General features: G+C 72.3%; 97 protein-coding genes, 1 pseudogene and 1 riboswitch (1 of these 99 running past the window's edge). Of the genes and pseudogenes, 60 read left to right on the top strand and 38 right to left on the bottom strand.

Going from position 1 to position 115343, the window contains the following annotated elements:
• Positions 1–28, bottom strand: partial view of a M23 family metallopeptidase gene (locus HHL19_RS35145; RefSeq protein ID WP_169094467.1) — the 5' end (the start) only. Its footprint begins 422 nt before the window's first position; the window shows 28 of its 450 coding nt (coding positions 1–28); it begins with the start codon at positions 26–28; the stop codon falls past the left edge of the window.
• Positions 29–285: 257 nt separating this feature from the next.
• Between HHL19_RS35145 and rpsB the strand changes: the two genes are divergently transcribed.
• The 9 genes from rpsB (at position 286) to HHL19_RS35100 (ending at position 9969) form a co-directional block, all read left to right on the top strand.
• Positions 286–1182: a 30S ribosomal protein S2 gene (gene rpsB / locus HHL19_RS35140; protein ID WP_169094466.1), complete on the top strand. Its 897-nt coding sequence runs from the start codon at positions 286–288 to the stop codon at positions 1180–1182.
• A 111-nt stretch (positions 1183–1293) separates the two neighbouring features.
• Complete coding sequence (gene tsf / locus HHL19_RS35135) at positions 1294–2130, top strand: translation elongation factor Ts (RefSeq protein WP_169094465.1); 837 nt, start codon at positions 1294–1296, stop codon at positions 2128–2130.
• A gap of 170 nt (positions 2131–2300) precedes the next feature.
• Positions 2301–3068 (top strand): UMP kinase, encoded by a 768-nt coding sequence (gene pyrH, locus HHL19_RS35130; protein WP_169094464.1) that lies wholly within the window; start codon positions 2301–2303, stop codon positions 3066–3068.
• Between the two features lie 50 nt (positions 3069–3118).
• Positions 3119–3676: a ribosome recycling factor gene (gene frr / locus HHL19_RS35125; RefSeq protein WP_169094463.1), complete on the top strand. Its 558-nt coding sequence runs from the start codon at positions 3119–3121 to the stop codon at positions 3674–3676.
• Positions 3676–4785, top strand: coding sequence for a phosphatidate cytidylyltransferase (locus HHL19_RS35120; RefSeq protein WP_169094462.1), 1110 nt, complete (start codon positions 3676–3678; stop codon positions 4783–4785). The genes frr and HHL19_RS35120 overlap by 1 nt, the downstream gene beginning before the upstream one ends.
• An 80-nt stretch (positions 4786–4865) precedes the next feature.
• A complete protein-coding gene (rlmN, locus tag HHL19_RS35115; protein ID WP_169094461.1) occupies positions 4866–5972 on the top strand; it encodes a 23S rRNA (adenine(2503)-C(2))-methyltransferase RlmN in 1107 nt (368 codons plus the stop codon).
• Between the two features lie 29 nt (positions 5973–6001).
• A riboswitch (TPP riboswitch) is annotated at positions 6002–6111 on the top strand.
• Between the two features lie 80 nt (positions 6112–6191).
• Complete coding sequence (locus HHL19_RS35110) at positions 6192–7277, top strand: thiamine ABC transporter substrate-binding protein (RefSeq protein ID WP_169094460.1); 1086 nt, start codon at positions 6192–6194, stop codon at positions 7275–7277.
• A 38-nt stretch (positions 7278–7315) separates the two neighbouring features.
• Positions 7316–8929, top strand: coding sequence for an iron ABC transporter permease (locus tag HHL19_RS35105; RefSeq protein WP_206325863.1), 1614 nt, complete (start codon positions 7316–7318; stop codon positions 8927–8929).
• Positions 8929–9969, top strand: a complete 1041-nt coding sequence (locus HHL19_RS35100) for an ABC transporter ATP-binding protein (protein ID WP_169094459.1) — start codon at positions 8929–8931, stop codon at positions 9967–9969. The genes HHL19_RS35105 and HHL19_RS35100 overlap by 1 nt, the downstream gene beginning before the upstream one ends.
• Here the strand turns inward: HHL19_RS35100 and HHL19_RS35095 are convergent.
• The 6 genes from HHL19_RS35095 to HHL19_RS35070 form a co-directional block, all read right to left on the bottom strand.
• Entirely contained in the window at positions 9954–11030 is a 1077-nt protein-coding gene (locus HHL19_RS35095) for a hypothetical protein (RefSeq protein ID WP_169094458.1), read from the bottom strand. The two genes, HHL19_RS35100 and HHL19_RS35095, sit on opposite strands and share 16 nt — an antisense overlap.
• Positions 11031–12161 carry an LOG family protein gene (locus tag HHL19_RS35090; RefSeq protein ID WP_169094457.1) on the bottom strand — a complete coding sequence of 377 codons (1131 nt, stop codon included), beginning with the start codon at positions 12159–12161 and terminating at the stop codon, positions 11031–11033.
• A gap of 88 nt (positions 12162–12249) precedes the next feature.
• The gene (locus HHL19_RS35085; RefSeq protein ID WP_169094456.1) at positions 12250–13398 is read right to left on the bottom strand and encodes a hypothetical protein; all 1149 of its coding nucleotides are present in this window, start codon (positions 13396–13398) and stop codon (positions 12250–12252) included.
• Positions 13380–14108 (bottom strand): ATP-binding cassette domain-containing protein, encoded by a 729-nt coding sequence (locus tag HHL19_RS35080; protein WP_206325857.1) that lies wholly within the window; start codon positions 14106–14108, stop codon positions 13380–13382. Before HHL19_RS35080 ends, HHL19_RS35085 begins: the two co-directional genes overlap by 19 nt.
• 251 nt (positions 14109–14359) lie before the next feature.
• Positions 14360–15748: an aspartate aminotransferase family protein gene (locus HHL19_RS35075; protein ID WP_169094454.1), complete on the bottom strand. Its 1389-nt coding sequence runs from the start codon at positions 15746–15748 to the stop codon at positions 14360–14362.
• Complete coding sequence (locus tag HHL19_RS35070) at positions 15733–16224, bottom strand: Lrp/AsnC family transcriptional regulator (protein WP_229851417.1); 492 nt, start codon at positions 16222–16224, stop codon at positions 15733–15735. The genes HHL19_RS35075 and HHL19_RS35070 overlap by 16 nt, the downstream gene beginning before the upstream one ends.
• Before the next feature lie 204 nt (positions 16225–16428).
• Here HHL19_RS35070 and HHL19_RS35065 point away from each other — a divergent pair, with 204 nt between their 5' ends.
• The 3 genes from HHL19_RS35065 to HHL19_RS35055 all read left to right on the top strand — a co-directional run bounded on the left by HHL19_RS35065 (position 16429) and on the right by HHL19_RS35055 (position 20094).
• On the top strand, positions 16429–17865 hold the full coding sequence (locus HHL19_RS35065; protein WP_169094452.1) for a gamma-aminobutyraldehyde dehydrogenase: 1437 nt from the start codon (positions 16429–16431) through the stop codon (positions 17863–17865).
• Between the two features lie 154 nt (positions 17866–18019).
• Entirely contained in the window at positions 18020–19183 is a 1164-nt protein-coding gene (locus HHL19_RS35060) for a spermidine/putrescine ABC transporter substrate-binding protein (RefSeq protein WP_206325868.1), read from the top strand.
• Between the two features lie 365 nt (positions 19184–19548).
• On the top strand, positions 19549–20094 hold the full coding sequence (locus tag HHL19_RS35055) for a hypothetical protein (protein ID WP_169094450.1): 546 nt from the start codon (positions 19549–19551) through the stop codon (positions 20092–20094).
• On the opposite strand, the gene HHL19_RS35050 is transcribed toward HHL19_RS35055, so the two are convergent.
• The 6 genes from HHL19_RS35050 to HHL19_RS35025 form a co-directional block, all read right to left on the bottom strand.
• Positions 20060–21244, bottom strand: a complete 1185-nt coding sequence (locus HHL19_RS35050) for a serine hydrolase domain-containing protein (protein ID WP_169094449.1) — start codon at positions 21242–21244, stop codon at positions 20060–20062. The two genes, HHL19_RS35055 and HHL19_RS35050, sit on opposite strands and share 35 nt — an antisense overlap.
• A 122-nt stretch (positions 21245–21366) precedes the next feature.
• Entirely contained in the window at positions 21367–22053 is a 687-nt protein-coding gene (locus tag HHL19_RS35045) for a response regulator transcription factor (protein ID WP_169094448.1), read from the bottom strand.
• Entirely contained in the window at positions 22050–23141 is a 1092-nt protein-coding gene (locus HHL19_RS35040; protein WP_240982059.1) for a histidine kinase, read from the bottom strand. The genes HHL19_RS35045 and HHL19_RS35040 overlap by 4 nt, the downstream gene beginning before the upstream one ends.
• 56 nt (positions 23142–23197) lie before the next feature.
• On the bottom strand, positions 23198–23974 hold the full coding sequence (locus tag HHL19_RS35035) for an SAM-dependent methyltransferase (RefSeq protein WP_169094446.1): 777 nt from the start codon (positions 23972–23974) through the stop codon (positions 23198–23200).
• Complete coding sequence (locus HHL19_RS35030; protein WP_169094445.1) at positions 23974–24660, bottom strand: glycerophosphodiester phosphodiesterase; 687 nt, start codon at positions 24658–24660, stop codon at positions 23974–23976. The genes HHL19_RS35035 and HHL19_RS35030 overlap by 1 nt, the downstream gene beginning before the upstream one ends.
• Positions 24661–24681: 21 nt before the next feature.
• On the bottom strand, positions 24682–25713 hold the full coding sequence (locus HHL19_RS35025; protein ID WP_169094444.1) for an adenosine deaminase: 1032 nt from the start codon (positions 25711–25713) through the stop codon (positions 24682–24684).
• A 74-nt stretch (positions 25714–25787) separates the two neighbouring features.
• Between HHL19_RS35025 and HHL19_RS35020 the strand changes: the two genes are divergently transcribed.
• A complete protein-coding gene (locus HHL19_RS35020) occupies positions 25788–26498 on the top strand; it encodes a DUF4190 domain-containing protein (protein ID WP_240982058.1) in 711 nt (236 codons plus the stop codon).
• On the opposite strand, the gene HHL19_RS35015 is transcribed toward HHL19_RS35020, so the two are convergent.
• Positions 26466–27050 (bottom strand): NADAR family protein, encoded by a 585-nt coding sequence (locus HHL19_RS35015; RefSeq protein WP_169094443.1) that lies wholly within the window; start codon positions 27048–27050, stop codon positions 26466–26468. The genes HHL19_RS35020 and HHL19_RS35015 overlap by 33 nt on opposite strands.
• 175 nt (positions 27051–27225) lie before the next feature.
• Here HHL19_RS35015 and HHL19_RS35010 point away from each other — a divergent pair, with 175 nt between their 5' ends.
• The 8 genes from HHL19_RS35010 to HHL19_RS34975 all read left to right on the top strand — a co-directional run bounded on the left by HHL19_RS35010 (position 27226) and on the right by HHL19_RS34975 (position 36936).
• The gene (locus HHL19_RS35010) at positions 27226–28740 is read left to right on the top strand and encodes a gamma-aminobutyraldehyde dehydrogenase (RefSeq protein WP_169094442.1); all 1515 of its coding nucleotides are present in this window, start codon (positions 27226–27228) and stop codon (positions 28738–28740) included.
• A 50-nt stretch (positions 28741–28790) separates the two neighbouring features.
• Complete coding sequence (locus HHL19_RS35005) at positions 28791–30038, top strand: spermidine/putrescine ABC transporter substrate-binding protein (RefSeq protein ID WP_169094441.1); 1248 nt, start codon at positions 28791–28793, stop codon at positions 30036–30038.
• Between the two features lie 40 nt (positions 30039–30078).
• Positions 30079–31236 carry an ABC transporter ATP-binding protein gene (locus tag HHL19_RS35000; RefSeq protein ID WP_169094440.1) on the top strand — a complete coding sequence of 386 codons (1158 nt, stop codon included), beginning with the start codon at positions 30079–30081 and terminating at the stop codon, positions 31234–31236.
• Positions 31233–32162 (top strand): ABC transporter permease, encoded by a 930-nt coding sequence (locus HHL19_RS34995; protein WP_169094439.1) that lies wholly within the window; start codon positions 31233–31235, stop codon positions 32160–32162. Before HHL19_RS35000 ends, HHL19_RS34995 begins: the two co-directional genes overlap by 4 nt.
• The gene (locus tag HHL19_RS34990) at positions 32162–32956 is read left to right on the top strand and encodes an ABC transporter permease (protein WP_169094438.1); all 795 of its coding nucleotides are present in this window, start codon (positions 32162–32164) and stop codon (positions 32954–32956) included. Before HHL19_RS34995 ends, HHL19_RS34990 begins: the two co-directional genes overlap by 1 nt.
• Before the next feature lie 37 nt (positions 32957–32993).
• On the top strand, positions 32994–34412 hold the full coding sequence (locus tag HHL19_RS34985; RefSeq protein ID WP_169094437.1) for an FAD-binding oxidoreductase: 1419 nt from the start codon (positions 32994–32996) through the stop codon (positions 34410–34412).
• 133 nt (positions 34413–34545) lie between these two features.
• Entirely contained in the window at positions 34546–35028 is a 483-nt protein-coding gene (locus HHL19_RS34980) for a hypothetical protein (protein WP_169094436.1), read from the top strand.
• A gap of 156 nt (positions 35029–35184) precedes the next feature.
• Positions 35185–36936: a glycosyl hydrolase family 18 protein gene (locus tag HHL19_RS34975; RefSeq protein WP_169094475.1), complete on the top strand. Its 1752-nt coding sequence runs from the start codon at positions 35185–35187 to the stop codon at positions 36934–36936.
• Here HHL19_RS34975 and HHL19_RS34970 read toward each other — a convergent pair.
• Both HHL19_RS34970 and gabT read right to left on the bottom strand, forming a co-directional pair.
• Complete coding sequence (locus tag HHL19_RS34970) at positions 36905–37435, bottom strand: phosphatase PAP2 family protein (protein ID WP_346768570.1); 531 nt, start codon at positions 37433–37435, stop codon at positions 36905–36907. The two genes, HHL19_RS34975 and HHL19_RS34970, sit on opposite strands and share 32 nt — an antisense overlap.
• A 323-nt stretch (positions 37436–37758) precedes the next feature.
• On the bottom strand, positions 37759–39093 hold the full coding sequence (gabT, locus tag HHL19_RS34965; protein ID WP_169094434.1) for a 4-aminobutyrate--2-oxoglutarate transaminase: 1335 nt from the start codon (positions 39091–39093) through the stop codon (positions 37759–37761).
• Between the two features lie 247 nt (positions 39094–39340).
• Between gabT and HHL19_RS34960 the strand changes: the two genes are divergently transcribed.
• The 12 genes from HHL19_RS34960 (at position 39341) to HHL19_RS34905 (ending at position 55620) form a co-directional block, all read left to right on the top strand.
• Positions 39341–41734, top strand: a complete 2394-nt coding sequence (locus HHL19_RS34960) for an ATP/GTP-binding protein (protein WP_169094433.1) — start codon at positions 39341–39343, stop codon at positions 41732–41734.
• A 128-nt stretch (positions 41735–41862) separates the two neighbouring features.
• Complete coding sequence (locus HHL19_RS34955) at positions 41863–43416, top strand: PucR family transcriptional regulator (protein ID WP_169094432.1); 1554 nt, start codon at positions 41863–41865, stop codon at positions 43414–43416.
• Positions 43417–43520: 104 nt separating this feature from the next.
• Positions 43521–44495: an EamA family transporter gene (locus tag HHL19_RS34950; protein ID WP_169094431.1), complete on the top strand. Its 975-nt coding sequence runs from the start codon at positions 43521–43523 to the stop codon at positions 44493–44495.
• Positions 44496–44951: 456 nt separating this feature from the next.
• Positions 44952–46397 carry an aldehyde dehydrogenase family protein gene (locus HHL19_RS34945; protein ID WP_169094430.1) on the top strand — a complete coding sequence of 482 codons (1446 nt, stop codon included), beginning with the start codon at positions 44952–44954 and terminating at the stop codon, positions 46395–46397.
• Between the two features lie 181 nt (positions 46398–46578).
• Entirely contained in the window at positions 46579–47823 is a 1245-nt protein-coding gene (gene aroA / locus HHL19_RS34940) for a 3-phosphoshikimate 1-carboxyvinyltransferase (protein ID WP_169094429.1), read from the top strand.
• 34 nt (positions 47824–47857) lie between these two features.
• Positions 47858–49108 (top strand): 1-deoxy-D-xylulose-5-phosphate reductoisomerase, encoded by a 1251-nt coding sequence (gene dxr / locus HHL19_RS34935; protein ID WP_169094428.1) that lies wholly within the window; start codon positions 47858–47860, stop codon positions 49106–49108.
• Positions 49105–50412: a site-2 protease family protein gene (locus tag HHL19_RS34930; RefSeq protein ID WP_169094427.1), complete on the top strand. Its 1308-nt coding sequence runs from the start codon at positions 49105–49107 to the stop codon at positions 50410–50412. Before dxr ends, HHL19_RS34930 begins: the two co-directional genes overlap by 4 nt.
• A gap of 103 nt (positions 50413–50515) precedes the next feature.
• The gene (gene ispG, locus HHL19_RS34925) at positions 50516–51673 is read left to right on the top strand and encodes a flavodoxin-dependent (E)-4-hydroxy-3-methylbut-2-enyl-diphosphate synthase (RefSeq protein ID WP_169094426.1); all 1158 of its coding nucleotides are present in this window, start codon (positions 50516–50518) and stop codon (positions 51671–51673) included.
• 130 nt (positions 51674–51803) lie between these two features.
• Positions 51804–52649, top strand: coding sequence for a GNAT family N-acetyltransferase (locus HHL19_RS34920; RefSeq protein WP_169094425.1), 846 nt, complete (start codon positions 51804–51806; stop codon positions 52647–52649).
• Between the two features lie 28 nt (positions 52650–52677).
• On the top strand, positions 52678–53226 hold the full coding sequence (locus tag HHL19_RS34915; RefSeq protein ID WP_169094424.1) for a GNAT family N-acetyltransferase: 549 nt from the start codon (positions 52678–52680) through the stop codon (positions 53224–53226).
• A 71-nt stretch (positions 53227–53297) separates the two neighbouring features.
• Positions 53298–55001, top strand: coding sequence for a proline--tRNA ligase (locus HHL19_RS34910; RefSeq protein WP_169094423.1), 1704 nt, complete (start codon positions 53298–53300; stop codon positions 54999–55001).
• A 130-nt stretch (positions 55002–55131) separates the two neighbouring features.
• On the top strand, positions 55132–55620 hold the full coding sequence (locus HHL19_RS34905; RefSeq protein ID WP_169094422.1) for a VCBS repeat-containing protein: 489 nt from the start codon (positions 55132–55134) through the stop codon (positions 55618–55620).
• Positions 55621–55644: 24 nt separating this feature from the next.
• Here the strand turns inward: HHL19_RS34905 and HHL19_RS34900 are convergent, their stop codons facing one another.
• From HHL19_RS34900 to HHL19_RS34885, 4 genes are all read right to left on the bottom strand, one after another.
• Positions 55645–56544, bottom strand: a complete 900-nt coding sequence (locus HHL19_RS34900) for a slipin family protein (RefSeq protein ID WP_169094421.1) — start codon at positions 56542–56544, stop codon at positions 55645–55647.
• 78 nt (positions 56545–56622) lie between these two features.
• Positions 56623–57522: an aminoglycoside phosphotransferase family protein gene (locus HHL19_RS34895; RefSeq protein WP_169094420.1), complete on the bottom strand. Its 900-nt coding sequence runs from the start codon at positions 57520–57522 to the stop codon at positions 56623–56625.
• A gap of 57 nt (positions 57523–57579) precedes the next feature.
• A complete protein-coding gene (locus HHL19_RS34890; protein WP_169094419.1) occupies positions 57580–57999 on the bottom strand; it encodes a ferritin-like domain-containing protein in 420 nt (139 codons plus the stop codon).
• A complete protein-coding gene (locus tag HHL19_RS34885) occupies positions 57996–58580 on the bottom strand; it encodes a hypothetical protein (protein WP_169094418.1) in 585 nt (194 codons plus the stop codon). The genes HHL19_RS34890 and HHL19_RS34885 overlap by 4 nt, the downstream gene beginning before the upstream one ends.
• 191 nt (positions 58581–58771) lie before the next feature.
• Here HHL19_RS34885 and rimP point away from each other — a divergent pair, with 191 nt between their 5' ends.
• The 9 genes from rimP (at position 58772) to HHL19_RS34840 (ending at position 70210) form a co-directional block, all read left to right on the top strand.
• Positions 58772–59269, top strand: coding sequence for a ribosome maturation factor RimP (rimP, locus tag HHL19_RS34880; RefSeq protein ID WP_169094417.1), 498 nt, complete (start codon positions 58772–58774; stop codon positions 59267–59269).
• 2 nt (positions 59270–59271) lie between these two features.
• Complete coding sequence (gene nusA / locus HHL19_RS34875; RefSeq protein ID WP_169094416.1) at positions 59272–60267, top strand: transcription termination factor NusA; 996 nt, start codon at positions 59272–59274, stop codon at positions 60265–60267.
• Between the two features lie 94 nt (positions 60268–60361).
• On the top strand, positions 60362–60652 hold the full coding sequence (locus tag HHL19_RS34870) for a YlxR family protein (RefSeq protein ID WP_169094415.1): 291 nt from the start codon (positions 60362–60364) through the stop codon (positions 60650–60652).
• Positions 60653–60801: 149 nt separating this feature from the next.
• Positions 60802–63882 carry a translation initiation factor IF-2 gene (infB, locus tag HHL19_RS38635; protein ID WP_169094414.1) on the top strand — a complete coding sequence of 1027 codons (3081 nt, stop codon included), beginning with the start codon at positions 60802–60804 and terminating at the stop codon, positions 63880–63882.
• 138 nt (positions 63883–64020) lie between these two features.
• Positions 64021–64314: a DUF503 domain-containing protein gene (locus tag HHL19_RS34860; protein ID WP_031008504.1), complete on the top strand. Its 294-nt coding sequence runs from the start codon at positions 64021–64023 to the stop codon at positions 64312–64314.
• Between the two features lie 29 nt (positions 64315–64343).
• The gene (gene rbfA / locus HHL19_RS34855) at positions 64344–64784 is read left to right on the top strand and encodes a 30S ribosome-binding factor RbfA (RefSeq protein WP_169094413.1); all 441 of its coding nucleotides are present in this window, start codon (positions 64344–64346) and stop codon (positions 64782–64784) included.
• On the top strand, positions 64781–65680 hold the full coding sequence (gene truB, locus HHL19_RS34850) for a tRNA pseudouridine(55) synthase TruB (RefSeq protein ID WP_169094412.1): 900 nt from the start codon (positions 64781–64783) through the stop codon (positions 65678–65680). Before rbfA ends, truB begins: the two co-directional genes overlap by 4 nt.
• Before the next feature lie 170 nt (positions 65681–65850).
• A complete protein-coding gene (locus HHL19_RS34845) occupies positions 65851–69210 on the top strand; it encodes a serine protease (protein ID WP_169094411.1) in 3360 nt (1119 codons plus the stop codon).
• Between the two features lie 40 nt (positions 69211–69250).
• Positions 69251–70210, top strand: coding sequence for a bifunctional riboflavin kinase/FAD synthetase (locus HHL19_RS34840; protein WP_169094410.1), 960 nt, complete (start codon positions 69251–69253; stop codon positions 70208–70210).
• 18 nt (positions 70211–70228) lie between these two features.
• Here the strand turns inward: HHL19_RS34840 and HHL19_RS34835 are convergent, their stop codons facing one another.
• Positions 70229–71581 (bottom strand): cytochrome P450, encoded by a 1353-nt coding sequence (locus HHL19_RS34835; protein WP_169094409.1) that lies wholly within the window; start codon positions 71579–71581, stop codon positions 70229–70231.
• A 137-nt stretch (positions 71582–71718) separates the two neighbouring features.
• Between HHL19_RS34835 and HHL19_RS34830 the strand changes: the two genes are divergently transcribed.
• The gene (locus HHL19_RS34830; RefSeq protein WP_346768572.1) at positions 71719–72891 is read left to right on the top strand and encodes a type III polyketide synthase; all 1173 of its coding nucleotides are present in this window, start codon (positions 71719–71721) and stop codon (positions 72889–72891) included.
• Positions 72892–72998: 107 nt separating this feature from the next.
• Entirely contained in the window at positions 72999–73970 is a 972-nt protein-coding gene (locus HHL19_RS34825; RefSeq protein ID WP_169094407.1) for a hypothetical protein, read from the top strand.
• Between the two features lie 135 nt (positions 73971–74105).
• Here the strand turns inward: HHL19_RS34825 and HHL19_RS34820 are convergent, their stop codons facing one another.
• The 9 genes from HHL19_RS34820 to eccE all read right to left on the bottom strand — a co-directional run bounded on the left by HHL19_RS34820 (position 74106) and on the right by eccE (position 86168).
• Complete coding sequence (locus tag HHL19_RS34820; RefSeq protein WP_169094406.1) at positions 74106–75086, bottom strand: ABC transporter ATP-binding protein; 981 nt, start codon at positions 75084–75086, stop codon at positions 74106–74108.
• On the bottom strand, positions 75083–76051 hold the full coding sequence (locus HHL19_RS34815; protein WP_169094405.1) for an ABC transporter ATP-binding protein: 969 nt from the start codon (positions 76049–76051) through the stop codon (positions 75083–75085). Before HHL19_RS34815 ends, HHL19_RS34820 begins: the two co-directional genes overlap by 4 nt.
• Entirely contained in the window at positions 76048–76932 is an 885-nt protein-coding gene (locus HHL19_RS34810) for an ABC transporter permease (RefSeq protein ID WP_169094404.1), read from the bottom strand. The genes HHL19_RS34815 and HHL19_RS34810 overlap by 4 nt, the downstream gene beginning before the upstream one ends.
• Positions 76929–77990 (bottom strand): ABC transporter permease, encoded by a 1062-nt coding sequence (locus HHL19_RS34805; RefSeq protein ID WP_169094403.1) that lies wholly within the window; start codon positions 77988–77990, stop codon positions 76929–76931. The genes HHL19_RS34810 and HHL19_RS34805 overlap by 4 nt, the downstream gene beginning before the upstream one ends.
• A 2-nt stretch (positions 77991–77992) precedes the next feature.
• Positions 77993–79876: an ABC transporter substrate-binding protein gene (locus HHL19_RS34800; protein WP_169094474.1), complete on the bottom strand. Its 1884-nt coding sequence runs from the start codon at positions 79874–79876 to the stop codon at positions 77993–77995.
• A 200-nt stretch (positions 79877–80076) separates the two neighbouring features.
• The gene (locus HHL19_RS34795; RefSeq protein WP_169094402.1) at positions 80077–83274 is read right to left on the bottom strand and encodes an SCO5717 family growth-regulating ATPase; all 3198 of its coding nucleotides are present in this window, start codon (positions 83272–83274) and stop codon (positions 80077–80079) included.
• Between the two features lie 425 nt (positions 83275–83699).
• The gene (locus HHL19_RS34790; RefSeq protein ID WP_169094401.1) at positions 83700–83933 is read right to left on the bottom strand and encodes a DUF397 domain-containing protein; all 234 of its coding nucleotides are present in this window, start codon (positions 83931–83933) and stop codon (positions 83700–83702) included.
• Positions 83934–84087: 154 nt separating this feature from the next.
• Positions 84088–84807: a hypothetical protein gene (locus HHL19_RS34785; protein ID WP_169094400.1), complete on the bottom strand. Its 720-nt coding sequence runs from the start codon at positions 84805–84807 to the stop codon at positions 84088–84090.
• Positions 84804–86168 (bottom strand): type VII secretion protein EccE, encoded by a 1365-nt coding sequence (eccE, locus tag HHL19_RS34780; protein WP_169094399.1) that lies wholly within the window; start codon positions 86166–86168, stop codon positions 84804–84806. Before eccE ends, HHL19_RS34785 begins: the two co-directional genes overlap by 4 nt.
• Before the next feature lie 181 nt (positions 86169–86349).
• Between eccE and eccB the strand changes: the two genes are divergently transcribed.
• From eccB to HHL19_RS34745, 7 genes are all read left to right on the top strand, one after another.
• The gene (gene eccB / locus HHL19_RS34775; protein ID WP_169094398.1) at positions 86350–87873 is read left to right on the top strand and encodes a type VII secretion protein EccB; all 1524 of its coding nucleotides are present in this window, start codon (positions 86350–86352) and stop codon (positions 87871–87873) included.
• Positions 87870–89141: a type VII secretion-associated serine protease mycosin gene (gene mycP / locus HHL19_RS34770; RefSeq protein ID WP_169094397.1), complete on the top strand. Its 1272-nt coding sequence runs from the start codon at positions 87870–87872 to the stop codon at positions 89139–89141. Before eccB ends, mycP begins: the two co-directional genes overlap by 4 nt.
• A gap of 215 nt (positions 89142–89356) precedes the next feature.
• Positions 89357–89803: a hypothetical protein gene (locus HHL19_RS34765; RefSeq protein WP_169094396.1), complete on the top strand. Its 447-nt coding sequence runs from the start codon at positions 89357–89359 to the stop codon at positions 89801–89803.
• A gap of 6 nt (positions 89804–89809) precedes the next feature.
• Positions 89810–91621, top strand: a complete 1812-nt coding sequence (locus HHL19_RS34760) for a hypothetical protein (RefSeq protein ID WP_169094395.1) — start codon at positions 89810–89812, stop codon at positions 91619–91621.
• A gap of 37 nt (positions 91622–91658) precedes the next feature.
• Positions 91659–92954, top strand: coding sequence for a S8 family serine peptidase (locus tag HHL19_RS34755; protein WP_240982057.1), 1296 nt, complete (start codon positions 91659–91661; stop codon positions 92952–92954).
• Between the two features lie 87 nt (positions 92955–93041).
• Positions 93042–93404, top strand: coding sequence for a WXG100 family type VII secretion target (locus tag HHL19_RS34750; RefSeq protein WP_031014168.1), 363 nt, complete (start codon positions 93042–93044; stop codon positions 93402–93404).
• A 62-nt stretch (positions 93405–93466) separates the two neighbouring features.
• Positions 93467–93763 (top strand): WXG100 family type VII secretion target, encoded by a 297-nt coding sequence (locus HHL19_RS34745; RefSeq protein ID WP_169094393.1) that lies wholly within the window; start codon positions 93467–93469, stop codon positions 93761–93763.
• A 113-nt stretch (positions 93764–93876) separates the two neighbouring features.
• Here the strand turns inward: HHL19_RS34745 and HHL19_RS37945 are convergent.
• From HHL19_RS37945 to eccCa, 6 genes and pseudogenes are all read right to left on the bottom strand, one after another.
• A pseudogene (locus tag HHL19_RS37945) lies at positions 93877–95100 on the bottom strand (hypothetical protein); the annotation flags it as partial.
• 168 nt (positions 95101–95268) lie between these two features.
• Positions 95269–95688 (bottom strand): hypothetical protein, encoded by a 420-nt coding sequence (locus tag HHL19_RS34735; protein ID WP_169094379.1) that lies wholly within the window; start codon positions 95686–95688, stop codon positions 95269–95271.
• A gap of 161 nt (positions 95689–95849) precedes the next feature.
• Positions 95850–96266: a hypothetical protein gene (locus HHL19_RS34730; RefSeq protein WP_169094392.1), complete on the bottom strand. Its 417-nt coding sequence runs from the start codon at positions 96264–96266 to the stop codon at positions 95850–95852.
• A gap of 125 nt (positions 96267–96391) precedes the next feature.
• Positions 96392–98473 carry a DUF6571 family protein gene (locus tag HHL19_RS34725; RefSeq protein ID WP_169094391.1) on the bottom strand — a complete coding sequence of 694 codons (2082 nt, stop codon included), beginning with the start codon at positions 98471–98473 and terminating at the stop codon, positions 96392–96394.
• Complete coding sequence (locus HHL19_RS34720) at positions 98473–98925, bottom strand: hypothetical protein (RefSeq protein WP_169094390.1); 453 nt, start codon at positions 98923–98925, stop codon at positions 98473–98475. Before HHL19_RS34720 ends, HHL19_RS34725 begins: the two co-directional genes overlap by 1 nt.
• Before the next feature lie 221 nt (positions 98926–99146).
• Entirely contained in the window at positions 99147–103112 is a 3966-nt protein-coding gene (gene eccCa, locus HHL19_RS34715) for a type VII secretion protein EccCa (protein ID WP_169094389.1), read from the bottom strand.
• A gap of 274 nt (positions 103113–103386) precedes the next feature.
• Between eccCa and eccD the strand changes: the two genes are divergently transcribed.
• The 6 genes from eccD (at position 103387) to HHL19_RS34685 (ending at position 110435) form a co-directional block, all read left to right on the top strand.
• Entirely contained in the window at positions 103387–104892 is a 1506-nt protein-coding gene (eccD, locus tag HHL19_RS34710) for a type VII secretion integral membrane protein EccD (RefSeq protein WP_346768573.1), read from the top strand.
• A gap of 164 nt (positions 104893–105056) precedes the next feature.
• Positions 105057–105347, top strand: coding sequence for a 30S ribosomal protein S15 (gene rpsO / locus HHL19_RS34705; protein ID WP_128976159.1), 291 nt, complete (start codon positions 105057–105059; stop codon positions 105345–105347).
• A gap of 267 nt (positions 105348–105614) precedes the next feature.
• On the top strand, positions 105615–107825 hold the full coding sequence (locus HHL19_RS34700; RefSeq protein ID WP_169094388.1) for a polyribonucleotide nucleotidyltransferase: 2211 nt from the start codon (positions 105615–105617) through the stop codon (positions 107823–107825).
• Positions 107822–109201 carry a pitrilysin family protein gene (locus HHL19_RS34695; protein ID WP_169094387.1) on the top strand — a complete coding sequence of 460 codons (1380 nt, stop codon included), beginning with the start codon at positions 107822–107824 and terminating at the stop codon, positions 109199–109201. The genes HHL19_RS34700 and HHL19_RS34695 overlap by 4 nt, the downstream gene beginning before the upstream one ends.
• Before the next feature lie 23 nt (positions 109202–109224).
• On the top strand, positions 109225–109977 hold the full coding sequence (gene dapB / locus HHL19_RS34690) for a 4-hydroxy-tetrahydrodipicolinate reductase (protein WP_169094386.1): 753 nt from the start codon (positions 109225–109227) through the stop codon (positions 109975–109977).
• 5 nt (positions 109978–109982) lie between these two features.
• Complete coding sequence (locus HHL19_RS34685) at positions 109983–110435, top strand: hypothetical protein (protein ID WP_169094385.1); 453 nt, start codon at positions 109983–109985, stop codon at positions 110433–110435.
• Here the strand turns inward: HHL19_RS34685 and HHL19_RS34680 are convergent.
• Positions 110425–110973: a hypothetical protein gene (locus tag HHL19_RS34680; protein ID WP_169094384.1), complete on the bottom strand. Its 549-nt coding sequence runs from the start codon at positions 110971–110973 to the stop codon at positions 110425–110427. The two genes, HHL19_RS34685 and HHL19_RS34680, sit on opposite strands and share 11 nt — an antisense overlap.
• Before the next feature lie 54 nt (positions 110974–111027).
• Positions 111028–111267 (bottom strand): hypothetical protein, encoded by a 240-nt coding sequence (locus tag HHL19_RS34675; RefSeq protein ID WP_169094383.1) that lies wholly within the window; start codon positions 111265–111267, stop codon positions 111028–111030.
• Between the two features lie 158 nt (positions 111268–111425).
• Here HHL19_RS34675 and thyX point away from each other — a divergent pair, with 158 nt between their 5' ends.
• From thyX to HHL19_RS34660, 3 genes are all read left to right on the top strand, one after another.
• Positions 111426–112166: an FAD-dependent thymidylate synthase gene (gene thyX / locus HHL19_RS34670; RefSeq protein WP_169094382.1), complete on the top strand. Its 741-nt coding sequence runs from the start codon at positions 111426–111428 to the stop codon at positions 112164–112166.
• 177 nt (positions 112167–112343) lie between these two features.
• Entirely contained in the window at positions 112344–113243 is a 900-nt protein-coding gene (dapA, locus tag HHL19_RS34665) for a 4-hydroxy-tetrahydrodipicolinate synthase (protein ID WP_169094381.1), read from the top strand.
• Between the two features lie 99 nt (positions 113244–113342).
• Positions 113343–115028: a ribonuclease J gene (locus HHL19_RS34660; protein ID WP_169094380.1), complete on the top strand. Its 1686-nt coding sequence runs from the start codon at positions 113343–113345 to the stop codon at positions 115026–115028.
• Positions 115029–115343: the final 315 nt, after the last annotated feature.

Here is a 115343-nt window from a genome sequence, read left to right as displayed (position 1 = left end):
GGGCGAGGAAGAGCGTCGTGAGCTGCATGGGGAGAGCGTCCCCGGTCGGGGTGGTTCGGGACGGGCGCGGGCGTTTTCTGTGGACAAGCGGCGGCCTGTGGACAAGGCCGTCACCCGGTGGTCCCGGGTTCCCGTACACTTCCTATGGCGACCCGGGTCACCGGGTCGACTTCGCACGCCCCGCCACTCGTCTCCACGAGCACGGTGGCAGCGCCTTTCGGTCCTTCGTGGCACGGCGCGCCGGGGCGTCAGGAACACAACCGAGAAACCCAAGGAGATACGGCCATGGCCGTCGTCACGATGCGGGAGCTGCTGGAGAGCGGCGTCCACTTCGGTCACCAGACCCGTCGCTGGAACCCGAAGATGAAGCGTTTCATCTTCACCGAGCGCAACGGCATCTACATCATCGACCTGCTCCAGTCGCTGTCGTACATCGACCGCGCCTTCGAGTTCGTCAAGGAGACCGTCGCGCACGGCGGCTCCGTGATGTTCGTCGGTACGAAGAAGCAGGCCCAGGAGGCCATCGCCGAGCAGGCGACGCGCGTCGGCATGCCCTACGTCAACCAGCGCTGGCTGGGCGGCATGCTCACCAACTTCTCCACCGTCTACAAGCGTCTGCAGCGCCTCAAGGAGCTCGAGCAGATCGACTTCGAGGACGTCGCGGCCTCGGGTCTCACCAAGAAGGAGCTCCTGGTCCTCTCGCGCGAGAAGGCCAAGCTGGAGAAGACCCTCGGTGGTATCCGCGAGATGCAGAAGGTGCCGAGCGCCGTCTGGATCGTCGACACCAAGAAGGAGCACATCGCCGTCGGCGAGGCTCGCAAGCTCAACATCCCGGTCGTCGCGATCCTCGACACCAACTGTGACCCCGACGAGGTCGACTACAAGATCCCGGGCAACGACGACGCGATCCGCTCCGTCACCCTGCTCACCCGCGTGATCGCCGACGCCGTCGCCGAGGGCCTCATCGCCCGCTCCGGTGCCGCCGCCGGTGACTCGAAGCCGGGCGAGAAGGCCGCCGGCGAGCCGCTCGCCGAGTGGGAGCGCGACCTGCTCGAGGGCGAGAAGAAGGACGAGGCCGCCGAGGTCCAGTCCTCCGCCGAGACCGAGAAGGCCGTCGAGGCCGAGGCTCAGGTCGAGACCCCGGCCGCCGAGGCCGAGGCTCCGGCCGCCGAGCAGGGCTGACCTTCCGCACCCCGGAAACACCGCGGAGGTGACGGCGGGGGCTCAGAAAGCCCCCGCCGTCCCGCCGTAGATCTTCGTAGATCTTTCTGACTTCGAGAGAGAAACAGACTCATGGCGAACTACACCGCCGCTGACGTCAAGAAGCTCCGTGAGCTCACCGGCGCCGGCATGATGGACTGCAAGAAGGCCCTCGAAGAGGCCGACGGCGATGTCGACAAGGCCGTAGAGGCCCTGCGCATCAAGGGCCAGAAGGGTGTCGCCAAGCGTGAGGGCCGCTCCGCCGAGAACGGCGCCGTGGTCTCCCTCATCGCCGACGACAACACCTCCGGCGTCATCGTCGAGCTGAAGTGCGAGACGGACTTCGTCGCCAAGGGTGACAAGTTCCTCGCCGTCGCCGACGCCCTCGCCGCCCACGTCGCCGCCACCAAGCCGGCCGACATCGAGGCCCTGCTCGCCTCCGAGATCGAGGCCGGCAAGACCGTGCAGGCCTTCGTGGACGAGGCCAACGCCAACCTCGGCGAGAAGATCGTCCTCGACCGCTTCGCGGCCTACGCCGACGGTTACGTCTCCGCGTACATGCACCGCACCATGCCCGACCTCCCGCCGCAGATCGGTGTCCTCGTCGAGTTCGACAAGGAGAACGCCGAGGTCGCCAAGGGTGTCGCGCAGCACATCGCCGCCTTCGCGCCGAAGTACCTCACCCGTGAGGACGTCCCGGCCGAGGTCGTCGAGTCCGAGCGCCGCATCGCCGAGGAGACCACCCGCGCCGAGGGCAAGCCCGAGGCCGCGATCGCCAAGATCGTCGAGGGTCGCGTCAACGGCTTCTTCAAGGACGCCACGCTGCTCGGCCAGCCGTACGCCCTTGACAACAAGAAGTCCGTCCAGCAGATCCTGGACGAGGCCGGTGTCACCCTGAAGCGCTTCAGCCGCATCAAGGTCGGCATCTGAGTCCGTCCGTCCACGCGAACGCGACGGACACCGGACCCGGGTAGGGTCTGAGACAGTCGTCCCGCCCCGCGCGGGACGACCGCAGATGTGACGAGGAGGCCATTGCCGTACGGGAAACCCACGAGGACCCAGGGCAATGGCCTTCTTCGTATGTGTACGAGGAGATCTCCATGAATCAGGGCGCCGAACAGGGCCACGACGACAACAGCGGCAGGAAGCTCGGCCGCTACATGCTGAAGCTGTCCGGGGAAGCCTTCTCCGGCGGTACCGGTCTCGGTGTCGACCCGGACGTCGTGCACGCCATCGCGCGTGAGATCGCGGCCGTGGTCCGCGACGGCGCCCAGATCGCCATCGTCATCGGCGGCGGCAACTTCTTCCGCGGCGCCGAGCTCCAGCAGCGCGGCATGGACCGGGCCCGCTCCGACTACATGGGCATGCTCGGCACCGTGATGAACTGCCTCGCCCTCCAGGACTTCCTGGAGAAGGAGGGCATCGACTCCCGCGTCCAGACCGCCATCACCATGGGCCAGGTCGCCGAGCCGTACATCCCGCTGCGCGCCGTGCGCCACCTGGAGAAGGGCCGCGTGGTCATCTTCGGCGCCGGCATGGGCATGCCGTACTTCTCCACCGACACGACCGCCGCCCAGCGGGCCCTGGAGATCGACGCCGAAGCGCTCCTCATGGGCAAGAACGGCGTGGACGGCGTCTACGACTCCGACCCGAGGACCAACCCGGCCGCGGTCAAGTTCGACGCCCTGGAGTACAGCGAGGTCATCACCCGCGACCTCAAGGTCGCCGACGCCACCGCCATCACCCTGTGCCGCGACAACAAGCTTCCGATCCTCGTCTTCGAACTGCTCGCCGAGGGCAATATCGCGCGCGCCGTGACGGGTGAGAAGATCGGCACACTCGTGAGCGACCAGGGCACCCGGGCCTGACCCAGGCCCGCCCTCAACCGACACAACGCGACGACACGCAGGAGCATGTGGTGATCGAAGAGACCCTCCTCGAGGCCGAGGAGAAGATGGAGAAGGCGGTCGTGGTCGCCAAGGAGGACTTCGCCGCGATCCGCACCGGCCGTGCGCACCCGGCGATGTTCAACAAGATCGTGGCCGACTACTACGGCGCCATCACCCCCATCAACCAGCTGGCGTCGTTCTCGGTGCCGGAGCCGCGCATGGCCGTGGTGACCCCGTTCGACAAGAGCGCGCTGCGCAACATCGAGCAGGCCATCCGCGACTCGGACCTCGGCGTCAACCCGAGCAACGACGGCAACATCATCCGGGTGGTCTTCCCGGAGCTCACCGAAGAGCGCCGCCGCGACTACATCAAGGTCGCCAAGACCAAGGCCGAGGACTCCAAGATCTCGATCCGCTCCGTGCGCCGCAAGGCTAAGGAGACCATCGACAAGTTCGTCAAGGACGGCGAGGTCGGCGAGGACGAGGGCCGCCGCGCGGAGAAGGAGCTCGACGACACCACCGCGAAGTACGTGGCGCAGGTCGACGAGCTGCTGAAGCACAAGGAAGCCGAGCTCCTCGAGGTCTGATGAACGACTCATCCTGGGGAGCGCCGGCGGCCGGTTCAGGTCTCGGCGGACCCGACCAGGGGCCTGCCCCGGCGGGTCCCGCCGTCGATCGGCACCGGGCGGCGCAGACTCGCCCCATGCCCATCGTGCCCGACGTACCCGCCGGCGGATTCCAGGACGGACACGGACGGGGGGCCGCTCACCCGAGCGGTCCCCTGTTCCGTGACGAGACCCCGCACGAGCACCCGCAGGAGCCCATGCCCAGCCCCGCCCCGCCTCCTCCGCCGTCCGCGGCCCCCGCGCCCCGGCAGAAGAAGAGCGCGGGCCGGGATCTGGGCGCGGCCATAGGGGTCGGCGTCGGTCTCGGGGCCGTGATCATCGCGTCGCTGTTCATCTGGAAGCCGGCCTTCGTCGGGGTCGTCGCGGTGGCCGTGGTCGTCGGGCTCTGGGAGCTGACCTCCCGGCTCCAGGAGCGCAAGGCGATCAAGGCGCCGCTCGTGCCGCTCGCGGTCGGCGGCGCGGCGATGGTCGTCGCCGGATACGTGCGGGGCCCCGAGGGCGCCTGGGTCGCGATGGCCCTGACGGCGCTCGCGGTGCTCGTCTGGCGGATGACGGAACCCCCCGAGGGGTATCTGAAGGACGTCACGGCGGGCGTGTTCGCCGCGTTCTACGTGCCGTTCCTGGCGACCTTCGTGGCGATGCTGCTCACCGCCGGCGACGGGCCGTGGCGGGTGCTGACCTTCCTGCTGCTCACGGTGGTCAGCGACACCGGGGCGTACGCGGTGGGCTGGCGCTTCGGCAAGCACAAGCTGGCGCCGCGGATCAGCCCCGGCAAGACCCGCGAGGGGCTGTTCGGCGCGGTGGCCTTCGCGATGGCGGCCGGCGCGCTGTGCATGCAGTTCCTCATCGACGACGGCACCTGGTGGCAGGGTCTGATCCTCGGCCTCGCGGTGGCGGCGAGCGCGACGCTCGGCGACCTCGGCGAGTCGATGATCAAGCGCGACCTCGGCATCAAGGACATGGGCACGCTGCTCCCGGGGCACGGGGGCATCATGGACCGGCTCGACTCGCTGCTGCCGACGGCGCCGGTGGTGTGGCTGCTCCTCGCACTGTTCGTGGGCACCACCTGACCTGGTGTTCTTTCCGAGAAGGGCCCGTTGTCCACAGGATGGCGGGCCCTTCTCCGCATCTCTGCGACACTGGTATCACCATGCCCAAGCCCGGAGAACTCACTTTCGTCGCCCCGCGCGGAGCCAAGAAGCCGCCGCGGCACCTCGCCGACCTCTCGCCCGCCGAGCGGAAGGAGGCCGTCGCCGCGATCGGCGAGAAGCCCTTCCGCGCCAAGCAGCTGTCGACGCACTACTTCGCGCGGTACGCGCACGACCCCGCCGAGTGGACCGACATCCCGGCCGCCTCGCGGGAGAAGCTGGCCGGGGAGCTGCTGCCCGACCTGATGTCGGTGGTGCGGCACATCTCGTGCGACGACGACACCACCCGTAAGACCCTGTGGCGGCTGCACGACGGCACGCTCGTGGAGTCGGTGCTGATGCGCTACCCGGACCGGGTGACGATGTGCATCTCCTCGCAGGCCGGCTGCGGCATGAACTGCCCGTTCTGCGCGACCGGGCAGGCCGGTCTCGACCGGAACCTGTCGACGGCCGAGATCGTGCACCAGATCGTCGACGGCATGCGCGCGCTGCGCGACGGCGAGGTGCCCGGCGGGCCGGCGCGGCTTTCGAACATCGTCTTCATGGGGATGGGCGAGCCGCTCGCCAACTACAAGCGGGTCGTCGGCGCCATCCGCCGGCTGACCGACCCGGAGCCCGACGGCCTCGGCCTGTCGCAGCGCGGGATCACGGTGTCGACGGTGGGTCTGGTGCCGGCGATGCTGCGCTTCGCCGACGAGGGCTTCAAGTGCCGGCTGGCGGTCTCCCTGCACGCCCCGGACGACGAGCTGCGGGACACGCTGGTGCCGGTGAACACGCGCTGGAAGGTGCGGGAGGTGCTGGACGCGGCGTGGGAGTACGCCGAGAGGTCCGGGCGCCGGATCTCCATCGAGTACGCCCTCATCCGGGACATCAACGACCAGGCCTGGCGGGGTGACCTGCTGGGCAAGCTGCTCAAGGGCAAGCGGGTGCACGTCAACCTGATCCCCCTGAACCCGACGCCCGGCTCGAAGTGGACCGCCTCCCGGCCGGAGGACGAGAAGGCCTTCGTCGACGCCATCGCCCGGCACGGTGTGCCGGTGACCGTCCGGGACACCCGGGGCCAGGAGATCGACGGCGCCTGTGGACAGCTCGCCGCCGCCGAACGCTGACCTTGTACCCTGTGCTCGAACACACCTGCATATTCCGACAGGGGAGCGCCACAGCGCTGAGAGTGCGGTAACCGTAGACCGCAGACCCTCTGAACCTCGCCCAGGTCATTCTGGGTAGGAAGTTCGGTCGTACCTCGAGCTGTTGCGCCCTGCCCGCGTCCGGTCCCCGGTCGTGGGCAGGGCCGCGTCTCTTCCTGGTCCCACCCAGGAGGATCACACATGCACACCAAGAAGGCCGCAGCGGTCGCGCTGGCCGCGGCGCTCGGCGTCACGGGCCTCGCCGCCTGCTCCACCGAGTCCGCCCGCGACGCCGCGGGCAAGTCCGGGGAGCCCGCGCCGAAGACCGTCACGCTCGTCAGCCACGACTCCTTCAACGCCTCCAAGGAGGTGCTGGCGGAGTTCACGAAGCAGACCGGTTTCACCGTGAAGGTGCTGAAGGCCGGTGACGCGGGCGAGGCCGTCAACAAGGAGATCCTGACCAAGGGCTCCCCGCAGGGCGACGTCTTCTTCGGCGTCGACAACACCCTGCTCTCCCGCGCCGTCGAGAACGGCATCTTCGTGCCGTACGACGCGAAGGGCGCCGAGCGGATCCCGGACACCTTCAAGCTCGACAAGCGGGTCACGCCGGTCGACACCGGCGACATCTGCGTCAACTACGACAAGAAGTACTTCGCGGACAGGAAGCTGGCGCCGCCGCAGACCTTCGACGACCTGGCGAAGCCGGAGTACAAGGACCTCCTCGTGGTGGAGAACCCCGAGCGGTCCTCCCCGGGCCTCGGTTTCCTCCTCGGCACGGTCGCGAAGTACGGCGACGCCGGCTGGCAGGACTACTGGAAGAAGCTGAAGGCGAACGGCGTGAAGACCGTCGACAGCTGGGAGCTCGCCTACAACCAGGAGTTCTCCGGTTCGGCCGGCGGCAAGGAGGCCAAGGGCGACCGTCCGCTGGTCGTCTCGTACGCCTCCAGCCCGCCGGTCGAGGTGCTGTACGCCGAGCCGCAGCCGAAGGAGGCGCCCACCGGGGTGTCCACCGGCACCTGCTTCCGGCAGATCGAGTTCGCGGGCCTGCTGGACGGGGCGAAGAACCCCGAGGGCGGCAAGGCGCTGATCGACTTCCTGATCTCGAAGAAGTTCCAGGACGACATGCCGCTGCAGATGTTCGTGAACCCGGTGGCGAAGGACGCGACCCTGCCGGAGCTGTTCACGAAGCACGGCGTGGTGATCGAGAAGCCGGAGACGGTGGCGCCGGAGAAGATCGCCGAGAAGCGTGAGGCGTGGATCCAGCAGTGGTCGTCGCTCCTCAAGTGAGGCGCGACCCGAGGGGGAGCGCGGCGCGGCTGGGCCTGATGGCCCTGCCCGTCGCGTTCTTCGCGGTCTTCTTCGCCTGGCCCGTCGCGTCGATCGTCGAGCGCGGGCTGCGGCCCGACGGCGCCTGGGACCTCGGCGCGATCGGGGCGACCCTGGGCCGGTCCGACATCCTCGACGTGCTCGGCTTCACCGTCTGGCAGGCGGCCGCCTCCACCGGGCTCACGCTGCTCGTCGCGCTGCCGGGCGCGTACGTCTTCGCCCGCTTCGACTTCCCGGGGAAGGGCGTGCTGCGGGCGGTCGTCACCGTGCCGTTCGTGCTGCCGACGGTGCTCGTTGGCACGGCGTTCCTCGCCCTGGTGGGCCGGGGCGGGTTCACCGACGAGCTGTGGGGGCTGCGGCTCGACACCAGTGTGTGGGCGATCCTCCTCGCGCACGTCTTCTTCAACTACGCGGTCGTCGTCCGGACCGTCGGCGGGCTCTGGTCCCAGCTCGACCCGCGCCAGGAGGAGGCGGCCCGGGTGCTCGGCGCGTCCCGGTGGACGGCGTGGCGGTCGGTGACGCTGCCGGCGCTCGTCCCCGCGGTGTCGGCGGCGGCGCTGATGGTCTTCCTCTTCACCTTCACCTCCTTCGGCGTCGTGCAGATCCTCGGCGGGGACGCGTACACGACGCTGGAGGCGGAGATCTACCGGCAGACGGCCCGGCTGCTCGACCTGCGGACGGCGGCCGTACTGACCCTGGTGCAGTTCGTGGCGGTCGGCGTGATCCTCGCCGTGCACGCGCGGACGGTACGGCGCCGGGAGACCGCGCTGCGCCTGGTGCCCCCGGAGCTGACCGCGCGCCGGCCGCGCGGCGCCGGCCAGTGGGCGCTGCTCGGCGGGGTGCTGGCCTCGGTGGCCGTCCTGATCCTGCTGCCGCTCGGCGTCCTGGTGGAGCGGTCCCTCGCGACGCCGGAGGGGTACGGGCTCCGCTACTACCGGGCGCTCGGCTCGCTCGACGAGGCCGGGACGTTCCTGGTGCCGCCGCTGGAGGCGGTCGGGAATTCGCTGCGGTACGCGGTCGCGGCCACGGCGATCGCGGTCGTCATCGGCGGGCTCGCGGCGGCGGCGCTGACGAGGCGCGCGGGACGCCTTGTACGGGGCTTCGACGCGCTGCTCATGCTGCCGCTCGGGGTGTCGGCGGTGACCGTCGGCTTCGGGTTCCTGATCACGCTGGACGAGCCGCCGTTCGACCTGCGGGCCAGCTGGATCCTCGTACCGCTCGCGCAGGCGCTGGTCGGCGTGCCGTTCGTCGTACGGACGATGCTGCCGGTGCTGCGGGCGGTGGACCAGCGGCTGCGGGAGGCGGCGGCGGTCCTCGGGGCGTCGCCGTGGCGGGCCTGGCGGGAGGTGGACCTGCCGCTGGTGCGGCGGGCGCTGCTGATCGCGGCCGGGTTCGCCTTCGCCGTGTCGCTCGGCGAGTTCGGGGCGACCGTCTTCATCGCCCGGCCCGACAACCCGACGCTGCCGGTCGCGGTGGCGCGCCTGCTCGGCCGGCCGGGCGAGCTCAACTACGGGCAGGCGATGGCCCTGTCGACGATTCTGATGGTGGTGTGCGCGGTCTCCCTGCTGCTGCTCGAACGGCTGCGGACCGACCGGACCACCGGGGAGTTCTGATGCTGACCCTTGACGGAGCGACGGTACGGTTCGGGACGCGGGCGGTCCTCGACGCGGTGGACCTGGAGGTCGCCGAGCACGAGATCGTGTGCGTCCTCGGGCCGAGCGGGTCCGGCAAGTCGACGCTGCTGCGGGCGGTCGCCGGGCTCCAGGCGCTCGACGCGGGCCGGGTGCTGCTCGCGGGCGCCGACCAGGCGGGGGTGCCGACGCACCGGCGCGGGGTGGGCCTCATGTTCCAGGACCACCAGCTCTTCCCGCAGAAGGACGTCGCCGGGAACGTCGCCTTCGGGCCCCGGATGCACGGCGTGCCGAAGGAGGAGCGGGCCGTACGGGTCGAGGAGCTGCTCGACCTGGTGGGCCTGCCGGGCGCCGGGCGGCGGTCGGTCGCCGCGCTGTCCGGAGGCGAGCAGCAGCGGGTGGCGCTGGCGCGGGCGCTGGCGCCGAGGCCCCGGCTGCTGATGCTCGACGAACCGCTGGGGCAGCTGGACCGGGGGCTGCGGGAGCGGCTCGTGGTGGAGCTGCGGGCGCTCTTCGGGCGGCTCGGCACGACGGTCCTCGCCGTCACCCACGACCAGGGCGAGGCGTTCGCGCTCGCGGACCGGGTGGTGGTCATGCGGGACGGGCGGATCGTGCGCTCCGGCACGCCGGTGGACGTGTGGCGGCGGCCGGGCACGGAGTTCGTCGCCCGGTTCCTCGGCTTCGAGAACGTCGTCCCCGCGACGGTGTCCGGGGCGGTGGCGGAGACGGCGTGGGGCCGGATCCCGGTCCCGGACGGTTCCCCGCAGGGGGAGCGGACGCTGCTGGTCCGCCCGGCGGGTGTGCGGGTGACGGACGAGGGCCTCGCCTGCCGGGTCGAGTCCCGCACCTTCCGGGGGCACCACGTCACGGTCGTGCTGCGCCCGGCGGACGGGCCCCCGCTGGAGGCCGAGTTCCCGCTGCGGGAGGTGCCGGCGGTGGGCGCGGAGGTCGCGGTGGCCTTCCGGGCCGAGGACGTGGTGGTGCTGGACGGGGACGACGGGGACCGTCAGAGCCGGTCGTAGAGGGCGCGGAGCCACGGCTGCCGGACCTCGGGCATCCGGGCGAGCGTCCTGCGGAGGATGTGCCCGTCGGGGCCGGAGAGCCGCCGGCGGTGGTCCGGCAGCGGGTAGTCGTCGCGCAGCACACCGGCCGGCGGCCGGCCGGAGACCGGCATCGGGGACGTCTCGACGGGCAGCGCGAGGCGCGCCCAGAGGCGCGGGGCCAGCGGGACGGCGACGGGGGCGACCCTTCCGGCGGACCCGGACCCGGACCCGGACCCGGACCCGGACCCGGACCCGGACCCCGGCTCGTCGGCCGGTCCGTCGTCGCGCCAGGACGCCGCCGGTACGAGGACGATGTCGGCGCCGGTGTCGGGGAGGTTCGGGCCCGCGAGGGCGACGCGGCGGACCGGTCGGCCCGGCGGGAGGAGGCGGGCCGGTTCGGGGCCGAAGAGTTCCGTGACGGGCCCGGCGGGCAGGGCGAGGGGCGCTCCTCCGGAGGCGGCGAGGAGCCGGGCCAGGGCGGCGCCGGCGGCCGCCCCGAGGCGCAGGTCGTGCCACCGGTCCAGGCCGTCGAAGCCGTCGTAGGCGGGCCGGTCCGGCGGGGGCGGGGCGGGCGCGGGGACCTTCAGCGGGCGGCGGACCACGGCATCGGGGGCGTACCAGACCGTCTGCCACAGCCCGCAGTCGTCCTCCCGGAAGCCGACGCCCAGGCCGCAGCCCGCGCACTCCAGGTTCGGCTCCGCACCCGCCGCGATGCCCAGGCAGTGGCTCTCGCAGCGCTCGGGGACCAGCCGGGTGGCGCGCGTGTCGCCGGGGGCGAGCACCAGGTGGTTCCGCGGGCCGAGGGGGACGGGGTACACGGGGGCGTACACCCCGGCGGCGGCCGCCTCCGCCGCGCTCAGCCGCTCCCAGTCGCGCCAGGGCCGGCGCCAGGGGTCCGGGTCGACGGCGTACGTCCCCGGTTCCATGAGCGGCGGCAGCGGTTCGTGGAACCGGGTGACGTGGGTCTCCGGGGGCAGAGCCACCCGCTGTACCGGCACCGACAGTTCCGTGCCGCAGTCCGTGCACGCGAGGAGGTCCATCTACGCGGCTCCGAGGCGGGCCAGGGCCGCGGGGGCCTCGTCGATGGAGTCGACCAGGGCGATCCGGGCGGCCATCGGGCGGCCGGCCGCGAGGGTCTCCAGGAGGGGCCAGGCGGGGAGGCGTTCGGTCCAGTGGGCGCGGTCGACGAGGACCATGGGGGTGGGGGCGCCGAGGGACCCGTAGTAGTTGGGGGTGGTGTTGTCGAAGATCTCCTGGACGGTGCCGGCGGCGCCGGGGAGGAAGACGACACCGGCGGTGGAGCGGGCCAGGAGGCCGTCCTCGCGGAGCGCGTTGGTGAAGTACTTGGCTATGTGCCGGGCGAAGGCGTTGGGCGGTTCGTGGCCGTAGAACCAGGTGGGGATGCCGACCGAGTCGCCTCCGCCGGGCAGCAGCGCCCGTACGCCGAAGGCCGCGCGGGCCCACTCGGTCACCGAGGGGGTGAAGGAGGGGGCCTCGGCGAGGAGGGCGAGGGCGTCGCCGAGCGCCGGGTCGTCGAAGGGGGCGGTGTACGCGCCGAGGTTCGCCGCCTCCATGGCGCCGGGGCCGCCGCCGGTCGCCACCGTGTACCCGGCGCGGGAGAGGGAGCGGCCGAGGCGGGCCGCGCCCGCGTACGCCTCGGTGCCCCGGTCCATCGCGTGGCCGCCCATGACGCCGACGACCCGCCGGCCGGCGAGGTGCTCGTCGAGGGAGTCGCCGACGGCGTCGTCGTGGATCGAGCGGAGCATGGAGGAGAAGACGTCGCCGTCGGCGCGGGTGGCGCCGAACCAGGCGTAGGAGAGGGCGTCGGGGGTGGCCGCGTAACCGCCGGGCCCGGTGACGCCCTCGTACAGCTCGCCCGGGGTGTAGAGCCGGTTGCGGTACGGGTCGAAGGGGAGGTCGGGGACGGGCGGGAAGACCAGGGCGCCGTCGGCCCGGACCTTGGCGGCGGCCTCCGGCTCCATCGGGCAGCCGAGGAAGACGGTGGCGGCGGTGGAGGAGGCGAGGAGCGCGAAGGTGCGGTCGGTGAGGTCGACGGACTGGACGCGGAGTCCGGCGAGGCCGCCGGGCCGGGCGAGCGACGCGTCGAACGCGTCCAGGGTGTGGATCTCGCGGCCGCTCCTGCGGGGGCGCGGCGGTGGGGGCGTCGCCATGGGCCCACGATAGGCGGCCCATGGCGACGGGGCCCGCTGGTTTTCTCCGGGCCGTCCAGCCCGTCAGGCCGTCCAGCCCGTCAAGCCGTCAGGCCGTCAGGGGCAGGGCGGCGAGTTCGCCGACGAGCCAGGTCAGCGGGAGGAAGACGGCGAGCAGGGCGCCGGCCCGCAGCAGGGCGGCGGTGCGCAGCACGGTGGGCGGGGCGCCGAGCCGGGCGAGGGCCTCCGCGGTGTGGGCGCGGCACTGGCGGGACTCCAGGGCGGCGGTGAGCAGGGTCGCCGTGGTGCAGGCCAGGACGACGCCGGCACCGAGGCCGGTGAGCGGTCCGAAGGCGGTGCCGCCGTCCCCGGCGGCGTACACGGTGGCGGCGGCGAGGGTGCCGGAGAGGACCGCGCAGACGACGCCGAGGGGGCGGCCGATGCGGCCGGCCTCGTCCATGAGGACCCGTCCGGCGAGGAGGCGTACGGCTCCGGGGCGGGCGGTCTGCAGCAGCCGGCCGCACAGGTGGGTGAGGCCGGGTCCGGCGAGCGCGAGTCCGGCGGCGGTGAGGACCCAGCCGGCGAGGACACCGGCGGGGGAGCCGTCGAAGCGGCCGGGCAGGGCGACACCGCCGTCGCCGCCGCGGCCCGTGTACGTCTCCACGGCGAGGCCGACGGCGACGAGCGCGACGCCCCACGGCAGGCCGTTCGGCACCGGCCGGGCGGCGCCCTCGGGGGCGGGGGTGCCGGTGCGGGGGCGCAGGGCGAGGCCGGCGGCGGTGGCGCCGGCGACCGGGACGATCGCGAGCAGGGTGAGGGCGCCGGCCAGCGGCAGCGGCTGGTCGGCGGCGAGCAGTCCGGCGGCGGCGCCGTCGAAGGGGAGGCCGGTGATGTCGCCGCGCAGGTGGAGGTAGACGAGGAGGGCGACCATGGAGCCGAGGGTGCAGGCGACGGCGGTCGAGGTGGCGGCGATGGCGGTGAGCCGGGCCGGGCCGAGGCCGATGGAGGAGAGTCCGGGCCGCGGCCGGGTGGCGGGGTCGGTGCGGGCGACGGCGACGGCGAACTGGACGGTGGCGGCGATCGGCAGCGCGCACCAGAGCAGCCGCAGCGCGGAGGCGGCGGAGTGTTCGGGGTGGCCGACGGCGTAGCCGAGGGTGCAGAGCAGCAGGAAGCCCACGCCCGCGGCGGCCGCGGCGACGAGGAGCCGCCGCAGCTGGACCAGCGGGTGGGAGCCGCGGACTAGACGGAGAGCGAGCACGCGGCGACGCCCTCCGCCCCCGTGGCGGGCGGCACGCTCCCGGCCCGGCGTCCGTCGAGCAGGGTGACCGTGCGGTCGGCGAGCGCCGCGACCTCCGGGTCGTGGGTGGCGAGGAGCACGGTGATGCCGTGCGAGCGGGCGGCGGCGGTGAGGGTGCGGAGCACCTGTGCGCCGTCGGCCCGGTGCAGGGCGGCGGTGGGTTCGTCGGCGAAGAGGACCGAGGGCGCGGCGGCGAGCGCGCGGGCGATGGCGGTGCGCTGGCGCTGGGAGCGGGTGAGCGCGTGCGGGCGGACGCGGGCGCAGGCGCCGGTGTCGAGGCGGTCGAGCCATTCGCAGGCGGCGGTCCGGGCGGCCCGGTGGGGGACCCCGCGCAGCAGCAGCGGCAGGGCGGTGTTCTCCCAGGCGGTGAGTTCGGGGACGAGGCCGTCGTCGGGGCCGATCCAGCCGAAGCGTTCGCGGCGGAGCCGTTCGCGGCCGGCCGGGGGGAGGGTATGGACGGGGGAGCTGTTGAACCAGACCTCGCCCTGCTGGGCGGCGAGTTCGCCGGAGAGGCAGCGCAGGAGGGTGGTCTTGCCGCTGCCGCGGGGGCCGGTCACGGCGAGGATCTCGCCCTCGCGGACGCCGACGGAGACGCCGCTGAGGGCCTCCGTGCCACCCAGGGAGCAGTGCAGGGAACGCGCCCAGAGCACGTCGTTGTCCGGTGGGGCCATCGCGTACACCTCGATGTCGGTTCCGATTCTTGCCGTTCCCCCGTCCGGGGGAACGAGGGCCGGGCCTGTCGGTCACTGGGCACCGTAAGTATTCGGATCCGGTTGTACGGACAGCACGCGGCCCGGGCCGCCGCCATCCACTCGGATGGCGGCATGCCCGGGCCTGGGTCACGCCGTGAGGGCGGCGTGGCGCGGGGGGACCCGCGGAGGCGGGGGGTCCTCGGGACGGGTCCCCTGGCGGCGGGGGAGCCTTACAGCTTGGTCCACGCCTCGGTCAGCACGTTGCGCAGGATGCCCTCGATCTCGTCGAAGGTGCCCTGGTCGGCGATGAGCGGCGGGGCCAGCTGGATGACCGGGTCGCCGCGGTCGTCGGCGCGGCAGTACAGGCCGGCGTCGTACAGCGCCTTGGAGAGGAAGCCGTACAGGACGCGCTCCACCTCCTCGTCGTTGAAGGACTCCTTGGTGGCCTTGTCCTTGACGAGCTCGATGCCGTAGAAGAAGCCGTTGCCGCGGACGTCGCCGACGATCGGGAGGTCGTGCAGCTTCGACAGCGTCGAGAAGAAGGCGCCCTCGTTGTCCAGCACGTGCTGGTTGAGGCCTTCCTTGTCGAAGATGTCCAGGTTGGCGATCGCGACCGCCGAGGACACCGGGTGGCCACCGAAGGTGTAGCCGTGGAGGAAGGTGTTGTCGCCCTTGTAGAACGGCTCCGCGATGCGGTCCGAGACGATGCAGGCGCCGATCGGGGAGTAGCCCGAGGTCATGCCCTTGGCGCAGGTGATCATGTCCGGCACGTAGCCGAACTTGTCACAGGCGAACATCGTGCCGAGGCGGCCGAAGGCGCAGATCGTCTCGTCCGAGACGAGGAGCACGTCGTACTGGTCGCAGATCTCGCGGACGCGCTGGAAGTAGCCGGGCGGCGGCGGGAAGCAGCCGCCGGCGTTCTGCACCGGCTCCAGGAAGACGGCCGCGACGGTGTCGGGGCCCTCGAAGAGGATCTGCTGCTCGATCTGGTCGGCGGCCCAGCGGCCGAAGGCCTCCGGGTCGTCGCCGTGGATCGGGGCGCGGTAGATGTTGGTGTTCGGCACCTTGTGCGCGCCGGGGACCAGCGGCTCGAAGGGGGCCTTCAGGGCCGGCAGGCCGGTGATGGACAGGGCGCCCTGCGGGGTGCCGTGGTAGGCGACCGCACGCGAGATGACCTTGTACTTGGTGTGCTTGCCCTGCAGCTTGAAGTACTGCTTGGCGAGCTTCCACGCGGTCTCGACGGCCTCGCCGCCGCCGGTGGTGAAGAAGACCTTGTTGAGGTCGCCCGGGGCGTAGTCCGCGAGGCGCTCGGCGAGCTCGACGGCCTTGGGGTGGGCGTAGGACCACACCGGGAAGAAGGCGAGCTCCTGGGCCTGCTTGTACGCGACCTCGGCCAGCTCCTGGCGGCCGTGACCGGCGTTGACCACGAAGAGGCCCGCGAGACCGTCGAGGTAGCGCTTGCCCTTGTCGTCGAAGATGTAGGTGCCCTCACCTCGGACGATGGTGGGGACGGGGCTGTTCTCGTACGACGACATGCGGGTGAAGTGCATCCACAGGTGGTCGTAGGCGGTCTTGGAGAGGTCGCTGCGGGACTGGGTCACGGTTATCGGGTTCCCCACATATAGGTCTGCTTCTTGAGCTTCAGGTAAACGAAGCTCTCGGTGGAGCGCACGCCGGGGAGCGTGCGGATCCGCTTGTTGATCACGTCCAGAAGGTGGTCGTCGTCCTCGCAGACGATCTCCACCATCAGGTCGAACGAGCCCGCGGTCATCACCACGTACTCGCATTCGGGCATGTCGGTCAGCGCCTCCGCCACCGGATCCAGGTCGCCCTCGACGTGGATGCCGACCATCGCCTGGCGCCGGAGGCCCACGGTGAGCGGGTCGGTGACGGCGACGATCTGCATGACGCCCTGGTCGAGGAGCTTCTGGACGCGCTGCCGCACGGCCGCTTCGGAGAGGCCGACGGCCTTGCCGATGGCGGCGTAGGGGCGGCGGCCGTCCTCCTGGAGCTGCTCGATGATCGCCAGGGAGACGGCATCGACCGTAGGGGACGAACCGGTTCCGGTTCTGGAGTCTGTGCTTCGACTGGCCACGCCTTCACTGTGCACCGAGATGCGCAGTCACGCAACCCCGGAGCGATGAAATTCGTTGCGAGGGACCCTTGAAGTCACTGAATCCGAAGTCGAGGGGGCTCGGGGCTGTTGAAAGCGTCAGCCGAACCAGTAGGCTGAGGTGTCTCACCCATCGGGACGACCGCACAAGGCCGTGCGGAACAAACGTGACAGGAGGGGTGGCAAGTGACCACCGAGCTGCGCCGGCTGCGCAACTACATCGACGGAGAGTTCCGCGACGCGGCCGACGGCCGCACCATCGAGGTGACCAACCCGGTCACCGGCGAGGTGTACGCGACCTCCCCGCTCTCCGGCCAGGCCGACGTCGACGCCGCCATGGAGGCCGCCGCGGCCGCCTTCCCCGCCTGGCGCGACACCACGCCGTCCGAGCGCCAGAAGGTGCTCCTCAAGATCGCCGACGCGTTCGAGGAGCGCGCCGAGGAGCTCATCGCCGCCGAGGTCGAGAACACCGGCAAGCCGGTCGCGCTCACCGCGAGCGAGGAGATCCCGCCGATGGTGGACCAGATCCGCTTCTTCGCGGGTGCCGCCCGGCTGCTCGAAGGCCGCTCGGCCGGCGAGTACATGGAGGGCATGACCTCGATCATCCGCCGCGAGCCGGTCGGCGTCTGCGCGCAGGTCGCGCCGTGGAACTACCCGATGATGATGGCCGTGTGGAAGTTCGCCCCGGCCCTCGCCGCGGGCAACACGGTCGTCCTCAAGCCCTCGGACACCACCCCCGCGTCCACCGTCCTGATGGCCGAGATCATCGGCTCCATCGTCCCCAAGGGCGTCTTCAACGTCATCTGCGGCGACCGCGAGACCGGCCGCGCGATGGTCGAGCACCCGACCCCGGCGATGGCCTCCATCACCGGCTCCGTCCGGGCCGGCATGCAGGTCGCCGAGTCGGCGGCCAAGGACGTCAAGCGCGTCCACCTGGAGCTGGGCGGCAAGGCGCCGGTCGTCGTCTTCGAGGACACCGACATCGAGAAGGCCGTCGAGGACATCTCCGTCGCCGGCTTCTTCAACGCCGGCCAGGACTGCACCGCCGCCACCCGCGTGCTCGTCCACGAGTCCATCCACGACGAGTTCGTCGCCGCCCTCGCCAAGGCCGCCGCCGAGACGAAGACCGGCCGGCCGGACGACGAGGACGTGCTCTACGGCCCGCTCAACAACGCCAACCAGCTGAAGCAGGTCACCGGCTTCATCGACCGCCTCCCGGCCCACGCCAAGGTCGAGGCCGGCGGCCACCGCGTCGGCGACAAGGGCTACTTCTACGCCCCGACCGTCGTCTCCGGCCTCAAGCAGGACGACGAGATCGTCCAGAACGAGGTCTTCGGCCCGGTCATCACCGTCCAGTCCTTCGCCGACGAGGCGCAGGCCCTGGAGTACGCCAACGGCGTCGAGTACGCCCTGGCCTCCTCCGTCTGGACCAAGGACCACCAGCGCGCCATGCGCATGTCCCGCTCGCTCGACTTCGGCTGCGTGTGGATCAACACCCACATCCCGCTCGTCGCCGAGATGCCGCACGGCGGCTTCAAGAAGTCCGGCTACGGCAAGGACCTCTCCGCGTACGGCTTCGAGGACTACACGCGCATCAAGCACGTGATGACCTCGCTGGGCTGAACCGCCCGGTAGTGCCCCGTACGGCCCCGGCACCGGTCGATCCGATGATCGACAAGGTGTCGGGGCCGTGCCGTGCCGCTCGACGGACCGTCCATTGCGAGCGCCTGGAGCCCGGCGGGATGCTCGGCGGGTGAGAGCGACAGCCAGGAAACCCCTGCCCCGCCGGTCCCTCCTGCGCGGCCTCGGCGCCGCCGGCGCCACCGGCCTCCTCGCCGCCTGCGGCGTGAAGCCCGCGTACGTCTCCGAGGACCGGCGCGCCGGACGGGACCTGTCGGGCCGCGAACGGAGCGTCACCTTCGCCAACTGGCCGCTCTACATCGACACCGACGACGACGATCCGCGGAAGCGGCCCAGCCTCGACGCCTTCCGGGAGCGGACCGGGATCTCCGTCCACTACACGGAGGAGATCAACGACAACGACGAGTTCTTCGGGAAGATCGGCCCCGCCCTGATGAACGGGCAGCCCGTCGACCGCGACCTCGTCGTCGTCAGCGACTGGATGGCGGCCCGCTTCGTCCGCCTCGGCTGGGTCCAGAAGATGGACCGCGCCGCGCAGACGAACGTCGCCGGGCACCTCGACCCCCAGCTGCTCCGCCCCGCCTTCGACCCCGGCCGGCTCCACTCCGTCCCCTGGCAGTCCGGCATCACCGGCATCGCCTACAACCGCCGCGGGCTCGGCCGCGAACTGCGCTCCACCCGCCAGCTCTGGGACCCCGACCTGCGCGGCAAGGTCACCCTCCTGTCCGGCCTCGACGAGTCCATCTCCCTGCTCATGCAGGGCAACGGCGTGGACGTCACGCGCTGGACCCAGGACGACTTCCACGCCGTCTGCGACCAGATCGAGAAGCTGGTGCGCGCGCGGCACATCCGCCGCTTCACCGGCAACGACTACATCAAGGACCTGGCCGGCGGCGACGTCCTGGCCTGCCAGGCCTACTCCGGCGACGTCATCCAACTCCAGGCCGACGACCCCGACATCGAGTTCGTCGTCCCCGAGGAGGGCGGCGAACTGTGGGCCGAGTCGCTCCTGATCCCCAACCTCGCCCGCCACAAGACCAACGCCGAGAAGCTCGTGGACTACTACTACGAGCCCGAGGTCGCCGCCGAACTGGCCGCCTGGGTCAACTACGTCTGCCCCGTCCCGGCCGCCCGGACCGTCCTCGCCGACTCCGGCGACGAGGAACGCGCGGCCCTCGCCGAGGACCCGCTGATCTTCCCGGACGCGGCCATGCGGCAGAAGCTCGCCGTCGCCCGTGACATCACCTCCGCCGAACGCAAGGCCATGGCCAAGCGCTGGAACGGGATCGTGGGCCTGTGAGCGACCCGGCATGAGCACGGACCTCTTCCTGATCCGCTTCGCGGACGGCCGTCCGGCCCCGCCGAGCCCCACCTGGAGGTGGAGACACCGGACGGCGGCACCGTCTCCGTCGCCCTCCACCCCGACTCGGTCACTTCAACCGCCCCTGCGGCGGGGAGGTGATGGAGCTGATCTCCCGCCTCCTCGGCGAGCTGGGCGCCGTCCTCCTCGTGCCCGGCGGCCCGACCTTCCTCCATCGTGAGGAGGACAGGGCCCAGGTGCCCGCGGCCCTGGCGAAGCAGGGGGCGGGGCGGAGATCGAGCGGGCCGTCAGGGAAGGGTGACCCCCGTTTCTGAACGCGTTCAAGAGGGGCGTACGCTGGCTTCATGAGCGACTCGAACGGGCCGAGAGCCCTTCTCGCGCGCATCCGCGCCTGGCTGATCCTCTTCGTCGTCTGTCTCGTCCTGAGCGGGGCCACCGCCTTTCCGCTCGTCACCGAACTCCGCTGGCTCGACTCCTCGCTGACCGGCTGGGCCGCGCCCGTCGCCGAGGCGCTGCCGGGGCTCGCCGCGTGGATCCACACGGTGGCCGGCGGGGTCGAGGCGGCCGGGGAGGGGGCCCCGTACCTCCTCTACGGCACCGACTGGCTCGCCTTCGCGCACCTCGTCATCGCCGTCGCCTTCTACGGGCCCTACCGCGACCCGGTCCGCAACATCTGGGTCGTCGAGTTCGGCATGATCGCCTGCGTCGGGATCATCCCGCTCGCCCTGATCTGCGGACCGATCCGCGACATCCCCTTCTGGTGGTCGATGATCGACATGTCCTTCGGGGTCTTCGGGATCCTGCCGCTGCTCCACGTCCGGCGCCTGATCAAGCGGCTGGAGGCCGCCCAGGGGGTCACTCCGACGGCAGCCCGTACGTCGCCAGCATGAGCTCCAGGGCCGTGCGGTTCATCTCCTGGCCCTTCGCGTCCGTCGAGTTGACGCTGTAGACCAGGGTCCGCTCCCCGCGGCGGGTCGAGGCGATGGCCGCGTTGTAGCCCCAGCGGCCGCCGGTCTTGCCCCAGACCTCGCGGCCGCCCAGCCTCTTCATCGACAGACCGACGGAGTACGCCGCCGGCGCGCCGGACCCGAAGTCGGTGACCTCCGGCAGCGTGAACATCTCCTCCAGGAGTGGACCGCGCACCACCCGGCCGGCGAACAGGGCCCGGGTGAAGCGCTCCAGGTCCGCCGTGGTCGAGACCAGATCGCCGGCCGCCCAGCCGTCCGTGACGCCCCACACCGAGACGTCCCGCAGCCCGGTCGTCCCGTCGTCCCGCCGCATCAGCTGATAGCCGTGGTTGTACGGGCCCCGGATCTCCGTCTCACGGCCGGGGGAGTAGGTGTCCCGCAGGTCGAGCGGGCGCAGGATCCGGCGCTCCACCTGCTCCTCGTACGACTCGCCCGTCACCCGCTCCACGATCAGCCCGGCGATCGTGTAGCCGATGTTCAGGTAGTGCTGGCGCGTGCCGGGGCGGAACTCCCTTGGCTGGGCCGTCGCCCGGCGGACCAGCTCCTCCGGCTCGTGCACCTCGAAGCGGCGCTCGTACCACTCCTCCACCGTCCCGCCCGGCATGCCCGCCGGCGGGATGCCGTGCGTGTGGTTCAGCAGCTGACGGACCGTCACCGTCGCGTACCGGCCCGGAATCAGCTCCGGGAGGTACGAACGGGCCGTGCGGTCCAGGTCGATCCGGCCCTCGGCGGCCAGCTGGAGCACGGTCGCCGCCGTGAACACCTTCGTCACCGAACCCATCCGGAAGCGGGCCGCCGGATCGGCCGGCGCCCTCGACTCCAGGTCGTGCACGCCCGCGCTGCCCGCCCAGCTCCCCTCGGTGCCGCCGATCCGGACCAGCGCCGCCGTCGCGTCGGCGCGCGGCAGCCCCGCGATCACCGCCGACAGATCGGGACCGGCCACCGCCGCCGCCGCGGCCGGCGGGGCGGGCGCCGCGAAGGCGGGGGAGAGGGTGAGCGGACCCGCGGCGACGCCCAGGACCAGGGCGGCGGCGAGCAGGGTGCGGGTGGACCTCTTCGGAGGCGTGTTCATGGTCAACTCCCGTGACGTGAGCCGTTTTTCTCGACGACTCCATCCTGCTGACCAGGGGCGACCGGCGGATCGCCCGCACCGGCGGTCCCGCCCCGCCGGTACCTCGCCGGAGCGGGGGAGGATCAGCCGCCCGCGCCTCCCCCGGCCGGGGGAGGACCCGGGGCCACCAGACCCGTCTCGTAGGCGCAGATCACCGCCTGGATCCGGTCCCGCAGCCCCAGCTTCGCCAGCACGTTGCCCACATGGGTCTTCACCGTGTGCTCGGAGACCACCAGCTCCGCCGCGATCTCCGCGTTCGACAGGCCCCGCGCGAGCAGCAGCAGCGTCTCCCGCTCCCGGCCCGTCAGCACGTCGAGCCGGGGGTCCGGCGCCGACGCCCGGCGCGGGCCGCCCGCCGTGTACTGCTCCACCAGCCGCCGGGCCACCGAGGGCGCGAGGAGTGAGTCGCCCGCCGCCACCACCCGCACCGCGTGCACCAGGTCGTCCCGGCGCACGTCCTTCAGGAGGAAGCCGCTCGCGCCCGCGTGCAGCGCCTCGTACACGTACGCGTCCGAGTCGAAGGTCGTCAGGATCACCGTCCGGCAGGCGCTCTCCGCGCTGATCGTGCGGCACGCCTCGATGCCGTCCATCCGGGGCATCCGGATGTCCAGCAGGGCCACATCCGGCCGGTGGCGCCGCACCGCCTCCACCGCCGCCGCCCCGTCGGCCGCCTCGGCGACGACCTCGATGTCGTCCTGGACGTCGAGGATGAGGGCGAAGCCGCTGCGGACCAGCTCCTGGTCGTCGGCCACCACCACGCGGATCGTCACGCTCCCACCTCCGCGGCGGAGGGGACGGGCAGCTCCGCCCGCACCTCGAACCCGGTGCCGTCCCGGCCCGGGCCCGCGGTCGCGGTGCCGCCGTGGGCGCTCGCCCGCTCGCGGATCCCGGTCAGTCCGTGGCCCGCAGGGCGGTCCGGTGACGACCGGAGGCCCCTGCCGTCGTCGCGGACCACGACGGTGAGCAGCCCGGCGGCCCGCTCGATCCGGACGGTGGCGGTGCGGGCCCCGGCGTGCCGGACCGTGTTGGTCAGCGCCTCCTGCACGATCCGGTACACGGTCGTCGCGAGCGGGGCCGGCAGCGCCGACAGCTCGCCGGCCGGCTCGTACCGTACGTCGAGTCCGCCGGCCCGCACCCGGTCGAGCAGCGCGGGCAGCCCGTCCAGGTCCGGCTGCGGGGACCGGCCGTCACCGGTGTCCTCGTCCCGCAGCACGCCGAGCATCCGCCGCAGCTGGCCCATCGCGTCCCGCCCGGTCGCGGAGATCGCCTCGAACGCCGCCTCCGCCCGCTCCGGCGCCCGGCGCACCGCCACCGGACCGGCCTCCGCCTGCACGATCATCAGGCTCACGGCGTGCGACAGGATGTCGTGCATCTCCCGGGCGATCCTGGCCCGTTCCCGCGCGGCCGCCCGCTCCGCCTCCGCCAGGTGCTCCCGCTGCCGGGCGTCGGTGAGCCGCCCGAAGGCGTAGGCGGCGCCGAACACGAAGAGGGAGAAGGTGAGTTCCCGCGCCGACTGCGTGTTGAGCCACACCGACACCGGCACCGCGACCAGCAGCAGGACGCCCGCCGCCAGCCGCTGCCGGGCGGGCGCGAGCACCGCGATCGTGTACGCGCACACCAGGCCCTGGTACGGCAGTGGCTGCCCCGGCCCCTCCAGGGCCAGCCGGTACACCGCGCTCGCGGCGAGCACGGCGAGCAGCACCGTCATCGGCGCCCGCCGCCGCCAGACCAGCGGCAGCACGGTCAACGCCGTCAGCCCGTACGCCGGCCAGGTCGCCGGCGGCAGCTCCGGTCCGCGCGGCACCACGAACGGCATCGTCACCGCCGCCTGCACGAGCAGCGCGAGGCCCACGTCCATGGCCCACGGATGCGCCGCCCCCCAGGCGCGGGCCTGCCTCAACCCCCGTATCCGCATTACGGCTTGCGGCCCACCGCGCCGAACTGGGCCACCGGGGCGGCGTCCGGGGCGCCCCAGCGGGAGCAGGAGACGATGCCCGGGGGGAGGAGGTCGAGGCCGGTGAAGAAGGAGGTGAACTCCTCGCGGGTGCGGGCGGTGATGGGCGGGGTGGCGTTCTCGTTCCAGAAGGCCATCGCCGCCTCGTTGCCCTCGCCGCCCAGTTCCGGTTCGAGGGTCGGGTGGGTGAGGACGAGGTGGCTGCCGGACGGGACGGCCGCCATCAGGGTGCGGACGATCTCGCGGGCCTCGTCGGTGTCCAGGACGAAGTTGAGGATGCCGAGCATCAGGACCGCCACCGGGCGGGAGAAGTCCAGGACCTCGCCGGCCGCCGAGAGGATCGTCCGCGGGTCGTGGGCGTCGGCGTCGACGTACTCGGTGACGCCCTCGGGGGAGCTGGTCAGGAGGGCGCGGGCGTGGGTGAGGACGATCGGGTCGTTGTCGACGTAGACGATCCTGGCGTCCGGGGCGACCCGCTGCGCCACCTCGTGGGTGTTGTCGGCGGTCGGGAGGCCGGTGCCGATGTCGAGGAACTGGCGGACGCCCGCGCCGGCCAGGCCGGTCACCACACGGCCGAGGAACGCGCGGTCCGCGCGGGCGACTTCGCCGATGCCCGGGTGGAAGGCGATGACCTGGTCGCCGACGGCGCGGTCCACCGGGTAGTTGTCCTTGCCGCCCAGCCAGTAGTTCCACACCCGGGCGTTGTGGGCGATGTCGGTCCGGATCCGGTCGTTCATCAGGGAGCCTTTCGCAGGACGGCGGCGAGGACGTCGACCCGGTTCGTGGTGATCGAGTCGATGCCGTTCGCGATCAGCCTACGCATGCTCCCGCGGGTGTCCGGCGTCCAGGCCGAGACCAGCAGACCGTCCCGGTGGATCCGTTCGGCCAGCTCCCGACCGACCAGGCCCCAGCGGTAGTTGAGCCACCTCGGGCGGACGCGATCGAGCAGCACCGGGCGCGGCGGGGCGAGCGAGGTCCAGGTCAGGGCGATCTCCGCGTGCGGGTCGGCGTCCCGGACCCGGAGCATCGCGACCGCGCCGGCGCAGTAGTACACGCGCTCGCCGGCGCCGGACTCGCGGACCGTGCCGACGATCGTGCGCACCGACTCCTCGTTCCCGCCGGGCAGATCGAGCATCAGCCGGTGCGTGCCGGCCGCGACCAGCGCCTCGCGGAGCGTCGGCACCCCGCCGGACGTCAGCTCGCGCAGCTGCTCGTGGGTGAGGGAGGAGAGCGGGCGGTCGTGGCCCCACAGCCGTTTCAGGGTGTCGTCGTGGAGGAGGACGGGCGCACCGTCCTTGGTGAGGCGGACGTCGACCTCGACCGCGTCCGCCCCCCGCTCGAAGGCGGAGCCGATCGAGGGGAGGGTGTTCTCACGGGCGCGGTACGGGTCGCCGCGGTGGCCTACGACAGTGACGGATCGCATGGGGCCATTCTTCGCCGGGGCTCAGCGCGCCAGCCACTCCTCCGTGTACGTGTCGATCTCGGCGGCGAGGCGCCGCTTGCCGTCCGGGTCGAGGAAGGACGCCTCCACGGCGTTCTTCGCGAGGGCGGCCAGGCCGCGCTCGTCGAGGCCGAGGAGCCGGGCGGCGACCGCGTACTCGTTGTTCAGGTCGGTACCGAACATCGGCGGGTCGTCGCTGTTGACCGTGACCAGCACGCCCGCGTCGACCATCGCCCGGATCGGGTGCTCGTCGAGGGTGGCCACCGCGCGGGTCGCGATGTTGGAGGTCGGGCAGACCTCCAGGGCGATCCGGTGCTCCGCCAGGTACGCGAGGAGCTCCGGGTCCCGGACGGAGCTGGTGCCGTGGCCGATGCGCTCGGCGCCGAGGTCGCGGATCGCGTCCCAGACGGTCTGCGGCCCGGTGGTCTCGCCGGCGTGCGGCACCGAGTGGAGCCCGGCCGCCCTGGCCCGGTCGAAGTACGGCTTGAACTGCGGGCGCGGCACCCCGATCTCCGGGCCGCCGAGGCCGAAGGAGACCAGGCCCTCGGGGCGGATGCCGTCGGTGGTGGCGAGCCGCGCGGTCTCCTCCGCCGCCTCCAGGCCGGCCTCGCCGGGGATGTCGAAGCACCAGCGGAGCACGGTGCCGAACTCGGCCTCCGCCGCCTTGCGGGCGTCCTCGATCGCCGCCATGAACGCGCGCTCGTCGATGCCGCGGCGGGTGGAGGAGTACGGGGTGATGGTCAGCTCGGCGTAGCGGATGTTCTGCCGGGCCATGTCACGGGCGACCTCGAAGGTCAGCAGCCGGACGTCCTCCGGGGTGCGCACCAGGTCCACGACGGAGAGGTACACGTCGATGAAGTGCGCGAAGTCGGTGAACGTGAAGTAGTCGGCGAGCGCCTCCGGGTCCGTGGGGACCTTGGAGTCCGGGTGCCGGGCGGCCAGCTCGGAGACGATCCGCGGGGAGGCGGAGCCCACGTGGTGGACGTGCAGCTCGGCCTTGGGCAGGCCCGCGATGAAGGGGTGGAGGTCGGTCATCGGGTCATCGTAGGCCGGGCGGGGAGGGGCGCCGGTGACGCCGTAGCATGACGGGACCACGAGGGGAGCCCAGATTGTCCGAGAACGCAGAGCCGCGCCCGCAGGACCGGGAGACCGCCGATCCGTGGGCCCCGCCGGAGCGGCAGGCCGAGCAGGCCCCGCAGGCAGGACCGGTGGAGCTGGACAAGCGTCCGGCCGCCGGCATTCCCGGCCCGGCTCCGGCCGCCGGCGCCCCGGCCCACGAGCAGCCGGCGGCCGCCCCGATACCCACCGGCCCGGCCGGCGGAGAGCTGCCGCCGCCGCCCGTCGCCCCCGGCGGCCCGGCCGCCTACGGCGCGCCGACGCCCCCGCCCGCCTACGGCCACCCGGCCGCCCCGCCGACCGGGCACGGCTATCCGCCGGCCGGCCCGACCGCGTACGGCTACCCGCCGGTCCACCCGGCGGCGTACGGGCCGATGCCCGGCCAGTACAACGGCATGGGCACGGCCGGCATGGTGCTCGGCATCGTCGGCACCTGCCTCTTCTGGTTCTACGGCGTCCCGTCGATCGTCCTCGGGATCCTCGCGCTGATCTTCGGCATCGTCGGCCGCAAGCGCGCCAACCGCGGCGAGGCGACCAACGGCGGCGCCGCCACGGCGGGCATCGTCCTCGGCATCGTCTCCGTGCTCCTCGGCGCGGCGATGATCGCCTTCTTCGTCTGGGCCGTCACGAGCTTCGAGGAGTACTCGGACAGCGAGGTCGACGGGCGGACCTCAGCGGTCCTCGTCGTCGGCGACCGCGGCTGATCCGGCCCCGGTACGCAGTCGCTCCCGGGCCTCCATCAGAGCGAAGCCCAGGAGGTTGAGCCCGCGCCAGCGGGCCGGGTCGTGGGCGCCGGGGTCACCGGCGGCCAGGCCGATGCCCCAGACCCGGTCCAGCGGGCTCGCCTCCACCAGGACGCGGCCCCCGGTCCCCAGCAGGAAGCTCCGCAGCCCCTCGTCCGAGGCGAACTTGTGGACGCTGCCGGCCACCACGATCGCGGCGCGCTCCCGCGCCCACACCGTCTCGTCGAAGCCGCGGACCAGCCGGCCGGCGTTCTTCGCCTCCGCCGGGGTGCGGGCGGCGAGCGCCGTCCGCTCCGCCTCGGCGTCGCCGAAGAGGCGCGCCTTTTCCGCCATCATCCAGTGCTCGGCCGTCGCGTACCGTACGCCCGCGACCTCGAAGGGCGACGGCCACCACTGGCTCAGACAGCTCTGCGTCAGCCGTCCGTCCGGGGCCGGCCGGTGGCCCCAGAAGTGCAGCCACTTCACCTTCTCACCCCTGCTGACCTGCTGTGTCAGCGCTTCGACGGTCATCATGCACGCGAGTCTGGCATCCGCGAGCGACAGACCGTACGAAGATTTTCCCGCGGCCTCGACACTTGGTCGACCGATTCCGTCGAGTAACCAAAAGGCAACAACGGAATCACTTGTTCGAGCCGTATCCCTCTGTCAGGATCGGCACTCAATTCGAGCTGGGACAACGGAGAGCGTCATGGGCAACCGCTTCCAGGTGACGGACCGCTTCGCGGACGGCGCGCAGTACATCGACGGAAAGCTCCGCGCCGGGACCTCGGGACACACGCACAGCGTCGTCGACCCCGCCACCGGCGAGAGCGTGTACACCTACGAACTCGCCTCCGCCGCGGACGTCGACGAGGCCGTGGCCGCCGCCAGGGCGGCCTTCCCCGGCTGGGCGGGCGCCACCCCCGGTGAGCGCTCCGACGCCCTGCACCGGCTGGCCGGGATCCTCGCCGAGCGGGCCGAGGACTTCGCCCGCGCCGAGTCCCTCCAGTGCGGCAAGCCGATCCGGCTCACCACCGAGTTCGACGTGCCCGGCACGATCGACAACACCGCCTTCTTCGCCGGCGCGGCCCGCCACCTCCAGGGCCAGTCCGCCGCCGAGTACTCCGGCGACCACACCTCGTACGTCCGGCGCGAGCCGATCGGCGTGGTCGGCTCCATCGCCCCCTGGAACTACCCCCTCCAGATGGCCGCCTGGAAGATCCTCCCGGCGATCGCCGCCGGCAACACCATCGTCCTGAAGCCGGCCGAGCTGACCCCGCTCACCTCGCTGATGTTCGCCGAGGCGGCCAAGGACGCCGGCATCCCCGACGGCGTGATCAACGTCGTCACCGGCAGCGGGCGCGAGGCCGGCGAGCACCTCGTCGGCCACCCCGACGTCGTCATGACCTCGTTCACCGGCTCCACCGCGGTCGGCAAGCGGGTCGCCGAGGTCGCCACCGCCACCGTGAAGCGGCTCCACCTGGAGCTCGGCGGCAAGGCCCCCTTCGTCGTCTTCGACGACGCCGACCTGGAGGCTGCCGCGCACGGCGCCGTCGCCGCCTCCCTCATCAACACCGGCCAGGACTGCACCGCCGCCACCCGCGCCTACGTGCAGCGCCCCCTCTTCGACGCCTTCGTCGCCCGGGTCGCCGAGCTCATGGAGACCGTCCGGCTCGGCGACCCCGCCGACCCGGCCACCGACCTCGGCCCGCTGGTCTCCCACGTCCACCGCGACCGGATCGCCGGCTTCGTCGAGCGGGCCCGCGCGTACGCCACCGTCGTCACCGGAGGCGAAGCCCCTGGTGGAGAGCTGGAGAACGGCGCATACTATCGCCCCACCCTGATCACCGGCGCCGCGCAGGACAGCGAGGTCGTGCAGTCGGAGATCTTCGGTCCGGTCCTGGTGGCCCTGCCCTTCGACACCGACGACGAGGGCATCCGGCTCGCCAACGACACCCCGTACGGCCTCGCCGCCTCCGCCTGGAGCCGCGACGTCTACCGGGCGAACCGGGCCACCCGTGAGATCAAGGCCGGCTGCGTCTGGGTGAACGACCACATCCCGATCATCAGCGAGATGCCGCACGGCGGATACAAGGCCTCCGGCTACGGAAAGGACATGTCCTCCTACTCCTTCGAGGAGTACACGCAGGTCAAGCACGTGATGTTCGACAACACGGCGGTGGCGGCCAAGGACTGGCACCGCACGATCTTCGGGGACCGATAGCAGAGTAGCCGCCCGACCAGCGGCGCAACCATCCCGAAAGGGCACAGCGCATGGAGCAGTACGAGCCCGACCGCCTCTCCGCCGCCCAGCTCGCGGCGATCCGGCGCAGCATGACGAGCGGCCGTGGTGCCCTCAGCCGTCGTTCGCTGCTGCGGGCCGGCGGCGTGGGCGCGCTGACGGTCGGCGGCCTCGCCGGCCTCACGGCCTGCGGCATCCCGCCGGCCAAGCGGGAGGGCCAGGGCCCTGCGTCCACCGACCGGTCCGCCAAGGAGAAGACCGTCGCCTTCTCCAACTGGACCGAGTACATGGACGTCAGCGAGGACGAGAAGTCCCGCCCCACCCTGGAGGCGTTCACCAAGCGCACCGGGATCAAGGTCAAGTACACCGAGGACATCAACGACAACGTCGAGTTCTTCGGCAAGATCAAACCGCAGCTCGCGGCCGGCCAGGACACCGGCCGCGACCTGATCTGCGTCACCGACTGGCTGGCCGCCCGCATCATCCGCCTGGGCTGGGCGCAGAAGCTCGACCCGGCGAACCTCCCCCACGCCTACGCGAACCTCTCCCCGCAGTTCCGCCGCCCCGACTGGGACCCGGGCCGCGCGTACTCGTACCCCTGGACCGGCATCTCCACCGTCATCGCCTACAACAAGAAGGCGACCGGCGGGAAGAAGGTCGACTCGGTCTCCCAGCTCCTCGACGACCCCGCGCTCAAGGGCCGGGTCGGCTTCCTCACCGAGATGCGCGACACCGTCGGCATGACCCTGCTCGACATGGGCAAGGACCCGGGCACCTTCACCGACGCCGACTTCGACGCGGCGATCGGCCGCCTCCAGAAGGCCGTCGACAAGAAGCAGATCCGCCGCTTCACCGGCAACGACTACACCTCCGACCTGGACAAGGGAGACATCGCGGCCTGCCTCGCCTGGGCCGGCGACATCATCCAGCTCCAGGCGGACAACCCGGACATCCAGTACGCCATCCCCAACGCCGGGTACATCACCTCCACGGACAACCTGCTCGTCCCCGCGCAGGCCGGGCACAAGGCCAACGCCGAGAAGCTCATCGACTACTACTACGAGCTCCCGGTGGCCGCCCAGCTCGCCGCCTACATCAACTACGTCTGTCCCGTCGACGGGGTCAAGGACGAGCTGGCGAAGATCGACCCCGAGCTCGCCGCCAACACGCTGATCCTCCCGGACAAGGCCATGGCGATGAAGTCGCGCGCCTTCCGCTCGCTGACCAGCGAGGAGGAGACGGCGTACGAGGAGAAGTTCGCCAAGCTCATCGGCGCCTGAGCCGTCGTCCACCCCCATACGAACTCCGGGACCGCAACCCATGACTGAGAACACCACCGGCGGCGACGTCCGACTCACCGGGATCAGCAAGACCTACGGCTCCTTCACCGCCGTCCACCCGCTCGACCTCACCGTCCCGCAGGGCTCCTTCTTCGCCCTCCTCGGCGCCTCCGGCTGCGGCAAGACCACCACCCTGCGCATGATCGCCGGCCTGGAGGACCCCTCCACCGGCACGGTCTTCCTCGGCGACCGCGACGTCACCGAACTCCCGCCCTACAAGCGCCCGGTCAACACCGTCTTCCAGTCCTACGCGCTCTTCCCGCACATGGACGTCTCCGAGAACATCGCCTTCGGCCTGCGCCGGCGCGGCATCAAGTCCGTGAAGAAGCAGGTCGACGAGATGCTGGAGCTCGTCCAGCTCGGTGACAAGGCCAAGCACAAGCCGCACCAGCTCTCCGGCGGCCAGCAGCAGCGCGTCGCCGTCGCCCGCGCCCTCATCAACCACCCGCAGGTGCTCCTCCTCGACGAGCCGCTCGGCGCCCTCGACCTCAAGCTGCGCCGCCAGATGCAGCTGGAGCTCAAGCGGATCCAGACCGAGGTCGGCATCACCTTCGTGCACGTCACCCACGACCAGGAGGAGGCCATGACCATGGCCGACCAGGTCGCGGTCATGAACGGCGGCCGGGTCGAGCAGCTCGGCGCCCCCGCCGACCTGTACGAGAACCCGCGCACCACCTTCGTCGCCAACTTCCTCGGCACCTCCAACCTCATCGAGGCCGAGGTCGTCGAGACGGGCTCCGGCACCGCGGACGTCGTCGTCACCGCGGGCGGCGGCAAGCTCCGCGTCCCCGGCGACCGCTGCACCGACGCCGTCCGCCAGGGCGGCAGGCTCCTCGTCGGCGTCCGCCCGGAGAAGATCTCGCTCGCGCACGCCGACGACGCGGGCTCGATCCCCTCCGGCCGCAACCGGGTCAGCGGCCGGATCGTCGACTCCTCCTTCATCGGCGTCTCCACCCAGTACGTGGTGAACTCGCCGGCCGGCGCCGAACTCCAGGTCTACGAGCAGAACATCGACAGGCGCGCGGGACTCCTCCCCGGCGCCGAGGTCGTCCTGCACTGGAACCCGGCCCACACCTTCGGCCTCGACGCCGCCCAGGACATCGACGCCGGTGTGGAGACGGTGGAGGACGCCTCGTGACCACCACCCTCGCCAAAGAGGCCCCGGGCCCGGTCGAGGAACCGGTTCTGCGCAAGCCTCCGACCCGCAAGCGGCTCGTCCCCTACTGGCTGCTGCTCCCCGGCATCCTCTGGCTGCTCGTCTTCTTCGCCCTGCCGCTCGTCTACCAGGCCTCCACCTCGGTGCAGACCGGCTCCCTCGAAGAGGGCTTCCAGGTCACCTGGCACTTCCGGACGTACGTCGACGCCTTCGCCGAGTACTGGCCGCAGCTGCTGCGCTCCCTGCTGTACGCCGGCACCGCGACCGCGCTCTGCCTGCTGCTCGGCTACCCGCTCGCGTACCTCATCGCCTTCAAGGCCGGCCGCTGGCGCAACCTGCTGCTCGTCCTGGTGATCGCGCCCTTCTTCACCAGCTTCCTCATCCGGACGCTGGCGTGGAAGACGATCCTCGCCGACGACAGCCTCGTCGTGGACGTGCTCAACACGCTGCACGTCCTCGACGTCACCAGCTGGCTGGGCTTCACCGAGGGCGAGCGGGTCCTCGCCACGCCGATGGCGGTGGTCTGCGGCCTCACGTACAACTTCCTGCCGTTCATGATCCTGCCGCTCTACACCTCCCTGGAGCGGATCGACGGCCGGCTGCACGAGGCCGCGCAGGACCTCTACGCCTCCCCGGCGACCACCTTCCGCAAGGTGACCTTCCCGCTGTCGATGCCCGGCGTCGTCTCCGGCACCCTGCTCACCTTCATCCCGGCGAGCGGCGACTACGTCAACGCCGAGCTCCTCGGCTCCACCGACACCAAGATGATCGGCAACGTCATCCAGTCGCAGTTCCTCCGCGTCCTCGACTACCCGACGGCCGCCGCCCTGTCCTTCATCCTCATGGCGATCGTGCTCCTCATGGTCACCGTCTACATCCGCAAGGCGGGAACGGAGGACCTCGTCTGATGACCTGGCTGCGCAAGAACGTCGTCGTCATCGCGGGCCTGCTGACGCTCGCGTACCTGATCCTGCCGAACGTCGTGGTCATGGCGTTCTCGTTCAACAAGCCGAACGGGCGCTTCAACTACTCCTGGCAGCAGTTCTCCCTCGACGCCTGGAAGGACCCCTGCGGCGTCGCCGACATGTGCGAGTCGCTGACGCTCTCGCTCCAGCTCGCCGCCTGGGCCACCGTCGGCGCCGTCGTCCTCGGCACCATGATCGCCTTCGCGCTCGTCCGCTACCGCTTCCGGGCGCGCGGCGCGATCAACTCGCTGATCTTCCTGCCGATGGCGATGCCCGAGGTCGTCATGGCCGCCTCGCTGCTCACCCTCTTCCTCAACATGGGGATCGAGCTGGGCTTCTGGACGGTCCTCATCGCCCACATCATGTTCTGCCTGTCGTTCGTCGTGACGGCGGTCAAGGCCCGGGTCATGTCCATGGACCCGCGCCTGGAGGAGGCCGCGCGCGACCTCTACGCGGGGCCCGCGCAGACCTTCCTGCGCGTCACCCTGCCGATCGCCGCGCCCGGCATCGCCGCCGGCGCGCTGCTCGCCTTCGCGCTCTCGTTCGACGACTTCATCATCACCAACTTCAACGCGGGCTCCACCGTGACCTTCCCCATGTTCGTCTGGGGCTCGGCGCAGCGAGGAACCCCCGTTCAGATCAACGTGATCGGCACCGCGATGTTCATCCTCGCGGTAGTGATCGTCGTGGCCGGGCAAATCATCACGAACCGGCGCAAGAAAACAGCAACAGCCTGAGCGAAGGCCGTCTCAGGCACCGAAGGAGTTGGAAACCATGGCCCCAGTCGCCATGCGTCTCGCTGCACAATCTCTCTCCGACGCCCAGCCCGTCCCCTTCTGGCTGGAAGACCCCGGCAAGCCCGGCGCCCTGCCCGCCCTCACCGGCACCGAGAAGTGCGACCTCCTCGTGATCGGCGGCGGATACAGCGGACTGTGGACCGCGCTCCTCGCCAAGGAGCGCGACCCCTCCCAGGACGTCGTGCTGATCGAAGGCCACGAGGTGGGCTGGGCCGCCTCGGGCCGCAACGGCGGCTTCTGCGCCGCCTCCCTCACCCACGGTTTCGGCAACGGCCTCTCCCGCTGGCCGGGCGAGCTGCCGAAGCTGGAGCGGCTCGGCGCGGCCAACCTCGACGCCATCGAGGACGCCGTCGCCCGCTACTCCCTGGACTGCGAGTTCGAGCGCACCGGCGAGATCGACGTCGCCACCGAGGCCTACCAGGTGGACGAGCTCCACGAGTGGTACGAGGAGGCCGACCGGCTCGGCCTCGCCGAGGGCCTCACCCTCCTCGACCGGGACGCCATGCGCGCCGAGGTGGACTCGCCGACCTTCCTCGGCGGCCTCTGGGACCGCGAGGGCGTCGCCATGCTCCACCCGGCGAAGCTCGCCTGGGGCCTCAAGCGGGCCTGCCTCGACCTCGGCGTGCGGATCTTCGAGAACACCCCGGGCCTCGACCTGGTCTCGGCCGGCGCCGGCATGGCCGTCCGCACCCCCTACGGCCGGGTCGCCGCCCGCCGCGTCGCCCTCGGCACCAACGTCTTCCCGTCGCTGGTCAAGCGGCTGCGCCACTACACCGTCCCGGTGTACGACTACGCGCTGGTCACCGAGCCGCTGAGCGAGGAGCAGCTGGCCGCGGTCGGCTGGAAGGGCCGGCAGGGCCTCGGCGACTCCGCCAACCAGTTCCACTACTTCCGGATCACCGCCGACAACCGGATCCTGTGGGGCGGTTACGACGCCGTCTACCGCTTCGGCGGCAAGGTGCAGGCGGAGATGGACCACCGCCCGGAGACGTACCTCAAGCTGGCCGAGCACTTCTTCACCTGCTTCCCGCAGCTGGAGGGGCTCCGCTTCAGCCACGCCTGGGGCGGCGCGATCGACACCTGCTCGCGCTTCTCGGCCTTCTTCGGCACGGCCCACCAGGGGAAGGTGGCGTACGCGGCGGGCTACACCGGCCTCGGCGTCGGCGCCACCCGCTTCGGCGCCGAGGTGATGCTGGACCTGCTCTCCGGGCAGCGCACCGAGCGCACCTCGCTCGACATGGTCCGCTCCAAGCCGCTGCCCTTCCCGCCGGAGCCGATCGCCTGGGCCGGCATCGGGATCACCAAATGGTCGCTGGCCCGCGCGGACGCCAACGGCGGCCGGCGGAACCTCTGGCTGAAGACGATGGACAAGCTGGGCCTCGGCTTCGACAGCTGACCCCTCCTGCCCCCTGTGCTGTGATGTAGGTCACAACTCATGGAGGGGAAACCCGCGTAAGAGCGGGGGCCCCTCGCGCTCTCTCCGTGTGGACGCGCACCTCCGCGCGTCCCCACGGAGAGGAGTTCGCACGATGACATCTACGGGGGCCTCCGGCGTCAAGGCCGCGGTGGAGTGGCTGGCCGCGGTCGCACCGGATCCCGACGCCTGCCGCTGGGAGTGGGAGCGCAACCCGCACGGGGTCGCCCTGCTGCCCGCCGGCCGGCGCTGGGACGTACTGATCCTGCCGGGCGGGCTCGGCCGCGCCACCCTCGACGTCCTGACCCGGCTGGTCGGTCGGCCGGGACCCGTCCTCGCCGACTTCGGCGACGCCCGGATCGGCTTCTTCGTCCCGCCCGGCACCGCCGCCCGCTGGCTCGGCACCGGCGTGCGCGGCGCCGGACCCGGCACCTGGATCGTCGTCCCGTACCCGGGGCGCCTCACCGGCGCGGCGCGCTGGCTGGTCGCGCCCGATGGACTCGGCACCCTCACCGACGCCTCGCTGCTTGAACTGGCCATGCACGAGGCGGCGGGCGCGCTGGCCGGGGAGCAGGCCCAGCGGGGGAGTGCCCCCTGACCGCCGCCCCCGTGCATGTCCCGCCCCGTACAGAGGTCTTGACCACTCGATTGGTCTGGACCATGCTGTGGCGCGCTCCACTCCGATCCCCCACCCCCGGAGGCAGTCGTGGACCGCACCAGACCCCTCACCCTGCTCCTGGCGGGCGCGCTCGCCATGGGCGGGCTCGCCGCGCTCTCACCGGCCGCCCAGGCCGCCGACTCCGAACTCGCCCGCAACGGCGGCTTCGAGGCCGGCCTGGACGGCTGGAGCTGTACGGCCGGCAGCGGCGCCGTCGTCACCACGCCCGTGCACGGCGGGACGAAGGCCCTCCAGGCCACCCCCGCCGGCAGCGACAACGCCACGTGCTCCCAGACCATCACCGTGCGGCCCGACTCGACGTACACGCTGAGCGGCTGGGTCCGCGGCAGCTACGTCTACCTGGGCGTCACCGGCACCGGCACCACCGACGGGTACACCTGGACCCAGTCGGCCCCCGACTGGCAGAAGCTCAGCACCTCCTTCACCGCCGGCGCCACCACCACCTCGGTCACGATCTACACCCACGGCTGGTACGGCACCCCCGCCTACCAGGCCGACGACCTCTCCCTCTACGGCCCCGGCGGCGCCCCGGTGGAGATACCCGCCACCCCCACGGGCCTCGCCGCCGGCAGCCCGACCTCCACCTCGGTGCCGCTCAACTGGCCGGCGGTCGCGGGAGCCACCTCGTACCGGATCTACCGCGGCGGCACCGCCGTCGGCACGGCCACCGGCACCTCGTACACCGCCACCGGCCTCACCCCGAACACCGCCTACAGCTTCCAGGTCTCGGCCGTGAACAGCGCCGGCGAGTCCGCCCGGTCCACGGCCGTCACCGCCACCACGACCTCCGGAGGAGGCGGCGGAGGCGGCGAACTGCCCGCCCGCGCCCTCGTCGGCTACCTCCACGCCAGCTTCGCCAACGGCTCCGGCTACACCCGCATGGCCGACGTGCCCGACTCCTGGGACGTCGTCAACCTCGCCTTCGGCGAACCGACCTCGGTGACCTCCGGCGACATCCGCTTCACGCTCTGCCCGGTCGCCGAGTGCCCGACCGTCGAGTCCGAGGCCGACTTCAAGGCGGCGATCAAGGCCAAGCAGGCCGCCGGCAAGAAGGTCCTCATCTCCATCGGCGGCCAGAACGGCCAGGTCCAGCTCGCCACCACCGCCGCCCGCGACACCTTCGTCTCCTCCGTCTCGAAGATCATCGACGAGTACGGCCTCGACGGCCTCGACATCGACTTCGAGGGCCACTCGCTCTCGCTCCGGAACGGCGACACCGACTTCCGCAACCCGACCTCGCCGGTGATCGTCAACCTCATCCAGGCGGTCAAGACCCTCAAGGCCAGGTACGGCGCGAAGTTCGTCCTGACGATGGCCCCCGAGACCTTCTTCGTCCAGCTCGGCTACCAGTACTACGGCTCAGGCCCCTGGGGCGGCCAGGACCCGCGCGCCGGCGCGTACCTCCCGGTCATCCACGCCCTGCGCGACGACCTCACCCTGCTGCACGTCCAGGACTACAACTCGGGCTCCATCATGGGCCTCGACAACCAGTACCACTCCATGGGCGGCGCCGACTTCCACATCGCCATGACCGACATGCTGCTCACCGGCTTCCCGGTCGCCGGCAACAGCGAGCGCTTCTTCCCGGGCCTGCGCCCCGAGCAGGTCGCCATCGGCCTCCCGGCCTCCACCCAGGCGGGCAACGGCCACACCAGCCCCACCGAGGTGAACAAGGCCCTCGACTGCCTCACCAAGAAGCAGAACTGCGGCACCTACCAGACCCACGGCACCTGGTCGTCGCTGCGCGGCCTGATGACCTGGTCGATCAACTGGGACCGCTTCAACCAGTGGGAGTTCAGCCGGAACTTCGACACGTACTTCGGGTAGAACGCAGCCAATTGGAACCGACCCCCAGGATCAGGAACCCGAGGCAGCCACTGGCCACCACGTCCAGCGGCCAGTGGAAGCCCCGCAGCACCAGCCCCGTCCCCGTCACCGCCGTCAGCACGGCGGCGACGGGGACGAGCCGTCGCGAGACCAGCCAGGCGGCACCGAAATACGCCACCATGGCCGTCGCCGTATGCCCGGAGGGGTAGTAGCCGTGGGCCCAGGGTTCGAGGGGCCCGGGCCGCGCCGTCCACTCCTTCAGCGGTACGACGAGGAGCGGTACGGCGGCCATGGCGAGCCCGGCGAAGAGCGCCTCCCGTCGGCGGCCGCGACCCGCGGCGTACGCCATCGCGGCGGCGAGTACGGGGAGGGCGACCGTCAGATTGCCGAGGTCGGAGGCGAGTTCGCTCAGTCGGCGGGGGACGGTGTCCACGAGGGAACGGGACACCCGCTCGTCGAGCCTGGTCAAGGGGCCGTGGACGAGCACCTGCCAGGTCACGACGGCGAGGGCGACGAGCGCCGAGAAGAGAGCCGGCCGCCCTGGAACAGGGGGGGTGGTTCCGGGGCGGCCGGGAGGACCGGGCTGCCGCGCGCCCCGGGGGGTGTGGGGCGGGCGGCCATCCGATCGGTGAGGAATCCCGGAGCACGAGGCTCCGGTGGTGTGCGCTTCGGCACGGTCCGGGCGGGGCTGGGGATGCTCCGCCCCGGGTGTTTCTCTCATCTGGAGACGACCGTACGGCACGCGAAGGGGGACCGACAGCGGGAAACGCGTCCCGCCATCGGCCCCCCACAGAGTCTTCACTCTTTGCGCCGAACCGTCCGTCAGAGGGCGGCGAGCGCCGCCTCGATGACGTCCAGGCCCTCGTTGAGCAGGTCCTCGCCGATGACCAGCGGCGGCAGGAAGCGCAGCACGTTGCCGTAGGTGCCGCAGGTGAGGACGAGCACGCCCTCGTTGTGGCAGTACTTGGCGAGCGCGGCGGCGGCCTCGGCGTGCGGCTCCTTCGTCGCCGGGTCCTTGACGAGCTCGATGGCGATCATGGCGCCGCGGCCGCGGATGTCGCCGATGACGGGGAACTTCTCCTGCATCGCGGAGAGGCGGGCCTTCATGACCTCCTCGATGCGCTTGGCCTTCCCGTTGAGGTCCAGCTCCTTCATCGTCTCGATGGCGCCGAGCGCACCGGCGCAGGCCACCGGGTTGCCGCCGTAGGTGCCGCCGAGGCCGCCGCCGTGGACGGAGTCCATGATCTCGGCGCGGCCGGTGACGGCGGCGAGCGGCAGACCGCCCGCGATGCCCTTGGCGGTGGTGATGAGGTCCGGGACGATGCCCTCGTCCTCGCAGGCGAACCACTGGCCGGTGCGGCAGAAGCCGGCCTGGATCTCGTCGGCGACGAAGACGATGCCGTTGTCGTTGGCGAACTTCACGATCGCCGGGAGGAAGCCCTTGGCCGGCTCGATGAAGCCGCCCTCGCCGAGGACCGGCTCGATGACGATCGCGGCGACGTTGTCGGCGCCGATCTGCTTGGTGATGTTGTCGATCGCCTGGGCGGCGGCCTCGGGGCCGGCGTTCTCGGCACCCGTGGGCCAGCGGTAGCCGTAGGCGACCGGCACGCGGTACACCTCGGGCGCGAACGGACCGAAGCCCTGCTTGTACGGCATGTTCTTCGCCGTCATGCCCATGGTGAGGTTCGTCCGGCCGTGGTAGCCGTGGTCGAAGACGACGACGGCCTGGCGCTTGGTGTACGAACGCGCGATCTTGACGGCGTTCTCGACCGCCTCGGCGCCCGAGTTGAACAGCGCGGACTTCTTGGCGTGGTCTCCCGGGGTCAGCTCGGCCAGCGCCTCGCAGACCTCCACGTAGCCCTCGTACGGCGTCACCATGAAACAGGTGTGGGTGAAGTCCTGCAGCTGCGCGGAGGCGCGGCGCACGACGGCCTCGGCGGAGGCGCCCACGGACGTCACGGCGATGCCGGACCCGAAGTCGATCAGCAGGTTGCCGTCGACGTCCTCGATGATCCCGCCGCCCGCGCGCTTGGTGAACACGGGCAGCGTGGAACCCACGCCCCCGGCGACCGTCTCCAGCCGACGAGCCTGAAGCTCCTGCGACTTCGGACCGGGAATGGCGGTGACGACGCGCCGCTCCTGCGGGACAGCGTTCATGCGGGGCTCCTGGGGTGTTCTGGACGCTCTTGCGGGTTTCCTCCGCAGGCTAGGCGCGGCCGCACGCCCGGCGCATGCTACGGATGGGAGTGGTCCCGGCGTGTCCTTGTCCGTATCGGCCATACGCGCACTTGTCCGGGACCACTCCGCGCCATCGCCCTGATCCGGGGCACGATCCGGGACCGAGGCTCTAGATTGGGCCCGGACGACAGCGCCGCGGAGTCGAAGGGCCAGGGGGCAGGGGAAGATGGAGTTCGAGGGCACGCACGGCTCGCGGGGCACGCACGACGGGCGCCCGCACCCGGACATCCCCCGTCCGGCGGGCCCGCCCCCCGGCACCCCTCCGATGCCGGGCTCCACACCCTCCGCCGCACCGCGCCCCACCCCGCCCCGGCCCACCGCCGCGCCCAGCGCGCGAGCCGCGTCCACGCTCGTCGACTGGCTGCGCACGCCACGCCCCGAGGCCGCGCCCGGCATCTGGCGGTACGGACACGTGCCACGGCCCGAGCAGGCACCGGACGAGACGCCGCTGCGGACCGTGCTCGCCGGCGCGACGATCTCCTTCCTCGTCGCCGTCCTGCTCTGGTCGCTGCTCCGCAACGGCTACATCCCCTACTGGAGCGTCCCGATCCGGCTCTTCACCCCCGCCGACTGGTGGCGCCCGCTCGGCGGCGCGCCCGTGCCCGGCACCGGGGGCCCGATCGCGCTCGCCGTCTACCGCTTCGTCCTCTTCGCCGGCGTCTTCGGCGGCATCGGCCGCTTCGGCCGCTGGCCGTACGCCTGGAGCCGGCTCGTCCGGGAGTACGGGCGCCGGGCACAGCTCGCCCTCGCCGTCCTCATGGGCCTGATCACCATCGCCCTGGTCCGCGGCGACTGGCTGCCGCTCCGCCCCCTCGTCCTCTCGATGCTGCCCTACGACCTGACGAGCCCCGCCGCGATCTACGCCAACCTGGAGATGGAGGACACGGCCACCCTCGTGCTCACCGTCGCCACCGCCCTCCCCTTCGTCTGGCTCGCCCTGCGGCGCACACCCCCGCGTCCCGGGGCGCCCGCCGCACCGCCCGCCCCCGTCACCGGGGCCGCCGACCCCGCCTCCTGGCCCGAGCTGAGGGCCGCCGGGTTCGGCGAGGCGGCCGAGCGGCTCGCCGCGGAGGCGGCCGGCGGGGGCATGAACGACGTCGACTACGCGCGGATCCGCGCCGCCTGGGAGGCCGCGGGCCACAGCCACGAGAAGCAGACGGCCTTCGTCCACGAGGTCCTCGCCCGGGGTGCCGCGGCCTTCCTGCACCCCTCCGGGGGCCGCTCCCTCATCGGCCGGAGCGCCACGCACGACCTCGCCCTCCGCCAGGTCCGCCTCGGCACCGTCGCGGACACCGCCCGCAACCCCTACGCGCGCCGCACCACGGGCCTCGCCCTCGACCCGGGGGTGCTCGGCACCGGCATGCTCGTCGTCGGCCCCTCCGGCAGCGGCAAGACGACCCGCCTCGTCCGCCCGCTCGTCGAGTCCCTCTCCCTCCAGGCGCTCGCCGGACAGGCCGCCGTCGTCGTCGTCGGCCCCGACACCGCGCCCCTCGGCCCGGACGAGGCCTACGACGTCGTCATCCGCGTCGGCGACCCCGCCTCGCCGCACGACCTCGACCTGTACGGCGGTACCTCCGACCCGGACCGCGCGGCCACGCTGCTCGCCGACGTCCTGGCAGGCGACACCGCCGACACCCGCCCGGCCACCACCGCGCTCGCCCAGCTCCTCGGCCCCTTCCACGCCGTCCACGGCCGCTTCCCCTCGGTCCCCGAGCTCCGCGAACTCCTCGACGGCGACCCCACCCGCCTCTCGACCCTGCGCGCCTCCCTCGAAGCCGCGGGCCAGGCCTCCCTCGTCCGTGAACTCGACGCCCGGGCGCGGCAGCAGGGCGCCGCCGGCGACCCGGCCGGACGGCTCGCCGACCGGATCGCGCTCCTCGACCGCCCCGCCTTCGCCGACTTCTTCGACACCTCCGGGGCGACCACCCCGTTCACCATGCGCGCCCTGGACCACCCGGTCCGCGTCCGGATCGACCTGCCGGAATCCGGGCACGCCGAGGCGTCACGGCTCCTCACCCGGCTCGTGCTCGCCCAGTTCCTCGGCCGGGCCGTGGAGCGGACCGACCGAGCCCGCTTCGCCTGCCTCGTCCTCGACGACGCCGCGCACACCCTGACCGCCGCGACCGTGCGGGGCCTCCAGCGGCTGCGCTCCGCCCACGCGGGCGTCGTCCTCGGGCTCCGTACCGTCGAGGACGTCCCCGAGCACCTGCGGACCCCGCTGTTCGGGGCGGTCGGCTGCCGGTTCGCCCTCGCCGGGGTCACCACCTGGGACGGCAAGCGGTTCGCGGAGACCTGGGGCACCGAGTGGGTGGAGACCCGGGACTTCACCAGCCGTACCGTCCGCTCCGACGAACCCCTCACCCGGGTGGCACACGCCGTGCGCAAGCTCGTCACCGGCAGGGCCGTCACCACCGACGCGGTGACCGTCCGCGAGGTCGAGCGGGAGCGGTGGTCGGCCTCCGACCTGGCCCACGGCGTGCCGCCCGGCCATGCGGTCCTCTCCCTCACCCATGTGCGGGGCGAGCACACGCCACCCCTCCTCGTCGACCTCCGCGCCTGAAGCACGGCCCCGCGCGGTGGCGCGGGGGGCCTGGCACAATCGGGTGGGCCGCGCTCCCCAGCGGCGTTCCCCTCGCCGGGCGCGGGTCCCGTGTCCCGGCCTCCGCTCGTAAGGTCCGCCGGTTCCCGATGCCGCCCACCCTCGCCTCGCTCGTCCACAACTCCGCGCTCCGGCTCCTGGCCCGGGCGGGGGAGGACCGTCTCGACACGCCCGTCCGGTGGGCGCACGTCAGCGAGCTGGCCGATCCCGTGCCGTACATGGAGGGCGGCGAGCTGCTGCTCACCACCGCCCTGACGCTCGACGCCGAGGACCCGGAGGCGATGCGGCGGTACGTGCGGCGGCTGCTCGGCGCGGGCGTCGTGGGGCTCGGGTTCGCCGTGGGGGTGAACTACGAGGAGATCCCGGGCGCGCTCCTCGACGCCGCCCGCGCCGAGCACCTGCCGCTCCTCGAAGTGCCCCGCCGCACCCCCTTCCTCGCCATCAGCAAGGCCGTCTCCGCCGCCATCGCCGCCGACCAGTACCGGGCCGTGACCGCCGGCTTCGAGGCGCAGCGCGAGCTCACCCGGGCCGCCCTCGCCGAGGGCCCGGACGCGGTCGTCGCCCGGCTCGCCGCGCACGTCGACGGCTGGGCCGCGCTCTACGACGCCGCCGGGTCCGTCGTCGCCGTCTCGCCCGAGTGGGCGGCCCGCCGCGCCGCCCGCCTCACCCCGGACGTCGAGCGGCTGCGTGAACGCCCCGCCCCCGCCAGCGCCGTCGTGGGCGGTTCGGACGACCGGGTCGAGTTGCAGTCGCTCGGGACCGGCCGCCGGGTCCGCGGCGCCCTCGCCGTCGGCACCGCCGCCCCCCTCGGCACCGCCGAGCGGTACGCCGTCCACTCCGCGATCGCCCTCCTCACCCTCACCACCGAACGCTCCCGCTCCCTCCAGGCCGCCGAGCACCGCCTCGGCGCCGCCGTGCTGCGCCTGATGCTCGCCGGGCAGCCGGAGCACGCCCGTACCGTCGCCGGCGACGTCTACGGCGGCCTCCTCGACGCCCCCTTCCGGATCCTCGTCGCCGAACCCGCCAGCGCCGGCGAGTCGCCCGAACCGCCGCTCCCGGTGCTCGCCGAGGCCCTGGAGGCCGCGGCCGCGCGGGCCGGCGAGGCGGTGCTCACCGTGCCCGAGGGCGAGGAGCGGCTCATCGTCCTCGCCGGCGACGACGGCGCGGTCGTCGCCGCCTGCGCCGGGTACGCCGAACGCGAGGCCGAGGACGCCGGCGTCGTCGTCGGGCTCTCCGCCCCCGCCGGCACCGGCACCGCCGCCGCCGCGTACCGGCAGGCCGAGCAGGCCCTCTCGGTGGCCCGCCGCCGCGGCCGCGCCCTCGTCGAGCACGAGGACCTGGCGGCCGGCTCCGTCCTTCCGCTCCTCGCCGACGACGCCGTGCGCGCCTTCGCCGACGGCATGCTGCGGGCGCTGCGCGAGCACGACGCCACCGGCCGCGGCGACCTGGTGGCCAGCCTGCGCGCCTGGCTCTCCCGGCACGGGCAGTGGGACGCCGCCGCCGCCGATCTCGGGGTGCACCGGCACACCCTGCGCTACCGGATGCGGCGCGTCGAGGAGATCCTCGGGCGTTCGCTCGACGACCCGGACGTGCGGATGGAGCTGTGGCTGGCCCTCAAGGCGACGGGGGAGGGGGAGCGGTAGCCCCCCCCGTATCGCCCGACCTGAATGCACCCCTGCCCCTTCCCCTGCCCGGTCGCGGGCAGAATTCCTGGCCGGAAGCGGGGCGATTCCCTAATCTCCTGCTCATGACAAGCCCCGCCGTCGATCCCGCCGTCGATCCCGCCGCCACCGTGCCCCCGGCCGGTGGCGACAAGCCCCTCCCCGTCGCGCCCACCCGCATCGGCGGTGCCGTCTGGGCCGCCCTCGCCATCGTCTACGTCGTCTGGGGCTCCACCTACCTCGGCATACGCTTCGTCGTCGAGACCATCCCGCCCTTCCTCGCCTCCGGCTCCCGCTTCATCGTCGCCGGGCTCCTCCTCGCCGCGCTCGTCGCCTGGCGCCACGGCCCCGCCGCCCTCAAGGTGGACCGGCGCCGGCTCGGCTCCGCCGCCCTCGTCGGCCTCCTCCTCATCCTCGGCGGCAACGGCCTCGTCAACCTCGCCGAGACCACCGTCCCCTCCGGCCTCGCCGCCCTCCTCATCGCCGCCGTCCCCGTCTTCGTCGTCCTGCTGCGCACCGCCGCGGGCGAGCGCCCCGGGATCGGCGCGTACGGCGGCGTCCTGATCGGCATCGTCGGCCTCGCCGTCCTCACCGTCCCCGGGCTCAGCGGCGAGGTCGGCATCGGCGGCGTGCTGCTCGTCCTCCTCGCCGCCCTGCTCTGGTCGACCGGCACCGTCTCCTCCGCACGGCTCCCGATGCCCGCCAACCCCTTCACCGCCAGCGTGTACGAGATGCTGGCCGGCGGCATCGGCGGCGTCGTCGTGGGCCTGCTCCGGGGCGAGCACCGCGGCTTCGACCCGGGCGCCGTCGCCACCGGTTCCTGGGTGGCCCTCGGCTACCTGGTCGTCTTCGGCTCGCTGATCGCCTTCACCGCGTACGCCTGGCTGATCCAGTCCGCCCCGGTCTCGCTCGCCGCCACCTACGCGTACGTCAATCCGGTCGTCGCCGTGCTGCTCGGCACGCTGATCCTGGGCGAGGCCCTGACCTGGCCGATCCTCCTCGGCGGCGCGATCGTCGTGGCCGCCGTCTGCCTGATCGTCTCCACCGAGCGGAGGGGCTGACGAGTCCAGGCCGTCCCGGCCCCCGCCTGATCCCTCGTATCCGGTGGGCGTGAGCATGGCGACAGGGGCGGGATCCGGAACGGCCACGGCGACGAAGGCGGACCGACGGCCGCGAGCCGTGCCGCACCACCCGCGTCGCCGCCACCGGCCAGATCCAGGACCTAGCGCGACCTGCGCACCTTCCCCGACCCGGTCGGCTCCTCCACCGGCGGCCTCCAGGACGTCCTCGGCCACGCGGGGCGGCTGATCATCGCCAGGGCCGAGGGGTGCGACCGGCCCTTCACCGCCTGCGAGGAGCGCTGACGGCCCCGGCCCCGCACCACCTCTTCGGCCGAAGAGGACAGACCGGCACCGCCACCACTCCACCACGGACAAACGCCACCCGCGCGTCCCGGCCCTAACGTGGGGACCAGAGCAACCGCTCGCACCCCGAAACGGAAAGGGCCGGGACGCACAATGACGACCACCCACGCCTTCTGGGTCGCCGGCCGCGAGGCCACCGGCGACACCACCTTCGACGTCACGAACTCGTACGACGGACGTCTGGTCGGCAAGGTCGCCGTGCCCACCGAGGCCCAGGTCGAGGAGGCCGTCGCCGCCGCCCACGCGGTCGTCGACGAGTTCGCCGCCACCCCGGCGCACGTCCGCGCCGCCGCCCTCGACCACGTGTCGAAGCGGCTCGCCGAGCGCACCGAGGAGATCGCCCAGATCATCTCCGCCGAGAACGGCAAGCCCATCAAGTGGGCCCGCGGCGAGGTCGGCCGCGCCGTCTCCGTCTTCCGTTTCGCCGCCGAGGAGGCCCGCCGCTGGAACGCCGGCGAGGCCCAGCGCCTGGACACCGAGGCCGGCGGCGCGGGCCGCCTCGCCCTCACCCGCCGCGTGCCCAAGGGCGTCGTCCTCGGCATCGCGCCCTTCAACTTCCCGCTGAACCTCAGCGCCCACAAGGTCGCCCCGGCCATCGCCGTCGGCGCCCCGATCATCCTCAAGCCGGCCCCGGCCACCCCGATCTCCTCCCTCGTCCTGGGCGAGATCCTGGCCGAGACCGACCTGCCGGCCGGCTCCTGGTCGATCCTCACCGTGCCGAACGACCGGATGCCCGCCCTCGTCCAGGACGAGCGCCTCCCCGTCATCTCCTTCACCGGCTCGGACAAGGTCGGCTACGCCATCCAGGCCTCCGTGCCGCACAAGCACTGCACCCTGGAGCTCGGCGGCAACGCCGCCGCCGTCGTCCTCGCCGACTGGTCCTCCGAGGCCGACCTGGACTGGGCCGCGACCCGCATCGCGACCTTCTCCAACTACCAGGGCGGCCAGTCCTGCATCTCCGTGCAGCGCGTGGTCGCCGACGCCTCCGTCTACGACCGCCTGCTCCCGAAGATCGTCGCGGCCGTCGAGGCCCAGGTCACCGGCGACCCGGCGGACGACGCCACCGACGTCGGCCCGCTCGTCGACGAGAACGCCGCCCAGCGCGTCGAGTCCTGGGTCGACGAGGCCGTCGCGGCCGGCGCCAAGCTCCTCGCCGGCGGCAAGCGCGAGGGCGCGAGCTACGCCCCGACCGTCCTCACCGAGCTCCCGGCCGACGTCACCCTGGCCCGCGCCGAGGTCTTCGGCCCGGTCCTCACGGTCGCCAAGGTCGACGGCGAGGCCGAGGCGTTCGCCGCCGTCAACGACTCGGACTTCGGCCTCCAGGCCGGCGTCTTCACCCACGACCTGCAGACCGCCTTCCGCGCCCACCGCGCCCTGGAGGTCGGCGGCGTGATCGTCGGCGACGTCCCCTCGTACCGCGCCGACCAGATGCCGTACGGCGGCGCCAAGCGCTCCGGCACCGGCCGCGAGGGCGTGGCGTACGCCATGGACGACTACACCTACGAGCGCGTCCTGGTCCTCACCGGCCTCGCCCTGTAGGACACGCGCGCCACGAGACCAGGCGGTCCGGACCCACTGTGCGGGGGCCCGGGCCGCCTCTCGTGCGTGCCCCGGCGGCCGTCGCCGCCGATCCCGGCCGGGCCGCCTCCCCGCGGACGCGTCGCGTCCAGTAGACGGAATGCGCTGACGGCACCCCGCTCCGCGCGGCAGGATGGCCGGTGTGACCGTCATCGACATCCCCGGCTCCAAGTCCGTCACCGCCCGCGCGCTCTTCCTCGCCGCCGCCGCGGAGGGCACCACCACCCTCCTGCGCCCGCTGCTCTCCGACGACACCGAGGGCTTCGCCGAAGGCCTCGGCTCCCTCGGCTACGCCGTACGGAAGGAGCCCGGCGCCTGGCACATCGAGGGCCGCCCGGCCGGACCGGGGACCGCGGACGCCGACGTGTACTGCCGCGACGGCGCCACCACCGCGCGCTTCCTGCCCACCCTCGCCGCCGCCGGCCACGGCACCTTCCGCTTCGACGCCTCCGCGCAGATGCGCCGCCGCCCGCTCGGCCCGCTCTCCACCGCCCTGCGCGAGCTCGGGGTGGACCTGCGGCACGGCGGGCAGGACGGCCACCACCCGCTCGCCGTGCACGCCGCCGGCGTGAAGGGCGGCGCGCTCACCCTCGACGCAGGCCAGTCCTCCCAGTACCTGACGGCCCTCCTGATGCTCGGCCCGCTGACCGCCGAGGGCCTCGTCATCACCGTCACCGACCTGGTCTCGGAGCCGTACGTCGAGATCACCCTCGCGATGATGCGCGCCTTCGGCGCCGAGGTCACCCGGGAGGGACGTACCTACCGGGTCGCCCCCACCGGCTACAAGGCGGCCCGCTACCCGATCGAGCCCGACGCCTCCACCGCCAGCTACTTCTTCGCCGCGGCCGCCCTCCGGCCGGGCGGCGAGGTCACCGTCCCCGGCCTCGGCACCGGCGCGCTCCAGGGCGACCTCGCCTTCGTCGACGTGCTGCGCCGCATGGGCGCCGACGTCGAGGTGACCGCGGAGGCCACCACCGTCCGCTCCACCGGCACCCTGCGCGGACTCACCGTCAACATGCGGGACATCTCCGACACCATGCCGACCCTCGCCGCGATCGCCCCCTTCGCCGACGGGCCGGTCCGCATCGAGGACGTCGCCAACACCCGGGTCAAGGAGTGCGACCGGCTCGACGCCTGCGCCGAGAACCTCCGCCGCCTCGGCGTCACCGTGGAGACCGGACCCGACTGGATCGAGATCCACCCCGACACCCCGGCGGGCCCCGTCGAGATCGCCACCCACGGCGACCACCGGATCGTCATGTCCTTCGCCGTCACCGCCCTGCGCACCCCCGGCATCACCTTCGACGACCCCGGTTGCGTGAAGAAGACCTTCCCGGACTTCCACCGCGTCTTCGGCGCGTTCGGCGCGTTCCCCCGGACCGCGTGAAGAGCCCACAGCGTTTGGGGCAAGAATGGGGGGCATGAGCGACCGCCCCTCTCCTCTCGCCGACCCGCACATCGCCTTCGACCCCGCCGAAGGCCGCCGGGACATCGTCGTCCTCGGCTCGACGGGATCCATCGGCACCCAGGCCATCGACCTGGTGCTGCGCCACCCCGACCGCTTCCGGGTGACCGCCCTGGCCGCCTCCGGCAGCCGGATCGGGCTGCTCGCCGAGCAGGCCCACCGGCTCCGGGTCGCCCAGGTCGCCGTCGCGCGCGAGGAGACCGCGGCGGAGCTGCGTACGGCCCTGAAGGGGCTGTACGGCTCCGAGCCGCTGCCCGAGCTCCTCGCGGGCCCCGACGCCGCCACCGAGCTCGCCGCCTCCCCGTGCCACACCGTGCTCAACGGCATCACCGGCTCCATCGGCCTCGCGCCGACCCTCGCCGCCCTGGAGGCCGGCCGCACCCTCGCCCTCGCCAACAAGGAGTCGCTGATCGTCGGCGGCCCCCTGGTGAAGGCGCTCGCGAAGCCCGGCCAGATCATCCCGGTCGACTCCGAGCACGCCGCGCTCTTCCAGGCGCTCGCCGCCGGCACCCGCGCCGACGTCCGCAAGCTGGTCGTCACCGCCTCCGGCGGCCCCTTCCGCGGCCGGACCCGCGCCGAGCTGGAGCACGTGACCCGCGACGACGCGCTCGCCCACCCGACCTGGGCGATGGGCCCCGTCATCACCGTCAACAGCAGCACACTCGTCAACAAGGGCCTGGAGGTCATCGAGGCCCACCTCCTCTACGACATCCCCTTCGACCGCATCGAGGTCGTCGTCCACCCGCAGTCGTACGTGCACTCGATGGTCGAGTTCACCGACGGCTCCACCCTCGCCCAGGCCACCCCGCCGGACATGCGCGGCCCCATCGCCATCGGCATCGGCTGGCCCGAGCGGGTCCCCGACGCGGCCCCCGCCTTCGACTGGACCAAGGCCTCCACCTGGGAGTTCTTCCCGCTCGACAACGAAGCCTTCCCGTCGGTGGACCTCGCCCGGCACGTCGGCGAGCTCGGCGGCACCGCCCCCGCCGTCTTCAACGCCGCCAACGAGGAGTGCGTCGCGGCGTTCCTCGACGGCCGGCTCCCCTTCAACGGCATCATGGACACCGTCACGGCGGTCGTCACCGAACACGGACGGCCCGTCGGGGGAACCTCCCTGACGGTGCCGGACGTCCTGGAAGCGGAGACCTGGGCCCGGGCCCGGGCCCGAGAGCTCGCAGCGAAGGCAACCGCGGAGGCACGCGCATGACGGAAGCGCTCCTGTACGTCCTGGGCATCGTCCTGTTCGCCCTGGGACTGCTCGTCTCCATCGCCTGGCACGAGCTGGGCCACCTCTCCACGGCCAAGCTCTTCGGCATCCGCGTGCCCCAGTACATGGTCGGCTTCGGCCCCACCATCTGGTCGAAGAAGCGCGGCGAGACCGAGTACGGCATCAAGGCCATCCCGGCCGGCGGCTACATCCGCATGATCGGCATGTTCCCGCCCGGCGAGGACGGCAAGATCGAGGCCCGCTCCACCTCGCCCTGGCGCTCCATGATCGAGGACGCCCGCGAGGCCTCGTACGAGGAGCTGCAGCCCGGCGACGAGACCCGGCTCTTCTACACGCGCAAGCCGTGGAAGCGCGTCATCGTCATGTTCGCCGGACCGTTCATGAACCTGGTCCTCGCCCTCGGCCTCTTCTACGGCTCGCTGATGACCCTCGGCATCGAGGGCCAGACCACCAAGGTCGCCGGCGTCCAGAAGTGCGTCATCAAGCAGAGCGCGAACCGCGACACCTGCGCGAAGGGCGACGCGGTCTCCCCGGCGTTCGAGGCGGGCCTGCGGGAGGGCGACACCATCGTCGCCTTCGACGGCACCCCCGTCTCCGACTGGGACACCCTCTCGGACCGCATCCGGGGGACCATCGGCCCCGCCACGATCACCGTCGAGCGGGCCGGCCAGCGCCTCGACCTGCACCCGACCCTGGTCTCCAACGAGGTCCTGAAGAAGGACGAGGACGGCCAGATCGTCCGGCCCGTCGCGTACGTCCCCGCCGGCTACCTCGGCTTCCAGGCGAGCAGCGAGGTCGCGCCGCTCACCTTCGTCGAGACCACCGAGCGCATGGGCGACCTCCTGGAGAACGGCGTCGAGTCGGTCATCGCCCTCCCCGGCAAGATCCCCGGCCTGTGGGACGCCACCTTCGGCGACGGCGAGCGCGCCGAGGACTCCCCGGTCGGCGTCGTCGGCGCCGCCCGCATCACCGGCGAGCTCATGACCGTGGACGCCCCGCCGGAGCGCATCCTCGTCATGTTCATGAACCTGCTGGTGTACTTCAACGTCTCGCTGTTCCTGTTCAACATGCTCCCGCTGCTGCCGCTCGACGGCGGCCACATCGCGGGCGCCCTGTGGGAGTCGGTCCGCCGGCACACCGCCCGGATCTTCAAGCGCGCCGATCCCGGCCCGTTCGACGTGGCCAAGCTGATGCCCGCCGCCTACGTGGTCGCCGGCGTCTTCGTCTGTTTCACGCTGCTCGTGCTCGCCGCCGACCTCGTCAACCCGGTGAAGCTGACGTAGCCCTCAGGGGGGCCGGGCACCGCCGTGTCCGGCCCCCCGCCCCCGGGGCGGTAACCTCGGAAGCCCGAGCCCGCCGACGCACGACCTTGAGGTTGCACAACTCATGACCGCGATTTCTCTCGGTATCCCCTCTGTCCCGACCCGGCTCGCCGAGCGCCGCAAGAGCCGGCAGATCCAGGTCGGCAGCGTGGCCGTCGGCGGTGACGCACCCGTCTCGGTGCAGTCGATGACGACGACCCGTACGTCCGACATCGGCGCCACGCTCCAGCAGATCGCCGAGCTGACCGCCTCCGGCTGCCAGATCGTCCGGGTCGCCTGCCCCACCCAGGACGACGCCGACGCGCTCGCCACCATCGCCCGGAAGTCCTCGATCCCCGTGATCGCCGACATCCACTTCCAGCCGAAGTACGTCTTCGCCGCGATCGACGCGGGCTGCGCGGCGGTCCGCGTCAACCCCGGCAACATCAAGCAGTTCGACGACAAGGTCAAGGAGATCGCGCGGGCCGCGAAGGACGCGGGCACCCCGATCCGCATCGGTGTCAACGCCGGCTCCCTCGACGCCCGCCTCCTGAAGAAGTACGGCAAGGCCACCCCCGAGGCACTCGTCGAGTCCGCCCTCTGGGAGGCGTCCCTCTTCGAGGAGCACGACTTCCGCGACATCAAGATCTCGGTCAAGCACAACGACCCGGTCGTCATGGTCGAGGCCTACCGCCAGCTCGCCGAGCGGTGCGACTACCCGCTGCACCTCGGCGTCACCGAGGCCGGCCCCGCCTTCCAGGGCACCATCAAGTCGGCCGTCGCCTTCGGCGCCCTGCTCTCCCAGGGCATCGGCGACACCATCCGGGTCTCCCTCTCCGCCCCGCCGGCCGAGGAGATCAAGGTCGGCATGCAGATCCTGGAGTCGCTCAACCTCCGCCAGCGCCGCCTGGAGATCGTCTCCTGCCCGTCCTGCGGCCGCGCCCAGGTCGACGTCTACAAGCTCGCCGAGGAGGTCACCGCCGGCCTCGACGGCATGACCGTCCCGCTCCGCGTCGCCGTCATGGGCTGCGTCGTCAACGGCCCCGGCGAGGCCCGCGAGGCCGACCTCGGCGTCGCCTCCGGCAACGGCAAGGGCCAGATCTTCGTCAAGGGCGAGGTCATCAAGACCGTCCCCGAGTCGAAGATCGTCGAGACCCTCATCGAGGAAGCCCTCAAGATCGCCGAGCAGATGGAGAAGGACGGCGTCGCCAGCGGCGAACCGACCGTCGCCATCGCCGGCTGAGGCACCCGGCCACCCGGAACCCCGCCGCCCCCGCAGGGGGACGGCGGGGTTTCGCCTTGTGCGGGAGCCCTTCCCAGATCCTGGGGGTAAGGTGCCAGGACCAGCAGAACCCGCACGGTGAGGCCCTCTCGTGTTGACACAGACCACCACCCGGGTCCTCGAACCCGCCGACCTCGGCGCCGCACTCGCCGTCCTGGAGAGCGCCCCCGTCGAGAACGCCTTCGTGACCGCCCGCGTCCGCGTGGCCGGGCTCGACCCGTGGCGGCTGGGCGGCGAGATGTGGGGCTGGTACACCGAGGGCCGGCTCACCTCGCTCTGCTACTCCGGCGCCAACCTCGTGCCGATCTGCGCCACCCCCGAGGCCGTCCGCGCCTTCGCCGAGCGGGCCCGCAGGATCGGCCGCCGCTGCTCCTCGATCGTCGGCCCGGCCGGCCCCACCGCCGAGCTGTGGCGGCTCCTCGAACCCTCCTGGGGCCCCGCCCGCGACGTCCGCGCCCACCAGCCCCTCATGGTCGCCGAGGAGCCGTCCGCCACCGTCGCCCCCGACCCGCTCGTCCGCCGGGTCCGCAAGGACGAGATGGACGCGATCATGCCCGCCTGCGTCGCCATGTTCACCGAGGAGGTCGGCGTCTCCCCGATGGCCGGCGACGGCGGACTGCTCTACCAGGCCCGCGTCGCCGAACTCGTCGGCGCCGGCCGCTCCTTCGCCCGCATCGACGACGGCAAGGTCGTCTTCAAGGCCGAGATCGGCGCCGCCACCCGCCAGGCCTGCCAGATCCAGGGCGTCTGGGTCGCCCCCGAGCACCGCGGCAAGGGCCTCTCCGAGACCGGCATGGCCGCCGTCCTCCAGTACGCCCTCGCCGACGTCGCCCCCGTCGTCAGCCTGTACGTCAACGACTACAACCTCCCGGCCCGCGCCGCCTACCGCAGGGTCGGGTTCCGCGAGACCGGAGCCTTCATGAGCGTGCTGTTCTGAAACCTCGGCCGCTTGTAGGGTGCGCCGCATGGACGCCGCCGCCCCCGCCGTGATCGGACCCGTCAACCTCGCCGCCCGGGTGGACGAGGCGCTCGCCGTGCAGGCGGTCGCCTTCGGCCTCGACGCCGAGGAGGTCGCCGTACGCCGCCACATCGTGCTGCGGCACCTGATGAACCCCGGCGCCCGCGCCTACGGGGCCACCACCCCCGACGGGCGGCTCGTCGGCTTCGTGTACGGGATGCCCAACGACCGCACCCACTGGTGGTCCACCGTCGTGGAGCCGTACCTGCGCGCCACCGGCACCGCCGACTGGCTCGACGCCTCCTTCGTCATCACCGAGCTCCACGTCCACCCCGACTTCCAGGGCCTCGGCCTCGGCCGCGGGCTGATCACCACCATCACCGACACCGCTGACGAGAAGCGCTCCATCCTCTCCGCCATCGACACCGAGTCCCCGGCCCGCGGCCTCTACCGCTCCCTCGGCTACGAGGACCTCGCCCGCCAGGTCCACTTCCCGAGCGCCGCCCGCCCGTACGCGGTCATGGGCGCCCCGCTGCCGCTCCCGCGCCGGAACTGATTTCTCGCGGACGGCGCGGCCCGGCTAACCTCCTAGCCATCAACGTCAGTCCCGGCAGGAGTACGAGAACCATGGCCAACGCACCGGTCCAGCGCATGTCCCAGTTGATGGCGAAGACGCTGCGCGACGACCCGGCGGACGCCGAGGTCCTCTCCCACAAGCTCCTCGTCCGCGCCGGCTACGTCCGCCGCACCGCCGCCGGCATCTGGAGCTGGCTGCCGCTCGGCAAGAAGGTCCTCTCCAACGTGGAGCGGATCGTCCGCGAGGAGATGGACGCCGTCGGCGCCCAGGAGGTCTCCCTCCCCGCGCTGCTGCCCCGCGAGCCCTACGAGGCCACCGGCCGCTGGGACGAGTACGGCGCCGAGCTCTTCCGCCTCCAGGACCGCAAGGGCGGCGACTACCTCCTCGGCCCCACCCACGAGGAGATCTTCACCCTCCTGGTCAAGGACCAGTGCTCGTCCTACAAGGACCTGCCGGTCATCCTGTACCAGATCCAGACCAAGTTCCGCGACGAGGCCCGCCCCCGCGCCGGCATCCTGCGCGGCCGCGAGTTCCTCATGAAGGACTCCTACTCCTTCGACACCGAGGACGAGGGCCTGACCCGGTCCTACGGCCTGCACCGCCAGGCCTACCAGCGGATCTTCGAGCGCCTCGGCCTCGACTACCGCATCGTCGCCGCCACCGCCGGCGCCATGGGCGGCTCCAAGTCCGAGGAGTTCCTCGCCCCGGCCGAGGCCGGCGAGGACACCTTCGCCGACTGCCCGAACTGCGACTTCGCGGCCAACACGGAGGCGGTGTACCAGGAGGTCAAGGCCGTCGACGGCTCCGCCGTCCCCGCCGCCGAGGACATCCCCACCCCGGACACCCCCACCATCGAGACCCTCGCCGCCTCCCTCGGCGTCCCGGCCTCCGCCACCCTCAAGAACCTCCTGGTGAAGGTCGACGGCGAGATCGTCGCGGTCGGCGTGCCCGGCGACCGCGAGGTCGACATGGACAAGGTCGAGGAGCACTTCGGTCCCACGGCCACGGTCGAGCTGGTGACGGAGGAGGACTTCGCGGCCCGCCCCGACCTGGTGCGCGGCTACGTCGGCCCCCAGGGACTGGAGAAGGTCACCTACCTCGCCGACCCGCGCGTGGCCCCCGGCACCTCCTGGATCACCGGCGCCAACAAGGAGGGCATGCACGCGAAGAACGTCGTCGCGGGCCGTGACTTCGAGGTCTCCGAGTACGTCGACGTGGTCGTCGTCCAGGAGGGCGACCCCTGCCCCAAGTGCGGCACCGGCCTCAAGCTGGACCGCGCGATCGAGATCGGCCACATCTTCCAGCTCGGCCGCAAGTACGCCGACGCGCTGAAGCTCGACGTCCTCGGCCAGAACGGCAAGCCCGTCCGCGTGACGATGGGCTCGTACGGCATCGGCGTCTCCCGCGCCGTCGCCGCGCTCGCCGAGCAGACCGCCGACGACAAGGGCCTGTGCTGGCCGGCCGAGGTCGCCCCCGCCGACGTCCACGTCGTCGCCGCCGGCAAGGCCCTCCAGACCGAGCTGGCCCTGGAGGTCTCCGACAAGCTCGCCGCCGCGGGCCTGCGCGTCCTGGTCGACGACCGCGCGGGAGTCTCCCCGGGCGTCAAGTTCACCGACGCGGAACTGATGGGCGTCCCGAAGATCCTCGTCGCCGGCCGCCGCTCCGCCGAAGGCGTCCTCGAACTGAAGGACCGCCGCACCGGCGAGCGCGAGGAGCTCACCGTCGAGGCGGCCCTGGAGGCCCTCACCGCCTGACGCCCGGGCCCTCCCGCCGCTCCGACCGTGCGCATGCCCTACGCTCACTCGTCTGTTTGATCTTTCGAGTGAGGGTGGGGCACGTGCATATTCCCGTCCCACCGGCTGGGCCCACGCCCAGGTCCTGGCCGTGGGCGACGTCAACGGCGACGGGCAGCCCGATGTGGTGGGGCGCAGCGTCAACGGCCTCTACCTGCACCGGGGCAGCGTGGGCGTCAACCCGACCCTGCCGCGGAGCGCCGTCGTCCTGGGCGGTCAGGAATGGGCACCCGCGGCGACGCCCGAGATCCTCGCGCCGGGCGACGTGAACGGCGACGGCCGCGCCGACCTGTGGGCCCGCGTCGCCGACGGCCGGTTCCTGCAGTTCCTGTCCGCCGGAGCCGCGGCGCTTCCCGCGCCCACCGCCATCGGCACCGCCGGCATCGCCGCGTACCCGCTGTCCGGCACCGTGGGGGACGCCGACGGCGACGGCCGCGCCGACCTGCTGCTCACCACCGCGCCGAGCGGGACCGGCACCGGGGACCTGCGGTTCCTGCCGGGCAACGCCACGGGCACCGGTTTCGGTGCGCCCGTGACGATCGGCGAGGGCGGCTGGCGCTGGATCCAGTCGATGCGCTGACCCGCCGAGGCGCTGATCCGACGGTCAGGCGGCCCGGTCCCGGGGGGCCGGGTCCACCGAGGGTCCCGTGAGGTCCTCGATGGGGGCGAGGGGCTCGGGGGGAGGCGCGGCCGTGACCGGCGGCGCGGGGGGTGCCGCCGACTGGGCGGGAGCCTGCGCGGATTCCGGGGTCGCGCGCTCCAGGAAGCGCAGGAGCTCCACCGGGATCGGCAGGACCAGGGTCGAGTTCTTCTCGGCCGCGACGGCCATGACCGTCTGGAGGAGGCGGAGCTGGAGGGCCGAGGGGGCCTCGGCCATCTGGTGGGCCGCCTCCGCCAGCTTCTTCGAGGCCTGGAGTTCCGCGTCCGCGTTGATCAGGCGGGCGCGGCGCTCCCGGTCCGCCTCCGCCTGGCGGGCCATGGAGCGCTTCATGGTCTCCGGCAGCGACACGTCCTTGATCTCGACGCGGTCGATCTGCACGCCCCACCCGATCGCGGGGGAGTCGATCATCAGCTCCAGGCCCTGGTTGAGCTTCTCGCGGTTGGACAGCAGGTCGTCGAGGTCGCTCTTGCCGATGATCGACCGCAGCGAGGTCTGCGCCATCTGCGAGACCGCGAACTTGTAGTCCTCGACCCGCACCAGCGCCTCCGCCGCGTCCACCACCTTGAAGTAGACGACCGCGTCGACCCGGACCGTCACGTTGTCCCGGGTGATGCCCTCCTGCGCGGGCACCGGCATCGTGACGATCTGCATGTTGACCTTGTGGAGCCGGTCCACCGCCGGGACGATCATCGTGAAGCCGGGCGTCCGCACCTGGCCGCGCAGCCGGCCGAAGCGGAAGACGACGCCCCGCTCGTACTGCTTCACCACGCGGGCCGCCGCACCGACGTACGCGACGGCGGCCGTCCCCGTCGCCGCTGCGGCCATCAGGAGTTCATCGAGCATCTCGGCCCCCTGAGAAAGGGTTACAAAAAGGGTATTCCCCTTCTCGGGGGCCGCGAACGCGGAGCCGGCCCGGGAACCTCAGAGCCAGCCGGCGAACTCCAGGAGCCATTCGGCCTCCTGCCGCCGCCCCGCGGTCAGCGCCCGCGTGCCGGACTCGACGGCCCGGAAGAGCGTCCAGCCGCGCAGCCGCTCCCGGTCCACGTCGAGCGAGTCGGCCAGCTTGTTCACCCGCCGCCGCGCGGCCGGCGCGCCGGCCGAGGCGGCCACCAGGTCCTCCACCCGGTCGCGGACCAGCCGCGCCAGGTCGTAGGCGCGCTCGCCGACGAGCGGGTCGGGGCCGATGGCGAGCCAGGGTGCCCGGTCGCCGGCGAGGACCTTGCCCTGCCGGAAGTCCCCGTGCAGCAGCACCTCCTCCGCGGCCCCGGCGAGCAGCTCCTCGCGGGCGGCGAGCGCCGACGTGACGAGCCCGCCGGCGGTGTCGTCGGAGCCGTACGGCCGCATCGCCTCCGCCTGCCGGGCGGTCCGCTCGGCCAGCGGCTCGAAGCCGTGCCCGGCCGGCGGCTCGACCCACAGCTTCCGTACGGTCCCGGCGGCCTCCAGGAGCGCCTTGGCCTCCGGCAGCGAGCGCAGCGACACCTCCGGGTGCAGCCGTTCGAGGACGAGGGCGTCCTCCGGCGCCTCGGCGCGGAGCTGGACAGCGCCCCAGCCGTTCCAGTGCGCGAGGGCGTCCCGCTCCAGGTCCGGCCGGGTGAACGGCGGCGCGATCTTCAGCGCGGCGGGCGTGCCGTCGGCCTCGCGGACGAGCAGCACCAGGCTGCCGCGGCCGCCGGGGGCGACCACCCGCTCGACGGTCAGCCCGGCCTCCTCGGGGAGCCGCGCGGCGAGGCCGGGGAGCCGCCCGAGCCACTCGGCCGCGGCGGCCTCGCCGTACTTCCCGGGGAGCGCCGTGACCAGTCGCCGGGGCGCTTCGAAACCCATGTGCGTGCCTTGTTCCTTCTCCTTGGGCGGGGCGATCAGAGCTGGTGGGGGCCGGACTCACACCCGCTCGGCGAGCCCAGGAAAGGTTACGTCGCCGCCGCGCCACCGCACCGCGCGGACGGCCGCCTCCCGGAGCGCGGCGGCGGCCTCGCGGCGCACGGCGCCTTCGCCGGCCCGCACCAGGTCGGAGTAGACCCCGGCCACCCGGTCCTCCAGGACGGCCGCGAGCCGCTCCGCACCGGCCGGGTCGGCCACCCGGAACGGCAGCTCGTACGCGGCGGCCGCGGCGACCGGCGTGCCGCCGAGGTCGCGGACGGTGCGGCGCAGCGCGTCCCGGCGGGCCCGGTGCGCCTCGTAGTCGGCGGTCGCCTCGGCCCGGCGCTCCTCGGCGACCCGGGCGCCGACGACCCCGTAGCCGTACACGGCGGCGTGCTCGGCGGCGAGGGCGGCCTGGGCCGCCCGGAAGAGGTCGCTCATGCGCGGGCTCCTTCGGTGAGGAGGTAGGCGTGGGCGGCGCCGGCGGCGGCCACGGAGGCGAGCAGCCGGGCGTACTCGGGCGGCGCCGCGAGCAGCTCGGCGGTGTACGCGTCGGAGGCGGCCCGCGCGGCGGCGGCCAGCTCCCGCAGCGCGGCCCCGGGGTCGGAGGGCACGGCCTTCCCGGCGGGGCCCGTACCGGCCTCCGGGCTCGCGGAGGCGGCGCCCGTACCCGGGGTGCTGCCGGGGGGTGGCGTGTCCGTACCGGCGGTGGGGCGGTCGCGTTCGCCCAGGGCCGTCGCGTGGGCCGCGGCGGAGGCGCGGAGCGGGGCCACGCGCGCGTGGAGCGCGGGATGGGCGGCGAGGGCGGCGTCGTAGCGGGCGAGGAGGGTCCGCGAGGCGGTCACCGCGCGGCGGCGGAGGGCCGCCTCGGCGCGGGCCACCCGTTCGGCCTCGCGGGCCGCCGCCTCCTCCGCGGCGCTCGGCCGGCGCGGCCCCGCCTCCTCGGACGTGCATCCGGTCAGGGCCGCCGCGGCGGCCGAGGCCCCCGCCACGAGCAGGGCGCGTCTGCCCGTCGTCGTCACGCTCTCTCCCTCAGCATTCCGGACCCCTCCCGGCCGCCCGTCGAAGATCACCGCAGGCGAGCGTACCCGTGGGGCCCCGTGCGGTGGACGGCAACACCCTCCGGGACCGGATACCCTTGATCCGACACGCAGCGAGAAGCAGCGACGAGCGACGCACCCACAACAGCACACGCGGCCGAGGAGTCACCCGGATGAGCACCACCCAGAGCGACAGGCTGCGCGGACTCATTGAGCCGCTCGTCCGCGCGGAGCACCTGGATCTGGAGGAGATCGAGGTCTCCCGGGCCGGCCGCCGCGGACTGCTGAGGATCGTCGTCGACTCGGACGAGGGCGTCGAGCTGGACGCCTGCGCGGAACTGAGCCGCGCCATCTCCGCGAAGCTGGACGAGACCGACGCCATGGGCGACGGCGAGTACGTCCTGGAGGTCAGCTCCCCGGGTGCCGACCGTCCGCTCTCCGAGCACCGCCACTACGTCCGGGCCACCGGCCGTCTCGTGAAGCTCCAGCTCACCGAGGGCGGGGACCTGGTCACCCGCATCGTGGCCGTGGACGAGGACGGCATCGACACCGAGGTCCCGGGCGTGAAGGGCCGCAAGGCCACCGCCCGCCGCGTGGAGTTCGCCGAGATCGCGAAGGCGCGTGTCGAGATCGAGTTCAACCGCAAGGACAAGAAGGAAGAGGAGGCGTAGCCGTGGACATCGACGTGAAGCTCCTGAAGGGCTTGGCACAGGAGAAGGAAATCTCCTTCGAGATGCTGGTCGAGGCGATCGAGTCGGCCCTCCTCATCGCGTACCACCGCACGCCGTCCGCCCGCCGCCACGCGCGCGTGGAGCTGGACCGGCACACCGGGCACGTGACGGTGTGGGCCGAGGAGGACCCGGCCGACCTGGAGGAGGGGCAGGAGCCCAAGGAGTTCGACGACACCCCGTCGGACTTCGGCCGCATCGCGGCGAGCACCGCCCGCCAGGTCATCCAGCAGCGGCTGCGCGACGCCGAGAACGACGTCACCTTCGGCGAGTACGCCCGCCGCGAGGGCGATGTCGTCGCCGGTGTGGTGCAGCAGGGCAAGGACCCGAAGAACGTCCTCGTCAAGCTGGACGACAAGCTGGAGGCCATCCTGCCGGTGCAGGAGCAGGTGCCGGGCGAGGACTACACGCACGGCCTGCGGCTGCGCACGTACGTGGTCCGGGTCGCCAAGGGCGTCCGCGGTCCGTCCGTGACGCTCTCGCGCACCCACCCCAACCTGGTGAAGAAGCTCTTCGCCCTGGAGGTCCCGGAGATCGCCGACGGTTCCGTCGAGATCTCCGCCATCGCGCGTGAGGCGGGTCACCGCACCAAGATCGCGGTCCGTTCCACCCGTTCGGGCCTGAACGCCAAGGGCGCCTGCATCGGCCCGATGGGCAGCCGGGTGCGGAACGTGATGGCCGAGCTGCTGGGCGAGAAGATCGACATCGTCGACTGGTCGGACGACCCGGCCGAGATGGTGGCGAACGCGCTCTCCCCGGCCCGGGTCTCCAAGGTCGAGGTCGTCGACGCCGCCGCCCGGTCCGCCCGGGTGACGGTCCCCGACTACCAGCTCTCCCTGGCCATCGGCAAGGAGGGGCAGAACGCCCGCCTCGCCGCGCGCCTCACCGGCTGGCGGATCGACATCCGTCCGGACACCGAGACGCAGGGCGAGGAGGGCTGAGCGGTCCGCCGCAAGCCCAAGGCCGTTTTTGGCCAACAGCTGTTCGATTTTTGCCCCAAACGGGTGAGGTCGGTACGGGGAGGTAGACTTAATCGTGTCTGGCCGGACGCATGCCCGCGCGTGCCCTGAGCGAACCTGTGTGGGATGCCGGGAGCGAGCGGCCAAGAGCGAACTGCTGCGGACCGTGATGGATAAGGGCGAGTGCGTCCCCGATCGTCGCGGTACGCTGCCCGGCCGGGGTGCGTACGTGCACCCCGTCTTGCACTGTCTCGACCTCGCGGTCCGCCGCCGGGCGTTCCCGAGGGCCTTCAAGGTCCCGGGCCCGCTCGACACGGCGGCCCTGCGGGAGCACATCGAGCAGGCCGCGCAGGCGGCACCGCAGTGAACAGGAAGTACGGCACGGAACACCGTGCGGTCAGGTACCTCGCGAGTCGGAAGTAGGTCGAGATTGCGATGAGCACTCGATGAGTACGCGATGAGTACGCCCATGAAGTAGCGACGGTCCGGCGGTAACCGGACCTACAAAGGAGCGATGTGGCTAAGGTCCGGGTATACGAACTCGCCAAGGAGTTCGGTGTGGAGAGCAAGGTCGTCATGGCCAAGCTCCAGGAACTCGGTGAATTCGTCCGTTCGGCGTCCTCGACGATCGAGGCGCCGGTCGTGCGCAAGTTGACTGACGCTTTGCAGGGTCCCGGCGGTTCCGCCGGCAAGACCGCTGCCAAGCCCGGAGCGCCCCGCAAGGCGGCGCCCGCCCCCAAGCCGGCCGCGCCGGCGCCTTCGGCGCCCGCAGCCGCACGTCCCGCCGCCCCGAAGCCTGGCGCGCCCACCCCGGCGCCCAAGCCCGCGGCGGCCGAGAAGCCCGTGACGCCGGCCGCCTCCGGCCCGCGTCCGACCCCGGGTCCGAAGCCCGCGGCTCCCGCGCCCAAGCCGGCGCCCGCCGCCCCGGCTCCGACGAACCCGGAGTTCACCGCGCCTCCGGCGGCTCCGGCCGCTCCGGCCGCTGGTGGTCAGCGCCCCGGTGGTGCCCCCTCCGGCCAGCGTCCGGCCGGTGCCCGTCCGGGCCAGGGCGCGCCGCGCCCGGGTGGTCAGCAGGCCCCCCGTCCCGGCCAGCAGGCCCCGCGTCCGGGCGCCCCGCGTCCGTCGGGCCCGCGTCCGGGCAACAACCCCTTCACCTCCGGCGGCTCCACCGGCATGGCGCGTCCGCAGACGCCCCGTCCCGGTGGCGGTGCCCCGCGTCCCGGCGGCCCCGGTGGCGCTCCGGGCGCCCCGCGTCCGCAGGGCGGCCCCGGCGGCGCCCCGCGCCCGCAGGGCCAGGGCGGCGGCGCTCGTCCCACCCCCGGTGGCATGCCGCGTCCGCAGGCTCCCCGTCCGGGCGGCGCGCCCGGCGGTAACCGTCCGAACCCGGGCATGATGCCGCAGCGTCCCGCTGCCGGCCCGCGTCCCGGCCCCGGCGGTCGTGGCCCCGGTGGCCCCGGCGGTCGTCCCGGCGGTGCCGGTGGTGGCGGCGGTCGTCCCGGCTTCGCTGGTCGTCCGGCCGGTCCCGGCGGCGGTGGCGGCGGCTTCGCCGGCCGTCCCGGCGGTCCCGGTGGCGGCGGCGGTCGTCCGGGTGGTCCCGGCGGTGGCGGCGGCTTCGGCGGTCGTCCCGGCGGCTTCGGCGGCCGTCCCGGCGGCCCGGGTGGCCGTGGTGGCACGCAGGGCGCCTTCGGTCGTCCCGGCGGTCCCGCGCGTCGCGGTCGCAAGTCGAAGCGTCAGAGGCGCCAGGAGTACGAGGCCATGCAGGCCCCGTCCGTGGGCGGCGTGATGCTGCCTCGCGGCAACGGCGACACCATTCGCCTGTCGCGCGGTGCGTCCCTCACCGACTTCGCCGAGAAGATCGGCGCCAACCCGGCGTCGCTCGTCGCGGTGATGATGAACCTCGGTGAGATGGTCACGGCCACGCAGTCCGTCTCCGACGACACGCTGACGATGCTCGGCGAGGAGATGAACTACACCGTTCAGATCGTCTCGCCGGAGGAGGAGGACCGCGAGCTCCTCGAGTCCTTCGACATCGAGTTCGGCGAGGACGAGGGCGGCGAAGAGGCTCTGGTCTCCCGTCCGCCGGTCGTCACCGTCATGGGTCACGTCGACCACGGTAAGACCCGACTCCTCGACGCGATCCGCAAGACGAACGTCGTCGCGGGCGAGGCCGGTGGCATCACCCAGCACATCGGTGCCTACCAGGTCGGTACCGAGGTCAACGGCGAAGAGCGTCGCATCACCTTCATCGACACCCCGGGTCACGAGGCGTTCACCGCCATGCGTGCCCGTGGTGCGAAGTCGACCGACATCGCGATCCTCGTGGTCGCGGCCAACGACGGCGTGATGCCGCAGACGATCGAGGCGCTCAACCACGCCAAGGCCGCCGGCGTCCCGATCGTCGTCGCGGTCAACAAGATCGACGTCGAGGGCGCGGACCCGGTCAAGGTCCGCGGTCAGCTGACCGAGTTCGGTCTCGTGGCCGAGGAGTACGGCGGCGACACGATGTTCGTCGACATCTCCGCCAAGCAGGGTCTGCACATCGACTCCCTGCTGGAGGCCGTGATCCTCACGGCCGACGCCTCGCTCGACCTGCGGGCCAACCCGAACCAGGACGCGCAGGGCATCGCCATCGAGTCGCACCTCGACCGTGGTCGCGGCGCCGTCTCGACGGTCCTGGTCCAGCGCGGAACGCTGCGCATCGGCGACACCGTGGTGGTCGGCGACGCGTACGGCCGCGTCCGGGCGATGCTCGACGACAAGGGCAACAACGTCGAGGAGGCGGCCCCGTCGACTCCCGTCCTGGTGCTCGGTCTCACCAACGTGCCGGGTGCCGGCGACAACCTCCTGGTCGTCGACGAGGACCGTACGGCCCGTCAGATCGCCGAGAAGCGCGCCGCGCGTGAGCGCAACGCCGCCTTCGCCAAGCGCGTCCGCCGGGTGTCCCTCGAGGACCTCGACAAGGTGCTCAAGGCCGGTCTCGTCCAGGAACTCAACCTCATCATCAAGGGCGACGCGTCCGGTGCGGTCGAGGCCCTCGAAGCCTCGCTGCTCCAGCTCGACGTCGGCGAAGAGGTCGACATCCGCGTCCTGCACCGCGGTGTGGGTGCGGTCACCGAGTCGGACATCGACCTGGCCATGGGCTCCGACGCCATCGTCATCGGCTACAACGTCCGTGCGGCCGGCCGTGCCGCGCAGATGGCCGAGCGCGAGGGCGTGGACGTCCGGTACTACTCGGTCATCTACCAGGCGATCGAGGAGATCGAGGCGGCGCTCAAGGGCCTCCTCAAGCCGGAGTACGAGGAGGTCGAGCTCGGCACCGCGGAGATCCGCGAGGTCTTCCGCTCGTCCAAGCTGGGCAACATCGCCGGTGTCCTCATCCGCTCCGGCGAGGTCAAGCGCAACACCAAGGCGCGACTCCTCCGCGACGGCAAGGTCATCGCCGAGGACCTCACCATCCACGGTCTGCGCCGCTTCAAGGACGACGTCACCGAGATTCGTGAAGGCTTCGAGGGCGGTATCAACCTCGGAAACTACAACGACATCAAGATCGACGACGTCATCGCGACGTACGAGATGCGCGAGAAGCCGCGCGCGTAACGCACGGTGAAAAGCCGGGGCCGGTCGGCGGGAGATATTCCGTCGATCGGCCCCGGCCGTTCCGTGTACGGTTTCGGTGTTCCCGTCCAGCGGTGGGCGGGGCCACTGACCCCGAACCGGCGGGACATCCGGACACACATGTATGTGGGGACTCTGTCCTTCGACCTGCTCCTCGGCGACGTCCATTCGCTCAAGGAGAAACGCTCCCTCGTGAAGCCGATCGTCGCCGAACTCCAGCGGAAGTTCTCGGTGAGTGTGGCGGAGGTGAGCGGCCAGAACCTCCACCGGAGGGCCGAGATCGGCGTCGCGATGGTGTCGGGGGACCTGGGCCATCTGAACGGCGTCCTCGACCGCTGCGAGCGGCTGGTGGCCGCACGGCCCGAGGTGGAACTGCTCTCGGTGCGCCGAAGGCTCCACACTGATGAAGACTGAATGAGCAAGGCAAAGAAGGAGACGGACCAGTGGCCGACAACGCGCGGGCGAAGAAGCTGGCGGACCTCATCCGGGAGGTGGTCGCCGAGAAGCTGCAGCGCGGCATCAAGGACCCGCGCCTGGGTACGCACGTGACCATCACGGACACCCGCGTCACCGGTGACCTGCGGGAGGCCACGGTCTTCTACACGGTCTACGGCGACGACGAGGACCGGGCGAGCGCCGCGGCCGGCCTGGAGAGCGCCAAGGGCATCCTCCGTTCGGCCGTGGGCCGGGCGGCGGGCACCAAGTTCACGCCCACCCTGGCCTTCGTGGCCGACGCCCTGCCCGAGAACGCCCGGACCATCGAGGACCTCCTCGACAAGGCGCGGGCCTCCGACGCCCAGGTGCGGGAGGCGTCCTCGGGCGCCGCCTTCGCGGGCGACGCGGACCCCTACAAGAAGCCGGGCGAGGACGACACCGCCGAATGAGCGACAAGATCCATACTCCCGACGGCCTTGTCATCGTCGACAAGCCGTCGGGCTTCACTTCGCACGACGTCGTCGCCAAGATGCGCGGGATCGCGAAGACCCGCCGCGTCGGCCACGCCGGCACGCTCGACCCCATGGCCACGGGCGTCCTCGTCCTCGGCGTGGAGCGGGCCACCAAGCTCCTCGGTCACCTCGCGCTGACCGAGAAGGAGTACCTGGGCACCATCCGCCTGGGCCAGACCACGATCACCGACGACGCCGAGGGCGAGATCACGGCGTCGGTCGACGCGTCGAAGGTCACCCGCGAGCAGATCGACGCGGGTGTCGCGGAGCTGACCGGCGCCATCATGCAGGTGCCGTCGAAGGTCTCCGCGATCAAGATCGACGGAAAGCGGTCCTACGCGCGCGTGCGCGGCGGCGAGGAGTTCGAGATCCCGGCCCGGCCGGTCACCGTCTCCTCCTTCCGGGTGTACGACGTCCGCGAGGCGGCCGCCGAGGACGGCACCCCCGTCGTCGACCTGGTCGTCTCCGTGGTCTGCTCCTCCGGTACGTACATCCGGGCGCTGGCCCGGGACCTCGGCGCCGGACTCGGCGTCGGCGGGCACCTCACCGCGCTGCGGCGCACCCGGGTCGGCCCGTACAAGCTGGACAGCGCCCGCACCCTCGACCAGCTCCAGGAGGAGCTGACCGTGATGCCGGTCGCCGAGGCCGCCGCGGCGGCGTTCCCGCGCTGGGACGTCGACGAGAGGCGGGCCCGGCTGCTGCTCAACGGGGTGCGCCTGGAGATGCCCGAGTACCCCAAGGGCGCCGTGGCGGTCTTCGGGCCGGACGGGAAGCTGCTCGCCCTGGTGGAGGACCAGCGGGGCAAGGCGAAGAGCCTGGCCGTCTTCGGCTGATCTTTTGTGTCGGCTGATCTCTTGTGGAGGGGCGGGTGCGCGCGGCGCGCCCGCCCTTTCGCGTTTCTTCACCCCATCGGGGAAGCGCTCGGAGTGAACCGGGGAGTGCGAGGGGGCGCCTTGGCCGCTCGGCGCCCTCCGGCCGTCTCCGCCGACCTACCCTCCACACCATGGGACGCGGGGACCTGGCGGAGCCGGTGGGGCTGGTGCGCATCTGCGATCTGGCGGGCCGGCCGCGCGGCACCGGATTCCTCGCCGACCACGAGGGCACCCTCGTCACCAGTCACGAAGCCGTCGACGGGCTGACGCGCGTCGTGCTGCACGCGCCGGGGGAGCGGACCCGGCTCGCCGAGGCCGACGCGATCACCCCCTTCCCCGAGCAGGGACTGGCCCTGATCCGCACCGAGGGCCTGGGCGTGCCCCCGCTGCCGCTCGCCACCCGCGCGGCCGTCGAACCCGGCACGTACGTCAGGATCGCCGCGCACGGCTGGCGGGAGGCCCGCGTGCTCGGCCCCGCCGCCGTCACCTACACCGCCACCGACCGCTTCCACGTCCTGCCCGACGCCCTCGAACTCGCCATCGGCACCCAGGGCGCCGAGGCGCTGCGGCTCGGCGGCCCGGCCGCGGGCGGACCCGTCGTCGACAGCGCCACCGGCACCGTCCTCGGCGTCGTCGGCACCGCCCTCCAGGGCGACCCGCGCGCCGCCGGGCACGCCGTCCCGATCCGCCCCGACGGCCCCCTCGGCCCGCTCCTCCGCCGCAACTCCGCCACGATCCCCGCCTACGGCCCCGACCTGAACCTCGCCGCCCTCCTGGAGCTCACCGCCGCCACGGCGCTCCCGCCCGCGGAACCGGCCCCCGGGCAGGCCCCGGTCGCCCGCCCCACCGCCCTGCGCGCCGTCACCGGCTTCGCCCGCGGGGCGGCCCCCTCCGGTGACGTCCCCGTGCTCACCGTCGTCGGCGAGCCCGGTTGCGGGCGCACCACGCTGCTCGGCGCGGCCTGCGAGGCGCGGACCCGGGGCGTCGCGCCCGCGCCGACCGTGCGGCTGCGCGGCGCCGACCTGCGGGAGGACGACGGCTCGCTCGCCGAGGCCGTCGGGCGGGTCCTCGACCGGGCCGCGCGGATCGCCGCCGCCTCGGGGGCCGCCGGCGACCCCGTCACCGCCGACCGGGCGGCCGCCCTCGCCCGGGAGGCCGGACGCCCCCTCCTCGTCGTCCTCGACGGCCCCGAGGAGATGCCGCCGCCCCTCGCCCACCGGCTCGCCGACTGGACCGCCGCCACCGAGCGCTGGCTGCGCGCCCACGGCGTCCGGCTCGCCCTCGCCTGCCGCCCCGAGCACGCCGAGCAGGCCGCCCCGCTGTGGAGCGCCGCGCCGGCCGTGCTGCCGCTCGGCGACCTCACGGACGCCGAGGCCAGGGCCGTACGCCAGGGGTACGGGATCGGGGACGAGGACCTCGACGCGGCGGACGCCCGGCACCCGCTCGCCCTGCGGCTGCTCGCCGAGGTGCGGGCCGCGCTCCCCGGCGAGGTGCCGGGACGGCCCGGGCGGGCCGAGATCTTCACCGCGCACCTGGACCTGCTGTGCCTGCGGATCGCGGTCAGGATCGCCGCCGACACCCGCCCCCGGCCGGGCGGCCGGGCCGTCCGCCGGCTCGCCGCGCGCGTCACGGGCCAGGTCCACGAGGCCGCCCGGCGCTGCCTCGGCCCCGGCCACGGCCTCCTCGACCGGGCCTCCTTCGAGGAGCTGTTCCCCTGGCGCGACGGCTGGGCCCCCGCCGTCCTCACCGAGGGCCTCCTCGTCCCCGCCGGCACCGGCTACCGCTTCGCCCACGAGGAGCTCTCCGACTGGCTCCAGGCCGCCCATCTGGACCTCGACACGGCCCTCGACACCCTGGTCCACGGCACACCCGGGGCCGGGGCCGGGGCCGGGGGAGAGGACGAGGCCGAGGCCGCCGCCGAGCGGCCGTCCGTGCCCCGGCACCGGGTCGGGACCGTCCTCCAGGCGCTGCTGCTCGTGCACCGCGACGGCGGGCCCGTCGCGCTCACGCCGACGCTCGACCGGCTCGTCGGCGCCCTCGCCGGATTCGGGGAGGAGACGCCCGAGGAAGCCGTCTGGTGGGCGCGCACCCTGCTCGCGCGGACCCTCGACCGGGTCGGCGACCCGCGGCCGTACCTGCCCGTGCTGCGCCGGCTCGCCGACCGGGTGGGGGAGGGCACGGCCCTGCCGGGCGCCTTCGACGGCTTCGGGCCCGCCTGGTGGGGGCGGCTCGCCGTCGGCGAGGACGAGCGGCTCGACCTGCTGCGCCGCACCGTCACCGCCGACCCGGCGGGCTGCCTCGCCCTCGTCGAGGAGCTGCTCGTCGCCCGCACCCGGGAGGTCCAGCCGCTGCTCTGCCGCTGGTTCACCGACGGCCGGGGCCTGCCCGGACGGCCGTACGTCACCGTGGGCACCGTCGCGCAGGAGCTGCTGCACACCCACCGCGGGCTCGCCGCCGACGACCTCTGCGAGGCGCTCGTCGCCACCGCGCACCCGCTCGCCGAAGGGCTGCTCGCGGCGCTCGTCGACGACGAACCGGCCGCGCTCTGCCGGGCCGTGGACCGGTGGGCGCACGACGACGGCCGGCCGGAGCGGCGGATCGCCGCCGCCGTCCACGGCACCCTGCTCGCCGCGCGCGGGCAGCACGGGCAGGAGCGGGAGCTGCTGCGGTACGCGGCGGGCGCGCTGCTCGGCCGGGCCGCCGACCGGGGCCTGCACGGGGCCGCCCTCGGCATCCTCGTGCGGGACCCGGACACCCGCGGCGCCTACCTCGCGCGCGCCCTCGCCGACGCCCGGGTGCCCGCCGACGCGCTCGTCGGGGCGCTGCCCGAGCACCCCGAGGCCGTGCTCGACGCCTTCCGGGACCGCCTCGACCAGGGGCGGGACCCGGGCGGCGCGCTGCGGGCCCTCGCCGCCGTCGACGCGCCCGCCCTCACCCGGCGGATCGCCGGCCTCGTCCGGGAGTACGCGCACCGCCACCCCGAGGGCGCCGCCCACGCCGCCGGCTACGTCGACCTGCGGTTCGAGGAGGGGCCGACCGCGCGGGCCGTCCTCTTCCCGCTGGTCGTCGGACTCGTCCACGGCCCGCCCGCCGCCGTCCGGCGCGCCCTCGCGCCCGTGCTCGCCGCCCCCGGCACCGGCGCCTCCCGCCATCTGCGGGCCGAACTCCTCGACGTCCTCCTCGACCACGAGACGTACGCGACCGGGCCCGGCGACCTCGCCGTGGCGGACGCGCTGCTGACCGCCACCGCCGAGGGCGCCGCCCGCCGCTCGCTCCCGCGCAACCGCGCGCTCCTCGCCCGTACCACCGCCCTCTACGCCCGCGACCCGGGCGGCGCGGCCCACCGGGACCGGCTGCTCGCCGTCCTCGCCGCCGACCATCCGGCCTTCGCCGCACTCCTCGCGCAGGCCCTGCCCGCGCCGCGAACACCCGGCACTTCCATGCCGATGCGGACCGACGGGCGTGGGCATGGCAGTCTTAGACCTGCGTAATGGGCGTACAGGGCGAACAGGCGGACGAGGAGCGGTCACAGTGCAGCGCTGGCGTGGCTTGGAGGACATCCCCCAGGACTGGGGGCGCAGCGTCGTCACCATCGGCTCCTACGACGGTGTGCACCGCGGGCACCAGCTGATCATCGGGCGGGCCGTGGAGCGCGCCCGCGAACTCGGCGTCCCCGCCGTCGTCGTCACCTTCGACCCGCATCCCTCCGAGGTGGTGCGCCCCGGCAGCCACCCGCCGCTGCTCGCCCCGCACCACCGGCGCGCCGAGCTGATGGCCGAACTGGGCGTGGACGCCGTCCTCGTGCTGCCGTTCACGGCCGAGTTCTCGCAGCTGTCGCCGGCCGACTTCATCGTCAAGGTGCTCGTCGACAAGCTGCACGCCCGGGCCGTCATCGAGGGCCCCAACTTCCGCTTCGGCCACCGCGCCGCGGGCACCGTGGCGTACCTCACCGAGCTGGGCGCCACCTACGACTACGAGGTCGAGGTCATCGACCTGTACGTGAGCGGCTCCGCCGGCGGCGGACAGCCCTTCTCCTCCACGCTCACCCGGCGGCTCGTCGCCGAGGGCGACATGACCGGCGCCGCCGAGATCCTCGGCCGCCCGCACCGCGTCGAGGGCATCGTCGTGCGCGGCGCCCAGCGCGGGCGCGAACTGGGCTTCCCCACGGCCAACGTGGAGACCCTGCCGCACACCGCGATCCCCGCCGACGGCGTCTACGCCGGCTGGCTGACCGCGAACGGCGAGCGGATGCCGGCCGCGATCTCCGTCGGCACCAACCCGCAGTTCGACGGCAAGGAGCGGACGGTGGAGGCGTACGCGATCGACCGCGAGGGCCTCGACCTGTACGGGCTCCACGTGACCGTCGACTTCCTCGCCTACGTGCGCGGCATGCTCAAGTTCGACACCCTCGACGACCTGCTCGTCGCCATGGCCGGGGACGTCGCCACCTGCCGGACCCTGACGGCCGAGTACGACGCCGCGGGGGCCTGACCCCCCCTTCCGGGCCCGTCACCAGGTGACGTACAGCTCCCGCGGGCCGCGGATCAGGCCCTTGGACTGGAACGGCACCTCCTCCGGCGGGCCCGCGAGCCGCAGCTCCGGGTAGCGGGCGAGCAGGGTGGAGAGCATCACCTCGGACTCCATCCGGGTCAGCATCGCGCCCATGCAGTGGTGCGGCCCGTGCCCGAAGGAGAGGTGGCCGGTGCCTTCGCGGTCGAAGTCGAGGGCCTCCGGGTCCGCGAAGACCTCCGGGTCCCGGTTGGCCGCCAGGTAGGAGGCGTACACCGCCTCGCCCGCCCGGATCACCACCCCGCCGACCTCGACGTCCTCCGTCGCGATCCGGGGCAGCCCCACGCCGTTGCGGTGCGGGATCCAGCGCAGCAGCTCGTCCACCGCCTGCGGCAGCAGCTCCGGCTCCGCCCGCAGCCGGGCGAGCAGCTCCGGACGGGTGAGCAGCACGTAGACCATGTTGGCGCTGTTGTTGCGGACCGCGTGGGCGCCGCTGATCAGCACCGCCATCGCGAGCGACACCGCCTCGTCGGCGCCGATCCGGCCCTCCGCCAGCGCCTCGGCCAGTTCACCGGCCAGGTCCTCCCGGGGCTCCGCCATCCGGTGGTCGAGCAGCCGGGTGACGTAGCCGTGGATCTGCGCCTTGGCGGCGCGGCTGCTCTCCGGGCCCGGCCCCGAGGAGAGGATCAGGTCCGGCCAGGACGCCAGCTCGGCCCGGTCCTCCTCGGGGATGCCGAGCAGGTCGCAGACGACCGCCATCGGCAGCGGCCCGTGCAGGTGCGCCATCAGGTCCGCGGGCCGGCCGGCCGCCTCCATGGCCTCCAGGAGCCGGTCGCAGGAGGCCTGGGCGAGGGGCCGCAGCCGCTGGACGCCCCGCCCGGTGAAGGTCTTGGTCACCGCCTTGCGCAGCTGGGTGTGGTACGGCGGATCGGCGTAGTTCAGGGCCGCCTTCGAGGCCACCATGTGGCCGGTCATCGTGGTGACCTGGCGGTCGAGCAGGGCCGTCCGGCTGAACCGCGGGTCGGAGGTCACGGCCCGTACGTCGGCGTACCGGGTGACCAGCCAGGCCTCGTTCTCGGCGGCGAACGGCAGGCTGATCCGGGAGACCGGCTCCTTCGCGAGCAGCTCGGCCAGGAGCGGGTCGAAGTCGAGGGCGGGCAGGTCGTCCACGGGCCAGACCCGGGCCGGACGGGCGGCGGCGGGACAGCCGGCGGGGGCGGCGCCGGGCGCGGCCGGTCCGGTGGCGGAGGTCCCGGACGCCGGAGGGGCGGACGGGGACGGCCCCGGCGCGGGTCGTCCGGGCGGTGAGGGTTCGGGCGTCGGCGGTTGCGACGTCAGGGGTTCGGAGGTCATGCGGTGCCTCTTCCCGGCGGCGGACGGACGCGACACGCCGAAGGCCGCACAGCCCCCCGTACGGCCGAGCACCCCGATCACCCTCCGTGACGGGGCGGACGCGCTCGCGGTTGCGGGCTCGGGGGCGCGGGGTGAGTGTGGGCGGCAGTTCGCCCGATCGAGAAGAAGGAGCGAGTGCCGTGGTGACCTTGTGCAAACCCGCGGTGGCCGTGCCGGAGCACGTGATCACGATGGAGGAGACCCTCGACCTCGCCCGTGCGCGCCACGCCGACCATCCCCAACTCCCCCTGGCGCTGCGCCTGATCGGCAACACCGGGGTCGCCAAGCGGCACATCGTGCAGCCCATCGAGCGGACCCTGGAGCACCCCGGCTTCCAGGAACGCAACGAGTTGTACGAGGCCGAGGCCAAGGCGCGGGTGCCCGCCGTCGTCGAGGAGGCGCTCGGCAACGCGGGCCTCCGCCCGGCCGACATCGACATGATCGTCTACGTGTCGTGCACGGGCTTCATGATGCCCTCGCTCACGGCCTGGATGATCAACACCATGGGCTTCCCCAGCCACACCCGGCAGCTGCCCATCGCCCAGCTCGGCTGCGCCGCCGGCGGGGCCTCGATCAACCGGGCGCACGACTTCTGCACCGCCTACCCGGACGCCAACGTCCTCATCGTGGCCTGCGAGTTCTGCTCGCTCTGCTACCAGCCGACCGACCTCGGCGTCGGCTCGCTGCTCTCCAACGGTCTCTTCGGCGACGCCGTCGCCGCCGCCGTCGTGCGCGGCCGGGGCGGCTCCGGCATCACCCTGGAGCGCAACGACTCCCACCTGGTGCCCGACACCGAGGACTGGATCGCCTACAGCGTCCGCGAGACCGGCTTCCACTTCCTGCTCGACAAGCGGGTGCCCACGACGATGGAGCCGCTCGCCCCCGCGCTCCGCGAGATCGCCGGCGCGCACGGCTGGGACGCGGGCAACCTCGACTTCTACATCATCCACGCGGGCGGGCCGAGGATCCTCGACGACCTCAGCCTCTTCCTCGAAGTGCCGCCGGACGCCTTCCGGTTCAGCCGGGCGACCCTCACGGAGTACGGGAACATCGCCAGCGCCGTCGTCCTCGACGCGGTCCGTCGGCTCTTCGAGGAGGGCGGGCAGCCGGAGGGCGCCCGCGGCATCCTCGCCGGCTTCGGTCCCGGCATCACCGCCGAGATGTGTCTGGGGCGCTGGACCACCTCCGCCCACCCGGCCGAACCGCCGCTGGCCGCCCGCCGGATCGTCGGCTACTCGCCGCGCTTCCGGCACGCCCGCAGCCGGGCCTGAACCCCGCCGTCGGCAGCCCTCCGTCGGCAGCCCGTCATCAGCAGCCCGTCGTCAGTAGTCCGTCATCCGCAGTCCGCTGTCCGCAGTCGTAGTGCAAGGAGAGTCGTATGCCCCCCACACCGCCCTCCCGCCGCCCGCGCGGTCCCGCGGTGCTCGCCGCGCTCGTCGCCGGAGCGGCCGCCGCCTCGTTCACCGCCGCGCCCGCCCAGGCCGCGGCCCCCGGCGCGGCCCGGGTGCCGATGCACCAGTGCTGGGTCAACGGGGTCGCCGCCCCGCCCGGCGACCTCGTCAGCGGGACCTCGGGCGACGACCACATCTTCTGCGACAGCGACCTGGAGAACGTCACCGTCTGGGGCGGCGACGGCAACGACATGATCGAGGTGCGCGGCCTCGTCATCGACTCGGCCGTCATGGGCGGCGACGGCGACGACGTCATCCGGGCCAAGCACCTGGTGCCGCAGAACGCCTCCAGCATGGTCCGCGGCAACCGCGGCAACGACGTCATCAAGGTGGCCACGGTCGTCGGCGACGGCGCCGAGCACGGTGCCGTCGTGCACGGCGACGACGGCGACGACAAGATCACCACCGGCTCGGTGAGCGGCGCGCCCGGCAAGTTCAACCGGGGCGGCGGGATCGTCACCGGCAACGACGGCGCCGACACCATCAAGGTCGGGGTCGTCGACTTCTCCGGCCGGGTGCTCGGCGGCAGCGAGGCCGACACCATCGAGGCCGCCGGCCTCGGCCCCGAGTCGGGCGGTCTCATCCAGGCGGGCCCCGGCGACGACACGATCAGCGGCCCCGGCGGCACGATCCTCACGGTCGGCCCGCACTGGGGCATGGTCGACGCGGGCGTCGGGAAGGACACCTGCACGGTGAAGTCGGTCTCGACGCGGACCTCGATCAGCGCCTGCGAGGTGCTGCCGAAGGCCGCCCCGTCCGGCGCGAACCCCCAGACCCCGACCGGCGCGAAGCCCGCTGCCCCGGTGGGCGCGCAGCCCGCAGCACCGACCGGTGCGCAGCCGGCGGCCCCGGTGGGTGGCCGGCCCGCGTCTCCCGTGGGAGCCCCGCCGGCCGGCTGATCCCCGCGGGAGCCCGGCCCGCCTCCCCTCCCTCCAGTGGGAGCCCCGCCGGCCGGCTGATCCCCACCTGAACACCCCCGCACCACCGCCCGGCGACCCGCCGCCCCCCAGGGTCGCCGGGCGGTCGCGCGTCGGTCAGCCGTTCTCCCGGGCCGTCGTCCAGTGGCAGGCGACGCCCCGCTCGCCGCCGCCCGCGCGCAGGACCGGCAGGGGTTCCGTACGGCAGCGGTCGGCGACCGGGGCCGCCTCGCCCGAGGCCAGGACGTGGCAGCGGGCGTGGAAGCGGCAGCCGCCGGGGATCCGGGCCGGGTCCGGCGGTTCGCCGGCGAGCACCACCGGGGCCGTCTCCGACTCCGGCAGCACCGAGAGCAGCGCGCGGGTGTACGGATGGCGGGGCGCGGTCAGCACCGACTCGACCGGGCCCGTCTCCACCACCCGCCCCAGGTACATGACCGCCACCCGGTCCGCGATGTTCCACGCCAGGCCCAGGTCGTGGGTCACCACCAGGGCGGAGAGGCCGAGTTCGTCGCGCAGCCGGAGCAGCAGGGCGAGGATCTCGCCGCGTACCGAGGCGTCCAGGGAGGCCACCGGCTCGTCCGCGACGATGAGTTCGGGCTCCAGGACGAGCGCCCCGGCGATCACCACCCGCTGCCGCTGCCCGCCGGACAGCTCGTGCGGATAGCGCAGGAAGAAGCGCTCGGGCGGGCGCAGCCCGGCCCGGGAGAGGGCCTGTGCGACCGCCGCGCGCTCGTCGCCGTCGTGGCCGTGGATCCGCAGGCCCTCGGCGACCGCCTCGTACACGGTGTGCCGGGGGTTGAGGGAGCCGCTCGGGTCCTGGAGGACGAGCTGGGCCCGCCGCCGGTACGCCTTGAGCGCCTTGCCGGAGTACGCGAGGGGCCGCCCGGCGAACGAGACCGTGCCGGCCCCCGGCTTCACCAGGCCGAGGAGCGTGCGCGCCAGCGTCGTCTTGCCGCAGCCGGACTCGCCGACCAGGGCCACGATCTCGCCCGCGCCGATCTCCAGGTCCACCCCGTCGACGGCCCGGGACGGCGGTGCGCCGCGCCGCCCGGGGAAGGCGACGTGCACCCCGCTCGCCGTCAGCAGCGCCTCCGTCATCCGCTCACCCTTCCCACGTGGACGCAGGCGGCCCGGTGCCCGGCGCCCGCCGTCCGCAGTTCCTGGTCGTCCTCGGCGCACTCCGCCACCGCCACCGGGCAGCGCGGGTGGAAGGAGCAGCCGTCCGGCAGCGCCGCCGGGTCCGGCGGGTCGCCGGGCAGACCGCGCGGCGCCCGCCGCGAGGCCGGGTCCCCGATCCGGGGGAACGCCGAGGACAGCGCCCGCCCGTAGGGGTGAGCAGCCGCCTTGTACACCTCGCGGGCCGGGCCCTCCTCGACGATCCGGCCCGCGTACATGACGGCGAGCCGGTCGCAGGTGTCGGCGAGGACCGCCAGGTCGTGGCTGATCATCATCAGGCCGATGGACTCCTCGGCGACGAGCCGCTCGATCAGCCGCAGGATCTGCGCCTGGATCATCACGTCGAGCGCGGTGGTCGGCTCGTCGGCGACGATCAGGCGCGGTTCGCAGGCCAGCGCCATCGCGATCATCACGCGCTGGCGCTGTCCACCGGACAGCTCGTGCGGATAGCCGGCGGCCCGGGAGGCCGGGAGGCCGACCTGTTCGAGGAGGGCGGCGACCCTCTTGCGGGCCTCGGCGGGGGTGGCCCGCCGGTGCACCAGGAGCGGTTCGGCGATCTGGTCGCCGATCCTGCGCACCGCGTTCAGCGAGTGCATCGCGCCCTGGAAGACGATCGAGGCGCCGGCCCAGCGGACCGCCCGCAGCCGTCCCCACTTCATGGCGAGGACGTCCTCCCCGTCGAGGAGGATCTCCCCTTCGAGCCGGGCGGTCGTCGGCAGCAGCCGCAGCAGGGCGAGCGCCAGCGTCGACTTGCCGCAGCCGGACTCGCCGGCCACGCCCAGCTTCGACCCGGCCTCCAGGCTGAGGCCGACCCCGCGCACGGCGGGTACGGCCCCGGCCCCGGAGCCGTACGTGACCCTCAGGTCCCTGATCTCCAGGAGGCTCAACGCCCCACCCCCAGCCTCGGGTTGAGCACGGATTCGACGGCCCGGCCGCAGAGCGTGAAGGCGAGCGCGACCAGCGCGATCGCGATCCCGGGCGGGGCCAGGTACCACCAGTGCCCGGAGGAGACCGCACCCGCCTCGCGCGCGTCCTGGAGCATGCCGCCCCAGGAGACGACCGTCGGGTCGCCGAGGCCGAGGAAGGCGAGGGTGGCCTCGGTGAGGATCGCGGTGGAGATGCCGAGGGTGGTCTGCGCGAGCACCAGCGGCATCACGTTCGGCAGCACGTGCCGGGCCATGACGTGCCCGTGTCCGCCGCCGAGCGCGGTGGCCCGCTCGATGTACGGGCGGGACTCGACGGCGATCGTCTGCGCCCGTACGAGCCGGGCGGTGGTCGGCCAGGAGGTGACGCCGATGGCGAGCACCACCGTCCACATCGACCGGGACATCACCGTCGCGAGCACGATCGCCAGGACCAGGGTCGGCATCACCAGGAACCAGTCGGTGATCCGCATGACGACCGTGGAGAGCCAGCCGCCGTAGTGACCGGCGAGGACCCCGACGAGGGTGCCGATGGCGACGGACAGCGTCGCCGCGAGCAGTCCGACGAGCAGCGAGATCCGCGCGCCCCAGACCAGCAGGCCGAGCAGCGAGCGCCCGAACTGGTCGGTGCCGAGCGGGAACTCCGCGCTCGGCGGCTCCAGGGCCGTCCCCGGCGCGTTCGTCACCGACTGGACGTCGGCGCCGACGGTCCACGGGGCGGTGAGCGCGAGCAGCGCGATCAGGGCGAGCCCGGCGAGCCCGTACAGGCCCGCCCGGTGGTTCCGGTACGCCTTCCAGAACCGCGCCGCGGAGCTCCTGCGGCGCTCCCATGCGAGAGAGGTCATCGGCCCACCCGGGGGTCGAGCAGCGGATAGAGCAGGTCGGCGATCAGGTTCATCAGGATCATCGCTCCGGCGAAGACGACGAACAGGCCCTGGACGAGCGGGAGGTCGGGCACGCTGAGCGCCTGGTAGAAGAGGCCGCCGAGCCCCGGCCAGGAGAAGACGGTCTCCACCAGGATCGAACCGGCCGCCACATGGCCCAGGTTGATGAAGACCATGGTGACCGTCGGAAGCAGCGCGTTGGGCACCGCGTGCCGGCGCCGCACCTCGTCGTCCTTGAGCCCCTTCGCCCGGGCGGTCGTCAGATAGTCGCCGCCCATCTCGTCGAGCAGCGAGGAGCGCATCACGAGCAGCGTCTGCGCGTAGCCGACCGCGACCAGCGTCACCACCGGGAGGACCAGGTGGTGGGCCACGTCGAGGACGTACGCGAAGCCGGTCTCGCCGGTCCCCGACTCCATGCCGCCGGTCGGGAAGAGCCCCGGGACCGGGCCCGTGCCCACCGAGAAGACGATGATCAGCAGCAGTCCGAGCCAGAACGACGGCACCGACCACAGGGTGAGCGCGATCCCGGTGTTCACCTTGTCGCCGAGGCGGCCGTGCCGCCACGCCGAGCGGGTGCCGAGCCACAGCCCGAGCGCCGAGTAGAGCACCACGGCGACGCCGGTGAGCAGCAGCGTCGCGGGCAGCTTCGCCGCGATCAGCTCGCCGACCGGGGCGCGGAACTGGAAGGAGGTGCCGAGGTCGCCGGTGAGCGCCTTGGCGCAGTAGTCGGTGAACTGCTGCCACAGCGGCAGGTCGAGGCCGAACTGGCGGCGCAGGGTGGCGAGTTGTTCGGCCGAGGTGGGGATGCCGTGGGTCATCGCCTTCACCGGGTCACCGGGGATGATCCGGAAGAGGAAGAAGCTGGTGACCAGGACGGCGAGGAGGGAGACGAGCGCGCCGCCCAGCTTCCCCGCCGCGTGGCGGAGATAGCCGGAGGCGACGCCGGTGCGGGGTGCGCCGTCCGTGGCGCGGGCCTCCTCGGCCCGTGCCACGCCGGCGGGGGTGCTTGCCGTCGTCATCGCTACTCGCGGTCGTCGGCGGTGGCGCGCCGGCGCGTCCGGAAGAGGAGGAGTCCGCCGGCGGCGACGACCACGGCCGCCCCGACGCCGATCAGGACGCCGGTCGAGGAGGAGCCGGAGCCGTCCCCCGAGCCGGTGGCGGAGGCGGCCGGCACGGCCGACCACCAGGACCAGTAGCCGTCCTGCCCCCACAGGTTGCCCGCCGCCTCGGGCATGGTGGTGATCGACGCGATCTGGTCGGTGCGGTACGCCTCCAGGGCGTTCGGGTAGGCCATGACGTTCATGTACCCCGTGTCGTACAGCCGGGACTGCATCCGCTTGACCAGGTCCGCCCGCTTGGCGGTGTCGTACTCCACCGCCTGCTGGGCGTAGAGCCCGTCGAACTCCTCGTCGCAGATGAAGTTGTCGGTGGCGCCGGTGTCCTTCGGGGTGGCCGGGAGGGTGCCGCAGGTGTGGATGGAGAGGACGTAGTCCGGGTCGGGGTTGACCGACCAGCCGTCGAAGGCGAGGTCGTAGTCGCCCTTGACCCACGGATCCGAGACGCTGTCCAGGCATTCGACGGTCAGCCCGATGCCGAGCGCGCCCCACCACTCCTGGAGGTACTTGCCGACCGCCTTGTCGTTGGGGTCGGTGGCGTGGCAGAGGATCCGGAGCTTCAGCGGCTTGCCGTCCTTGCCGAGCCGCTTCCCCTCGCCGTTCTTCTTGTACCCGGCGGCGAAGAGCAGCTTGTCGGCGTTCACCGGGTCGTACGCCCGCTTCTGCTCGGGGCCGGGCTTCCAGAAGTACGCGCCGAAGCGCGGCGGGATGTACCCCTCGCCCTCGACGGCGTGCCCCTGGAAGACCTTGTCGACGAGGGTGGCGCGGTCGACGGAGAGGAAGAGCGCCTTGCGGACGGCCGGGTCGAGGAGGGCCGGGTGGCCGTTGCCGAAGGTCGTGCCGTCCTTGGCGCGGGCGCCGGGGTTGGTGGCGAGCGCGTAGAAGCGGCGCCCGGGGGCGTCGTTGACCTTGATGTCCTTCTGCGTCTTCAGCGCCGCGGCCTGGGCGGGCGTCAGGTTCGGTACGAAGGACACCTCGCCCTTCTGGAGGGCGGCGACGGCCGCGTCCCCGTCCTTGTAGTACTTGAAGACCAGCTCGTCGAACTTGGGGGCGCCGCGCCAGAACGTCTTGTTCGGCTTCAGCTTGATGTACTGGTCGACCTTGAAGTCGGTGATGACGAAGGGGCCGTTGCCGACGATCGGGAACTGCTGGTCGTTGTTGAACTTCGAGAAGTCGCCGACCTTCTCCCAGACGTGCTTGGGCACGATCGGCACGTCGAGGGCGGTCATCGTCGCCTGCGGCTTCTTCAGTCGGATGACGAGGGTGCGCGGGTCGGGGGCGGTGACCTCGGCGAAGTTGGCGGTGAAGCTGCCGTTGGCGGTGGCCGCGTTCGGGTCGGTCATCATCTTGTTGAAGGTCCAGGCCGCGTCCTCGGCGGTGGCCGGCTTCCCGTCGGACCAGGTGGAGTCCTCGCGGATCTTGTACGTCCACGTCAGCTTGTCCGCGGAGGCGGACCACTCGGTGGCGAAGGCCGGGACGGTCCTGGCGTCCTTGGCGTCGTAGTTGGTGAGGTACTCGTAGGCCAGCCGGTGGATGCTGGTCGAGGTGAGCTTCTGGGCCAGGAACGGGCTGAGCGAGTCGATGCTCTGCGAGACGGCCACCGTGAGCGTCGTACCGCCGGACTTCTCGTCCCCGGCGGCGGTCGTGGTGGCTGCCTGAGTGGCGGTCGCGGTGGCGGGGAGGGCCGCGAGCGAGGCGGTGGTGAGGGCGGCGGCGAGCAGGAGACGTGCGGTCCGGCGGGGCCGGCCCGGCCGGCGGGAGAGTGGGCGGGAGGGAACCTTCGTGACCATGACCATGGGACGTGACCTCGCGTCGGGGGATCTGTCGTGGAGTCGTGGATCTTGGGCTGACGTCAAGTGAAGCGAAGATGTATCAGCGGTGGTCTGCCGTCGTCAACGATGACTCAAACCCCGTGTGGACTGCGGGAATACAAGGAGGCTCCGTACCGGTGAACCGGTACGGAGCCTCATTGGTCTACTCCTGTGACGCCCTACTGCTGAGGGGCTGGCGGCGCCTGCGGGGGCGCCTGCGGCGGGGCCTGCGGAGGCAGCGGCTGACCGAACGGCTGCCCCGGATCGGGCTGCTGCCCGTACGGCTGCGGAGGCTGCCCGGGCTGCCCCGGCTGGCCGGAAGTCGCCGCCGGCGGGTAGGGCTGCTGCCCGTACGGCTGTCCGGGATACCCGGCCTGACCCGGCATTCCGGGCTGCCCCGGCTGCCCCGGCTGCCCCGGCTGATCCGGCTGGGGGTACGGCTGCGGCTGGCCCTGCGGCGGGTACGGCTGACCGGGCGCGGGCTGACCGGGGGCGTACTGCCCCGGCGCCGGCTGTCCCGGGTACGGCTGACCGGGGGCGGGCGGAGCGCCGTACGGCTGACCCGGGGCGGGCTGACCCGGCATCGGCTGACCGGGCGTCGGCTGACCGGCGTACGGCTGGCCCGGCACCGGCGGAGCGCCGTACGGCTGACCGGGCATCGGCTGTCCGGGCGCGGGCTGCCCGGGCACGGGCTGTCCGGGCACGGGCTGACCGGGGGCGTACTGCCCCGGCATCGGCGGCGCCATGTGCGGCGGCATGCCGCCCTGGGGGTCGCCGGTCCACAGGCCCTGCGCCTGCTGCGCCCGCGCGAAGTCCTCGGCCACCATCGCCGAGAGGTCGAAGTACGCCTCCCGGGTCTTGGGCCGCATCATGTCGAGGTCCACCTCGGCACCGGCCGCCAGGTGCTCGTCGAAGGGCACCACGATCACGCCCCGGCAGCGGGTGCGGAAGTGCTGCACGATGTCCTCGACCTTGATCATCTTGCCGGTCTCGCGGACCCCCGAGATGACCGTGATCGAGCGCTGCACCAGATCCGCGTAGCCGTGCGCCGACAGCCAGTCCAGCGTCGTCGAGGCGCTGGAGGCGCCGTCCACGGACGGCGTCGAGATGATGATCAGCTGGTCGGCCAGGTCGAGCACCCCGCGCATGGCGCTGTACAGCAGACCCGTGCCGGAGTCGGTGAGGATCACCGGGTACTGCTTGCCGAGGACGTCGATCGCCCGCCGGTAGTCCTCGTCGTTGAAGGTCGTCGAGACGGCCGGGTCCACGTCGTTGGCGATGATCTCCAGGCCGGACGGGGCCTGCGAGGTGAACCGGCGGATGTCCATGTACGAGTTGAGGTACGGGATCGCCTGCACCAGGTCGCGGATGGTCGCCCCGGTCTCGCGCCGCACCCGGCGGCCGAGCGTGCCGGCGTCCGGGTTGGCGTCGATCGCCAGGATCTTGTCCTGCCGCTCGGTGGCCAGGGTCGCGCCGAGCGCGGTCGTCGTCGTGGTCTTGCCGACACCGCCCTTGAGCGAGATGACCGCGATCCGGTAGCAGGAGAGGACGGGGGTGCGGATCAGGTCCAGCTTCCGCTGCCGCTCCTGCTCCTCCTTCTTGCCGCCCAGCTTGAAGCGGGAGGCCGCGCCCGGGTTCCGGCTCGACTTCGGCTTCTGCTTGTTGTTGCGCAGGAGGCGGTCGGAGGAGAGCTCGACGGCGGCCGTGTACCCGAGCGGGGCGCCCGGCACGGACCGCTCGCGCTGGTCGTGGGTGACCGACTGCGGCCAGGCCGCCCCGGTCCGCGGGTCGACGCCACCCGGCGGGTACCCGTACCCCTCCGGCGCCTGCGGCTGCGGTGCCTGCTCGCCGGGTGCCTGCGGGTAGCCGTATCCGCCCGGGGCGGGGGCCTGCGGCGGCAGTCCCTGCCCGGCGGGCGCCGGCGCGGACGGCTGGGGCTGAGGCTGCGGCTGCTGGCCGGGGTGCGGGTAGCCGTAACCGCCCTGCGCGGCGGCCGGTGGCTGCGGATAGCCGTACCCGGCGGGCGCGGGCGCGGGTGCCTGCGGCTGGGCCTGCGGTTGGGCCTGCGGCGGGAGGGCGGCGCCCTGGGGGTACCCGTACCCGCCCTGCGGCGGTACGGCTCCGGGCGCGTCGGCCACCGGCTGCCCGGGCCACTGCGCCGCGGGCGCAGGGGCCTGCGGGGCCGGCTGGGACGGCTGGGCCTGCGGTGCTTCGGGGGAGGCGGGCGGGAAGTCCGGCGGCAGCGGCGGCAGGGCGCCGCCCGCGTCGGCCGGGACGACGGGGGCGGCCGGGGCCACCGCCGCGTCGGCCGGGGCGTCCTCGGCGGGCAGCGGCACGGCGGCGGGGACGGCGTCGGCGGGCGCGGCAGCGGAGCCGTCCGCCGCCGAGTCGGCCTCCGCGGCGGCCTCGGTGTCGTCGCCCCCGGTCGCGTCGTGAACCTCGGCGGGAGCCGCCTCGGCCTCGGCATCGCCGTCGCCGTCGACGTCGGCATCGCCATCGGCGACGGCGTCGACTTCGGCAGCGACCTCCGTACCGGCGTCCGCCTCGGTCTCCGCGGCGGGGGCCTCGGGCGCCGGCTCCGCGGCCGTACGAGGATCCTCCGCCTCGGCGGCGGGCTCCTCCGCGGCCGGTGCCGGCGGGACGTCCGCGCGGGCCAGGCCCGCGGCCTCCGGGGAGCCCGGAAGGGGACCGGCCGCCGGGTCGGCCGCCGGGTCGGGCGTCGGCTGCGCGGCGACGTCCTGCCGCAGCGCGGCCGGGTTGAAGCGCATGGTGGAGCCGCTCTCCAGATCGCCGCCGCCGAAGGGCGCCGCCGGGGCCGGCTGCGCGGGCGCGGACGCCGGGTACGCGGGCGGCGTGCCGGGAGCGGCGGTCTCGGAGCCGTACGCGCCGTAGGGTCCGGGCGCGGGCGCCTGGCCCGGAATCTGGCCCGGGATCTGGCCCGCAGTCTGGCTCGGGACCTGGCCCTGCGCGGGCACGGCCGGGTAGGCGCCCGGGGCGCCGGCCTCGGAGCCGTACCCTCCGTGGGGTCCGGGCGCGGGGGCCGCCGGGTAGCCGGGCGGCGTGCCGGGGGCGCCGGCCTCGGAGCCGTACGCCCCGTAGGGTCCCGGCGGCGGGGACTGCGGCGGGGTCTGCTGCGGCGGCTGCGTCCAGCCGGGCTGGAGGCCGGCCGGGGGCGTCCCGGGCACCGGGAGCGGCGCGCCCGTCGGCGGCGGGGGAGTGGCACCGACGCTTCCCGAACCGCCCGGCGCGTTCTGCGTGTACCAGGCCGGCGGGGTGTAGTCGATGGTGAACTCACCCGTCATCTCGGCGGGATCCGCGTCGGACTCGTCGGCGGGCACGTTCCAGTCCCCGCGGATCTCGTCACGATCGCCGTTCACTTTGCCTCCTGGTGTGGTCGAGCACCCTTGTGCCGTCGTGCGTCGGGGCCACCGTTCGCTGCCGGTCGGGCGGCTCTCCCCCTCGGACCCGGCGACCGTTCCGAGGGATACTCCGCCGCGCCCCCACCCACCCTAAACGCCCCCGCCGTCAGGGCGGCAGGCCCGTCCTCCCCCTTCGGGTCCCGGCTCCGCCCGGGAGCGCGGCCAGGGTGACGCCGGTGCGGCGGAGCGTGAGGAGGCGCCGGGGGCGAAACCGTACAAGTCGCGGCAACAAGGGTGATTGCGTACCGCTTTGCCGGCCGTTCGCCGACGCCTTTCCCTTGCCCGAACGGGTGATACGACGAACCGGCGGCCGCGTACCCGTTTCCGGGCACCCGACCGCCGGTCCGATGCGGCCCCCGCCACCGGAGGGCGGGGCCGCGGGCTCACTTCAGGTCGAACTCGCCGTCCCGCGCGCCCAGCACGAAGGCCGTCCACTCCGCCTCCGTGTACCGCAGCACGGTGCCGTGGTCCAGCGAGGAACGCATGGCGACGGCGCCGTCGGGCAGATGGGCGATCTCGACGCGCTCCTCGTCCGGGCTCGTGCCGGGGGCGCCGATCCACTCGACGTCCGAGATGTCGAGGGCGTACAACTCGTCCTTCTCCTGCGCGCTCCCCATGGGGGTTCCTTTCGTTCACGGCCTGTCGGCGGACCATGTGTCCCGTGGCGCGGGGGAGTGGGGACCCGCCCCGTGCCACCAGGGGAAATACTAGGGAAAGCGGCCCCCGCGCGGGGCCGCTTCGGCCAAGCGCTCCCCGAACCGCCGTCCTTGCTCAGTCCATCCGCCGGGCCGTGCCGAGCAGGCCCGACTCCGCTTCCGTGGCGTTGGTGATGACCCAGTGCCGCTCACCGCCCGCGCACCACAGCGTCACGCCGTCCGCGAGCGTCGGCAGCGCCTCGACCTCGGTCCGCGTCAGGCCCAGGATGCGCCCGGTCTGCTGCGCCTCCTGCGGCGAGACGCGCTGGATGCCGACGAGCGTGGCTGCGCGCATCAGCCGCGGGGCGACCGGGCTGAGGTACGGAAGGAGCGTCAGCACCGACTGCCAGGGCGAGGAGACGACCCGGCCGCGCGGCGGCCGCATGCCGCAGTCCCGCACCACCACGGCCGGACTGCCGACGGTCGCGCCCAGCGGCGGCACCCGGCCCACGTCATGCAGGGTGATGCACTCCAGACCCGCGCCCGCCGCCTGCGCCAGACCCACCCACGCGTGCGGGCGGCCGGTCTCCACGACCACCCGGGAGCCGGTGGCGGCGGCGCGCAGCGCGAGGACCTGCGCCGTCCACAGGCCGCCGATGAGCAGGACGTCGTACGGCGTCGAGCGGTGGAAGCCCACCAACTGCGAGCGGCCCTCCGAGTCCTCGCCGATCACCACGCCGTCGTCGCCCACCGGCAGGGAGAGCGCGCCGAGTTCGGCCGCCGGGACGGTGTGCCCCGCGTGCCGCGGGCCGATCAGACCGCGCAGCCCCTTCACCGCTCCACCGCGGCCCGTCATCGAGCACCCCCGAGAGGCATCGTCGCCAGCACGCCGGGCAGCTGCTCGCGGTCCAGTCGCAGCAGGCCGACCTTCGCGGTGCGCGCCGCCTGCTCCAGGGTCCGGCGCACCCGGACCAGTTCGTTGTCGGAACCGCCGGTGACCCGGAGGTGGCCGCCGACCTCCATCGTGCCCTGGCGCGTCCCGCGCCGGACGGTGAGGCTGAAGGTCGTCGCGTACGCGGGGACCGAGGTCAGCAGCGAGACCAGGCGCGGCAGCGGCGCGGCGCCCCGGCCCAGCTCGGGCCAGCGGCCGACCGCGTACGTGGTGTGCCAGCGGTCGTCGCACCGCCAGACGCGGGAGGTCTCGGCCGTCCGCCGCTGCGGCGCCGCGTCCGCCCGGCCCGCCCGCGCGGCCGCGTGGGGACTCGTACAGGCGGCGGTCGCGATGGTGGAGTTGACCTCCTCCTGGTCCAGGACGACCGCCTGGAAACCGGCGCCGGTGATCCGGCTCGCCAGGTGGTCGGCGATCCGGACCAGGCAGCGCTGCGCGCCCTCCAGGCCGCCGCCGCGCGCCGCGACCGCCTCCTTGCAGCGCTCGGGGTCCAGCTTCACGGCCACCCAGGTCAGCCGCAGCGCGGGCGCCCCGGTCCGCTCCTGGAGGGGGGTGTACGAGAGGCGGGCCACGGCCTGCTGGGGGAGGTGCGGCGCCGGGGCCGGACGGACCTGCTGCACCAGCTGGACCGACTCGACCACGATGTCGTCGACCTCCAGGGCGTCGCCGAGGAGGGTCAGCGGGAAGGCGCGGGCGCCGAAGACCGGCCGCAGCGCCGAACCGCTCGCCTCGACGCGCAGCACGGCCGTCAGGAACGAGCCGTCGCCCAGCATGCCGACGGTGCGGTGGTTGCGGTCGACGTACGGCCGGGCGCCGAAGCCCCGCACGCTCTCGGTGACGGGGGCGAGCGCCGGGTCCGCGTCGGGCGCCGAGGGCGCGGTGTCGCGCCGGCGCGAACGCAGCGCGAGCGCCGTCCCCATCCAGTCCTGCACCGCCTGGCCGCGGCGGCGGATCACCGCGAGGAGCACGAGGACGCCGGCCACGACGCACGTCGGGACCAGCCAGAGCCCGCCCATCACGAAACCGACGGCCACCAGCGCCAGCGCCGCCTCCACCAGCACGAGCTGACGGAGATGGACGGGGCCGACCCGGCTCGTGCGCGACAGCGGGCGGAGCGTCGTCGTCGCAGGGACGGCCGGCTGCGCGGCCCCCGGTGCCGGAGCGCCGCGCCCCGACTCACCGCGCTCGTTGCTGCGTTGCCGTCGGGAAGATTGAGGCGCTCGGCCGCTGGTCCGCCGCCCGTCGCGCGCACGCGTCGCCGTACCCATCGCCGCGTTGCCCCCTCGTGTCCGTAATAGCCGAATTCCCCTGGGCGTTGACCGGGCGATCACCCTACCTGAGCGGTGAGACACGGGTGCCGCCAGGCATAGTAGGGGGCGGCGGGGCGGCGGCAGGACCCGCCGAGTGTGGCAACCTGGTCGGCCGGCGGGGAGAGGGACGACACAACAGATGGCATCACGACGCGACGAACTGAACGCCTACACCTTCGCGAAGCGGAGATTGGTCGCGCAGTTCGTGCAGCCGAACTCGACGGGCTCCGAGGAGGGCGCGCCGCGCCCGCTGCGCGCGGTGGTGCCGGGCGCCATCGTCGGCGCGGTCGTCCTCGCCGTCTTCGGGGCCTGGGGCATGTTCAAGCCCGTCGCCCCCAAGGACTGGGACAAGCCCGGACAGAACGTGATCATCGCGGACAAGTCGACCACCCGGTACGTGGTCCTCAAGACCGGTGACAAGCTCCAGCTCCACCCGGTCCTCAACATGTCGTCGGCGAAGCTCCTCCTCGACCCCGACAAGGACAAGATCATCACGGTCGCCGAGTCCGTGCTCGACAGCGGCCGGATCCCGCACGGCGCCACCCTCGGCATCCCGTACGCCCCCGACCGCCTCCCCGACCCGAAGGAGGCCGGCGCCGCCAAGCGCTGGGCCGTCTGCGAACGCCCCGGCGAGGGCGGCCGCGCCATCCAGAAGGCCGCCTTCGTCCTCGCCGCCCGCGAGGAGGCCAGGACCGACGGCGAGGAACGCCTCACCGGCGGAGAGCTGCTCTACGTCGAGGGCCAGGACCGCACCCGCTACGTCGTCGACGCCAAGGGGACCGCGTACCCCGTCGAGAAGGACGAACTGCTGCTCCGCCAGCTCGTCGGCCAGGGCCGCGTCGCCCAGCGCGTCTCGGACGCCTGGCTGAACACCCTGCACAAGGGCGACGCCATCACCTTCCCGAAGGTCCCCGGGGAGCCGGGCGCCGCCGCCGAGGTCAGCGGCCTGTCGCCCGAGCTCGCCAAGGTCGGCACGGTGCTCACCGCGACCGACGGCACCAGCCGGAAGATGTACGTCGTCCTCCAGGACCGGGTCGCGCCCATCAGCGACTTCACCGCCAAACTGCTGCTCAACAGCCGCCAGCTGGTGGAGCTCGGCCAGGCCGGCCAGGCCACCAAGGTCAGCGGCGGCGCCTTCCAGCCGGGCGACGCCTTCGGCAAGGACAAGAAGTGGCCGGAGGCCGTACCCGTCCCCGTCAACGAGGCGGGCACCGGCGAGGGCAGCCGCAACACCGTCTGCAACGTGCTCCGCGAGGTCGACGCCGACAACGGCCGCACCACCCTGAGCACCTGGGCGGGCGAGGACTTCCCCGCCACCCTGCCGACCGGCTCCAGCAGCGCCTACGTCACCCCCGGCTCCGGCCAGCTCTTCCGCCAGTTCAAGGGCTCCACGACCTCGACCGGCTTCCTCTTCCTCGTCACCGACACCGGCCTGCGGTACGCCATGCAGTCCAACGGCGACACCGCCACCGACGACTCCGGCATCGGCTCCTCCGGCTCCGACGAGGAGAAGCAGGCCCGCCTGGCCGAGGCCCAGCAGGCCCAGAACCGCCTCGGCTACAAGAACATCGAGCCGCTGCCCGTACCCGCCGAGTGGTCCACCTTCCTCCCCACCGGCCCCCGCCTCTCCACCGGCGGCGCGCGCCAGCCGCAGGGCTCATGAGCACCGACCCGCGCCGCCCCCGGCGCCACCCGCTGGTACGTCTGTGGTCCGTCGGGGCCGCGACGGCGCTCTGCGCCCTCGGCCTCCCGCTCTCCACCGCCTCCACGGCGGCGGCGGACGACGGCGGCCAGTGCACCTTCCCGAACAAGAAGTACGAGGGCCGGCCCTGGTCCCTCCAGCGCGTCCAACTCGACGAACTCTGGGCGCAGTCCACCGGCAAGGGCGTCCGCGTCGCCGTCATCGACACCGGCGTCGACGTCCGCAACCCCCAGCTGGCCAAGGCCGTCGACGCCAAGAGCGGGATCAACCTGATCCCCAAGGACGCCAAGGACGCCAACGGCTACAAGCTGAAGCGCGGCAAGGAGAACGGCACCACCGACACCGTCGGCCACGGCACCAAGGTCGCCGGCATCATCGCCGCCCGCCCCGCCAAGGGCACCGGCTTCGTCGGCCTGGCCCCCGACGCCACGATCATCCCCATCCAGCAGAACGACGCCGACGGCCACGGCACCACGACGACCCTGGCCGCCGCGATCCGCCACGCCATCGCCAAGGGCGCGAACGTGATCAACATCTCCCAGGACACGGCGGACGCGGTCAAGCCCACCCCCCTCCTGGAACAAGCGGTGAAGGCGGCCCTGGACAAGGAGATCGTCGTCGTCGCCTCCGCCGGCAACGACGGCCTCGGCGGCAACGTCAAGGCCACCTACCCCGCCTCCTACGAAGGCGTCCTGGCCGTCGCCGCCTCCGACCGCAACAACGAACGCGCCCCGTTCTCCCAGTCCGGCGACTTCGTCGGCGTCGCCGCCCCCGGCGTCGACATGGTCTCCACGGTCCCCGGCGGCGGCCACTGCGCCGACAACGGCACCAGCTTCTCCGCCCCGTACGTCGCCGGCCTCGCCGCCCTGATCAAGTCCAAGCACGCGAAGTGGACCCAGGAGCAGATCGTCGCCCAGATCCAGCAGACCGCCGAACGCTCGGTCGCCGGCCACGACCGCCTCGTCGGCTGGGGCGTCGTCGACCCGGTCAGGGCCCTCACCGAGGACGACAAGCCCATCGAGAAGCCCGTCGCCCGCGAAGGCGTCACCCGCGCCGAGGCCCCCACCCCCGCCGCCGTCCACCTCGGCGAGACCCCGGACCAGCGCGCCGCCCGCCTGGCCACCTACATCGTCACCGGCGGAGCCGTCCTCGTCGCGGCCATCACCGGCTCCGCCGTGGCCCTCCGGGACCACCGCCGCAGACGCGGCACCACGGCGACAGCCCGGTGATCATTGCAGACGCACACGCCTGATAGCGTCCGATGAGCAGTGCGGTTGTAGAAGTCTCGTGACGAACAAGAGACTTGGGGCCGTCAGTCGCACTCACTAGAGTGGTACGCGCGCGAACGGGGATGGCGAGTCTCCACGATCGCAATGCAGGACAGCAGGAGCAAACGGGGAGGATTGGCTCGTGTTTCACGTGACGGGTGACGGGGGTGGTGACCGTGGGTAACCTTGAGCTCGGTGTCGGGGAGTTGAAGAAGTTCCGCGACAAGGTCAACGGAGTCATCAAGGACCTGGAGGGCGGCGCCGGCGGCGCCGCGCAGCTGGGCCAGAACCGCGTGACGCGCGGTTCGTTCGGCACCGGGATCGCCTTCGCCGAAGCCGACGGTTTCTTCACCGCGTACGAGCACGTCCACTCCTCGCTCGTCGCCCTGTCGAAGTCGCTCAGCGGTCAGATCGAGCTGCTCCAGATCGGCGTGCACGCCGCCGACGTCGGCTACAGCAACGTCGAAGAGGACCAGCGCAGGCGCTTCTACGAGATCCGCGCCCGCCTCAGTGAGGAGCGCGCCGAGGCCATCCAGCGCGAGGAGCAGGCGCGGAGCAAGCAGCCCGCGCAGCCCGCGAAGGAGAGCCAGGACTCCGGCAACGTCGCGAAGGACATGAGGTGACGACCGATGAGTGACGAGAAGAATCCGAACCCGAGCACGCCCCCGCAGCCGGAGCTGACGCCCCAGGAGCAGCAGCAGGCGAAGGACACGGCCCAGATCGAGGCCAAGCACCAGACCACCGACTTCCTGGAGAAGCTCGACGACGTCCGCTTCCCCTTCCCCTTCGGCGGCGACTTCCGCCTCAGGCCCAAGGGCAGCGTCTACGGCTCGACGTCCTTCGAGGGTGCCCGCCTCAACGACATGCTCGACCTCCTCGACAGCGCCAACCCCTCCGCACTGGAGCAGGCGGGCGAGGCCCTGGAGAACGCCACGAAGTCCCTCAACGCCGCCGCCAAGGAGCTCACCAGCTTCGTCGGCAGCGTCGAGTGGAAGGGCGAGGCCGCCGTCGAGTTCCAGCGCTACGGCTCCGAGGTCGCCGCCTACGCCTGGGACATCGGCAAGGTCGCCAACGCGGCCGGCTCCCAGATGAAGGTCGCCAGCACCGGCCTCACGTCTGTCCGCAACGCGAAGCCGCCGCGCGACAACCGCCTCGTCCAGAAGAAGCCCACGGACTTCACCGAGGTCGAGAAGACCGAGAAGAACGAGGACTACCAGAAGGCCCTCCAGGTCGAGAAGGACCGCCAGGAGGCCATCAACCAGATGAACCGCCTCGCGTCGTTCTACGCGGTGTCGCAGAGCACGCTGGCGGGCCAGGAAATGCCGAAGCCGCCGGAGGCGTACAAGGCGGCGGTGCCGCTGCCGTCAGGGCGGGACAACAGGCTTGGCGCGTCGGGTCCGTCCTCTTCTGCGTCTCGTGACGGACTGTCGAAGGAGTCCTCCGGACACATCAGTACCGTCGAGGACCGCATTACCCAGACGATGCCCCGCACCGGCGACCAGCTCGACGGCTCCGACCCGATCCGCGAGAAGCCCTCGGACGACACGAGGGTCCAGATCGACACGGTCAAGACGCCGCCGGCGCCCACCCTCCCGAACACGCCTCCCACTCCGACCGCGCCCACGAACCCCCCGCCCCCGACCGGCCCCGGGATGCCTCCGCCGCTCACGCTCGGCACCCCGCCGCGCACCGGTGGACCCAAGATCACCGGGAACCCGGGGATGCCGCGTACGGCAACGGGCAGGACCGGCTTCGGCCGTCCGGTCGGCCCGACGACCGCGCCGACCGTCGGCCGCGCGGGCGGACCGAAGGGCCCGCTGGGTCCGCAGGCGTTCGGTCGTTCGGGCAGCCCCACGAGCCCCCCGATCGCGGGCCGTCCCGGCAACCCGACGAACTCGCCCATGGCGGGCCGGCCGGGCAGCCCGACGAACTCCCCGACGACGGGCCGTGCCAACAGCCCCATGGGGCGCGCGGGCGGACCGCAGGCCACTTCCTCGTCCACGCAGGCGGGCCGGGCCACGCCGCAGACGGGCCGCCCCGGACAGCCCGCCACGGGCCGTACGGCCGGCGGCAAGGCGAACCCGATCACGGGCGGCACCCCGCAGCGTCCCACCGGCGGGAACACCGGCTCGCGGATCCCGAGGGGCACGGTCGTCGGCAGCGAGGGCCCGGCCGCGGGCCGTACGGCGGCGGCACGCCCCAGCCAGGCCGGCGTGGTCGGCGCCAACAACGCCAAGGCAGCACCGCGTCCCGCCGGACGAGGCACCCCCAGCTCCAACGGAGTGGTCGGGACGCCCCGTGGCATGGGCGGCCGTGGCAACCAGCGCCCGGACCGCGACGAACAGGACCGCGACGGCTCTTCGCGCCCCGACTACCTGACGGAAGACGAAGAGACCTGGACGAACCGTCGGCGCGGCGCCGTACCGCCGGTGATCGACTAACCACTCGGAAGGCTCGGAAGTCAGGATGACGGCACGAATGATCGAGAGCGGCGGCAGGCTCCGGCGGGCGCTCCTCGGCACCACGGCGATCGCCGTGCTGACGACGTCGCTCGTCGGGCTCGCCCCGACGGCGGTCGCCGCCGACGCGCGGTCGCAGCAGTGGTACCTGGACGCCATGGGCGCCGAGGACATCTGGAGGAAGTCGACCGGACGAGGCATCACGGTTGCCGTCATCGACTCCGGCGTCGATCCGGACACCCCGTCTCTCAAGGGCAAGGTGTTGAAGGGCTGGGACGCATCCGAGTCGAACGGCGATGAGACCAACGACTACAGGGGCCACGGCACATCCATCGCCGAGCTCATCGTTGGCTCAGGCGCGCAGGGCGGAATCAGGGGACTGGCACCGGACGCCAGGGTGATCCCCTATCGGGTGAGTGACACCGAGCTGCAGAACGAGCAAGCCGTCAATGCTTTCGACTTCTCCGAGGCGATCAAGGCCGCAGCGGACAGCGATGCACAGATCATCAACATTTCTTGGGGAAGCGAGTACTACCACGAGGAAAGCCGGGAAGCGCTCCAGTACGCCCATGCGAAGGGGAAGCTCATCTTTGCGGCCTCTGGCAACGACGCGAAGAAGGGCAACAAGAAGCATTATCCGGCCGCCTATCCGGAGGTAGTCGCTGTTGCGGCAACCACTCGAAGCGGCGTCGTGGCTGACTACTCACAACACGGCGACTACATTGACCTCGCTGCGCCGGGCAGTCAGATTCCCGGGTACTGCGACAAGAGCCTCACGAAGTACTGTCTGAGTGACGGCACCAGCAACTCCACCGCGCTCGCCTCCGCCTCCGCCGCCCTGATCTGGTCCCTGCATCCCGACTGGACCGGAAGCCAGGTCCTCCGTGTCATGTTCGAGTCCGCGGGCCGCGGTGACGACTGGAAGCCGGGCACGGTCAGTACCAAGGCCGGCCACGGCGTCGTCCGCCCCAATGCCCACATCAACCGCGGCATCGGCAAGCCGGGCGACCCGAACATCAGCCCCTTGACCAACATGCCCACGGGCGTTGCCGCCGACGGCGGGAAGCCCCCTTCGACCACCGCGTCCGCCGGCGTGCCGTCCGGTTCCGCCGCCCCCTCCGCAACAGCTTCGACACAAGCCCCCGACGGCAAGCAGACGTCCGGCGCACCTGTGGCAGGCTCCAACGGGAGCGCGGCCGAGGACGCGGACGGCGGCGGCAGCACCGGCCTCGTCATCGGCATCGCCGCAGCGGCCGTGGTCGTCGTAGCGGCCGCAGGCGTGGTCATCGCACGCCGACGACGCGCGACCGCCTGACAGCGACACCCCACACAAACCTCCCTGCGTCCGCGCGAGTTTGCGAACGCAGCTTCAACAGAGAACCCGAGAAAGGGAGAGCGACACATGTCAGTCTTGAAGGTTGGCGATCAGAGTCTCAAGGATTTCCAGGACGAGCTCACCCGCAAGTTCGATGACGTGAAGGGCCAGCTGTCGGCCCTCCAGGGCGTCATCGACAGCCTCGAAGGCCGCTGGAAGGGCATCGGCGCCGGCGCGTTCGACGCCAAGCAGACCGAGATCAACCAGGGCATGGTGCGCATCGCCAAGCTGATGCTGAACTTCCAGGAGGCCATCCAGGTCACCCGGACGACGTCCAGCAACACGGACGACGAGGTCGAGGCGGCCCTGCGCGGCGTCGACGTGACCGCGGGCTTCTCCGGCGACGCGGGCGCCGAGAAGGCCGCCCGTTCGGGCATCGCCGGCCTCTGACCTCCGGGTCGGAGCCACGCACCCACCCCACCTGAACGACACCACCGAAAAACGGAGGGAACATGGCCGGCAACGACGGCATCATGCTCGTCACGTACGCCTCGCTCGACGACGCGGCGAACCAGATCGACGCGCAGGCGAAGCGCCTGGACGAGGCCCTGGAGGCCATCCAGACGAAGATCCGCTCGGTCTCCAACACCTGGGAGGGCGAGGCGAAGGCCGCCGCCGACGGCGCCCACGCCAAGTGGGACCAGGAGACGCGCGCGATCCACCAGGCCCTGCAGGGCATCTCCAAGGCCGTCCGCCAGGCCGCCCCGGCCTACCAGGCGGGCGACAAGCGCGCCGCCGGCTTCTTCTAAGCCGAAGCCGTACGAAGGCAACACAAGGTGGGCGTGCACGGGAGGCGCCCACCGTTCCTAAAATCTGAGCGGGAGCAAGTCCTGTTGCCAGGACCTGCGCTCAGCCGGACGACCCGAACGGTGTTGGGTGCTGTCCTGGTCGACCGCTTTCCTGCCGTGTCCGGCGCCGTCGGATCGTGTCCGTGGTCCGGGGATAAGGGGGCGGTGTCCCTCACGTCCCCGGGCTTCGGGTCGGGCCTGGGCGGTCCGATGCCCGCGACGATCGCTCTGGTCGTCGCGGGGCGGTGCCGCCCTCCCCCAGCCTTCGGCCGGGAGGTGCCCCCAGCCTGATCCGGTGCCCGAGGGCGCGCCTGCCGATCGCCACCGAGGCGGCAGCGTGTCGGGAAGTCTGTCGTTTACTGCTGGTGAGCGGTTCTTGCCAGTGTTCGGCGCCCCATTTAGAGGTGTAGGCAGGGTCGACGGCGATGACGCCGATATCCGCCTCCGCGCACATGCTGACCAAACGGGCTCGGAGTTTGCCGGTGGGGATACCGGAGATCAGCTGCCGGAACCGCCTGCGACGACCGTGTTTCTCGCGGGTGGTGGAGCTGGTGAAGTCGAGCAGAAGGCCGGTGAGGGCGTGTCGGAGCTGGGCGTCACGATGGGGTGCGGTGCCGGTCAGCTGGTAGTCGAACCGGCGCGGTGCACCGACCGGCTTGCCGGACTCGCCGTCTGCGGTCAGGAACCAGCGGGTTGTCTCCCACTCCCGCCGCCATTGCTCGGCCGTCCTGCTGACGGCGGCAAGGTGGTGGCGCTGCCGGAGCAGCCGTCTGCCACCCCGCACGACGGACACCTGGCCGGCTTCCCGTTCGGCCTTGACCCGCTCGAACCTGCCCTCCAGGACCGTCAGGCGTCGGGACTTCTGGAACCATTCACTCCGGGACCGGTAGCCGCCAGGCTTGCCCCGTGATCCCTTCTCACCCACTGGCAGCGACAGTCGATGCCGGATGGTGCGGATGCCTGCGTCCAGGGACTGCAGGTACCTGTGCTGGGCGCGCCGGGACAGTCCCCACTGGTCGTGCGTGTGTGCCGTTGCGGACCCCGCCCATCGCGAGGACGACACGGCGGTCAGCTTCCGCTTCCGCGCCGCCCACGCCGTGGCTGAGTGTTCCAGACCGTCACGGACACGCCGCGCGAGATCCGTGGACGCCAGGCGTCCCATGTGTGCGCCCACGGTCTTCAGGACCTCCTCGTCCCGGGCGCTCAGTCCCTTGAGCCGGCCCCGGACCGACACACCGTTGGGGCCCGTCGACGACGAACGAGCGCGCGATCTGCCGTAACCCCTTCTCCTCCGTCACGCCCCATCACCCCCGTCCATCCCGGTGTGCACCGACGGGGCGAACTTGGTCGACAGCACCGACAGCCCACACAGAATTGTGCGAAAGAGATGCACTCATGCACGTACATGTGCGTTCCTTCCTGCTTCGGCACGATCAAGTCCCCACTCTGTCGTGTCTTCGGAGGCTTCAGCAGCGGCCCTCCGAGACCCGCACGGTCAGGCTCACGGTGTCGGTGGTTCCCCAGGTCCGAGGCGGCTCGGGGGGAGTGAGGCGCATGCAGAAGGTCTCGGACAGGAAAGCCGCGCTGATCTCGAAGTTGTCCTCCGTGGGACTGGGTGAGATGTCGAGGTCGTATCCGGGCCCCTCGCCAGTTGCCCGGATGGCATCCCTGATCATGCTCTCGTAGCCGAGGTGCACCCTCTGCGGCTGGGCCTCCAGGTCACGGGCGGCTTCGTGAACGGCGTCGCGCAGCTCCGTCTCGCTCCACTGGCTCGTGTCGGAGACGTACAGGTAGAAGCCGACCAGCCCGGCGACCGTCGCGAACATCAGCATCCGCGCCACGGGGTTCCGCGTGTTGTAGACCCAACGACCCCTGCGTACGAACACGGGCTCACCATCGCCCCACGCCATGCTGTTCCCTTCGGAATCCGAATCGCCGCGCCCGGGCGCACGAGTGCCCGGGCGCGGGTATGTGGCTCAACGCTCTTGTGGCGTTCGGCGAAGTCGCCTTCCTGGAGCGACGCCCGTCGAGTCCGACGGAACGCGGGTCACCGGGTGCACTTCAGGTCGTTCTTGATGTCACCGGTGAAGCTCTTGGCGAACCGTTCGAGGTCCTTGCGTCGCTGGGTCACGTCCTTGATGAAGCTGCCGTTGACGGTGACTTCCAGCACGACGTTTTTGTCGGGCGCGGCGCAGCTGCTGGTGATCATTGCGCTCCTGTCTCCGATCGCGCCCTTCTGACCTGGGGGAAGGCCCTCGATCGGACGGGGATTGTCGCGAGTTACATGCTCCTCGGGGCCCATCGGGTCGGGGTACTCGGCCAGCTGCCAGATGGTGACGAAGAGAACGAAACGCTGGTCCACGAAGAGCTTGCAGTCTTTCTCTGATCCCTCCGAACCTTCCGGCTGTTGCTCCGCCAGTTCGCTACCGTCAGGGAGCAGAGGATCCAGCGCGTCCTGCGTCACGGGGACACCGCACAGGGTCTCGGGGACCGCGTACTCGCGCTTCGTACCAGCACATGCCGTCACCGTGAGCCCGAGGGCGACGAGAAGCACGGCAAGGCGCGTGAATCGGCGGGGGCCTGTACTCATCAGCTCTCACCACCTTCACGGTCGACCTTGTCGTTGCCGTGGTCGGCCGCAGAGCGGATCTTCCGGTCGACACCACGGTCCGAGTACCCTTCTCGCCCCTCTGCCCACTCGCCGTTCACCTGCTGCCAATGGTCTGCCAGGGCCTTCAACTGCGACTTCCGCTCCTCGCTGTTGTGCTGGCGCTCCTCGGTAGCCTTCTCGCTGACGCGGTTGGCCTCCTCCTCGGCCCAGGCAGCTGTGATGGCATCGACACCACGCTGCGCCCAGTCGCCCCCGAACTGGTTGGCGATGCCGCCGACGATGTGATAGTTCCAACGCTGGTCCCAGGATGTGTCGCGCAGGTCCTTGGCCTCGTCCGCGTTGATGGTCAGCTGCCGTGCCTGTTCGAGGAAGCCCACGGTGCTTCCCGCGTTGAGGAGGCTGTCCTCCGGGTTCTCCTTCTCGGTGTTGATGTCGGCGAGAATCGCGTAGTTTATTTGCTCGTTCAGCAGGGCGTACGAGTCCTTGTTCCTTGAGATCTGCTTGGAGACTTCCAGGAGCTGATTTCCGTCCAGCTCGCCGGAACCAAGCGGGTCGCTCATGGCCTTGTGGACGGTCTCCCCGTGGTTGCCGAGGGCCCACGCCATGTCGTCCCGCAGCTCCGGGGGAAAGTCGTCCCCTTCTTCCGACAGGAACTGCATCGACCGCTTGAGGGCGTCGCGATGCGCATCGGTGTGCTCGACGAACGTCGCGCCGTCGGCCTTGGGATCCGTCATGCCCGACACCGCCGCGAACATCGCCTTGCCGGTGGCGTCGAGGGTCTCGTTCGGGCCGTCCGTCAGCGGGGAGTCGTCGAACGCCGGGCGCTCCTTCAGGACCCACATGGCGTTGTCCTGTGGTTCCGTCGTGTTGAAGAACTGGGTCGCCGCGTCCGGGCTGTTGGAGAGTGCCGTCATGAAGCCGGCCATCGGGTCGCGGCCGAATTCGTCGTCGCCGATGAAGTTCATCTTGGGCATCATCTGCCCCATTCCCTGCCAGAAGTTGCCAGGGACCTTCATCTTCTTCTCAGTCTCGACCAGCTGGTTGCCGTACTTGTTGAGAAACTGGTCGTCGTAGTCGCCCGTGCGCATGAGGTTGCTCATGATCTGGTAGCCGTAGACCTCCGCGCCGCGCGTCTTGTACCGCTCGCCGGAGAGCCGCACCATGTCGTTCTCCCACTGCCGCATGGCGGGGCTGTCCGATTGGGTGGCGCCGCCGAGGACCGCGCCGAGGGTCTTCTGGAAATCGCCGAGCTGGTTGAGCTGCGTCCGGTCCAGGGTCCGCGTCAGCTCGTTCGGGTTGTCCGGGCTCGACAGGTCGGCCCAGAACTCCAGCATCGCCTTCGGGCCCACCTGGGTGGCGAACTTCTCCTGGAAGAGAGGGTCGTTCTTGTACGACGCGAGGAGGCCGTTCAGTTTCCGGAACTCCTCGGGAGACATCTCGTCGCCCTTCTCCTTCAGGAGCTTCGCCGCCTCCTCGGCCTTGCGCAGCGCGTCGATCGCGGTGTCCCGGTCGCCGTACTTCGCTCCCGAGAAGCCGGTCTCGGCCTGGTCGACGAGGGCGCGCAGGACGGTCGCGGCGGTCGAGTCGCTCTCCGTCGCCCGGTTCAGGATGCGTTCCACGTCGTCCCGCAGGTGCTCCGCGTCCTGGGGGGAGTGGTCCGGGACGTCGTGGCCCTTCGCGGCGCGGTCCGGGTGGATGAGCATGGTGACGGTGAAGCCGCCGGGTATCGGGGTCACCGTCAGGTTCTTCTTGCGGCCGCGCTCCAGCGCCTGTTCGAGCTGCTGCTGGTAGCTCACCAGCTCGTCGTGCGTGTCCTTGAGGATGTCGTGGATGCTCTGTGCCTGCGTGTGCGCGTCCGAGAACTCGCCGGCCGTCTTGGTGATGAAGGAGCGGGAGACGGTGGCGTTCGCACCGGCCCAGTTCGCCTTGTCGGCCTTGGCCTTGAGATCGTCCCTGGCGTCCGTCTCCAGCGACTTGAGCTTGTCCGCGACCCCCTTCCAGGCGGTGATGGCCTGGCTGAGCGTGCCGAAGCTGCCCTGACGCAGTGTTTCGAGGTCCATCAGCGCTGCGTCCTCTCGGTGAAGCCCTCGTCCAGCGTCGCGATGCTGCTGACGACGCCGTAGATGTAGTGCTCGTCGCCCGCGTGCGCGTTCTGCGTGAAGTCCATGTGGTTCGAGATGTGCGCGCAGGCGTCGAGCAGCGTCTTCAGCTGCTTCTCCCAGCGGTCCTGCACATGGTGGATCGCGTCGCCCAGGTCGAAGCCCTGCGTCCGCAGGTCCTTGGCCGCCGTCTGGCTGATGGACCAGGCGTCGCGTCCGTCCTTGCCCAGCTTGTCGAAGAGCTTGAAGGCGGCGTCGCCGACGGCGGCGAGGTCCTGCTGGCTGACCTTGAGGTCGCCGCCGGGCGAGCCGCCGCCCGGGTCCTGCGCGTCGGGCGCCCGGTTCAGCTGCATCGCGGTGGAGGACTGTCCCGCAGCCTCCGTCTTGATCTGCCCCCACTCGTCCCAGGCCATCAGGCCCCTTCCCCCGTGCGTGCTTTCGCTCCGCCGTGTCGGATATGCCGAATCGATCTACTGCTGGAAATGTTGACGTTGGAAATCAGAGCCGACGCAAGCGCCCGGCCCTTCGGGCAGGGGGCCGCCTCGGCGGTCGTCCCGTTCGCGCAGCACCGTAAACCGGTACGTCGTCGACGCGAGCGGGACACCTCGGAAGCGGGACACCCGGAAGGCCCCCCCTACAGCTCCGCCATCCGCCCCGTCTGCACCAGCGGGTTGCCCCGCTGCCGGGAGACGTAGATGCCGCGGCCGGGCGGCATCGGGCGCATGCGGACGCCGCCGAGGACGTCGCCTTCCTGGGGGTCGCCGGAGAGGAGGACGCCCTGGGCGCCGAGTTCCATCATGCGCTGCATGAAGGACTCGTACGAGGAGCGGCTGGCGCCCGCCGCGCTGCGGGCGATGATGAAGCGCACGCCGACGTCGCGGGCGAAGGGGAGCAGTTCCGTCAGCTTCGACAGCGGGTTGCCGCTCGACGTGGAGACCAGGTCGTAGTCGTCGACGACCACGAAGAGGTTCGGGCCCGACCACCAGCTGCGGTCGCGCAGCTGCTGGGCGGTGACGTCGGCGGACGGGGAGCGGCGTTGCATCAGGTCGGCGAGGGCGTCGACGTGGTGCTCCATGTTGTTGGACATGGGGACGTACTCGGCCAGGTGGCTCGCCGGCGTGACGTCGAGGAGCGCGCGCCGGTTGTCGATGACGAAGAACTTCGCCGAGGCCCCGTCGTACCGCTCCGAGATCTGCTTGATCATCAGCCGCAGCAGGTTCGACTTGCCCGACTCGCTCTCGCCGAAGACGAGGAAGAACGGGTCGCGGTCGAAGTCGACGAAGACCGGTTCCAGGTTGTTCTCGTCGATGGCGAAGGCGACGCCGCGCCGCGGCTCCGCGTGGCCCGCCGGCAGCGTGTGCGCGTCCAGCTCGCGCGGCAGCAGCCGCACCTCGGGAGCGCCCGGCGCCGTCCAGTGCCGGGTGACCTCCTGGGTCATCGCGGCCGTCGCCTCGGCGAGGTCGCTGTCGGAGCTGATGCCGTCGATGCGCGGCACGGCCGCCATGAAGTGCAGCTTCTCCGGCGTCAGACCGCGGCCGGGGACACCGGTCGGCACGTTCGCGGCGATCTTGCGGTCCAGCTCGGAGTCCATCGTGTCGCCGAGCCGCAGCTCCAGGCGGTTCATCAGATGGTCCTTGAGGTTGGCGCGGACCTCCATGGAGCGCGAGGCCGTGATGATCACGTGGATGCCGTAGCCGAGGCCGCGGGCCGCGATGTCCACGACGGCCGCCTCCAGGCCCTCGTACTCGGTGCGGAAGTTGCCCCAGCCGTCGATGACCAGGAAGACGTCGCCCCACGGCTGCTCGGTCACCGAGATGTCGCCGCGGGCCCGCAGCCGGCGGAAGGTGCCGATGGAGTCGATGCCGGCGTTGCGGAAGTACTCCTCGCGCCGGGACAGGATGCCGTACACCTCGGCGACCGTGCGCCGCACCCGCTCGGGGTCGAGCCGGGAGGCGACGCCGCCGACGTGCGGGAGGCCCGCCACCGAGGCCATGCCGCCGCCACCGAAGTCGAGGCCGTAGAACTGCACCTCGTGCGGCGTGTGCGTCAGCGCGAAGGCCGAGATCAGGGTCCGCAGCAGCGTCGACTTGCCGGACTGCGGACCGCCGACGATCTGCATGTGACCGGCCGCGCCGGAGAAGTCCCGGTAGAGCGTGTCGCGGCGCTGCTCGTACGGCTTGTCGACGACGCCGAGCGGGACGACGAGCCGGCCCGCGCCCTCGTAGCCGGGCTGGGTGAGCCCCCGGCCCTCGACGCCCGCGAGCCCCGGCAGGACCGAGTCGAGCGCCGGCGGGTTGTCCAGCGGCGGCAGCCACACCTGGTGCGCCTCGACGCCGCGCCCTTCGAGCCGGCGCACGATGACGTCGAGCACCGAGTCCGCCAGCGCGTCGTCCTCCGCCTCCCGCGCCTCGGGTACGCGTGCCTGCGCCTCCGGCTCCAGGTAGCGCACCGGCACCGGCGCGGCGGTGAAGGGCACCGGCCGCCGGTCCACCGGCAGCGGCCCGCCGGGCAGCGCCGCGTGCTGGTTGGCGCGGTAGGTGCCGGAGACGTACGCGGCCTTGAACCGCACCATCTCGTCGGTGCCGTACTTCAGGTAGCCGGAGCCCGGCACGTTCGGCAGCGAGTACGCATCGGGCACGCCGATCGCCGCCCGCGACTCGGCCGCCGAGAAGGTCCGCAGACCGATCCGGTAGGAGAGGTACGTCTCCAGGCCGCGCAGCCGGCCCTCCTCCAGGCGCTGCGAGGCAAGGAGCAGGTGGACGCCGAGCGACCGGCCGATGCGGCCGATCTGCACGAACATCTCGATGAAGTCCGGCATCGCCGTCAGCAGCTCGGAGAACTCGTCGATGACGAGGACGAGCGAGGGGATCGGCTGCAGCGGCGCGCCGGCCGCGCGCGCCTTCTCGTAGTCGTGGATGTTCGCGTAGTTGCCCGCGTCGCGCAGCATCTCCTGGCGCCGGTTGAGCTCACCGCGGATGGAGTCGCCCATGCGGTCCACCAGGGTGAGGTCGTCCGCCAGGTTGGTGATCACCGCGGCGACGTGCGGCATCTGGGACATGCCGGCGAAGGTGGCACCGCCCTTGAAGTCCGCGAGGACGAAGTTGAGGGTCTCCGAGGAGTGCGTCACCGCGAGACCGAGGACCAGCGTGCGCAGCAGCTCCGACTTGCCGGAACCGGTGGCGCCGACGCACAGGCCGTGCGGGCCCATGCCCTCCTGCGCCGCCTCCTTGAGGTCGAGCATCACGGGTACGCCGTCCTCGCCGACGCCGATCGGCACGCGCAGCCGCTCGGAGCGGGACCGCGGCCGCCAGGTGCGGCTCACGTCGACGGAGGCCGCGTCGCCGAGGTTCAGCAGGTCGGTGAAGTCGAGGTTGGCGAGCAGCGGTTCGTCGTCGTCGGAACCGCCCGCCATCCGCAGCGGCGCCAGCTGCCGGGCCAGCGCCTCGGCCGCGTCCAGGCTCAGCGCGTCCGGGGCGCCGTCGTACACGTGCCCGTGCCCGGATTCGAGGCGCAGCGTCCCGCCCTCCACGATCACGGACAGGTCGCCGCGGGTGCCGACGCCCCGGCCCTCCACGACCTCGATGATCGTCACGCCCTGGATGCCCTCCGGCGAGGCGAGCGGCGAGGTCTGCGGCACGGACTGCCCGTCGAGGACCACCAGGAGGTGCGGGAAGTCGAGCAGCGGGTGGTTGGGGCCCTGGAAGCGGGGCCGCCCGTCGAGGCGCCCGGCGACCAGGTCCTCCAGCTCGCGCGCGTCCGTCGTGATCAGCCGCCGGCTGCCCGCGCCGTCACCGGGGCCCGGGGCCTGCACGTGCGGCAGCCACTTCGTCCACTCCCAGGCGGGGGCCGCGCCGTCGCCGGTGGCGACGACGACGACCAGGTCCTCGGGGGAGTGGAGCGCCGCGAGCGAGCCCACCATCGCGCGGGCCGTCGACCGGGCCGCCTCCGGCTCGCCGCCGACCGTCAGGTGGTAGAAGGCGCGCAGCGACACGGCCATCGGCAGGCCGTCGAGCGTGCCGTGCGCGTGGAGGAACTGCTGCATCGCCCCGGCGGTCAGCGGTTCGAGCTCGTCCACCGGCGCCGTCTCGGGGGCGATCAGCGGCGTCGCCAGCTGCTGGCTGCCGAGACCGACCCGGACCTGGCCGAAGTCGCCGTCGCCGAGGCGCCGCTCCCAGACCCGGCTGCCCTCGGCGACCAGCGCCCACAGCTGCTCGGGCGAGGGGTGCAGGTAGTACTGCGCGTCCCGCTGGAGCCGCGCCGTCCGCAGCACGGCGCGCCGCGTCTGCGTCAGGTACTTCAGATAGTCGCGCCGCAGGTCGGCGAGCTGCCCCTGCGTCCCCCGCCGGTAGCGGACCAGCATCGCGATCGCCATGGCCACCGTCGACGCGATCATCACCATGCCCATGATCCGCATGATCGGGTTCGGCGTCATGAAGAAGAACACCACGGAACCGCCCATGCCGAGCATCGGCAGGAGCTGCATCAGCGCGCCCTCCTGCTGCCCGCGGGGCAGCTCCGGAGGGGGTTGCAACTGCACCTGCTCGTCAGGCACTTCGGACGGCAGGGCCCGCGGTGGGCGCTTGACGACGATCTGGCTCACAGCTCACCAATTTCCGTTGCCGGACGGAAAGTTCCTCCAGACGCCCCCGTGGCGACAGGATCCATCCGCGGGGAGGGATCCTACTTTGGTGCGGGGTCAGGGGTGGGCGGTAGGGTGGCCCGAAATATTTGCGTGGCCATGAACTATCGCAAAAATCGGGTCATTCGGAGCGCAATATCCGCGGCATCCGGTGCAGGGCGCCCGACCCGCGGTCCGCGGCCGCCGAGCGGCGCCCGGACCCGCCGAACAGGATCACCACGAGGGGAAGCAGCAGGTGACTATGACGGCCCAAGGCACGGCCGGCGGAGCCGGCCAGTCGGCTCCCACCACCGTGTTCCACGGCGGCACCGGCTTCTGCCGGATCACCGTCGTCGCGCCCGACGGCCGCGTCGACGTCGCCCTCCCCGAGGACGTCGCCCTCGCCGACCTCTACCCGGAGGTGCTCCGCCTCTCCGGCCAGACCCCGGCGCCCGGCGCCCCCGTCGGGTACCACCTGGTGCGCCGCGACGGCACCGTCCTCGACGGCAGCCGCTCGCTGGCCGCCCAGCGCATCCTCGACGGCGAACTGCTGAGCCTGCGCCCCTTCGCCGAGTCGCTGCCCCCGGCCGTCTTCGACGACGTCTCCGACGCGGTCGCCTCCGCCGTCGCCAAGGACCGCACGCTGTGGACCGACGCCCTGATGCGCGGCGCCGGCCTCTTCGGCGGCGCGATCCTCCTCGTCCTGCTCGCCTTCGTCCTGTGGACGTCCGAGCCCCGCCACGACATGCACGGCCTGCCCGGTGTCCTGGCCGGCGTCACCGCCGTCCTGCTGCTCGCGCTCGCCGCCGTCCGCGCCCGCGTCTACGACGACCGCGGCTCCGCCGTGGCCCTCGGCACCGGCGCGATGGCGAACGCCGCCGTCGCCGGCTCCGGAGTGCTCGCCCTCGCCGCCGGCCAGGGCATCGGCAAGCTCCAGTTCCTCCTCGCCTGCACCGCCGTCCTCGTCTGCGCCGTGATCCTCACGATCGTCTCGCCCGGCGGGGACGGCCCCTTCGTCGCCTTCGCCCTCGCCTCCGCCGTCGGCGTGCTGGTCGCCTTCGCCGCCATCCTCACCCGGCTCACCCCGGCCGAGACCGCCGCCGTCTGCGCCCCCTTCGCGGTCGGCGCGCTCGCCTTCCTGCCCGGCCTCTCCACCCGCTTCGCCCGCCTCCCCATCGGCTTCGAACCGCCCCGGACCGCCGTCGGCGGATACGGCTCCGAGGCCGAGCCCCAGGGCCCGGTCGACGCCGCCCGGATCGCCGCCCAGGCCCGCCGCGGCCACGAACTGCTCGTCGGCCTCGTCGGCGGCTGCGCGCTCGTCGCCGTCGGCTCCGCCGCCGTCCTCGGCTTCTCCGACACCGTCTGGGGACAGCTCCTCGCCCTCGCCACCGGTGTCGCGATGCTGATGCGCGCCCACCTCTTCCGCTACACCGCGCAGGTCGGCTGCGCCCTCGCGGCCGGCCTCGGCTCCCTCGTCCTGCTCGGACTCGGCCTCGCCCTGAACCCGCCGACCGAGCTCCTCCTGGAGGCCCTGAAGGGCGACGGCACCGCGCTCGACATCCGTACCGTCTGGCTCTCCGCCGCCATCGCCGCCGTCGCCGCGCTCCTCACGGCCATCGGCCTGATCGTCCCGCGCAAGGGCGTCACCCCCTTCTGGGGCCGCTTCCTGGAGATCGCCGAGACGTTCGTGCTGCTCACGCTGCTGCCGCTCTGCCTCGCGGTCTTCGACGTCTACCACTCCATCCGGGCGCTCACCTCCTGAGCCGCCTGGTACGCTGTGTGACGGCCGCTTGTGTGCGCCCTCCCGGAAGCAGGCGAGATCCCGCCTCGGGGAGCAGCGCGCATCGGACCTTCGCTCCCGAGTCACGGAAGCTCCCCTGAGACGTAGACCAGGGGCACTCGTGGGCACAACCTGAGGAGAACCGCGTGGCTCTCGACGCCGCCGTCAAGAAGCAGATCATGGCCGAGTTCGGCACCAAGGAGGGCGACACCGGCTCCCCCGAGGTCCAGGTCGCCATGCTGTCCCGCCGCATCTCGGACCTGACCGAGCACCTCAAGACCCACAAGCACGACCACCACTCCCGTCGTGGTCTGCTGATCCTGGTCGGTCAGCGCCGCCGCCTGCTGCAGTACCTGGCCAAGAAGGACATCCAGCGCTTCCGTACGCTGGTCGACCGCCTCGGCATCCGCCGCGGTGCGGCCGGCGGCGCCAAGTAAGACGCCGTGAAGGGAGCGGTTCCCACTTTCAGGGGGCCGCTCCCTTTGCTGTACGTGCGCGAAGTACCGACCGGCAATTACTCTGGTCGCAGAACGCCACAACCCGCGCGAGAAGCAGCCGGCACGCCGCCGGTCCTCGGTAGTGGCCCCCGGACCTATCCCGGGTGCTTCGATCGAAGACCGGCCCGCCACTCCCACCGCTTCTCCCGCACCCGTCCCGCGCCACACGGGCGCACGGACCAAAGACGAACGTAGGAGAAACCCATAGTGGAGAACGAGACCCACTACGCCGAGGCCGTCATCGACAACGGCACCTTCGGCACCCGCACCATCCGCTTCGAGACCGGCCGTCTGGCCCGTCAGGCCGCCGGCTCCGCCGTCGCCTACCTGGACGACGACACCATGGTGCTGTCGGCGACGTCCGCCTCGAAGCGCCCCAAGGACCAGCTCGACTTCTTCCCCCTCACGGTGGACGTCGAGGAGCGGATGTACGCGGCCGGCAAGATCCCCGGCTCCTTCTTCCGCCGTGAGGGCCGTCCCTCCGAGGACGCCATCCTCACCTGCCGTCTGATCGACCGCCCGCTGCGCCCGTCCTTCAAGAAGGGCCTGCGCAACGAGATCCAGGTCGTCGCCACGATCATGGCGCTCAACCCCGACCACCTGTACGACGTCGTGGCGATCAACGCCGCGTCCGCGTCCACCCAGCTGGCCGGCCTGCCCTTCTCCGGCCCGATCGGCGGCGTCCGCGTCGCGCTGATCAAGGGCCAGTGGGTCGCGTTCCCGACGCACACCGAGCTCGAGGACGCCGTCTTCGACATGGTCGTCGCCGGTCGCGTCCTGGAGGACGGCGACGTCGCGATCATGATGGTCGAGGCCGAGGCCACCGAGCAGACCATCACCCTCGTCAAGGGCGGCGCCGAGGCGCCGACCGAGGAGGTCGTCGCCGCCGGCCTGGAGGCCGCGAAGCCGTTCATCAAGGTCCTCTGCAAGGCCCAGGCCGACCTGGCCGCCAAGGCCGCCAAGCCCGAGGCCGAGTTCCCGATCTTCCTGGACTACCAGGACGACGTGTACGCCGCGCTCTCCGACGCCGTCCGCGGCGAGCTGGCCCAGGCGCTCACCATCGCCGGCAAGCAGGACCGCGAGGCCGAGCTCGACCGCGTCAAGGAGGTCGCCGCCGAGAAGCTCCTCCCGGCCTTCGAGGGCCGCGAGAAGGAGATCTCCGCCGCCTACCGCTCCCTGACCAAGGCCCTGGTCCGCGAGCGCGTCATCAAGGACAAGGTCCGCATCGACGGCCGCGGCGTCACGGACATCCGTACGCTCGCCGCCGAGGTCGAGGCCATCCCGCGCGTGCACGGCTCCGCCCTGTTCGAGCGTGGCGAGACCCAGATCCTGGGCGTCACCACCCTCAACATGCTCCGCATGGAGCAGCAGCTGGACACCCTCTCCCCGGTGACCCGCAAGCGGTACATGCACAACTACAACTTCCCGCCGTACTCCGTCGGCGAGACCGGCCGCGTCGGCTCCCCGAAGCGCCGCGAGATCGGCCACGGCGCGCTCGCCGAGCGCGCGATCGTGCCGGTCCTCCCGACCCGCGAGGAGTTCCCCTACGCGATCCGTCAGGTGTCCGAGGCCCTCGGCTCCAACGGCTCGACGTCGATGGGCTCGGTCTGCGCCTCCACCATGTCGCTGCTGAACGCCGGTGTGCCGCTCAAGGCCCCCGTCGCCGGCATCGCCATGGGCCTGATCTCCCAGGAGATCAACGGCGAGACGCACTACGTCGCCCTCACCGACATCCTCGGTGCGGAGGACGCCTTCGGCGACATGGACTTCAAGGTCGCCGGTACGAAGGAGTTCGTCACCGCCCTCCAGCTCGACACCAAGCTGGACGGCATCCCGGCCTCCGTCCTGGCCGCGGCCCTCAAGCAGGCCCGCGACGCCCGCCTCCACATCCTCGACGTGATGATGGAAGCGATCGACACCCCGGACGAGATGTCCCCCAACGCCCCGCGGATCATCACCGTCAAGATCCCCGTGGACAAGATCGGCGAGGTCATCGGCCCCAAGGGCAAGATGATCAACCAGATCCAGGAGGACACCGGCGCCGAGATCACGATCGAGGACGACGGCACCATCTACATCGGTGCCCAGGTCGGCTCGCAGGCCGAGGCCGCCCGCGCCACGATCAACGGCATCGCCAACCCGACCATGCCGGAGGTCGGCGAGCGCTACCTGGGCACGGTCGTCAAGACCACCACCTTCGGTGCCTTCGTCTCCCTGCTCCCGGGCAAGGACGGCCTGCTGCACATCTCGCAGATCCGCAAGCTCGCCGGCGGCAAGCGCGTGGAGAACGTCGAGGACGTGCTCGCGATCGGCTCCAAGGTCCAGGTCGAGATCGCCGAGATCGACCAGCGCGGCAAGCTCTCCCTGATCCCCGTGATCGAGGGCGAGGACGAGCAGAAGGACGACGCCTCCTCGTGACGTCCCGTAGTTCCGCGACGACGGCCCGCCCCTCCTCCGAGGGGCGGGCCGTCGCCCGTACCCAAACGCTTCTCCCGGGCAAGGACGGCATCGGCACCGTCCGCCGTACGACCCTCCCCGGCGGCCTCCGGATCGTCACCGAGACCCTTCCCTCGGTGCGCTCGGCGACCTTCGGCATCTGGGCCCACGTCGGCTCCCGCGACGAGACCCCGGCGCTCAACGGCGCCACCCACTACCTGGAGCACCTCCTCTTCAAGGGCACGGCCAAGCGGTCCGCCCTCGACATCTCCTCCGCGATCGACGCGGTCGGCGGCGAGATGAACGCCTTCACGGCGAAGGAGTACACCTGCTACTACGCCCGGGTCCTCGACACCGACCTGCCGCTGGCGATCGACGTCGTCTGCGACATGCTCACGGGCTCGCTCATCCTCGACTCCGACGTGGACGCCGAGCGCGGCGTGATCCTCGAAGAGATCGCGATGACTGAGGACGACCCCGGTGACGTGGTGCACGACCTGTTCGCGCAGACCATGTTCGGCGACACCCCGCTGGGCCGCCCGGTCCTCGGCACCGTCGACACGATCAACGCGCTCTCCCGCGGCCAGATCGCCCGCTTCTACAAGAAGCACTACGACCCGACCCACCTGGTCGTCGCCGCCGCGGGCAACGTGGACCACGCCACGGTGGTGCGCCAGGTCCGCCGCGCCTTCGAGAAGGCCGGCGCCCTCACCCGCACGGACGCCGCCCCGATCGCCCCGCGCGACGGCCGGAAGAGCATCCGCACGGCCGGGAAGGTCGAGCTGCTCGGCCGGAAGACCGAGCAGGCGCACGTCGTCCTCGGCATGCCGGGCCTGGCCCGCACCGACGACCGCCGCTGGGCGCTCGGCGTGCTGAACACCGCCCTCGGCGGCGGCATGTCCTCCCGCCTCTTCCAGGAGGTCCGGGAGAAGCGCGGCCTCGCCTACAGCGTGTACTCGTACACCTCGGGCTTCGCCGACTGCGGCCTCTTCGGCGTCTACGCGGGCTGCCGCCCCGGCCAGATCCACGACGTGCTGAGGATCTGCCGGGACGAGCTCGCCAAGGTCGCCGCCGAGGGCCTCACCGACGAGGAGATCACCCGCGCCGTCGGCCAGCTCTCCGGCTCGACGGTCCTCGGCCTGGAGGACACCGGCGCGATCATGAACCGCATCGGCAAGAGCGAGCTGTGCTGGGGCACCCAGATGTCGGTCGACGACATGCTGGCCCGGATCGCGGCCGTCACCCCGGACGAGGTCCGGGAGGTCGCCCGGGACGTGCTGACGCAGCGGCCCTCGCTCTCGGTGATAGGCCCGCTGAAGGACAAGCAGGCGGACCGCCTCCACCAGGCCGTCTCCTGACCACCCCCTAAGGAAGAAGTGCGATGAGCAAGCTGCGCGTGGCGGTCCTCGGCGCCCGGGGCCGTATCGGCTCCGAGGCCGTGAAGGCCGTCGAGGCCGCCGAGGACATGGAACTGGTCGCGGCCCTGGGCCGCGGCGACGAGCTGACGGCCCTCACCGAGGCCGGCGCCCAGGTCGTCGTCGAGCTGACCACCCCCGACTCGGTCATGGCCAACCTCGAGTACTGCGTGGGCCACGGCATCCACGCCGTCGTCGGCACCACCGGCTGGACCGAGGACCGCCTCGCGCGGCTGAACGGCTGGCTCGCCGCCTCCCCGGAGACCGGCGTCCTCATCGCCCCGAACTTCTCCATCGGCGCCGTTCTCACGATGAGGTTCGCGCAGCTCGCGGCCCCGTACTTCGAGTCGGTCGAGGTCGTCGAGCTGCACCACCCGAACAAGGTGGACGCCCCCTCCGGCACCGCCACCCGTACGGCTCAGCTCATCGCCAAGGCCCGCGTCGAGGCCGGTCTCGGCGCCCAGCCGGACGCCACCGCGACCGCCCTCGACGGGGCCCGCGGCGCGGACGTGGACGGCGTGCCGGTCCACGCGGTACGGCTCCGGGGCCTGCTGGCCCACCAGGAGGTGCTGCTCGGCGGCGAGGGCGAGACGCTCACCGTCCGCCACGACTCGCTGCACCACTCCAGCTTCATGCCGGGCGTGCTGCTCGGTGCCCGCCGCGTGGTGAGCACCCCGGGCCTCACGTTCGGCCTGGAGCACTTCCTGGACCTGGGCTGACGGCCATGGGCGGCAAGATCACGTACGTCTTCCTCGCCACCGTCCTCGTGCTCGTCTTCGGGGTGGTGGCGATGGAGGGCGTCCTGCTCCTCCTGACCGGCGAGCCGGCGGCCATGGGCATGGGCGCGGTGGCGTTCCTGCTGCCCTGCGTCGGCGGCTGGTTCCTGTGGAAGAACACCAGCTTCGCGCGCCGGGCCAACCGGCTGGCGGCGGAGCTGGAGGCCGAGGGCGGACTGCCCGTCGACGAGCTGCGGCGCACCCAGGGCGGCCGGATCGACCGCGACTCCGCGGACGAGGTCTTCGCCCGGCGCAAGGCCGAGACCGAGGAGACCCCGGAGGACTGGCGCTGCTGGTTCCGGCTCGCGGTCGCCTATCACGACGCCCGCGACACCCCCCGGGCCCGCAAGGCGATGCAGCGGGCCATCGCCCTCCACGAGGGCCGGACGGTCAGCGCCTGACGCCGTACTCGGCGTACCAGGCCTCGACGGTGTCGGCGGCCCGGTCGAAGGCCTCGGTCCGGGAGAGGAAGTCGGCGTTGTGGTCGGTGAGCAGCACCAGCTGCTCGCCGGCCGGCCGGTCGAGGAGCAGGGCCTGGCCCTGGACCGTCCGGGGGAGGTTCAGCCAGCGCACCGGCTGCTGCGCGGTGCGGACCGCGGCCACCTTCGCCCAGGGGGTGGTGCGGGTGGCGAGGAAGCCGACGCGGCGCACGCCGGCCCGGCTCACCCAGGTGCCCATGCGCAGCAGGCGCAGCGCGGCCAGGATGATCAGGACGGCGATGCCGAAGGTGACGAGCGAGCCGTTGACGGCGCCGGAGGCGGCGATGATCACCGCGGCGAGCAGGACGAACGAGGCGAGCAGCAGCGCGAGCGCCGCCGCACCGACCCGGTAGGGCCCCGGACGGTACGGACGGCGCCACTGGTCGTGGTCGTCGAACGGCAGCGCGACGTCGTCGTCGGCGTCGAAGGCACGATCGGCCGTCAGGAAGGGCAGGGGCACGGCGGTTCCTCACTCACAAGCACGCTCGAAGGGGCAGTGCCCGGTGAGGCTACCTCAGCGGTTGTCGGAGGCTTCGGACTGCTGCTGGCGCGCGGGCGAGTCCGTGCTGTCGAGGGACGGCATCCCGAGGACGAGGGAGCCGACGAGCCCGGCGGCCACGGTCAGTCCCAGCAGCGTACGTCCGACGACCTGCCCGGGCCTGAGCCGCTCCCGAGGCGGTGGAGTGACGTTACTGCGGAATTCGTCGGCCTCCGCCACGAACGCGAACGGTACGGCCTCGTCCCGCCTGTACATGGGTGTCACTCTCCTCGGTGGTCGTCGTGCGCCTCATCGGTACAGACGATCGAACAGAGGGTTTGGTGCCGTTTTTCACCGAAGCAGCCCAATCTCATCCTTCAGACGGACTCGCGCTAACCTGGGCCCGCCCCACAGACGACTGGAAGGTACTCCTGGTGACCGACACCCCCACCGAGCCGGCGAAGATCGACCTCAGGAGCGACGTCACCGTCGAACTGGTCAAGAGCGCCGCCGCCGACTCCGACGTCCTGTGGGCGGCCCGGGTCTCCACGGCGGGGGAGCAGTCCCTCGAAGAGCTCCAGAAGGACCCGGAGCGGTCGAAGGGCCTGATCAACTACCTGATGCGGGACCGCCACGGCAGCCCCTTCGAGCACAACTCGATGACCTTCTTCATCAGCGCCCCGATCTTCGTCTTCCGCGAGTTCATGCGGCACCGGGTGGGCTGGTCGTACAACGAGGAGTCGGGCCGCTACAGGGAGCTCCAGCCGGTCTTCTACGTCCCCGACGCCTCCCGCAAGCTGGTCCAGGAGGGCCGCCCGGGCAAGTACGTCTTCGTCGAGGGCACCGAGGCCCAGCACGAGCTGACCGGCCGCGCGATGGAGGACTCGTACCGCCAGGCGTACGAGACGTACCAGGAGATGCTCGCCGCCGGCGTCGCCCGCGAGGTGGCCCGCTCGGTCCTCCCGGTCGGCCTCTACTCCTCGATGTACGCCACCTGCAACGCCCGCTCGCTGATGCACTTCCTCGGTCTGCGCACCCAGCACGAGCTGGCCGCGGTGCCGTCCTTCCCGCAGCGGGAGATCGAGATGGTCGGGGAGAAGATGGAGGAGCACTGGGCCCGGCTGATGCCGCTGACCCACGCCGCCTTCAACAAGAACGGCCGCGTCGCGCCGTAGGGCACAGATGTTCGTCCACTCTCATGAAGTGTCCGTATTGCGACGTTTCGTGAAGTTCATCTAGGCTGATCAAACGGACCCGGCACTGCTTGAACCCCCGAGCAGGCAGTGCCGGGCTCCACTTCTCACGTCCCCCGAGGGGACCCCCGGCGCTGAGCAGCGAGTAGCGTGTTACCCATGGCCCCGATCTCCACTCCGCAGACCCCCTTCGGGCGGGTCCTCACCGCCATGGTCACGCCCTTCACGGCGGACGGCGCTCTCGACCTCGACGGCGCCCGGCGACTCGCCACCCACCTGGTGGACGCAGGCAACGACGGCCTCGTCGTCAACGGCACCACCGGCGAGTCCCCCACCACCGGCGACGCGGAGAAATCGGAGCTCGTACGCGCCGTACTGGAGGCGGTCGGAGACCGGGCCCACGTCGTCGCCGGCATCGGCACCAACGACACCCACCACTCCATCGAGCTGGCCCGCGCCGCCGAACGTGACGGCGCCCACGGCCTCCTCGCCGTCACGCCGTACTACAACAAGCCCCCGCAGGAGGGCCTGTTCCGGCACTTCACCGCCATCGCCGACGCCACCGGCCTCCCGGTGATGCTCTACGACATCCCCGGCCGTTCCGGCGTCCCGATCGACACCGAGACCGTCGTCCGGCTCGCCGAGCACCCCCGGATCGTCGCCAACAAGGACGCCAAGGGCGACCTCGGCCGCGCCAGCTGGGCCATCGCCCGCTCCGGTCTCGCCTGGTACTCCGGCGACGACATGCTCAACCTGCCGCTCCTGTCGGTCGGCGCCGTCGGCTTCGTCTCCGTCGTCGGCCACGTCGTCACCCCCGACCTCCGCGCCCTCCTCGAAGCCCACCTCGCGGGCGACCACGAGAAGGCCACCGAGATCCACCAGAAGCTGCTCCCCGTCTACACCGGCATGTTCCGCACCCAGGGCGTCATGACCACCAAGGCCGCGCTCGCCCTCCAGGGCCTCCCGGCCGGCCCGCTGCGCCTCCCGCTCGTCGAACTCTCCGACCAGGAGATCGACCAGCTCAAGGTCGACCTGGCCGCAGGCGGGGTAGACCTCTGACAACCGACTTCACAACTGAATAAAGACAACAGAAAGTGCACGATTGTCATGCGCGCCACGTGCCGACCGGTACGTGGCGCGTGTGGTGAGGAGAGTCTTTTGAGCCATCCGCATCCCGAACTCGGCGCCCCGCCCAAGCTCCCCCAGGGCGGTCTGCGCGTCACCCCGCTCGGCGGCCTGGGCGAGATCGGCCGCAACATGACCGTCTTCGAGTACGACGGCAAGCTGCTGATCGTCGACTGCGGCGTCCTCTTCCCCGAGGAGGAGCAGCCGGGCGTCGACCTGATCCTGCCCGACTTCACCACGATCCAGGACCGCATCGACGATGTCGTCGGCATCGTCCTGACCCACGGCCACGAGGACCACATCGGTGGCGTGCCGTACCTGCTGCGCCTGCGGCAGGACATCCCCCTCATCGGCTCCAAGCTGACCCTCGCGCTGATCGAGGCGAAGCTCCAGGAGCACCGCATCCGCCCGTACACCCTCGAAGTGGCCGAGGGCCACCGCGAGCGCCTGGGCGCCTTCGACTGCGAGTTCATCGCGGTCAACCACTCCATCCCGGACGCCCTGGCGGTCGCGATCCGCACCCCCGCGGGCATGGTCGTCCACACCGGCGACTTCAAGATGGACCAGCTGCCGCTGGACAACCGCCTCACGGACCTGCACGCGTTCGCGCGCCTCAGCGAGGAGGGCATCGACCTCCTGCTGACGGACTCGACGAACGCCGAGGTCCCGGGCTTCACGGCGCACGAGCGGGACATCTCCAACGTCCTGCGGAACGTCTTCGCCAACGCCCAGAAGCGGATCATCGTGGCGAGCTTCGCCAGTCACGTGCACCGCATCCAGCAGATCCTCGACGCCGCCCACGAGTACGGCCGCCGGGTCGCCTTCGTCGGCCGCTCGATGGTCCGCAACATGGGCATCGCCCGAGACCTCGGCTACCTGAAGGTCCCGGCCGGTCTCGTCGTGGACGTGAAGACCCTCGACGACCTGCCGGACGACGAGGTCGTGCTGGTCTGCACGGGCTCCCAGGGCGAGCCGATGGCGGCCCTGTCCCGGATGGCCAACCGCGACCACCAGATCCGGATCGTCCCCGGCGACACGGTCATCCTGGCCTCGTCCCTCATCCCGGGCAACGAGAACGCGGTCTACCGCGTGATCAACGGCCTGACCCGCTGGGGCGCCAACGTCGTCCACAAGGGCAACGCCAAGGTCCACGTCTCGGGCCACGCCTCGGCCGGCGAGCTGCTGTACTTCTACAACATCTGCAAGCCGAAGAACCTCATGCCGGTCCACGGCGAATGGCGCCACCTGCGGGCCAACGCCGAACTCGGCGCGATGACGGGCATCCCGAAGGACCACATCGTCATCGCCGAGGACGGCGTCGTCGTCGACCTGGTCGACGGCCGCGCCCGCATCACCGGCAAGGTCCAGGCGGGGTACGTGTACGTGGACGGCCTCTCGGTCGGCGACGTCACCGAGTCCTCCCTGAAGGACCGCCGGATCCTCGGCGAGGAGGGCATCATCTCGGTCTTCCTGGTGGTGGACTCCTCCACCGGCAAGATCACCGGCGGCCCGCACGTCCACGCGCGCGGCTCCGGCATCGAGGACTCCGCCTTCGACGCGGTGCTCCCGAAGATCGAGCAGGCGCTGAACAAGTCCGCCCAGGACGGCGTCGTCGAGCCCCACCAGCTCCAGCAGCTGATCCGCCGCACCGTCGGCAAGTGGGTCTCCGACACCTACCGCCGCCGGCCGATGATCCTCCCGGTCGTCGTCGAGGTCTGAGCCCGAAGGGCCTGACCAGCGGCATCACGGAGCGGGGCGCCTCGATTTGCATCGGGGCGCCCCGCTCCAGTACGTTTACGGCTCCACCAGAACGGGAAGCCCCAGCGCCGCAGTGCGCTCGGAAGGCGGACCGGGAGGTGGAAAATCCGACCGAGATCATCTGATAAAGTCGGAAAGCGCCGGAAGGCCCCGAGAAAAACAAATCGGGACCGGAAAGCACCGAGGAAATCGGATCGGAAAGATCTGATAGAGTCGGAAACGAAGGAAGCGCCCGGAGGGCCTGGAAACAGGAACGAAGGAAGCGTCCGCACCTTG

The sequence above is a fragment of the Streptomyces sp. R302 genome (genome assembly GCF_012927245.1).
Taxonomy (GTDB): Bacteria; Actinomycetota; Actinomycetes; order Streptomycetales; family Streptomycetaceae; genus Streptomyces.
The sequence above is the reverse complement of the archived record's forward strand: the minus strand, read 5'-3'. Positions and strand labels throughout refer to the sequence as shown.

Excerpts from the sequence above, each read along its gene's own strand:
- HHL19_RS34915 (WP_169094424.1), top strand. The coding sequence starts at position 52,678 with ATGGACGCCGCCGCCCCCGCCGTGATCGGACCCGTCAACCTCGCCGCC.
- HHL19_RS34835 (WP_169094409.1), bottom strand. The coding sequence starts at position 71,581 with ATGACCTCCGAACCCCTGACGTCGCAACCGCCGACGCCCGAACCCTCA.
- HHL19_RS35105 (WP_206325863.1), top strand. The coding sequence starts at position 7,316 with ATGGCCCTGCCCGTCGCGTTCTTCGCGGTCTTCTTCGCCTGGCCCGTC.
- gabT (WP_169094434.1), bottom strand. The coding sequence starts at position 39,093 with ATGAACGCTGTCCCGCAGGAGCGGCGCGTCGTCACCGCCATTCCCGGT.
- pyrH (WP_169094464.1), top strand. The coding sequence starts at position 2,301 with ATGAATCAGGGCGCCGAACAGGGCCACGACGACAACAGCGGCAGGAAG.
- rimP (WP_169094417.1), top strand. The coding sequence starts at position 58,772 with ATGAGCACCACCCAGAGCGACAGGCTGCGCGGACTCATTGAGCCGCTC.
- HHL19_RS34895 (WP_169094420.1), bottom strand. The coding sequence starts at position 57,522 with ATGGGTTTCGAAGCGCCCCGGCGACTGGTCACGGCGCTCCCCGGGAAG.
- HHL19_RS34675 (WP_169094383.1), bottom strand. The coding sequence starts at position 111,267 with ATGTACAGGCGGGACGAGGCCGTACCGTTCGCGTTCGTGGCGGAGGCC.
- rpsB (WP_169094466.1), top strand. The coding sequence starts at position 286 with ATGGCCGTCGTCACGATGCGGGAGCTGCTGGAGAGCGGCGTCCACTTC.
- truB (WP_169094412.1), top strand. The coding sequence starts at position 64,781 with ATGAGCGACAAGATCCATACTCCCGACGGCCTTGTCATCGTCGACAAG.
- HHL19_RS35095 (WP_169094458.1), bottom strand. The coding sequence starts at position 11,030 with ATGGACCTCCTCGCGTGCACGGACTGCGGCACGGAACTGTCGGTGCCG.
- HHL19_RS34825 (WP_169094407.1), top strand. The coding sequence starts at position 72,999 with ATGCCCCCCACACCGCCCTCCCGCCGCCCGCGCGGTCCCGCGGTGCTC.
- HHL19_RS34760 (WP_169094395.1), top strand. The coding sequence starts at position 89,810 with ATGAGTGACGAGAAGAATCCGAACCCGAGCACGCCCCCGCAGCCGGAG.
- eccB (WP_169094398.1), top strand. The coding sequence starts at position 86,350 with ATGGCATCACGACGCGACGAACTGAACGCCTACACCTTCGCGAAGCGG.
- HHL19_RS35025 (WP_169094444.1), bottom strand. The coding sequence starts at position 25,713 with ATGACCGACCTCCACCCCTTCATCGCGGGCCTGCCCAAGGCCGAGCTG.
- HHL19_RS35015 (WP_169094443.1), bottom strand. The coding sequence starts at position 27,050 with ATGATGACCGTCGAAGCGCTGACACAGCAGGTCAGCAGGGGTGAGAAG.
- HHL19_RS34725 (WP_169094391.1), bottom strand. The coding sequence starts at position 98,473 with ATGGACCTCGAAACACTGCGTCAGGGCAGCTTCGGCACGCTCAGCCAG.
- HHL19_RS34955 (WP_169094432.1), top strand. The coding sequence starts at position 41,863 with ATGCCGCCCACCCTCGCCTCGCTCGTCCACAACTCCGCGCTCCGGCTC.
- HHL19_RS34950 (WP_169094431.1), top strand. The coding sequence starts at position 43,521 with ATGACAAGCCCCGCCGTCGATCCCGCCGTCGATCCCGCCGCCACCGTG.
- HHL19_RS35055 (WP_169094450.1), top strand. The coding sequence starts at position 19,549 with ATGAGCGACTCGAACGGGCCGAGAGCCCTTCTCGCGCGCATCCGCGCC.
- HHL19_RS34980 (WP_169094436.1), top strand. The coding sequence starts at position 34,546 with ATGACATCTACGGGGGCCTCCGGCGTCAAGGCCGCGGTGGAGTGGCTG.
- HHL19_RS35005 (WP_169094441.1), top strand. The coding sequence starts at position 28,791 with ATGGAGCAGTACGAGCCCGACCGCCTCTCCGCCGCCCAGCTCGCGGCG.
- HHL19_RS35000 (WP_169094440.1), top strand. The coding sequence starts at position 30,079 with ATGACTGAGAACACCACCGGCGGCGACGTCCGACTCACCGGGATCAGC.
- HHL19_RS35110 (WP_169094460.1), top strand. The coding sequence starts at position 6,192 with ATGCACACCAAGAAGGCCGCAGCGGTCGCGCTGGCCGCGGCGCTCGGC.
- HHL19_RS35050 (WP_169094449.1), bottom strand. The coding sequence starts at position 21,244 with ATGAACACGCCTCCGAAGAGGTCCACCCGCACCCTGCTCGCCGCCGCC.
- HHL19_RS34790 (WP_169094401.1), bottom strand. The coding sequence starts at position 83,933 with ATGGGGAGCGCGCAGGAGAAGGACGAGTTGTACGCCCTCGACATCTCG.
- HHL19_RS34860 (WP_031008504.1), top strand. The coding sequence starts at position 64,021 with ATGTATGTGGGGACTCTGTCCTTCGACCTGCTCCTCGGCGACGTCCAT.
- HHL19_RS34900 (WP_169094421.1), bottom strand. The coding sequence starts at position 56,544 with ATGCTCGATGAACTCCTGATGGCCGCAGCGGCGACGGGGACGGCCGCC.
- HHL19_RS34820 (WP_169094406.1), bottom strand. The coding sequence starts at position 75,086 with ATGACGGAGGCGCTGCTGACGGCGAGCGGGGTGCACGTCGCCTTCCCC.
- HHL19_RS35120 (WP_169094462.1), top strand. The coding sequence starts at position 3,676 with ATGAACGACTCATCCTGGGGAGCGCCGGCGGCCGGTTCAGGTCTCGGC.
- HHL19_RS34890 (WP_169094419.1), bottom strand. The coding sequence starts at position 57,999 with ATGAGCGACCTCTTCCGGGCGGCCCAGGCCGCCCTCGCCGCCGAGCAC.
- HHL19_RS35030 (WP_169094445.1), bottom strand. The coding sequence starts at position 24,660 with ATGCGATCCGTCACTGTCGTAGGCCACCGCGGCGACCCGTACCGCGCC.
- HHL19_RS34810 (WP_169094404.1), bottom strand. The coding sequence starts at position 76,932 with ATGACCTCTCTCGCATGGGAGCGCCGCAGGAGCTCCGCGGCGCGGTTC.
- HHL19_RS34720 (WP_169094390.1), bottom strand. The coding sequence starts at position 98,925 with ATGGCCTGGGACGAGTGGGGGCAGATCAAGACGGAGGCTGCGGGACAG.
- dapA (WP_169094381.1), top strand. The coding sequence starts at position 112,344 with ATGGCCCCGATCTCCACTCCGCAGACCCCCTTCGGGCGGGTCCTCACC.
- tsf (WP_169094465.1), top strand. The coding sequence starts at position 1,294 with ATGGCGAACTACACCGCCGCTGACGTCAAGAAGCTCCGTGAGCTCACC.
- HHL19_RS34750 (WP_031014168.1), top strand. The coding sequence starts at position 93,042 with ATGTCAGTCTTGAAGGTTGGCGATCAGAGTCTCAAGGATTTCCAGGAC.
- dapB (WP_169094386.1), top strand. The coding sequence starts at position 109,225 with ATGAGCAAGCTGCGCGTGGCGGTCCTCGGCGCCCGGGGCCGTATCGGC.
- HHL19_RS35040 (WP_240982059.1), bottom strand. The coding sequence starts at position 23,141 with ATGGACGTGGGCCTCGCGCTGCTCGTGCAGGCGGCGGTGACGATGCCG.
- HHL19_RS34685 (WP_169094385.1), top strand. The coding sequence starts at position 109,983 with ATGGGCGGCAAGATCACGTACGTCTTCCTCGCCACCGTCCTCGTGCTC.
- ispG (WP_169094426.1), top strand. The coding sequence starts at position 50,516 with ATGACCGCGATTTCTCTCGGTATCCCCTCTGTCCCGACCCGGCTCGCC.
- HHL19_RS34800 (WP_169094474.1), bottom strand. The coding sequence starts at position 79,876 with ATGGTCACGAAGGTTCCCTCCCGCCCACTCTCCCGCCGGCCGGGCCGG.
- HHL19_RS34845 (WP_169094411.1), top strand. The coding sequence starts at position 65,851 with ATGGGACGCGGGGACCTGGCGGAGCCGGTGGGGCTGGTGCGCATCTGC.
- rlmN (WP_169094461.1), top strand. The coding sequence starts at position 4,866 with ATGCCCAAGCCCGGAGAACTCACTTTCGTCGCCCCGCGCGGAGCCAAG.
- HHL19_RS35080 (WP_206325857.1), bottom strand. The coding sequence starts at position 14,108 with ATGGCCCCACCGGACAACGACGTGCTCTGGGCGCGTTCCCTGCACTGC.
- HHL19_RS34910 (WP_169094423.1), top strand. The coding sequence starts at position 53,298 with ATGGCCAACGCACCGGTCCAGCGCATGTCCCAGTTGATGGCGAAGACG.
- HHL19_RS34960 (WP_169094433.1), top strand. The coding sequence starts at position 39,341 with ATGGAGTTCGAGGGCACGCACGGCTCGCGGGGCACGCACGACGGGCGC.
- HHL19_RS34805 (WP_169094403.1), bottom strand. The coding sequence starts at position 77,990 with ATGACGACGGCAAGCACCCCCGCCGGCGTGGCACGGGCCGAGGAGGCC.
- HHL19_RS35100 (WP_169094459.1), top strand. The coding sequence starts at position 8,929 with ATGCTGACCCTTGACGGAGCGACGGTACGGTTCGGGACGCGGGCGGTC.
- HHL19_RS34990 (WP_169094438.1), top strand. The coding sequence starts at position 32,162 with ATGACCTGGCTGCGCAAGAACGTCGTCGTCATCGCGGGCCTGCTGACG.
- mycP (WP_169094397.1), top strand. The coding sequence starts at position 87,870 with ATGAGCACCGACCCGCGCCGCCCCCGGCGCCACCCGCTGGTACGTCTG.
- HHL19_RS34985 (WP_169094437.1), top strand. The coding sequence starts at position 32,994 with ATGGCCCCAGTCGCCATGCGTCTCGCTGCACAATCTCTCTCCGACGCC.
- HHL19_RS34755 (WP_240982057.1), top strand. The coding sequence starts at position 91,659 with ATGATCGAGAGCGGCGGCAGGCTCCGGCGGGCGCTCCTCGGCACCACG.
- HHL19_RS34930 (WP_169094427.1), top strand. The coding sequence starts at position 49,105 with ATGACGGAAGCGCTCCTGTACGTCCTGGGCATCGTCCTGTTCGCCCTG.
- HHL19_RS35090 (WP_169094457.1), bottom strand. The coding sequence starts at position 12,161 with ATGGCGACGCCCCCACCGCCGCGCCCCCGCAGGAGCGGCCGCGAGATC.
- HHL19_RS34745 (WP_169094393.1), top strand. The coding sequence starts at position 93,467 with ATGGCCGGCAACGACGGCATCATGCTCGTCACGTACGCCTCGCTCGAC.
- HHL19_RS34945 (WP_169094430.1), top strand. The coding sequence starts at position 44,952 with ATGACGACCACCCACGCCTTCTGGGTCGCCGGCCGCGAGGCCACCGGC.
- eccE (WP_169094399.1), bottom strand. The coding sequence starts at position 86,168 with ATGGGTACGGCGACGCGTGCGCGCGACGGGCGGCGGACCAGCGGCCGA.
- HHL19_RS35010 (WP_169094442.1), top strand. The coding sequence starts at position 27,226 with ATGGGCAACCGCTTCCAGGTGACGGACCGCTTCGCGGACGGCGCGCAG.
- HHL19_RS34785 (WP_169094400.1), bottom strand. The coding sequence starts at position 84,807 with ATGACGGGCCGCGGTGGAGCGGTGAAGGGGCTGCGCGGTCTGATCGGC.
- HHL19_RS35035 (WP_169094446.1), bottom strand. The coding sequence starts at position 23,974 with ATGAACGACCGGATCCGGACCGACATCGCCCACAACGCCCGGGTGTGG.
- dxr (WP_169094428.1), top strand. The coding sequence starts at position 47,858 with ATGAGCGACCGCCCCTCTCCTCTCGCCGACCCGCACATCGCCTTCGAC.
- HHL19_RS34975 (WP_169094475.1), top strand. The coding sequence starts at position 35,185 with ATGGGCGGGCTCGCCGCGCTCTCACCGGCCGCCCAGGCCGCCGACTCC.